We start from the raw sequence: 110,949 nt of genomic DNA on the forward strand, positions 1-110,949 counted from the left end.
GCCAAAGACAACACACCGCTGTCGGCCAGCATGAACGCCGCACGTCGTGGCGAGGGGTAGTGATAGTCGGACGCCAGGGCCGCGCCTACGCCCATCGTGATCAAATCCACCGCCGAGACATTGCCGTTATGTGATCCGCCGCGCACCACGTTGGGCGACCCCAGCACGACGTGATCCCCGCCCGCCGCTGCGGCTTCCGCAGCCTCCAGTGTTTCGGGGAACTCGGCGACGCGAACCCCGCGTTTGCGCCAGACTGCGCGGCCGTCGGCGGTAGTGTCATCGTGGCTGCCCATCTGGATGCCACGCCCCGCCAAAACTTTGCACAGCCAGTCCAGCGCACCTGGCACGTCCGCGCTTTGGGCATGTAGGTCCTGCATCATCCGCAGGTGGTCATCGGGGTTACGCCCCGCCTTGAGCGCTTGGCCGACCATACGTTTGGGGACCTGCCCTTTCGCCAACCTGTCGTGAGGCAGATGGTCGTTGAACACGATATAGGACAGTCCCCAATCGGCCATACGCTCGGGCAGATCGGCGAAAAGGTCCAGTAGATGCGTTTCTAGCCGAAGTTGTCCGCGTAGATCGGTCACCAGCGTATCAGATACACTTTGGATCGCGCCGAACACTTGATCGGCAAACTCATATCCGCGCAAGCCGCCTTCCCAGCTGATAAATTGCGCAAGAACGGCGGTGGTGATCCCATTGGCCGCCAGTTCTGCCTCGGCTGCGACCAGCCCTTCATACATGGTTTTCATCGCACCGCGACGGGGGGCCAGATGCCGTTCGAACCCGTCACCGTGTACGTCTACGATTCCCGGCATGATGATATAGCCGCGCAGATCGACGCTGGCGGGTTGCGGGGTTTCGGTGATGCGCCCTTCGGAAACAGCCAGCGGACGGGCCTCTAGCGTTTGCGCACCCAAGACCTGTGCGCCGGTAAATTCAACGTTCAGCATCGTCAGCCTCGTGTCCCGGCAGGCAAGCCCCGTCGGGGCATCCAATTGAATCGAGCACGGCGTCCACGAACCCCAGCGACCGGTCGAATTTGCCCTTGTCCAGATAGGTCATCGTCTGGGCGATCACCGTGGGGTTCATCATCATGAAAGTATGCGTGACCGGCAGCATCAGAAAATCCCGCATGCCGTCGACCCGCGCGGATTGCACCGACACCTTGCCATCATCCCGCCCCGGCAGCAGCGACGAGAAATAGGGGTTCAGCGATTGCGTCCCCGCGATCACGCCCAGATCAAAGGTGACGGGCGGCAGGCGCAGCGGGAGCGAATTGTCGCCCGTGCCCATCTGCGCCCCTGCCGGACCGTTCATCCAGTCGAATGCCGCGAGATCGCCGAGCGTGTCTACGACCTCGCTGCCGTGGTTGGGCGGGGCCAGCATGACCACACGGCCAACGCGGGCATCGCCCGTTTCGGCCACCCACTGACGCAAGAGGATGCCGCCCATGGAATGGGTCACGAAATCAACCGATGCCGTACCGCAGGCAGCAACCGCATCGGGCAAGGTGCGGCGGGTCAGCTCTTCGACGGGGGCAGTGGTTGACGGGTAGCCGGGGCGCACGACGGTGTAGCCTTCGGTTTCCAGCGCGGCTTCCATCAAAGCGAATGACGTTTCTGTTCGGGCGAGCCCGTGCAAGAGCACCACGCAACGTCCCTCACCCGCCGCAGAAAGCGTTGACTGCGCCTGCGCCATGCCCGACAGCACAGCGAGCGAGAAAGTGATTGTGACCAGTGTTTTCATAGCTAGGGTCAAATAGACTGAAAACGCCGCATGTGAAATACTTTGACGCATGCGGCGCAAGATTGAGGGTAAGATGGCGGAAACTAGCCCGCGTTTGGCGGTACGGGCCGTGTTGGTCCATGACGGGCGGTTGCTGTTGGTCAACGCCTATCCTGACGGGAAAAGCGACCTCATGTGTGCGCCGGGCGGCGGGGTAGAAAAAGGCAGTTCTCTCCCCGATAATCTGATCCGCGAAGTCTATGAAGAAACCGGCCTGCGCATCCATGTGGGGACGCCCTGTCTGGTCAATGAATTTCACGATCCTGCTGGCGACTTTCACCAAGTGGATATCTACTTTCGCTGCACGGTGATCGGCTCTGCTGGTGTGGACCCCGCGTGGCAGGATGCCGAAAGGATCGTGACCGACCGTCGATGGGTCACGCGTGATCAGATGCGCGCCCTTCGGGTCAAGCCGGACAGTCTCGCAAAGGTCGCATTTGACAGCGATCCGATCACTTACGACCCGTTGGAGCCGATCGTGCGCTGACCGCCAGCGCGATCCCACCAAGCACCAATGCGGTGGCGACAACAACCTTTGCCCCGAGCGGTTCGCCCAAGATCAAAGCGCCGGCAATGATCGCGATCACGGGCACCGACAGTTGCACCACCGCCGCCGTTGCCTGCGCCAGCTTTGGCAACACAGCATACCACAGCGCGTATCCCAGCCCAGAGGTCACCGCCCCGCACACCACGCCAAGCGCAATCCCTGTGGGTGTGTAGAAGGTTGGCTGCACAAGCAGCAGCACCGCAACCAGCGGGGTGCACATCACAAAGTTACCCGCGCTACCTGCCAGCGGGTCGGATGCGCCCCTGCCGATGATCGTGTAGGCCGCCCACCCTAGCCCCGCCGCGATCATCAGGGCTGCCCCCAGCGGATCGACTGAAACTCCTTGAGATGGCCAGAGCACCAGTACCAATCCGGCAAAGGCCACCGCCGCCCCCAGCAACTTGCGCGGTGTCGGGGTCACGCCGAACAGCGCGCCATGGGTGAACATGGCGATTTGCACCACGCCGAAAAGGATCAGCGCACCCAGCCCTGCGTCCAGCGTGAGATAGGCGAGGGAAAAGCCGATGATATAGATCGCAAGCGTGATCGCCCCAAGCCCCTGCTGACGTCGTATCAGCGGCACCCGCCCGCCGCGTATCAGCACCAGCATGGCAAGCAGCACCGCGCCGGACAGCACCCGCACGACGGCAAAACCAGTGGGGTCTATATGCCCCCCTGCAATGGCAAAACGGGTCAGAATGGAATTGGCCGCAAAGGCGACCATCACAAGGGCGGTGAGGGAAAGAATACGCATGGCGTTTGCTTAGGCTACCGTTGCACGACGCACCACGAAAAAGGGGCGCATCTGGTGATGCGCCCCTTAATTCTGCTAGCACAAGGGCGTGAACGCCCCCGCAGCGTGATTTACATCATGCCGCCCATGCCGCCCATGCCACCCATATCGGGCATGCCGCCTGCGCCGCCGTCTTTCGACGGTTTGTCGGCAACCATGGCTTCGGTTGTGATCAGCAGACCGGCAACGGATGCCGCGTCTTGCAGAGCTGTACGCACAACTTTGGCAGGGTCGATAACACCAAACTTGAACATGTCGCCATATTCTTCGGTCTGAGCGTTAAAGCCGAACTTCAGGTCGTCGCTTTCGCGGATTTTGCCGGCCACTACGGAACCGTCAACACCAGCGTTTTCAGCAATCTGACGCAGAGGCGCTTCGAGCGCTTTGCGAACGATGCTGATACCAACGTTTTGGTCTGCGTTGTCGCCTGTCAGTCCTTCGAGCTTTTTGCCCGCTTGAACCAGTGCAACACCACCACCAACAACGATACCTTCTTGAACAGCGGCACGTGTCGCGTTCAGGGCATCGTCAACGCGGTCTTTGCGCTCTTTTACTTCAACTTCGGACATGCCGCCGACGCGGATAACAGCAACACCGCCTGCCAGTTTGGCAACGCGCTCTTGCAGTTTTTCTTTGTCGTAGTCGGATGTGGTTTCTTCGATCTGGTTACGGATCTGAGCAACGCGTGCTTCGATCTCGGCCTTCTCGCCAGCGCCATCAATGATCGTTGTAAGATCTTTGGTGATGGTGACTTTCTTGGCAGAACCCAGCATGTCCATGGTCACGGACTCGAGCTTCATGCCCAGATCTTCGGAGATCACTTGACCGCCTGTCAGGATAGCAAGGTCTTGCAGCATGGCTTTGCGGCGATCGCCGAAACCAGGTGCTTTGACCGCTGCGATTTTCAGGCCGCCGCGCAGTTTGTTAACAACCAAAGTTGCCAGCGCTTCGCCTTCAACATCTTCCGAGATGATCAGCAGTGGTTTTTGCGACTGGATCACTTGCTCCAGCAGGGGAACCATTGGCTGCAGCGAGGAGAGTTTTTTCTCGTGCAGCAGGATGATCGCGTCTTCCAGTTCGACAGTCATTTTGTCGGAGTTGGTGACGAAGTAAGGGGACAGGTAACCGCGGTCGAACTGCATGCCTTCAACAACATCGGTTTCTGTTTCCAGACCTTTGTTTTCTTCGACGGTGATCACACCTTCGTTGCCGACTTTCTGCATCGCGTCTGCGATCTGACGGCCGATTTCTTTCTCGCCGTTTGCAGAGATGGTGCCGACTTGGGCAACTTCGTCGCTGTCGTTGACAGGGCGCGCCGCTGCTTTAATCGCTTCGACGACTTTCAACGTGGCCAAATCGATGCCGCGCTTCAGGTCCATCGGGTTCATGCCAGCGGCAACCGATTTCATGCCTTCTTTAACGATGGCTTGGGCCAGAACGGTTGCGGTTGTTGTACCGTCACCCGCTTCGTCGTTGGTCCGGGAAGCAACTTCCTTAACCATCTGTGCGCCCATGTTTTCGAACTTGTCTTCCAGTTCGATCTCTTTGGCTACGGATACACCGTCTTTGGTGATGCGTGGTGCGCCAAAGGATTTGTCGAGCACAACGTTGCGGCCTTTGGGGCCCAGTGTGACTTTGACGGCATCAGCAAGGATGTTCACACCCTTAAGCATCTTGTTTCGGGCGTCGGTCCCGAATTTTACGTCCTTAGCAGACATAGTGTCTTCTCCTAAATTCTTGTTTTGATGTCAGCGTGTCGTGGGTGGGGCGCATGGCCCTGTCTGTCCTGAAATCAGGACAAGATCCCCATGATGTCGCTTTCTTTCATCATCAGAAGCTCTTCGTCGTCGAGCGTGACTTCTGTACCGGACCACTTGCCGAACAATACTTTGTCACCGACTTTTACAGCCATTTCGATCAACTCACCGCTGTCCTTGCGTGCGCCTTCGCCACAAGCAACGATTTCGCCCTCGGCGGGCTTTTCTTTTGCGGAATCAGGGATGATCAAGCCACCCTTGGTTTTTTCTTCGCTTTCGGTGCGACGCACCAACACGCGGTCGTGTAGCGGTTTTAATGCCATCTTTCAGCTCCTTAAGGCTCAAAGTTATTCTCCCAAGCCGTCCCTCCGGTCGAGGGATCTGGCTATTAGCACTCAGGCCCGCCGAGTGCTAACGAGGGATAGCTAAGCGCGTCATCGGCACTAGTCAACCACGGTAATTTGAAAAATTTTAAGCAACCCGCGCCTTGCAAAGCAACGCTAGTCAGCGCCCAACACACGGCCTGCAGCTGAAACGGCGTCGGCACCTGTTGGGGTCAGGCCGTACACGCCTGTCTCGATCTTTTCAAACCACCCATAATGATTGTCGCGCATCATGGCGGTTGCCCGCTGAACCCCGGCTTCGCGGGCGACATGCGCGCCCTTGCTGGCCCCTGCCTCGAACAGATACATCGCGAGCTTCAGCGCATCTTGGCGGTAGGCGGTGACCAGCCCTGCCCGCGTTTGCCCCCCGTCATTCGGGTCGCCCTGCCGGCGCGCGAATTCGCGTAGCAGTCGTGCCTGCCGTTTCGCGTTCTTGCGCGGCGCATAAGGCCCCGGATCGCAGTGCACTTCGACCAACCCGTCGTTCAGCCGCACGGTGATCAGCCCTAACCCCAAACGCCGCGCCAGCGCCGTGTTGTCCTTTGTCGCCTTGGCAAACCGTTTACCGGGCTGGCGCGCGACAGCCAGATAGACGTCATCACTGACGGACAGGCGCGCGATACATTGATGAAACAGCGTCAGGCTAAAGCCGATCTTCAGTTCTACCACCACCGGCGGCTCTGCCCCCCGTACGGCCACGACATCCGCCGCGCCCACCTCGGATTTAACGACATAACCCTGATCCTCCAGAAAGGATTTGATCGGCGGGTAAAGGTCGGTTTCGCGGGGTTTTGTCATAAACGCAGTGCTACCAGCTTTGCCCCGCCGCTGAGAACCCCAAAGCTGCGCGTATCAGGCAGGTGGTGACAAGTGCTACAACCAGCCATATAAGGCGCGCAAATCAACACTCTCCCACTGCAGGATATCCCCTATGACAACGCTTGTTTTTGGCCATAAATCACCCGACACCGATAGCACCGGCAGCCCGATCATCTGGGCATGGTACCTGAACGAAATCAAAGGCGTCGCCGCCTCCCCCGCCCTGCTGGGCGAACCCAACACCGAAGCGCTGTTCATGTTGGACCACTGGAAACTGGACAAGCCACAGATCATTGATGACGTGCAAGCCGACCAGCCCGTCGTGATCGTTGACACCAACAACCCTGCGGAACTGCCTGCCAGCATCAATGACGCGAACATCACCACGATCATCGATCACCACCGTCTGGTAGGCGGGCTTGAAACCAAAGGCCCCGTCAACATCGTGATGGAAACGCTCGCCTGTACGGCGACGATCATGTACAAAATGATCGGTGATGACATGGCGCAGATGCCCGAGAACATCAAAGGCGCGATGCTGACCTGCATCCTGTCCGACACGCTGGAATTCCGCAGCCCGACCACCACGCAAGAAGACACCGCCATCGCCCACGCGCTGGCCAAAGATCTGGGCGTCGACATTCCCGCATATGCGGCACAGATGTTTGCTGCCAAATCCGACGTGTCCTCTTTCTCCGAAGCGGAACTGCTGCGGATGGACAGCAAGGAATACGAAGTCGACGGCAAGAAATTCCGTGTCTCTGTTCTGGAAACCACGTCGCCTGCCACGGTGCTGAACCGCAAGGATGCGCTGATGGCTGCGATGCCCGGCGTTGCGACAGAAGACGGTGCCGATCAGGTGCTGCTGTTCGTTGTCGACATCCTGAACGAAGAAGCCACCATGCTGATCCCCAACGAATTTACCAAGTCCGTGGCCGAGAAAAGCTTTGGCGCAACGGTTACCGGTGATAGCGTTGTTCTACCCGGCGTGATGAGCCGCAAAAAGCAGATTATTCCGAACATCAAAGTTTAATCTGACCTAAATCGCCATCCCCCGCCAAGGGGTCACAGACGCAAAAAAGGCCCCCTGAAACTCAGGGGGCCTTTTGTCATTTCAGCCCTACGCCGGAGCGTAGAGACTTATACCTTCAAAGGCGTGTCGCCACGCTCCCATGCCAGCGGCTTGAACACGTCGTCGACGGGCGTTTGTGCGACGTGGTTCACGTAGTTGGACATGGTTTTCTGCGCCATCCCAAGGATCACATCCAGCACGGCACGGTGGCCATAGCCCGCGCCAAAGAACGCTTTCATCTGATCGTCAGAGGCGTTGCCACGCTGGCGGAACATCTGAACGGTGAATGTACGCAGTGCCTCCAGCTTGGGTGTCGGCAGCGCGGTTTCGTTGCGCAGAGCATCGGAAATTTCGTCCGATACCTTCATCATTTTGGCAATACCGGTGTGTGCGGGCACACAGTAGTGGCATTCGTTTTCAACGTTGATCGCCTGCCAGACAACCGTCAGCTCTTCTGCGTCGAAATCGGTTTCGGTGAACAATTTGTGCAGCACCTGATAGCCTTCATAGGCCTGCGGGCTCTCGGCCAGAACCTTGTGCAGACCGGGCAAACGGCCAAAGGCTTTCTGCGACTGCTCAAGCAACGGCTTGGAGGCTTCGGGGGCGGTATCAAGATCGTGGGACGGGAAGGACATGGAAAAGCTCCTGTAAATGTTTCGCTGAGGTACATTTAGGGTTTATTGAGCGATCACTCAAGTATATAATTGAGCAATCATTCAAGAAAAGGTGATCCCATGCCCCGCAAGCCCAACTATGACCGTGACGATCTTATCGAACGCGCCCGCGATCTGTTCTGGCAGCGCGGTTGGGCTGGCACCTCGCTTAAGGATCTGGAAGCGAGCCTGCAGATGAAGCCGGGCAGTTTTTACGCCGCCTTCGGGTCTAAGGACGCGTTGTTCGAGCTTGCACTGGATAGATACGCCGCCGACGGGACAGAGCGGATGAAGACGCTTGCCCGCAACGAAGGGCCCCTCCCCGCGCTGCAAAAATTCCCATGTATGGTCATTTCAAACGACACCGCCCCCGCCAAGGCCTGCATGTTGTCGAAGACTCTGCTGGAACTTCAGGCCCACCGTCATCCGCTGGCGCAAAAGGCAAACACGCACTTGCTAAAGATGGAGCAGATGTTCGCGGAGCTGTTTGCCCAAGCCCAAGCCGCGGGCGATATCAGCGCCGGTCACAACCCGCGCAGTCTGGCGCGGCGCTATCAGTCTGACGTGTTGGGGTTGCGCGTTTCTGCGGAACGTGAGGGCGTGGATGCGGCAGCCATCGCGGGCGAAATCGCGGACGGACTGGCGCGGCTCTGACATTTGGCGCGGGTGTGTTTGCGTATTTCGCTGCCCAGTTGCCCCGCGGGGGGATGTGTGCTTTCTGCGGTGCAAAGCTCTTGCAGATTGGAAAGCGGCTCATGACCCAAATTATCAGTAACCTTTTCGAAATCTCTGACCGCTATGACGCGTTATTCGTCGACCTTTGGGGCTGTGTCCATGACGGCGTCAAGGCGCTGCCAGACGCGGTGACCGCACTGCAAGCCTACCGCAACGGCGGGGGCAAGGTGGTACTCGTCACAAACTCCCCCCGCCCCCGCGACGGCGTGATCAAACAACTGGCGCATTTTGGCGTACCGGACGACGCATGGGACGACATTGCCACCTCGGGCGACTCTGCGCGCACGGCGATGTATAGCGGCATGGTGGGTACACAGGTCTGGCACCTTGGCCCGCCCAGCGACAAACATTTCTTTGATCCTAGCGATGTGCTCGACGCCCCCGCCGACATCCAGCGTGTCGCGCTGGAGGACGCCGAAGGCATCGTGTGCACCGGTCCCTTCGACCCGTCCGAAGACCCCTCTGTGCTGCGCCCGCAACTGCTTTATGCCAAGCAAAAGGGGCTCAAGCTGCTGTGCGCGAACCCTGACATCGTGGTGGACCGTGGCGATGTGCGCGAATGGTGCGCGGGGGCTGTGGCGGCGCTTTATACCGAAATGGGCGGTGAAAGCCTGTATTTCGGCAAGCCGCACCCACCGATCTATGATCTGGCCCGCCGCAAGCTTTATGCGTTGGACAAAGACATCTCTGACAGTGGCATTCTGGCAATCGGTGACGGTATTCATACCGACATCAAAGGAGCCATGGGCGAAGATATCGATTCGCTTTTCATCTCCGGCGGGCTTGCCGCGCGGGAAACGGAAACCGAAACCCAACCCGATCCCGATGCGCTGACCCGCTATCTGGAAAAGGAAACATCGGCCCCGACTTACACGATTGGGCACCTACGCTGACCCACTTTTTCCTTGCGTTTCTGCACCTGCAAAGTAATTAAGTTTCACACCACCTATAAATATCGTCACTTTATTACTGAAAGGGCTGGCATGTTGGATAATCTGCCCCGCGGAACGATCTGTATCGAAGATATCGAAATCGGCATGACGCGCTATCTGCGCAAGGTCGTCACCGACGAAGACATCGAGATGTTCGCCCAGGTGTCCACCGACCGTAATCCGGTGCACCTGGACGACGCCTATGCGCAGGACACCATCTTTGAAGGGCGGATTGCCCATGGGATGCTGACCGCCGGCCTGATTTCTGCTGTAATCGGAGAGCAACTGCCCGGGCATGGTACCGTTTATATGGCACAGTCTCTCAAGTTTCTGGCCCCCGTGCGCCCCGGCGATCTAGTCTATGCAGAGGTTAAGGTCACCAATATCGAATTCGACAAACGCCGTGTGAAACTGGATTGTCACTGTGCGATTGACGGCAAAAAGGTCCTGATTGGCGAGGCAACTGTTCTGGCCCCGTCACGCAAGTTCGACTGACCCCGCATCTGTGATACCTGCGCTACCGGCGACGCTGTGGTTTTTCAGCATCCTGTGCCGCCCCGCTGCTTGTAAGCGGGGGCAGACGGGGCTACCACCTAGCGCATGGAAATCATTCGCGACTATCAATTTGTAACGGCTTCCGATCAGGGGGCAACTGCCGCTATTGGCAACTTTGACGGCGTACATCTGGGGCATCTGTCGGTCATCGACATGGCCCGTGCTGCCCTGCCCGAAGCACCTTTGGGTGTGGTCACATTCGAGCCGCACCCGCGCGAATATTTCGCCCCAGACGCCCCCCCTTTCCGCCTGATGGGTGCAGAGGCCCGCGCACACCAGCTGCAAAAGATCGGCGTCGACAGGCTGTATGAGCTGGGGTTCGATGCCACCTTGTCCAGCCTGAGCCCCCGCGCCTTTGCACAAGAGGTGATCGTCGACGGGTTGGGCCTGCGCCATGTGGTCGTGGGCGCTGACTTTCGCTTTGGCAAGGCGCGCGCTGGCACGGCTGAACACCTGCAGGCCTTCGGTGTCGAGATGGGGTTCGGCGTGACGATTGCCCCGCTGATGGCGAAGGGCCCCGATACGGTATCCTCGACCGCGATCCGCAACGCGTTGACCCAAGCCCGTCCCCGCGACGCTGCTGCGATGCTGGGCCACTGGCACCGGGTCGAAGGCCCTATTCTGCACGGCGAAAAGCGCGGCCGTGAACTCGGGTATCCCACTGCGAATATGTCAATCGACGGGCTGCACCCGCCGGCTTTTGGCGTCTACGCTGTGCTGGTTGATGTGCTTGAGGGGCCGCAAGCTGGTCGGTACCACGGGGTCGCCAGCCTTGGCGTGCGCCCGATGTTCGGCGAGAACAAAGCCAACCTCGAGACGTTCATTTTTGACTTCAAGGGCGATCTATACGGCAAGCATGTCTCAGTCGCGCTTGTCGATCACCTGCGCGGCGAAGAGAGTTTTGACAGCCTCGAAGCGCTGATCACCCAGATGGATGCTGACAGCGCGCAAGCCCGCAGCATATTGGCAATGCTATGACTGATCCGATTGCAACCAAAGGCCTCGCCAAACGGTTTTGGGAAGAGAAGCCGCTGACCAAGATGTCAAAAGACGAATGGGAAGCCTTGTGTGACGGCTGCGGTAAATGCTGCTTGAACAAGCTCGAAGACGAGGACACAGAGGAGGTCGCCCTGACCCGTGTGGCGTGCCGTTTGCTGGATGACGCGACCTGCCGCTGCAGCCACTACGAAAACCGGCACCAGTTCGTGCCCGACTGCATCGTGCTCAAGCCCGAAAACCTTGATACCCACGCCTATTGGATGCCCTTGACCTGCGCCTACCGGCTGCTGTGGCAGGGTAAACCACTGTATGATTGGCACCCGTTGATCAGCGGTGATCCCGACAGTGTGCATCGCGCCGGTATTTCTGTGCAAAACAAGACTGTCTCGGAATTCGACACCCCGTTCGAAGAATGGGAAGACCACATCATCGAGGAGCCAACCTGATGTTTTTTGCCTCTGACAACGCGGGCCCTGTCCATCCCCACATCATGAACCGTCTGGCGCAAGCGAACAGCGGCCACGCGATGCCCTATGGCAATGATGCGATCATGGACGAGGTCCGCGACGCGATCCGCACGGCATTCGAGGCCCCCGAAGCTGCCGTCTATCTGGTCGCCACCGGTACCGCTGCCAACGCCTTGGCTCTAGCCTGCTATACCCAGCCGTGGCAGACAATCTTTTGCTCTGTGACCTCGCATATCCACGAAGACGAATGTAACGCGCCCGAATTCTATGCCGGCGCTGCAAAACTGACCGTGGTTGAAACAGACGATAAGATGACCCCCGAGGCGCTGACACGGGCCATCGAAAAGCACCCAAACGGCAATGTGCATGGCGCGCAGCGCGGCCCGGTGTCGATCACCCAAGTGACAGAACGCGGTTCCGTTCATTCGCTAGAGGAGTTGAACGCGTTGACCGCCGTTGCCAAACGCTATGACCTGCCGGTGCATCTGGACGGGGCGCGGTTTGCCAATGCGCTGGTTGCCTTGGGCTGCACCCCGGCAGAGATGACGTGGAAAGCGGGCGTCGATGTCGTCAGCTTTGGCGGCACCAAGAACGGCTGCATGGGTGTCGAGGCAGTGATCTTCTTTGACCCCGCCAAAGCGTGGGAATTCGAGCTGCGGCGCAAACGCGGTGCGCATCTGTTTTCCAAGCACCGTTTCCTGTCAGCCCAGATGGCGGGCTATCTGCAGGACGATCTGTGGAGGGCGACCGCCACGCAAGCCAATGACAATGCGCGCTATCTGGCGGACGGACTGCGCGCTGCGGGCGCGACAATGTTGCATGAACCCGACGCCAACATGATCTTTGCCAAATGGCCTCGCCGCATCCACCAAAAGTTGCAAGCTGCGGGAGCCAAATACTATGTCATGGACGGCCCGCTGGACAGTGGTGATCCAGACGCGCCTTTGTCTGCGCGGCTGGTCTGTGACTGGTCGATCGGCACAAAGGCCATCGACCAGTTTCTATCGCATTTCTAAGCCCTAAACAGTCGCCAAAAAGCGACGGATTTCAGATGAAACAGCCTGCGGGTGGGTGATCGGGGCCATGTGCCCTGCCCCGTCAATCGCCTTGCGTGTCACATTCGGCAGACGTCGTGCAATGGATGTGCTGATCGCGTCAACCATATCGCCCGACGCACCGCCGTCGATCAACAGCACCGGCATCGTGGCGCGTGCGAACCTGCCAGGCTGAAGCAGCCCGGCATTGTCATCACGCAAGAACGGCTGGCTGGCGGGCACATAGTGGATACGGTCCGCCATATACTGACGCAGCTTTTCGGGCGTCTTTTCCCATCCGCTGCCGTCACCCCAGCCGGTGTTAAAGATGCGCGCCGCCTCCATCCGGTCGCCTGCGTCAAACGCTGCGTCGAACCCGCCGGAGTTACGATCCCCCGCGGCCACCCGCGCCGGATCATCGGCAAGTGCTGCGGCGAAATAAACCGGTTCGATCATCGTCAGGCTGCGCACCAGTTCAGGGTTTTCGATCGCAATCCGCAGACCGATCGTCGCACCGAAGGAATGGCCAATGATGTCAGTAGGTTCGGTCAGCAAATCCCGCACCATATCGGTCGAGCGTTGATGTATGTCGCCCTGCCCGTCCCAGTCATCGGATTTACCGTGTGACGGTAGATCGCAGCACAAAAGTGTCAGATCGTCTGCCAGCGCTTCGCCCACGCCGCGCCAAGCGCCGGAATGGGCCAATGTGCAATGGATCGCCAGCGCCTGACGTGGGCCATGACCGAAACGGCGGGTAAACAAGGCTGAACTCACAGTTTGCCCGCCATCACGAGGTCAAGGTCGTCCAACCGGTCCTGCCCCCAGAACTTGTGGGTGTCATCGAGGATATAGAAAGGCGCACCAAAGACGCCCTTTTCGACGGCTTCCTCCAGATTTCGGGCATAGGTATCGGCACCCTGTAGCAGCCCTTTGTCGGCCAGCGCGGGATCAAAGCCCGCCTTTTCAAGGCAATCGCGGACGACTTCGTCTTCGGCAATATCACGTTCCTCGGCCCAAACGGCGGTCATGAAGAGCTGGCACAGCTTACCCACATCGCCGCCTTCGTTCTGTGCAGCGATGATCGCATAGGATGAAGGCGCGCCGTTGGTTGGCCAATGCGCGGGCTTGAGGTTGAACGGCAATCCCAGTTTCTTGGCCTGACGCGGCAGTTCAATCGCGCGGTATTCCTGCCGCGACGGGTGCCGGTCCTTGGGCGGTTGCCCACCAGTCCGCCCAAAAGCGGTAATCAAATCGAAAGGTTTATAGGTAATCGTCGCCCCGTGTTTGGCGGCAATTTCTTCCAGCCGGTTTCCTGCCAAATAGGCATATGGTGAAAGTGTCGCAAAAAAATAGTCGATATGGGCCATTTGAGGTCTCCGATCAAGGCTGTGCAGCTTTGCCAGACCGTAAGGCCATGCTAAGCGGTGTCAACGTCACGATTCTGTCACATGTTCTGCATCCAGGGACCCTTTGCACATGGCTCAAACCACCGAACCCAAACTGATCTCAGGTAACGCGAACATGCCGTTGGCCAAAGCCATCGCTCGGCGGATGTCGCTGCATCGGGGGGTCAACGTAGGGCTGGTCGACGCACGTGTCGAACGGTTCAATGACGGCGAAATCTTTGTCGAAGTTTACGAAAACGTCCGCGGCGAGGATATGTTCATCATCCAGCCGACGTCGAACCCCGCCAACGACAACCTGATGGAACTGCTGATCATGGCCGACGCGCTGCGCCGGTCATCCGCCGCGCGTGTCACAGCGGTTCTACCCTATTTCGGCTACGCTCGTCAGGACCGTCGCACCAAAGCGCGCACACCGATCACGGCCAAGATGGTCGCGAATATGATGGTAGGCAGTGGCATTGAACGCATCCTGACAATGGATCTGCACGCCGCACAGATTCAGGGATTTTTCGATATTCCCGTCGACAACCTTTATGCGTCGCCCGTGTTTGCGCTGGACATCCAGAACGAATTCAAGGGCCGCATGGATGACCTGATGGTCATTTCCCCCGATGTGGGCGGCGTTGCCCGCGCGCGTGAATTGGCCAAACGCATCAACTCCCCTCTCGCTATCGTGGACAAGCGCCGCGAGAAGGCAGGCGAGATTGCGGAAATGACCGTGATCGGCGATGTGACCGACAAGGTTTGCCTGATTGTGGACGATATTTGCGACACCGCCGGCACCCTGTGCAAAGCGGCCGAAGTATTGCTCGAGAATGGCGCGAAGGAAGTGCACTCTTACATCAGCCACGGCGTGATGTCCGGCCCTGCGGTTGAACGCATCAGCAATTCCGTGATGAAGTCGCTGGTCATCACTGACAGCATCGCCCCCACACCGGCGGTAAAGCAGGCCGCTAACATTCGGATCGTGCCCACGGCACCGATCTTTGCGCAAGCGATCCTGAATATCTGGAACGGCACGTCTGTCTCGTCGCTGTTCGACGCCGACACGCTCGAACCGATCTATGACGGCATGTACAAGCCCGGCTAAGCGCCCCTGAAACAGCGGCTGGGGGCTTGTATTACAGCTCCCAGTCGTCTTGCGGTGACAATGGCCCAATGGCCATCCAAGACGCCCTAACGCGCGCGATACGCGTATCGCCCCAGGTGCGGAACACCAGTTCAAATCCCTCGTTTGTCAAATTCTCTGCTCGTAGATCTGCGCGCATAACTGTCGCGTTATCCACGTCCCACAACGCGAGGGACGTGTGTACAGTTGGGATATCGCGGTACGGTGTAGAAAAGCTGATCGAGTTGCGCCGCTCTCGCTGGCCCTTCCCTGTCCACATTTCGCCGCCATCTTGAAAGTCGGAAAACAAAACAGCCTCTCCGCTGTCGACACCTACACTACTTGCATTCATTCGTTTCATCGAGATGATCTGCCCTACCCTGTCCTACCCAAACAATCCGACAACCTTATGTTAAGGTTCACAAATAGAAAAGGCCCCGCGAATGCAGGGCCTTCTCATCAAAACGGGCAAGGAAACGTCAGAGGCTGGGTTGCTTGCTCGACAAGCCGATTTCGTCCCCCATGGCAACCATATCAGACAGCAGCTTGGCTGCGTCATCTACGGGGCCAGGTTCATTCACGAAACCTTCTTTTGCCGTTGTGTACATGGCTTTGGCTTCGGCGATCATTTCGTCCAGATGCTCTTGGGTCATGTCACCCTTAGGCACGGCGCGTTCGGCCAGAACCGACACCCCATCAAACGAAATTTCAGCGAAGCCGCCGGTTACCACATACTCAGCAGTGCCTTCCGGGCCTTCAACACGCAGCACACCGGGGCGCAGCGTGGTGATGGTGGGGGCATGATCAGGCATTGCTGTCATATCCCCGTCCGCACCCGGAATCTGAACGGCCGTCACCTGCATCGAGGCCAGCCGCCGCTCGGGCGAAACGAGGTCGAATTGCATTGTGTCTGCCATTTTCAGCGCTCCTTAAGCGGCGTCAGCCGCCATTTTTTCAGCTTTCGCTTTAACGTCTTCGATGCCACCAACCATATAGAAGGCACCTTCAGGCAAGTGATCATACTCACCAGCGACAACCGCCTTGAACGATTGAATGGTTTCTTCCAATGGAACCTGCTTACCGTCAGCACCGGTGAACACCTTGGCCACGTCGAAAGGCTGGCTAAGGAAACGTTCGATTTTACGCGCACGGGTCACGGTCATTTTGTCGTCTTCTGACAATTCGTCCATACCCAAGATCGCGATGATATCCTGAAGTGACTTATACCGCTGAAGGATACCCTGAACGTCACGTGCAACGTTATAGTGCTCTTCGCCAACGATCGACGGGTCCATCAGACGCGATGTGGAGCCGAGCGGATCAACGGCAGGGTAAATACCTTTTTCCGAGATCGCACGATCCAGCACGGTTGTCGCATCGAGGTGCGCAAACGATGTTGCAGGCGCAGGGTCGGTAAGGTCATCCGCAGGAACGTAAACGGCCTGAACCGACGTAATAGAACCCGCTTTTGTCGAAGCAATACGCTCTTGCATCGCACCCATGTCGGTTGCGAGTGTTGGCTGGTAGCCAACAGCAGAAGGGATACGGCCAAGCAAAGCCGAAACCTCGGAGCCCGCCTGCGTAAAGCGGAAGATGTTATCGACAAAGAACAAAACGTCGCTGCCGGATTCATCGCGGAATTGTTCGGCCAGTGTCAGGCCGGACAAAGCAACACGCATACGCGCACCGGGAGGTTCGTTCATCTGGCCGTAGACCAGCGCAATTTTGGATTTTTCCAGATCGTCCGGAACGATAACGCCGGATTCGATCATCTCGTGATAAAGATCGTTACCCTCACGCGTACGTTCGCCCACGCCCGCGAAAACGGACAGACCAGAGTGCACTTTGGCGATGTTGTTGATCAGTTCCATGATCAGAACCGTTTTGCCAACACCAGCACCGCCGAACAGGCCGATCTTGCCGCCCTTAGTGTATGGTGCCATCAGGTCGATAACCTTGATGCCTGTCACAAGAATTTCCGTCGCGGTTGATTGCTCGGAAAAGCTAGGCGCTTGGCCGTGGATCGCACGGGTTTCTGACGTGGCAACGGGGCCCTTTTCGTCAACGGCATCGCCGGTAACATTCATAATACGGCCAAGTGTGGCCGTGCCAACGGGAACGCGGATTTGGTCGCCCGTGTCTGTTACTTTTTGACCGCGAACAAGACCTTCGGTCGCATCCATCGCGATGGTACGCACGGTGTTCTCGCCAAGGTGCTGAGCCACTTCGAGGATCAGTTTCTTGCCGTGGTTTTCAGTTACAACAGCGTTGAGGATCTCTGGCAGGTGATCCTCGAACTGCACATCGACGACGGCGCCGATGACTTGTGTGATTTTGCCGACTGCATTTGCCATGTCGTTTCTCCGATTTGTTCTACAGCGCTTCCGCGCCGGAAATGATTTCGATCAGCTCGTTGGTGATGACGGCCTGACGCGAACGGTTATACTCGATGGTCAGATCATCGATCATCTCACCCGCGTTCCGTGTCGCGTTGTCCATTGCCGACATCCGGGCCCCCTGTTCAGAGGCCGCGTTTTCCAGCAGAGCCGAGAAGATCGCCGTTGCAACGCCGCGCGGCAGCAGGTCGGCCAAAATGGCTTCTTCGCTGGGCTCGTAGTCGAACAGTGTCGCCGCCTCGTCCGCGCCTTCGGTCTCTTCGAAGGTCGCCGGGATGATCTGCTGTGCCGTCGGGATCTGGCTGACAACGTTCACGAACTTCGAATAGAAGATCGTGGCGATGTCATATTCACCCGCGTCAAAACGGCCAAGTACGTCCTTGGCGATCCCCTGCGCATCGGCATAGCCAAGGCGCTTGACGTCGCTGAGGTCAACGTGACCGACCAATAGGCCTGCAAAGTCACGACGGATGCTGTCGCGGCCCTTCTTGCCAACGGTCAAGATTTTGACCTCCTTACCCTTGGCGATCAGGCCACGGGCATGGGCTTTGGCAAGCTTGGCGATGTTGGCGTTAAAGCCACCGCACAGGCCACGTTCAGCGGTCATGACAACCAACAGATGAACCTGATCCGACCCCGTGCCGCTCAGCAGCTTGGGGGCGGTGTCAGACCCACCTACCGAAGCAGCCAACCGCGACATCACAGCGTTAAAACGCTCTGTGTAGGGGCGGGACTGCTCGGCAGCGTCCTGCGCGCGGCGAAGTTTCGCCGCGGCAACCATTTGCATGGCTTTCGTGATCTTGCGGGTCGATTTGACCGACGCGATCCGGTTTTTTAGATCCTTGAGGTTTGGCATCTGCCCTCCCTCCCTTAAGCGAAGTCAGCGGCGAAAGAATCGATGGCAGCTTTGATCTTGTCTTCCAGCTCACCCTTCACCTTGCGGTCGTTGTTGGTGATGTCATCCATCAGGTCAGCGTGCTTGCTGCGCAGATGCGCCAGCAGGCCTGCTTCGAAACGACCAACTTCCTTGACGGCAACTTTGTCAAGGTAGCCGTTTGTACCCGCATAGATCACGCAGACGATTTCCGCGTTGGTCAGTGGGGAATACTGAGGCTGCTTCATCAGCTCTGTCAGGCGCGCACCACGGTTCAGCAACTGCTGTGTGGAGGCGTCAAGGTCGGAACCGAACTGAGCAAAGGCCGCCATTTCGCGGTACTGAGCCAAGGACAGTTTAACCGGACCAGCAACAGACGACATCGCTTTGGTCTGAGCAGACGAACCAACCCGCGAAACCGACAGACCGGTGTTCACAGCAGGACGGATACCTTGGTAGAACAATTCGGTTTCCAAGAAGATCTGACCATCGGTGATCGAGATCACGTTGGTTGGAATAAACGCGGAAACGTCGCCACCTTGGGTTTCGATGATCGGCAGAGCTGTCAAAGAGCCGTTGCCTGCAGCATCGCCCAATTTCGCCGAACGCTCGAGCAGACGGGAGTGGAGATAGAAAACGTCACCTGGGTACGCTTCACGCCCGGGCGGACGACGCAGCAGCAGGGACATCTGGCGGTAGGACACGGCTTGCTTGGAAAGGTCATCATAGATGATCAGCGCGTGACGGCCGTTGTCGCGGAAGAATTCGGCCATAGCTGTTGCGGAATATGGTGCGAGGTACTGCATAGGCGCAGGCTCGGACGCAGTCGCAGCAACAACGATGGAATAGTCGATCGCGCCTGTTTCTTCGAGCTTTTTAACCAGCTGGGCAACAGTCGAACGCTTTTGGCCGATCGCAACGTACACGCAGTACATTTTCTTGCTCTCGTCGTCGCCTGCGGCGTCGTTGATCTGCTGTTGGTTCAGGATCGCGTCCAGAGCAACGGCAGTTTTACCGGTCTGACGGTCACCAATAATCAATTCGCGCTGGCCACGGCCGACGGGGATCATCGCATCAACGGATTTCAGACCAGTCGCCATTGGCTCGTGAACCGATTTCCGTGGGATAATGCCGGGGGCTTTGACGTCCGCAAGGCCACGCTCTGTGGACTCGATGGGGCCTTTGCCGTCGATGGGGTTACCCAGACCGTCAACAACACGACCCAGCAGGCCGTTGCCGATTGGCACGTCCACGATGGAGTTCGTGCGCTTGACCGTGTCGCCTTCTTTGATGTCACGGTCGGAACCGAAGATAACAACACCGACGTTGTCTGTCTCGAGGTTCAAGGCCATGCCCATGATGCCGCCGGGGAATTCGACCATCTCGCCGGCTTGGACGTTGTCCAGGCCATATACGCGAGCGATACCATCACCAACGGACAGAACGCGGCCAACTTCGGCAACTTCTGCTTCTTGACCAAAGTTCTTGATCTGGTCTTTCAGGATCGCAGAAATCTCTGCAGCTTGGATACCCATTTATCCGACCTCTTTCATTACATTCTGGAGGGAATTGAGCTTTGCGCGGATCGACGTGTCGATCATCTTAGAGCCCACTTTTACGATAAGACCGCCAATGAGGGAGTCATCAACGGTCGCATTCAACGTTACTTTTTTGCCTGTGGTCGCGGCGAGCGACTTGGACAATTTTTCGGACTGCGCCTTGGTCAGCGCCTTGGCCGAAATCACATCAGCAGTTACTTCGCCCTTTTCGACGGCGATGATGTCGCGCAGGTTCTGGACCAGCTGCGGCAGGACGAACAGACGGCGCTTGTTGGCCATCAGTTCCAGCGTGCTTGCCAGCGTCTGGGACAGGTCCATCTTTTTGGCGATGGCACTGATCGACGCAGCTTGCTGTTCGCGCGTGTAGATAGGCGAATGGATCAGATCGCGGAAATCTTCGCTTTCGGCCAATGCGGCTTGCAGCGCATCAAGATCTTTCTCGATCTGGGGAAGGGCTTTGGCCTCTTGGGCCAGCTCGTACACGGCGGTCGCATAGCGTTTTGCGATACCTGTAGAGATTGATGCTGTTTCGGACACGTCCATCCTCTCATACGTCAGGGCCGGATAAGCGAATACATCGCGTCACCGGGGTGTTGGCGCGACTTGAAATTACCCAAGACGTCTAAATCAGGGCGGATGTAGCAGACGGACCCGCATCCCGCAACACAGTATAGTGTGCTTGCCTCACGAAAGCGCCCCTTATTCTTAACGTAAAGCACCGCTGCGACGCTTTGACCTGATCGACGTGCCTAAAAATCAATGGACATCCGGCTTTCTCGGGCAAGATAGCGATTCTTGTCACCGTGGCACGGCGATCACATCGGCTGCGACAGCAGCGCTCAAACCATTGCGGGCGTTATCGCGCCGACCCCCTCAAGAACGCGGATAGACCGGCGCGCAGGCGTCCGCGCGACCTTGCCCTTGGGCGGATACACAAGTTTGGTCACCTCGACCATAAAGACGCCCCCCGCCATGATCGTCGGCATGTGCCGTCCAACCTTTTCAAACAGCGGGCCAGAGCGGCGAAAGGCCCGCCGCGTCGAGGGCATCAGATAAAGCGCACCCAACTGGCGTTCTGGCAAAAACTGGTGTTTGCGCAGCTGCGTTTCCAACTGCCACAGCGAATAGGGCCGCCCATAGCCGAACGGCGTGATATCACTGCGCGCCCAAAAGCCAGCGCGATTGGGCACGATAAACAGCGCCCTGCCCCCCGGCCCCAACACGCGCCAGCATTCCTCAAGCAGATCACCCTGCCGGTCCGAGGTCTCTAACCCGTGCATCAGCACCAGCCGGTCAACGTGTCCCGTTTCAATCGGCCACAGCGTTTCCTCGGTCAGGACAGAAGTATTGGGCATCCCGGCGGGCCACGGCATCACCCCTTGCGGCCCCGGCATCAACGTCATCACCCGCCGCGCATCCGCAAGATAGGGACGCAGCAAGGGGGCGGCGAAACCGAAACCCACGACCGTCTGCCCCTTCGCCTCGGGCCAAAGCTCTAGCATGCGGGTCCGCAGGGAATGCTGCGCCGCGCGACCAAGGGCGCTGCGGTAGTAAAAATTGCGCAGGTCTTGGACATCAAGGTGCATGAGGTATCGGCCCTGTTGGCTGGATTGCCCACGATCCTAGCCCAAAGCACCGCGCCGCAAAAGAGCGGACTGCGCGAAACCCATTTGCAGCACCGCCCTGCCCGCGCTAGCGTGGTGATCCGCATCCCGAAACCCCGACCGGAGCCGCTGCCATGCCCTTTGATCTTGTGACCATCCCCTGCCTGTCCGACAACTATGCCTACTTGCTGCGCGACCAGACCAGCGGCAAGGTCGCCCTGATCGACGTGCCTGAAGCCGCGCCGATTGCGGCCAAGCTGGATGAATTGGGCTGGACGCTGACAGAAATCTGGCTGACCCACCACCACCCGGACCACATTCAAGGCGTGCCCGAGTTGATCGCTGACCACCCCGCCCGCGTGATTGGGGCCAAAGCTGATGAACAGCGTTTGCCGCCGCTGGACGAGGCGTATGACGACGGGCAGTCCTTTACCTTCGGCGACCATACTGTCGATGTGATCGACGTGTCGGGCCATACCGTCGGCCATATCGCTTTTCACGTGCCCGCTGCCAAATGCGTCTTTACCGCGGACAGCCTGATGGCTCTTGGCTGTGGCCGCCTGTTTGAAGGGTCACCGGCGCAGATGTGGGATAGCCTGCAAAAGCTGATGCAACTTCCAGCCGACACCACCGTATGTTCGGGCCACGAATACACCCAGTCGAACGCAAAATTTGCCCTGACGGTTGATCCCGAAAACGCCGCGCTTATATCTCGTACAAGAGAGATCGATCAGGCCCGTGCAGATGGCGTGCCGACAGTTCCCTCGACGCTTTCAACGGAACTTGAAACCAACCCGTTTTTGCGCCCGTCCGATCCGGGCATTCGCGCGCAACTGGGGATGGTCAACGCCACCGACACCGATGTGTTTGCCGAAATTCGCGCGCGCAAAGACCGTTTCTGACCGCCGCAATCATGGTTAAAAATCGACGTTCACGATAAATGTGACAATGATATTGCAGAAAAACCTTGAAGCTGCGCCGTGATCAACCAAACTCTAATACTATGAGGCCATGCTTGGTTGTGGCGCGTCTTGTTTCTGACGCCCCTTCCGACACAGATCGAAAAGGAGCACGCCTGTGCCTTCATTCTCGTCTACCCTAGAACAAGCTATCCACTCGGCGTTGGCGCTTGCGAATGCTCGCAAGCACGAATTCGCCACGCTTGAGCATCTTTTACTGGCCCTGATCGACGAACCCGACGCCGTGCAGGTGATGAAAGCCTGCTCTGTCGATATGACCGAACTGCGCGAGACGCTGGTCGAATTCGTTGATGAAGACCTGAATAATCTGGTCACCGACGTTGACGGTTCCGAAGCGGTGCCCACGGCAGCCTTCCAGCGGGTGATCCAGCGCGCGGCGATCCACGTGCAATCGTCGGGCCGGACCGAGGTGACGGGTGCCAATGTGCTGGTCGCCATCTTTGCCGAACGCGAAAGCAACGCGGCATATTTCCTGCAAGAGCAGGATATGACGCGTTATGATGCGGTGAACTATATCGCGCATGGCGTCGCCAAGGACCCTGCTTTTGGCGAACCACGCTCTGTCTCAGGTGCCCCCGACCACGAGGAAGAAGCCCAAGGCGTCACGGACGGCGACAAAAAAGAATCCGCGCTGGCAAAGTACACTGTCGATCTGAATGCCAAATCCCGCGAGGGTGATGTCGATCCGCTGATCGGCCGCTCGGACGAGGTGGAACGTTGCATTCAGGTGCTGTGCCGCCGGCGTAAGAACAACCCCCTGCTGGTGGGTGATCCCGGTGTTGGTAAAACCGCCATCGCCGAAGGGCTGGCACGCAAAATCGTCGCCGGTGAAACACCCGAAGTACTGGCCAATACCACCATCTATTCGCTCGACATGGGCGCGTTGCTGGCCGGCACCCGCTACCGCGGCGACTTCGAAGAGCGCCTCAAGGCCGTCGTGACCGAGCTGGAAGCCCATAAAGACGCCGTGTTGTTCATCGACGAGATTCACACCGTCATCGGTGCGGGTGCAACTTCCGGTGGGGCCATGGATGCGTCCAACCTGCTGAAACCTGCGTTGGCAGGGGGCAAGCTGCGGACAATGGGGTCTACGACTTACAAAGAATTCCGCCAGCACTTTGAAAAAGACCGTGCCCTTGCCCGTCGTTTCCAAAAGATCGACGTTAACGAACCTTCGGTCGAAGATGCGGTGAAAATTCTGCGCGGGATCAAACCGTATTTCGAGGATCACCACTCGGTCAAATACACGGCCGACGCGATCCGCACCTCGGTTGAACTGGCGCACCGCTATATCAACGACCGCAAGCTGCCGGATTCGGCGATCGACGTGATCGATGAAGCCGGTGCTGCACAACATCTGCTGTCTGCATCCAAGCGGCGCAAGACCATCGGCACCAAAGAAGTCGAAGCCGTGGTCGCCAAAATCGCGCGCATCCCGCCCAAGAACGTGTCGAAGGACGATGTGATTGTGCTCAAGGATCTTGAGGCGTCGTTGAAACGTGTGGTCTTTGGTCAGGACAAAGCAATCGAGGCGCTGTCCTCGGCGATCAAACTGGCCCGTGCCGGCCTGCGTGAACCTGAAAAACCCATCGGCAACTACCTGTTCGCAGGGCCGACAGGTGTGGGTAAGACCGAGGTGGCGAAACAGCTGGCGGATACGCTTGGCGTGGAACTGCTGCGCTTTGATATGTCGGAGTATATGGAGAAGCACGCCGTTTCCCGCCTGATTGGCGCCCCTCCCGGCTATGTCGGGTTTGACCAAGGCGGCATGCTGACCGACGGCGTGGACCAGCATCCGCACTGTGTTCTGCTGCTCGACGAGATGGAGAAAGCGCACCCAGACGTCTACAACATTCTGTTGCAGGTGATGGACCACGGCAAGCTGACCGATCACAATGGCCGCACGGTGGATTTCCGCAATGTCGTGCTGATCATGACCTCGAACGCAGGCGCGTCCGAGCAAGCGAAAGAGGCAATCGGCTTTGGTCGTGACCGTCGCACCGGCGAAGACACCGCAGCGATTGAACGGACATTCACGCCCGAATTCCGCAACCGTCTTGATGCGGTGATCAGCTTTGCACCGCTGCCGAAAGAAGTGATCCTGCGCGTGGTCGAAAAGTTTGTACTGCAACTCGAAGCGCAACTTATGGACCGCAACGTGACCATCGAATTGTCGACAAAAGCCGCCGAATGGCTGGGTGAAAAGGGCTATGATGCGCGGATGGGTGCGCGACCTCTTGGCCGTGTTATTCAAGAGCACATCAAAAAGCCCCTCGCCGAGGAACTGTTGTTCGGCAAGCTTGCCAAGGGTGGCGTGGTCAAGATCGACGTTAAGAAGGGCGAACTGGATCTGACGATCCTCAGCTCGGAAAACCCTAAACTGACGGGCAACAAGCCACCGTTGCTGACAGCTGAATGATACCACGCGGCGCCGCATTTGCGCTTGCCCTGCCCTTTGCCAGCCCCGTGCTGGCAGAGGGTTTTCTTATTTCCCCACCCCTTAAATGTGACCTCGAAACAGACTGCTATATCCAACAGTATGTCGACAGCGACCCGTCACCCGATGCGTTGGATTTCACCTGCGGCGCGCTTAGCTATGACGGTCACAAGGGCACCGACTTCGCGCTCCCCGACCGTGCGCGCATCAACGACAATATCCCCGTGCTTGCCAGTGCCGCGGGCCGCGTCAGCGGTATGCGCGACGGCATGCCCGATAGCGGCTATAGCAGCGCAACTGCCGACGATATCGACGGCAAAGAATGCGGTAATGGCGTTGTGCTGGACCACGGGAACGGCTGGGAAACGCAGTATTGCCACCTGAAACAGGGCTCCATCAGCGTTAAGACGGGACAAGAAGTGGCATTGGGAGAAACGCTTGGCTTTGTCGGGCAGTCGGGCAAGGCCGCTTTCCCCCATGTTCATCTGTCCGTGCGCAAAGACGGGGCGGTCATCGACCCCTTTGATCCAGACGGTGCCCCCACCTGCGACACCCCGGGTGACAGTAGCCTATGGTCGCAGCGCCCTGAATATCGCGGTGGCGGGTTGATCAGCATCGGTTTCTCGGATGCCGTGCCCGCCTATGACGCGATCAAGCACGGCGAAGCCGCAGCGCCCTCTTTGTCGGTGGAGGCCGATGCGCTGGTGATCTGGGGCCATATGTTCGGCACGCGGGCCGATGATATTATCAACCTGTCGATCACCGGCCCTGACGGCATGGTGATCTCTGATGATGTGACACTGACGAAAACCCAGGCGCAGGCCTTTCGCGCAATCGGCAAACGGGGCCGCGTGGACTGGCCAGCAGGCACCTATACCGGCACTGTGACGATGATCCGCGGTTTGCAGATCATCAGCCAGCGCAGCACAGACATTGAAATAAAATAGCGTTACTTTTCGGTCAGCTTCAGCTCGATCCGGCGGTTCTGGGCACGGGCCGTTTCTGTGTTCCCGTTGGCGACAGGCTGGTACTGGCCAAACCCATTCGCCGCCAGACGCTCTGGCGCGATGCCGAGGAAGTTGATCATATACTTGACCACTGACAATGCCCGCGCTTGGCTCAGCTCCCAATTGTCGGCGAACGCGCCCAAACCCGACAAAGGCTGGTTATCCGTATGCCCGTCAACGCGAATGACCCAGTCGATTTCAGGCGGGATGTCGGCGGCAATATTGCGTAGAATACCGGCGACTTTCGCGATCTCTTTACGACCATCCGTTGAAAGCGTCGCGGCACCGGGTGGGAAGAGCACTTCGGAAGAGAAGACAAACCGGTCGCCCTCGATGCGGACCCCTTCTTGATTCCCCAAAAGCTCTCTCAACCGGCCAAAGAACTCGGACCGGTATTGTTCAAGGTTCTTGGTCTCCGCCTCAAGCCGCGCACGCTCTGCCGCCTCCAACTCGGCGCGACGGCGTTCTTCGGCGGCGACCCGCGCAAGCGCGGTGTTCAGATCGGACCCAAGCGATTGCAGCTGCACCTCTTTCACGGCATCCTGTGCGACGGCATCATCCAGCAAGGACTGGAGTTCCCCCAGCTGGCCGCGCAGCGCTGCAATCTGCTGGTTCAATAGCTCTGTCTGACGCTGTGCCGCAGCGGTGGCGGCCTCCTCCTGCGCCAGCTCGGCCCGCGCCGCATCCAGCAAGGCTGCTCGTTTTTCCGCATCCGAACGCGTGTCGTTAGCGCGGCTTTCTGCCGCCAGCTTCGCCGCAAGCGCGTTGGCTAGCTTGGCACGCAGCGCGGCACCGTCTGCCTGCGCGGCCTCAAGGGTTTCTGTCTCTGTAAGGGCGGCAGCGAGTTCAGCATCCAAGGTTTCCTTGGCGGCACGTGCGGCAGCCAGCAAGGTCAGCGTATCCTCTGCGTCTTGGCGCTGCGTCTCAAGCGCAAGGGTCATCGCTGTCAGTTCTGCATCCGCGTTTTGCAGCTTTTCACGCAACTGCTCTGCCGCGGCGGCTTCGGCCAGTCGGGCAGCTTCGGCGTCCGAAAGCGCCGCAGCATTTGCGTCGGCAGCGCTTTGCAATGCGGCCTGGGTTTCCTGGTTCTTGGCGCGTAGATCATCGACAAGTGCCGTCAACGCATCGCGACGGGCTGCCGCGAGCCGCGCAGCTTCGACCTGTGCATCCGTTTCGGATCGGGCCTGCGTCAACGCGAGGTTCAACGCGTCTTGTGCGCTCAACAGTTCATTTTGCCGTGCCTCAAGCGTTTCACCACGCGCGACGGCTGCATCGCGTTGGGACAACAGATTGGCGACCTGCGTCTCGAAACCGGTTATCTTGGCCTCGGCTGCGTTCAACTGCACGGCTTGCGCATCGCGTGTGGCCGACAATGACGCAATCATCGCCGCCTGTTCTGCCGCCTTATCACGTGCCGTCGTCAACGACGTGGTGATTGACCCCAGTTGGGTTTCAAGATCTGCAGTGTTTTGTCGTTCCATCCCAAGCGCTTGCGCCAATGCAGCAACTTCGCCAGACAGGGAATTCAGCTCGCTTTCCTGCCCATTGATCCGTTGCGTCTGCACCGCTTGCAGCACCATGAAGATGGTCAGTACGAACATCAGAACCAGCAACAGGCCCGTCATCGCATCCACGAACCCTGGCCAGATAGAGCCCTGAAAGCGTGACCCTGTACGTCGGGAAAGCGCCATCGTCAGCTTTCCTCGGTGTCGGAACGGTCAGGGGTGCGCAAACGGCGGGGTTCGGCACCGCGTGGCGCGGAAAGCGCCTTTGCCAGCAACGAAATATCCTTGCGAATTTCGGCCATGGTTTCCTGCCGCCCTGCAGAGATTTCCTCGAGGATACGCAGCATCTGTACATCGATCGACCTCAGACGCATCCGGCTTTCCGCATCCGCCCGTTCATGGTCGCCCTGCCCTTCGAGTACGGCGACCATGCGTTCTTGCCCCTTGGCGATCCGGTCCAGACTTTCCGCAGCTGTATCGGTTTGGGCGGCCCGTGCAGACAGCTCCTCCATCGTGGTGGCAAGCGCACCGATCTCGCGGTTTAGCACAGTCTGGCTCTCGGTGGATTGTCCGATCAACTGGCGCAGGCTGTCCATTTGTTCGGCCATATGATCCAGCACACCCGCCACAGCAGCCTGCTCCGACGCGCCGTCCTCGCCCGAGGAAAAGCCAACGCGGGTGATCGAGCTGAGCCAGTCTTCCAATTCTTGATAAAAGCGGTTCTGGCCATGACCTGCGAAGAGTTCAAGCAGACCCACAACCAGCGACCCCGCCAGCCCCAAAAGGGAGGACCCAAAGGCCACACCCATGCCGCCAAGCTGCGATTCCAGTCCGGTCATCAGCCGCGCGAACATATCGGTGCTGCCGTCGCCTTCTTGTGGCGCGAGGCTGCGGATCGTTTCGACAACCGCTGGAACAGTCGTGGCAAGCCCATAGAAAGTGCCCAAAAGTCCAAGGAAAATCAGCATGTTGACGATATAACGCGTAATCTCGCGTGCTTCGTCGATGCGGGTTGCGACGGAATCCAGAATAGAGCGGGTCGAGGTCGCGTTCACCTGCATGCGCGCCCCGCGTGTGCGCAACAACGATGCAAGCGGTGCCAAAAGCTGCGGTGCTACGGCATCGGCATTCGGCTCGTCGGAGGCAAAGTTTTCGATCCACCGGACAGAGCCGATCAGCTGCAACACCTGATAAAAACAGGCGATAACGCCGATAAAGAAGACGAAAATAATCACGCCATTCAGATAGGGATTTGCCGCAAAAATAGGCAATACGCTCGGCAGCGCCAGAAAAGCCCCGATGCCGGTAAGCGCAAGGGCGATCAGCATCAGCGTGATCTGCCGCACCGGCTGGGAAAACTGTGGTTTGGATTCGCGGTCTGACTGCGCCATGCCTCGTGGCTCCCGACACTTTTGTGCTTCTATCGCCGCAGCCTACACTTAATCCCGACTGTTATGCCACGGGTTTATGCGCCAAGAGACTTAACACGGTCATGAAGCCATGCAAGCGACGGATCATGCAGCCCAATCTGGGTCAAATGGGATGCCGTGTTAAACAGATATTCGGTGTTCGGCCCCATCCCGCCTACCGCGCCCGAGATGATCTGCGCCTGCTCTTCCAGCGGCAAGCCGCCGCAATATTGCTCGTGGGCGGCGTCGATCACATAGACCAATGCCTCGACGGTGCGGCCATCCTCTAGCTGCACCTCAAGCGTCTTTTCAACATAGGCCGATGACACCAGCTCGCGTTCGCGCAAATAGGTTAGCGTGGCGTCTTCGGTTCCCGGCGCAACACGCAGCGCCATACCATCGCAGGCCGTGCCTGTATCGGCATCAAGTGCCAGCACCAGCCCCGGACGATCAACCGATCCGCGATGGTGGATCGACCGCATACAGAACGACCGCGCGTAACCGGGCAACCGCCCGATCACACTTTCCGCGACGTCAAACCCCGGTTTCCACAATAAGCTGCCGTAGCCGAACACCCACATCGCCATGTCTCTGGTCCTTTATCGTTGGCTTGTTTAAAGCTGCGCTATCGCAGGCGTTAATAAGGTTTTAAGAAAAATGGGCAAGCTCGTGTTGATTATCGTCGTCCTAGCGGCGGTTTGGTGCGGATGGTGGTTCGCCGCGTCTTCGGGGTTGCAGCGGGGCATCGCCAAACTGATCGAAACGCGCCGTGCCGCCGGATGGCAGGCCGACGTGGGCGAGATGAAAAAACAAGGCTTCCCTGTGCGGCTGCAAACCCGCCTGACAGATGTGTCCCTGACACCGCCTGCCGCAAGTGCGCAGCAGGGCGTCGCCAGCGCCGTGGCTGCCAAGCGTATCGATATCTCCACCCCCGCCTATTGGCCGGGCTATATGACCGTATCCACCCCCTATGTTGAACTCGGCCTGTCCGGCCCCAACCTGCGTGCCGTGCTGACCGCAGAGGACGTCACCACCGATTTGCGCCTGCGGCCAAGCGTTTCAGGCCAACTGGACCGGCTGACGTTAGACGGTGGCGCTTGGGTGCTTGACCTTCCGGCAACAGGCCCCGTCGAAGGGCGCAGCCTGAACGTCAGCGCCGTGCAGCAGACCGTAGGGCAACCGATTTATGATCTGGCGCTCGATGCGCAGAACGTCACCCCTAGTACGGCGCTGCGTAGCATGTTCGGCCTGCCTGACGACTGGACGGATGCTTTTGAAACGGTGACTGCCAAGGCGACCATCACCTTCGACCGCCTGTGGGACCGCAGCGCGCTTGGCCGGACCCGCCCACAGCCGCGCGTCATCGACCTGCGCCATGCGGAACTGGCGTGGGGGGATGTGGCGCTGACGCTACAAGGGACGATGGCCGTTGCCGAGGACGGGCTGGCGACAGGGACGCTGTCGGTAAAAGCGCAAGATTGGCCAATGATGCTGACCATGGCGGAAAACGCCGGTTTTATCCCGCCCAGCTTTCGCCCCCAAGCGGAACAAATGCTCAAGGGGCTGGCTCAAATGTCTGGCAACACGAATGGGCTGGATCTGGACATCAGCGTGAAGGACGGGAAAATGTCGATGGGGTTCATCCCCTTAGGCCGTGCGCCCAAGATTATCTTGCGCTGAGGCGAGACAGCGCCACAAGCCGCGCGGCCCGGATTATTTGTTGCCCGGTTGACGCCCAAAGTTCGGCGCATCCGTGTCCTGACCCGCCTCGATAATACCACGGCGGATGGCACGGGTGCGGGTAAAGTAATCATGAAGATGATCGCCGTCCCCCATGCGGATCGCCCGCTGCAACGCAAAAAGTTCCTCGGTGAAGCGACCCAGTATCTCGAGTGTGGCGTCCTTGTTGGTCAGGAAAACATCCCGCCACATGGTCGGATCGCTGGCAGCGATACGGGTGAAGTCACGAAAGCCGGCGGCCGAGTATTTGATGACTTCGCTGTCGGTCACGCGGCGCAAATCATCGGCCACCCCGACCATCGTATAGGCGATCAGGTGGGGGGCATGGCTGGTCACCGCAAGCACCAGATCGTGATGCTCCGCGTCCATTTCCTCGACGTTGGCCCCCATGCCGTCCCACAGGTTGCGCAACCGTGAAATCGCATTGGCGTTGGTGTCGGGCACGGGCACCAGCAGGCACCAGCGGTTGTCGAACAGCTCTGCGAAACCGCTGCGTGGGCCGGAATGTTCGGTCCCCGCCAACGGATGCGCAGGAATAAAATGGACGCCCTCGGGCAGGAGCGGTCCAACCTGTACAATCACATCCGCCTTGACCGACCCCACATCCGTGACCGTGCAGCCCGGCTTAAGATATCCGGCCATTTCAGCAGCAACCGAGCCCATGACGCCCACGGGAACGCAAAGAACCACCAGATCCGCATCTTTCACGGTTTTGGCAATGGAATCGCAGACCTCGTCGCACAGGCCGATTTCGCGTGCGGTGTCGCGGGTGTCCGCACTGCGCGCAAAGCCCGACACATGACCCGCAAGCCCGCCGCGCTTCATCGCCCAGAACATCGAAGAGGCGATCAAGCCCAACCCGATTAACGCTACTTTTTCATAAATTACGGGCATATTAGTCGCCTTTAAACTGTCGGACCGCATGAACCACGCGACGGCATGCGCTTTCATCGCCCACGGTAATGCGCAGGCAATTGGGCAGCTGGTATCCGGCAACGCGCCGCACGATCAAGCCTTGGGTCTTGAGGTGTTCATCACAAGCCTCGGCCTCGGCCTGCGACTTGAACCGCGCGAGAATAAAATTCGCGCAGGACACATCCGATGGAACGCCAATCTCGGCCAAGGCATCAGCCATCCAGGTGCGCCATTTCGCATTTTCGCTGCGGCAATGAGCAGCATACCCTGTGTCCTTTATCGCCGCTGTCGCCGCGTTCAATGCGGCTTGCGAGAGGTTAAACGGCCCCCGCACGCGGTTCAGGACGTCGATGATATGGGCCGGCGCATAGCCCCAGCCGATGCGCAAGCCACCCAGGCCATAGAGCTTTGAGAAGGTCCGCGTCATCACGATATTATCGTGACTGTCGACCAAAGCAGCGCCGCCGTCATATCCTTCGACATATTCAGCATAGGCCCCGTCCAGAACCAGAATGGCCTTTTCGGGGATACCTGCGGCCAGCCGTTCAATTTCACTTAGCCCGATCATTGTGCCTGTGGGGTTATTCGGGTTCGCGATAAACACCAGCCGTGTCTTGTCGGTGCAGCCCGCAAGCAACGCGTCCACATCCGTCACCCGTTCATTTTCGGGCACCTCGACCGGGGTAGCCCCATTGGCCAGTGCGGAAATCCGGTACATGCCAAAGCCGTGCACCGTGTGCAGCACCTCGGTACCCTCGCCCGAAAACGCTTGGCACAGAAATGCAATAACCTCGTCTGAACCGGCCCCACAAATGATGCGATCGGCGTCGAGCCCGTGCACCTGCGCAATGGCTTGACGCAATGCTGTGTGATCGGATGACGGGTAACGATGCAGGTCATATGACGCATCCCGGAACGCTTTGATGGCGACGTCGGACGGGCCAAGCGGGTTCTCGTTCGAGCTAAGCTTGATCACATTTTCAAGTCCCGCCACATGGGATGCCCCGCCTTGATACAGCGCGATGTCCATAATGCCGGGTTGCGGGCGAATAGCGGTTGTCATCTGTCATATCTCCTGTCGGGCGGACCATAAACGCGCACCGGGTCCAACGCCACTACGATCTTGTCCCGGCGTCACTTTGCCCAACGCTAAAGTCGCGACACCAAACGCAAAAAGGGCCACGCCGGTCTTTCCAGCGTGGCCCCTTCGGCATTGATATGCGAGGAACCTTAGTTCTTCGCGTAGAATTCGACCACGAGGTTCGGTTCCATCATGACAGGGTATGGCACGTCGCCCAAAGCGGGGGTGCGCACGAAAGTCGCTGTCATCTTGGAGTGATCTGCTTCGATGTAGTCAGGCACGTCACGCTCTGCCAGCTGAGTGGCTTCGAGCAGGGCAACCATTTGCTTGGAACGATCACGCACTTCGATCACGTCGCCTTCTTTGACGCGGTAGGAAGGAATGTTAACCTTCTTGCCGTTCACTTTGACGTGGCCGTGGTTTACGAACTGGCGCGCAGCAAAAACGGTCGCGACGAACTTCGCGCGGTATACAACGGCGTCCAGACGACGCTCCAGCAGACCAATCAGGTTTTCACCAGTGTCGCCTTTTACACGCTCAGCTTCACCGTAGATGCGGCGGAATTGCTTCTCGGTCAGATCGCCGTAGTAGCCTTTCAGCTTCTGCTTTGCGCGCAGCTGAATACCAAAGTCGGATAGTTTGCCCTTGCGGCGCTGACCGTGCTGGCCGGGGCCGTATTCACGACGGTTCACTGGGGACTTTGGACGGCCCCAGATGTTTTCGCCCATACGGCGGTCAATTTTGTGCTTGGCAGCTGTACGCTTAGTCACGGCTGTTCTCCTTTTTGAAGCCCTGCAGAATTGCGGCGGGCGGTAAAGGGCGTTGTCCTTTGGCCGAAGCCTGACAGGGTTCCCCTTGCGGGGTCCACCAACACCAATCAAGCGGCGCTTATACGGCGCTGCGGCGCGGAGTCAATGATGGAACTCGGATGAATTTGCTACAAATCAAGACGCACACTTCCGCAGCCCCCCATTGCGGTGCAATTGGCCCGCTGATCAAATCTATTCACCCGCTTGGCATCCACACTTTTGAGCGTCGCAGCGCCTTAAAATCTCTCAATTCATTAACAAATGGTTAACGCGGCTAATTTTAAGTTGAAATCAGCAAATTTGTCGCTCACCATCAGCATGTTGATGAGTAAACAAGGGGGGCTAGTGTGATGGAAAACCTGCACGATCGCCGCAAGATCAATCTGCATTCAGTCCGCATCGCTCCGATAACGGAGACTAAAACTGCCGAGTATTTGGTATGAGGATACTTGCCGTTGAGGACAATCAAGATCTGCGCAGCTTGTTGGAAGAATATCTTCGGACGCAGGATCACGAGTATGTCCGGACGGCCGCCTCCGGTAAAGAAGCCCTTGAAGTCATTCACAGTGCACCGATTATATTCGACTGCTTGCTTCTAGACATCCAGATGCCGGAAATGACCGGCATAGAGCTGATCTCTCATATCCGCCAAATTAAGGGCTACGAATTTGTACCGATCATTATGCTCACCGGCGTTAAGAACAACGAAAGCATAGCGAAAGCTTTTGTTGCTGGCGCGTGGGACTATATCGTCAAACCGTTCGAGTTTTTCGATCTCGAAGCGCGCATCCACGGCGCAGAGATGCGCAATGCAGAATATGTTCGTCACCTCAGACGTCCCCATGAATCACCGAACCAAGAAAATTTTGACGTTCTGAAAGAACTCGCGCTCGACCGAGCAATGGCACCATCCGAGCTTTTGGCAAGCGGGCTTGTGCCCCAAGATGCGTTCGAGAATTACATTATGCGGATGCAATCCGAATTTGGCGGTGGCATGCAAGTTGCCGTTATCGTGCTGCAGGATTTTGCGAAGGTCCTGTCTAGCATACCCGAGGGCCAACGGGTCAATTTCTCTGTCAGCCTCGCCCGCAAACTGACCGATGCGCTCAGCAGCCTTAACCTGATCGTGACCTATCGGTCCAACGGGGCATTTGCCGCGCTGTCTCCCGCGCTCAAGACGCAAGCGAACTTGAACATCGCGGACGTAGCCACCGCAGCGGTTCAAACTGCGACAGAGGACCTTTCGTTATCCGGCATCACGGTCAAGGTTGACTATTGCCGCACCAAAGCGTTTTCGACCAGCAGCGACACGATCGTGATGCTGGACCAACTGGCAAGCTCCCTTGGCGCTGTAACCGCGTAAGGCGACCCAGGTCAACTAGGCACCGACCGGTTATCGCAGCGCCCAATCGTGCTTGGGCATCTGCGCGACGATGGTATGGCGGTGGCAGCAGGTTAAATGATCATTCACCATCCCGACCGCCTCCATAAACGCGTACACAATTGTCGGGCCGCAAAACTTAAATCCCTGTTTTTTCAAATTGGTGGATATTTGCTTTGAAAGCGGCGTCCAGGCCGGAACGTCCGCCTGACGCTCGAACCGGTTCTGCTGCGGTTCGAAATCCACATACTTCCATAGATATCTGTCGAACCCCTCCCTCTGCTCAATCTGCTGCCACACGCGGGCATTGGTGATCGCCGCCGCGATCTTTCCGCGGTGGCGGATTATACCGGGGTTGGCCAGCAGCCGTTCAACGTCTGGCTCACCCCACGTAGCGATGACGTTAGGGTCAAAACCGGCAAATGCCTCGCGAAAATTCTCTCGCTTTTTAAGTATCGTGATCCAGCTGAGCCCCGCCTGAAAGCCGTCAAGGATAAGCTTTTCCCAAAGAGCACGGCTGTCATACTCGGGCACACCCCAGTCAGTGTCATGATAATCCAGATAAATCTGCTCTGGTCCCGCCCAGTCACATCGGTGCATCGGCTCCCCTTCTCCGCGCTCATTGGCAGAATAGTTAAAATTTGTGCTGCATTGCCGCGTTAACCCCGCGTTATAAGTATTGGGGCCAAGGTGACACAAGAAACGCGATAGATGGAAGCACCCCTTGGAAGAGATGTCACAACACCCGCTCGCTGATCTGCCCGAAGGCACGCGAAATCCGCTGGATTATGCCGTTAACCAACGCGACAGCAGCACAATCGCGATGGTCAAAGACGCAGTCGCGCACAATCAGACCTTGATGGCCTACCAGCCCGTCATGCGCGATGTAGAATATCCGAAAGTTGCCTTTTACGAGGGCTTTATCCGGATTTTGGACCCAACGGGGCGGGCCCTCCCAGCTCGTGAATTTATGCACCTCATCGAAAAGACGCAGCTTGGCCGCGAGATAGACGTGCTGTCGCTTCACGCGGGGCTAACGGCGCTGAGCGATAACAAGAACTTGCGGCTATCTGTCAACATGTCAGCCCGCTCTATCGGCTATGCGGGATGGACGAACGTGCTGAATCGTTGGCTCTCGCGCGACGGCACCATTGGCGAACGGCTGATTCTAGAAATCAGCGAAAAATCCGCGATGCAAATGCCAGAGCTTGTCAGCAGTTTTATGGACCAAATGCAGACACGGGGCGTTTGCTTTGCCCTCGATAACTTCGGGGCCGACTACATCGCTATCCGCTACCTTAAAGATATGTTTTTTGATATCTTGAAGATTGACGGGCAATTTTCGCGTGGTATCACCCTCCACCCCGACAACCGTGCGATTGTATCGATCATGGTCTCAATCGCGCGTAACTTTGATATGGTATGCGTTGCCGAACAGGTCGAAAATCAAGAGGATTCGTCGCTTCTGCATTCTCTTGGCGTCGACTGCCAACAGGGGTTTCTATACGGTGCACCAACCACTCAACCTTTTTGGCATAAGTCGACCGAATTGCGTAAAAACGCGTAGGCCGACAGGGCGTGATTGCCGCATGTGTAGCTATAGGATATGTCCCAAAGCATAGAAGACTGGGGAGCGGGCAACCACCGCGTTAATACCCTACGTCAGCAGTTCAGGGGAAGAACACATATGACCAACGTCGTCATCGCATCCGCAGCCCGCACGGCCGTAGGCAGTTTCAGCGGATCTTTTGCAAACACGCCTGCACATGATCTAGGTGCCGCAGTCCTGAAAGAGATCGTCACACGCGCGGGTATTGACCCTTCCGAGGTGAACGAAACTATTTTGGGCCAAGTTCTGACCGCAGCCCAGGGGCAAAACCCTGCACGCCAAGCACATATCAACGCGGGCCTGCCCATCGAAAGCGCGGCATGGTCGATCAACCAAGTGTGCGGTTCGGGCTTGCGCGCCGTGGCGCTGGCGGCCCAGCATATCCAACTGGGCGATGCTGATATCGTGGCCGCCGGTGGGCAGGAAAACATGTCGATGAGCCCCCACGCGCAAAACCTGCGTCCGGGTCAAAAAATGGGCGACATGCAGCTGATTGATACGATGATCCGCGACGGCCTGTGGGATGCGTTCCATGGCTACCATATGGGCCAAACCGCAGAAAATGTTGCAGCAAAATGGGAAATCAGCCGCGACGCCCAAGACGAGTTTGCAGTCGCCTCGCAAAACAAGGCCGAGGCTGCGCAAAAAGCCGGTAAGTTCCAAGACGAGATCGTGCCTTTCACCGTCAAAACTCGAAAGGGCGAGATTATCGTCGATCAAGACGAATACATCCGCCATGGTGCCACCATGGAAGCCATGCAAAAGCTGCGCCCCGCTTTCGCCAAAGACGGATCTGTCACAGCGGCCAACGCGTCGGGTCTAAACGATGGGGCGGCAGGCGCGTTGCTAATGTCGGCAGATAATGCTGAAAAACGGGGTATCACCCCGTTGGCGCGCATCGCATCCTATGCCACCGTCGGCCTAGACCCAACGATCATGGGGGCCGGTCCGATTTACGCGTCGCGCAAAGCATTGGAAAAAGCCGGCTGGAGAGCAGAAGATCTGGACCTCGTCGAAGCCAACGAAGCTTTTGCCGCTCAGGCCTGCGCAGTTAACAAAGACATGGGCTGGGATCCTTCGATCGTGAACGTCAACGGCGGCGCAATTGCTATCGGTCACCCGATCGGCGCATCCGGCGCGCGCATTCTCAATACGCTTTTGTTTGAAATGCAGCGTCGCGGCGCGAAGAAAGGGCTCGCCACTTTGTGCATTGGCGGCGGCATGGGCGTCGCGATGTGCCTTGAGCGCCTATAACGCTCCATAATCAAGCTCTCGTGGCGCGCGCTAAGCGACTTCACGCGCCACGAGAAAAACAAATGCTCTTTCCTTGCGTAAACTGTTGCAAAGAAATCCAAGCGTGACTACAAATTCCTCACGTAATTTAATTACGAATTTACTACGGCAAACGAAACAACATTGCCACTAGGGAGAGTTTTATGTCACGTGTTGCACTTGTAACCGGAGGGAGCCGCGGGATCGGGGCGGCTATTTCCACAGCATTGAAAGACGCCGGATATACTGTCGCGGCGACTTATGCCGGCAACGACGATGCTGCCGCGCAATTCACAGAATCAACCGGGATCAAAACCTATAAGTGGAACGTCGCAGACTACGAGGATTCCAAAGCCGGAATCGCCAAAGTCGAAGAAGATCTAGGCCCCGTTGAGGTGGTTGTTGCGAACGCGGGCATCACACGCGACGCGCCTTTCCACAAAATGACACCCGACCAATGGAACGAAGTCGTTGGCACAAATTTGACCGGCGTTTTCAATACCATTCACCCAGTTTGGCCCGGTATGCGCGACCGGAAGTTCGGTCGGATCGTGGTCATAAGCTCGATCAACGGGCAAAAAGGCCAATTCGCACAGGTAAACTATGCGGCGACCAAAGCGGGTGACCTCGGCATTGTGAAATCCCTGGCTCAGGAAGGCGCGCGCGCCAATATCACTGCGAACGCAATCTGCCCCGGCTATATCGCAACGGATATGGTGATGGCCGTGCCGGAAAAAGTGCGCGATTCCATCGTGGCGCAAATTCCGACAGGCCGCTTGGGCGAACCGGAGGAGATCGCGCGCGCTGTTGTATTCCTTGTCAGCGATGACGCGGGCTTTATCAACGGGTCGACAATTACCGCGAATGGTGCCCAGCACCTGGTCTAGGTACCCGTCGTAGAAACGCGAAAGACCAGTGCATTCAGCACTGGCCTTTCTGCCGTCGGCCCATCGGGCACGCCGGTCAAACGTATAATTATATCAGCTAGAAAGCCGGGTAATTTCCTCTTTCAAACGCAGCTTTTCTTTTTTCATATTCGCAACCTTCAGGCCGTCGATACTCGGCGATCGTTGAGCCTGTTCTACAGCGTTACTCATTGCCAAATGCTTGCGTTTCAGAGCATCCAGATGTGCGTCAAAAGACATGTAACTCTCCTTAGGTTATGTTGCGTAGGAGGAGTGAAGCACGAAATATTTCACCTGTCACGCGGCACCGCAGCAAAACTATCGACAAGTTGAGATATCGGCGGGAGGTTGCTTAGAACGGCAGCGCCGCGCCCTCGCGCAGGACCGCCCGGATTTGCGGCACATAGCTGTCGCCATCCGCCATATGCCGAGGGCCCTCGTGCATCACGAGCGGCGCATTCAACCGAAATGCACCCCGCCCGCTTTTGCGCGCCCGTAAGATCACCAGCTCGGCCAGCCGTCCGATGCGCGGCGCGATCGGCAGCACTTCGATACTGCCCATATCATGAGGTAAAGCGCGGATAAGATCGGGCAGCCGTTCGGCGCGATGGATGAAATGTGCCTGCCCCTTGGGGGCCAGGCGTTTGGCCGCAATCTTGACCCATGTTTCCAGCGGAGTAGCCTCGCCCAATGCCGTCTCACGACCTAAATTCGTCGCAGCAATAGAAGCGTGACGATCGAAATACGGCGGGTTGGCAAGCACGTGGTCAAATTGTCGCTGCCGCAGCGCCAAGGGCATGGCGTCGATGTCGGCTTCGACCACTTCGAATGTAGGATCGTTCAGCCGTGCGAGCGCGGCATAGGCCGGCTGGATCTCGACTCCTGTCAGCTGCAACCCCGATACACGCGCGCCCAAACAAAGCGACGCAGCCCCCACCCCGCACCCAAGCTCCAGCACGCGCTGGCCTGACCGCGCAGGGATGGTTGCAGCCAATAAAACAGGGTCCACACCCGCGCGATAGCCTTTGCGTGGCTGCCACAAGTGCAGTTTCCCGCCAAGGAAAGCATCCCGCGTCAGCGTGTCTGGGCCGAAGCTGTCCATCGTCGTTAGTCGGGCAGTCCGGTGGGGATGTCATTATCGCGCAGCACCCGTGTCGCGGCACCGTGATCATCGTCATGCACCATCAAACGACGGGGGAAAATACCGATCCCGCCCTCAAGCACGCTCATGTTTACGTCGAGCGGAAAGCAGTCTATATCCTCGCCCTGAAGAAGGGCGCTGGCAAAGGCGATTATTGTCGGATCGGTTGTGCGTAAAAGTTCCTTCATAACAGAGATGTAAGGGCAATCGACGTTGATTGTCGAGCCTTCCAATTAAGGTCGTGTAGATGACGAGCGAAAACACCCAGAAACCGCATGATCAAATGGCGGCCTATCTGAGCGCAGATATGACTGCCGTGAATGACCTGATCCGCGACCGCATGGCGTCTGAACATGCACCGCGCATCCCGGAGGTCACCGCCCACCTGGTCGAAGCAGGCGGCAAACGGTTGCGCCCGATGCTCACGCTCGCGGCGGCGCGGCTGTGTGGCTATGACGGCCCTTACCATGTGCATCTGGCAGCCACGGTAGAGTTTATTCACACGGCAACGTTGCTGCACGATGACGTGGTCGATGAAAGCGCGCAGCGGCGCGGACGACCGACGGCGAACCTGCTTTGGGATAACAAATCTTCGGTGCTGGTGGGCGACTACCTGTTTGCGCGCAGTTTCCAGCTGATGACTGAAACCGACAATATGCGCGTGCTGGCGATCCTTGCGAATGCCTCTGCCACGATTGCCGAAGGCGAAGTGCTTCAACTGACGGCGGCCCAGAATTTGGCGACGGACGAAGGTATCTACCTGCAGGTCGTGCGCGGGAAAACCGCGGCGCTGTTCTCGGCGGCGACGCAGGTGGGCGGGGTCATCGCCTCAGCCCCCGACGCGCAGGTCCAAGCGCTGTTCAACTACGGTGACGCCTTGGGCATCGCGTTCCAGATTGTCGACGATTTGCTGGATTACCAAGGCGATCCGAATGCGACCGGCAAAAACATCGGTGACGATTTCCGCGAGCGCAAGCTGACCCTGCCGGTGATCAAAGCGATTGCCAAAAGCGATGCCGAAGAGCGCGCCTTCTGGGCCCGCACCATCGAAAAGGGGCGGCAGGAGGAAGGCGATCTGGATCACGCCCTGTCGCTGCTGCACAAACATGGCACGCTAGACGAGACCAAATCAGAGGCGCTGGCGTGGGCGGAGAAGGCCAAGACCGCGCTCGACACCCTGCCCGATCACGACCTGACCCGGATGCTGCGCGATCTGGCCGATTACGTCGTGGCGCGTATCAACTAGGCTAGCACCGGCGCGGCGGCCACCCACCAACCGGGATGCTTGTCCGCGACACGGGCGGCGGCGCGTTGTGCAAACGCTTGGGTCTCGTACAGGCCGAAACAGGTGGCTCCGGATCCCGACATACGGGCCAGCAACGCATCCTGAAGGCTGTGTAGGCACGTCGCCACCTCTGGCACCAGTTGGACTGCTGGAGCCTCGAGGTCATTGCGCTGCGTCGCCAGCCATGCGGCGAATGCGGTGGCACTGGCGAATTCGGGCAGCTCTTTCGGCATCGGCGCATTGGCGCGGGCTTCCAGTCGCGAGAATACTTCGGGTGTGGCGGCAGATTTATTCGGGTTGATCAACACCAGCCAACAGGGCGGCAACTTGGGCGCCGGTGTCAAAACCTCGCCGATCCCCTCCATCCGCTGGGGCGTGTCATACAGGCAGACCGGCACATCCGCCCCAAGCCGGGCGATATCATCGGGTACGGGCAGCCCCCAGTGGGCCGATAGCAAATGAAGCGTCGCGGCGGCGTCTGCTGATCCACCGCCGATCCCCGCCGCAGCAGGCAGATTTTTCGTCAGGTGCAGCCGCGCCCCTCTGCCAGCGCCAGCGTCGAGCAGGCGCGCAGCACGCACGACGAGGTTGCGGTCATCATTGGGGGCAGCGGCACCATATGGGCCGTCGATGAACAGCTCAAGCTGGTCGCACAGCGTTACCGTGATCCGATCACCGACGCCGGCCCGTACCACAAGGCTGTCGAGCAAGTGATACCCGTCACCGCGCTGCCCTGTGACGTGCAGCGTCAGGTTCACCTTGGCCCAAGCGCTCCGGTTGCTGGCAACCCCGAGGGATGCGGCCTTGGCGGTCATTTTTCAGCGGAGGCTTTGCTAAGAGGTTCGGCCCCTTCTTCGGCCAATACAGCATCCAGTCCGACCTCGAGCTTGCGCCGCATGCGTTTCGGGTCCGCCTCGCTGTCCTGATCTTCGGGATCGACGAAAGACAGGGCGCGGCGCCATTGGAATTCGGCCTCGCGTTGACGACCCACGGACCAATAGACATCACCCAAGTGGTCGTTCAGCACCGGATCCACCGCAACGAGCTCTACCGCGCGTTCCATCTGGTCTACGGCCTCTTCGTAGCGTCCCAGCCGGTAAAGCACCCAACCAAGAGAATCGACGATATAGCCGGAGTCCGGGCTGGCTGCGACGGCGCGCTCAATCATGTTCAGCGCCTCGTCCAGATTGCGACCTTGTTCAACCAACGAATACCCTAGGTAGTTCAGTACCTGCGGTTGGTCGGGATTGATCTCGAGCGCGGTGCGGAAATCGCGTTCGGATGCTTCGCCGTTGCCCAGGCGTTCTTCGGCGATGCCACGCGCATAATACAATACCCAGCGTTGCGGGTTGCTGTCAGGTGTCAGTTCAATCGCCTTGTCGTAGGATTTTATCGCGGCCTTGAAATCGTCCTGTGCCCGCAGCGCATCGCCCAAAGCGGAATGGACCGACGGGAGCGTCCCATGGCTACGCGTCAGTTGTTGCAGCACCTCGATCGCCTGCTCAGGCTTGTTAGACCGCCGCAACGCCGCCGCGCGGCCCAGTTCAGCCGCATGGTAAGCGGGGTTGTCGGCGGGCACGTCTTGCAGTTCCTGAATTGCCAGCTCGTACTGGCCGATGTTTTCCAGCAGGTCCGCCGTCAGCAACAGATCGTCGATGTGATCGGGGCGCAGGTAGCGCGCGATGCGCGAATACAGCAGCACATAGTAGTCACCGGCGCTTTCGTTGCGCAGCACAGCCGCGAAGGTAAAGAACACTTCGGCGATTCCGGCCTTAGCATCGGGGATCTGGGTAAAGGAAACCTGCCCGTCCCCTTGCAAGGCCGCGACCAGATCATCAAGTTCAGGGTCACTGTTGGCACCAAAACTGTCGGTCAGCAGCGCGAGCGCTTGTTCGTTCCGCCCCAACTGGCCCAAAATTTCGACCCGCGCGATCACCCCGCGCCGGGTCTGCCCGGCGGACCCCGCTTGGCTCACGGCAAAGATTGCCTCTGCCCCCTCATAATCGCCGACAGACGCTAACGCCAAAGCCTTGTGGTACATCACAAACCCCTGCATCCCAGCCTCTGTACTCAGGGCATCGAATTGGGCAAGGGCGGCGGTCATATCGCCGACGCCCATTTGTGCCCAGGCTTTGACCAGCCCGTCGACCCAAGGGCCAATCCCACCTTCGTCTGCCGATTGCGCGATCAGGCCGGCATAGTCTTCTTCTTGTGCCATGCCTGCGGTGGTTACCAGATAGGCAATTTGCCCGGGTTGATCCGACGCCGCCATGACCCGCGCCAAGGGCAAAGCGCGTTCGATATTTCCGAGCGACAAAAGCGCCAGTACCGTGCTTTCAAGGAATTCAGGGTTTTTGGGATCAAGCGCCAATGCCTCGCCATAGTATCTCGCGGATTCCGCAAAATCGCTACGTACCGCAGCATGTCTCCCCGCGAGATAGGCACCGGCTGCCGATTGCGCCTGTGCGGGCATCGAAACAGCACCGGTCAGCGCCAAAACGCTAGCGGTCAACAATAGGTTACGGATCATACTGGCACGCCTCATTTATATTTAGGCGCAAGGCTAACAGGTTCGCGTCCAAGCGCAATGCCGCCTATCCAAGGGAGCATACCGCTTACCCTCTATCGGCGGAACCTCGCATGAAAAAAGGCGCGCCGAAGCACGCCTTTGATCGAATTCGTCCCGTAAGCGACGCTTACATGTTGGGGTAGTTCGGGCCATCCCCACCCTGCGGCGTGGTCCAGACGATATTCTGTGTCGGGTCCTTGATGTCGCAGGTTTTGCAATGCACGCAATTCTGGAAGTTGATGACAAAGCGCGGGTCCTTGCCGTCTTCCTCGACGAATTCATACACCCCCGCAGGGCAATATCGCGCCGAAGGGCCCGCGTATTCTGGCAGGTTGATGTTCACCGGCACCGATGGGTCCTTGAGCGTCAAATGCGCAGGCTGGTTTTCATCGTGGTTGGTGAACGAGAACGCCACGTTGGTCAGACGGTCAAAGCTCAGCTTGCCATCGGGCTTGGGGTAATCGATCTTTTTGTGCTTGGCGGCCTTTTCGGTCGCCTCGGCATCAGATTTCCCATGCCCCAACGTCCCCAACAGCGAGAAGCCGAATGTGTTGGTCCACATGTCGAACCCACCCACGGCGAGCGACGTCATGAGGCCGTATTTGCTCCACAATGGTTTGACGTTACGGACCTTTTTCAGGTCTTGGCCGATCTCGCCGTTGCGTACATCGTCCTCGTAGGCGGTCAGCTCGTCGCCTGCGCGGCCTGCCTGAATGGCTTCATAGGCGCGTTCGGCTGCGGCTTTGCCCGACAGCATCGCATTGTGGTTGCCCTTGATGCGCGGCACGTTGACCATGCCGACAGAGCAGCCCAGCAACGCCACACCCGGTGCAACCATCTTGGGCATGGACTGATAGCCGCCCTCGGTGATCGCACGCGCGCCATAAGCGATGCGTTTGCCGCCTTTCAGCAGCTCGGCTACCATGGGGTGATGCTTGAACCGCTGAAATTCCATGTAAGGGAAGACATGCGGGTTCTTATAGCCAAGGTGAACAACGAACCCGACATACACTTGGTTGTTTTCGATGTGATAGATGAACGACCCGCCGCCCGCGTTCTTGCCCAAGGGCCAGCCCATCGTGTGCGTGACGGTGCCCTCTTTGTGCTTGGCGGGGTCGATCTCCCAGATTTCTTTCATGCCAAGGCCGTATTTCTGCGGCTCTTTTCCGGCATCCAGATCGTATTTCGCGATCACCTGTTTCGACAGGCTCCCGCGGACACCTTCGGAGAGGAACACATACTTACCGTGAAGCTCCATACCGGGTTCATAGCCGTCGCCCTTGGTGCCATCAGCGCTGATGCCGAATTCACCGGCCACGACGCCTTTGATCTCGCCGTTGTCACCATACACCAGTTCAGAGCACGCCATCCCGGGGAAGATCTCTACGCCCAAGGCTTCAGCCTGCTCGGCCATCCAACGACAGACGTTGCCCATGGAAACGATATAGTTGCCGTGGTTATGCATCAGCGGCGGCATGGGGAAGTTCGGCACGCGGATCTTGCCCGCCTCGCCCAGCATATAGAAGTTGTCTTCTTCGACCTTGGTCTTGATCGGCGCGCCTTTTTCTTTCCAATCCGGCATCAAAGCGTCCAGACCGACCGGATCCAGAACCGCGCCGGACAGAATATGCGCGCCCACTTCGGAGCCTTTTTCCAGCACGACCACATTGCAGTCGGCGTCCAGTTGCTTCAGACGGATCGCGGCGGACAGCCCGGCAGGGCCCGCACCGACGATAACGACGTCATATTCCATTGCTTCGCGTTCAACTTCGGCCATTCGGGGCTCCTCTTCGGGCAGAAAACGGTTTGGATTTCGCTAAACCAGCACAGTAGGTATTGCAATCGCAACACAGCGTAAATTAGCGCACCCACGACAGTTTGCATCATATATATTGCAGGTGCAGCAATATTGTTTCGCCACGTAAAATAGCGCATCCCAACGGCTTGCCAATATGGACGTGCGGATTGCCGCGCTCCGGCAGACACCCCCTTGCATTCGCAGGGCAGTTTGGGTCAGGTAAGGATCAATTCAAATCGGTTGCACTCTCGGACATCAATTCGCGGGCTGTGACCCTCATTGCGTGGACGCCCCCCGATGGAAAAAATCCCCATGACCCGCGCCGGTCACACGGCTTTGGAAACCGAACTGAAGCACCTGAAGTCGGTTGAACGCCCTACCATCATCAAGGCCATCGCCGAAGCCCGCGAGCACGGCGATCTGTCCGAAAACGCAGAATACCACTCTGCCAAGGAAAAGCAGTCGTTCATCGAAGGCCGCATCAAAGAGCTTGAGGGTGCGATTTCCCTTGCTGACGTGATCGACCCTAAAAAGATGTCCGGCGCGATTAAGTTCGGCGCGAGGGTGACTTTGGTTGACGAGGACACCGACGAAGAAAAGACCTATCAGATTGTCGGTGAATACGAGGCCAATATCGAAAAAGGCCTGCTGAATATTAGATCCCCCATCGCCCGTGCCCTGATCGGCAAGGAAGAAGGCGACAGCGTCGAAGTGCGGACGCCGGGGGGGGACAAATCCTATGAGGTTCTCAAAATCGTCTACGCATAAGCCGGGGACAAACTGATGACCGAAAAACTGCAGCTGAACCCGAACGCACCGCGCCAATCCGCGCGGTCGACCCCGTTCGGCGTTTATTCGCGCCCCAGCGACGGCGGTGGCTTTAACATAGAGATCATCGCAGCCGCGCTCACCCTGGTCTGGTTACTGGGCTCCTTGATCTTTTTCATGGTGCTGCCGTCGGACGAGTCTTCTGACAGTGGGGCCGGTTTGCGTGTATTGATGACCATGCTTGCGGTTGTCATGCCCGTGGGCATGATCTGGGTTGCCGCCATCGCTGCCCGCTCCAGCCGCGTCATGCGCGAAGAAAGCAAACGGTTGCAGACTGCAATTGATGCGATCCGACAGGCCTACATTTCGCAGCAGCAGGGGCAAAGCCCTGGTGCCGATGCGACCGTCGCGCGCAAGCTCGATGAAATTGCCGCCGCCGCGCGCAAGACCGAAAGCACGCTGGCCACCTTCCAAAGCCGCCGCGACGCAACCACCCGTCTTGCGCCTCTTAAGCCCGTCGTCGTTGACGATCAGCCTGTTTTGGCGCTTGGCACGTCGGCAGCGGATATGACGCAGCCGCTCTCGCACGAGGATTTCATCCGCGCTTTGAACTTCCCCGAAACGGCAGACGATACCGAAGGCTTTTCTGCGTTGCGTAAGGCGTTGAAGGACCGCAATGCGTCCCAGCTGGTTCAGGCGTCCCAAGATGTGCTGACGCTGCTGAGCCAGGACGGCATCTATATGGATGACCTCGCCCCCGACCGCGCCCGCCCCGAAATCTGGCGTCAGTTTGCGCAAGGTGCACGCGGCCGTCCAATTGCGGCATTGGGTGGCATCCGTGACCGGTCTTCGCTGGCGCTGACAAGTGCGCGTATGAAACAAGACCCGATCTTTCGCGATGTTGCGCATCACTTCCTGCGCCGCTTTGACCGCGCCTTTGCCGCCTTTGAAGCAGAGGCATCTGACGCGGATATCTCTGCGCTGACAGACACACGCACAGTGCGGGCCTTTATGTTGCTCGGGCGTGTGGCAGGGACGTTCGACTAGGGCCTAGGTGACCCCGAAAGATCCATAGGGGATATAGCGCACCAGATCGCCCGGCTGAACGTCGGCTGCGGCGTCTGGTAATTCTATCAGACCCTCGGCCCAAGACAGCCCGCTGATCCGGCCCGACCCTTCAGAGGCAAACACCTGTACCCGACCGTCGCGCATCCGCGCGCGCAGATACTCGCGTCGGCCCGGTTTCTTGCGTTTGCTGAAATCTGCGGGCACGTCAAAGCCTTGTGGCACAGGCCAGTCCTGCCCCGCCAACCGCGCCAACGCAGGGCGCGCGAATATCAATGTGCAGACCATTGCGGCCACGGGGTTACCCGGCAAGCCAAAAACAGGCGTGCCCTGCCACATGCCAAGCGCCAATGGCCGCCCCGGTTTGACCGCGATACGCCACAGATCCAGTGCTCCGGCTTCTGAAAGCAAGGCGGACACGTGGTCCTCGTCGCCCGCCGACGCACCACCGCTGGTCAGGATCGCATCGACCTCGCCCTGCGCCGCATCAAGCCGTGCGCGCAGCGCCTCGCGCTCGTCGCCTACATGGCCCAGATCGACGCCCCGATGCCCGAACTGCGCCAGCAACCCCAACAGCATCGGGCGGTTTGCATCGAATATCTGCCCCTCCGCCGCGGTTTGCCCCGCCTCGACGATCTCGTCGCCTGTCGACAGCACGCCAACCCGCAACTGTTTATGAACCAACACAGATGCGGTGCCGGTGGCCGCCAACAAGGCAATATCCGCCGCCGTGATCCGCCGCCCTGCGGCAAGCGTCACCGCGCCTGCCGTGACGTCCTCGCCTGCTTTGCGTGTGTTAGCGCCTTGCTTGACCGGTCCATTGAACCGCAGCGTGTCACCAACGATCGTCACGTCCTCTTGCAGCACCACGGTATCGACACCGGCGGGCAGCGCGGCCCCCGTCAGCACACGTATCGCATGATCGGTGGGCAATCTCCCCGGCGCATCCCCCGCGGCCGCGCGGCCTTCGGCCAGCGGCAGCGCATGCGCACCGGCAGCACGTCCGCCCGCGAACCCGTAGCCGTCTACTGCTGTGTTCGGCAGTGGCGGGTTCGCACGCTGCGCCAGCACGTCGGCTGCTGCAATCCGCCCCAACGCATCGCCAAGGCGCACCTCTTCGGCAGGTAGCACCGGATGCAGACGCGCGCGTAGCTGTTCCAGCGCATCGTCCACGGGCGTCCAATGCACGCCCGGCGGCAGGGCAAAACAATCATTGCGCAGCGGCGGTGGTGTCTTGAGCAGGTGTTCGACCCCCATCCCCAAGATCCACCCTTCTTCCGGTGCCTGCACGTCAAGCACCTGCGCCAGTTCAGCAGGGGCCAAAGCCGAGACCTGCCGCGCAAGTTCCTGCACCTGCCACGCATCCTTGATCATCTCGTCCGGGGCAGGCCCGACGGTCAGTGACGGCCAGACTTCAACAAACGCAACCGGGGCATCAGGCTTCTCGAACGGCCAGACCGCGACGCGCCCGGCAAAACGGGCACGAAGGCGCGAAAGGACTGGCAGACCCATGACCACCTGCGACCCGACAGCCCCTGCCCCCGCCAGTTGCCAGCAGGTAAAGCTGCCCTTGGCCTGCACTTCAGCTGCACGTTTCTCGGCAAAGGGATTTGTATAACCGGCCTTGGTACGGGGCAGTCCCGTGACGTCACGGTTCGGCAAGCCATTGGCCCAAAACGGCCCCAGACCGTCGCCCAGACCCAGATTGATCTCTCCGGCCAGATCGAAACGGTTGTTGGCTTTTGGCGCGTCTTCAACCCGCGCCTCGAACCATTCCCACACAGCGAATGGATCGGTACTGCCCGTCAGCGCTTCGGCAAAGCCTGCAGGGTAGCCAAAAGGAAAATCGAACCCGACCATCACACGATGGCCCTGCGCCAGCTCTGCGTCGATCAGCGTGGCGATCCAAGCCTCTGCCTCTGACCGGTTGCGCAGATAGACGGGGGCGTCTGATACGCCCCCCCGCGACACACCCGCCCAGATCGCGTCCTTGCGCGGGGTCGGGCCGGTGTCGTTACCGCCGGACCAATCGACCATGACGATGGTGTCAAATGCGCTCACAGCCCGAGCTCGGACAGGATGAAATCGGCGATGGTGCCTGTGTCATTCAGATCGAACACGGGGCGATCCAGTGTCATTGGTGTATCGCTGGCAATGGCCTTGATCGTCGGATCCTCCGGCGCGATCAACGCGTTGCCCGTTTCCGCCCGATGCGCTTCGACCTTGGCGTGACCGTCACGCTTGTATCCCTCGACCAAGACCAGATCGACAGGGGCCAGCTTGGCCAGCAGCGCGTCGAGGGACGGTTCGTCCTCGCCGTGCAATTCGTGCATCAGGGCAAAGCGGTTACGCGATGCCAGCAGGACTTCGCGGGCACCCGCGACACGGTGACGGTGGCTGTCCTTGCCCGGATGATCGACGTCGAAACTGTGATGCGCATGTTTCACGGTAGACACTGAAAATCCGCGCCCCGTGATTTCGGTCACAAGGCGTTCCATCAACCCTGTTTTGCCGGCGTTCTTCCAGCCGACAACGCCGTAAACTCTCATAGCATCTCCTGTGCGCGGGCCAGATCCTCGGGGGTGTTGATGTTAAAGAACGCGTCTTCGTGGGGGAACAACGCCTCGCGGCCATCATGGATCTGTGTCCACATCACGACCTTGCGCAAGCCGCCCTGCAAGGCAGCACGCAGATCGTCGCGCAAGGCCACAGGCCAAAGGCCAAAGGTCGGATGCCGCGCGGTGCCGCGCTTGGCATCGGGCGTGGCGGCCAGCACCAGCGGGTGGGTCATTCCCTCGCTTGCCAGCAACAGTTGCGGGACCAGATCACCGGGGAAGAACGGCGTATCGGCGGCAGCAGTCACAATCGTATCAGCGCCATGTGCGGCAGCCCAATCCAGCCCTGCCAACACCCCCGCCAGCGGTCCGGCAAAGCCGTCGATACTGTCGGGCAACACCGGCAGTTTCAGCCCCGCAAACCGCGCGGCATCGCCATTTGCATTCAACGCCACACGCGCCACCTGCGGCGTCAGCCGTTCGATCACATGGCCCAGTACGCTTTGACCGCCAAGCTGCAGCAGCCCTTTGTCGCCGCCGCCCATCCGCGTCGCCTGCCCCCCTGCAAGGATCACCCCAAGTGGCTGTTTCATGCGCTGCCCTTTCGGCCTGATCGTTTAGGTTCATCCCTGATCTGGTCGGGGTCCGCATCGCGGATCAGCCGGTCTTCGCCCGCAAGGCAGATAAAGCGTTTGCCCTTCATCCGCCCGATCAACGTCAGCCCGACCTGCTGCGCGATCTCTACCCCCCACGCGGTAAAGCCGGAACGTGACACCAGCGCGGGGATCCCCATCATCGCGGTCTTGATCACCATCTCAGAGGTCAGCCGCCCAGTGGTATACAGTATCTTATCCTCGGCAGAGACCCCTTCCGAGAGCATCCAGCCGGCGATCTTGTCCACCGCGTTATGACGCCCCACGTCCTCCATATAAACCAGCGGACGGTTGCCCTGACACAGCACCGTGCCGTGGATTGCCCCCGCCTCTAGGTACAGGCTCGGCGTGCGGTTGATCTGCGCACTTAGGTCATAGATCCACGAGGTTCGCAGCGGGGTCGACGGCAGGGAAACGCCCTCCAGACCCTCCATCATATCGCCAAAGACAGTGCCCACAGCGCAGCCACTGGTGCGGGTCTTCTTGCGCATTTTGTCTTCGTAGTCAGTTTTGCGGGCGGTGCGGACGATGACGACTTCAAGCTCTTCGTCATAGTCGACGCTGGTGATATCCTCGCCGTCGCGCAGCATACCCTGATTGCGCAAGAACCCGAGCGCGAGGTATTCGGGGTAATCGCCAATCGTCATCGCGGTGACGATTTCCTGCGCATTCAAAAAGATCGTCAGCGGGCGTTCCTCGACGACGTTGATCGTTGTCTCGGTCCCCAAATGATCCCGTCCGACGACGGCGCGTGTCAGCCGCGCCAATCCCGGCTGCGGTGCGATCAAATAAGCATCGGTGTCTGTCTTGACGGACAATTGCATCCCCCCAAAGCGGCAGTTAAGCATGTCCCGGCAATCTAGGGGGAACGCATGGCCATCACCACCACGAAATCGGCCTTTCGCAAAGGTCTTGCCGACGCAGCACCCTTTATTCTGGTGATGATCCCGTTTGCATCGCTGTTCGGCATTCTTGCCACCGAAGCAGGGCTGAACGTGTTCGAAACGCTCGCCTTTTCGGTCGTGGTCATTGCGGGCGCTGCGCAGTTTACAGCACTGCAACTGATGCAGGAACATGCGCCGACGGCGATCGTGCTGGCCTCTGCGCTGGCGGTAAACCTGCGGATGGCGATGTATTCGGCGTCGCTGACACCCTACATCGGGTCCGCGCCTTTGTGGCAGCGCGCGCTGGCCGCCTATCTGACGGTTGACCAATCCTACGTCTGCGCGATGGCGCAATATGAGAAAGAGCCGGATATGACCATCCCGCAGCGGATGGCCTATTTCTTTGGCTGTGTGACCCCGATTGTGCCGTTGTGGTATCTTTTCACCCTGGTTGGCGCGATGGTCGGGGCACAAATTCCTGACAGCTGGGCGTTGGATTTTGCCCTACCCATCACCTTTCTCGCAATGATCGCGCCGATGTTCCGCACCTCGGCACATATCGTCGCGGCGCTGGTGGCATCCCTCGCGGCGCTGTTGACGGCGGGTGTGCCCTATTCGCTGGGGCTGATCCTGGCGGGGCTGGCGGGCATGATCGCCGGTGCGCAAACCGAACTTTGGCTGGAAAGACGCCAGCCCCACCACCCTGAACAGGACGCGGCATAATGAATGATATCGACACCGGCACGCTTTGGTTCGTGATCATCGCCCTTGGTCTCGGCAGCTTTGGGTTGCGCTTTGTCTTTACCGGACTGGTGGGGGACCGCGAAATGCCCGCGTGGCTGTTGCGACACCTGCGTTATACGGCGGTGGCGATCCTGCCCGCCCTTGTGGCCCCGCAAGTGATCTGGCCCGCGGCCACGGACGGGCAGCTTGATTTACCGCGTATGGCAGCTGCGGCAGCAGCACTGACTGTGGGGGTGCTCACCAAAAACGTGCTGCTCGCGATTATCAGCGGCGCAGCAACGCTTTATGGTTTGCTTTGGTTACTGGGCTAGAAGCGAAGCCTGTACGGCATCAATCACGTCGCCTTCGTCGTTTTCATAGTATTTCGTCGTCTTCACGCCGGGCAGGCTGGCGAATTGTTCGCTGAGCTTGGCAGGGTAGAACGTCTTCGAGATGCTCTCAAAGCCCTGAACCTGCGTCAGGATATCAGAGGTCGCATTGGCGCAGAACGCCCCCGCTACCTGACCGTTTGACATCACAAGCTGCAAGATCTGTTCTGCCTGTGCGTCGCTGACCTGCAATTCCTGGCTGACGACATGGTAGGTGCTGCGCGCATGAGAGGATTTGTACCCCTGTATCCACTGGGGCGTCATGCCGTAAAGCACATCACCGCGTTCGATCACACGAGGGTCGCGGAACGATCCGGCGGGGTCAAAGATCACCTGCTGCGACCCGTTGACCACCAGTGCCGTATGGCCGCCGCTGCCGGTGCGGTTGTTGATCATCGTCACCAACGTGATGGATTTTGGTCCCGGTGCCACATAGGCAGCCGCTGCGACTTCTGCGGGGGTATTGTCGATACCGGTATCATTCGCACAGGCCGCAAGCAGCCCGACGCAGGCCAGAGCCATCCAAACGCGCATAGAAATATCCTGTCGGTTAAGTGTGCGCGCCTTAGCGCGCGAAGATCGCCATAAAGACCAGAATGGCAATAATCACGATGCACGACCATTTGACGAAGTTCATGAAGCTGTCAAAAGTCTTCTCGTGCGTGCTGGTGTCCATCGAGCCGTGTTCATGTTTGGCCATTTGCGCGATCCTTGTCTTAACGTGCGTATGATTTGGTCTGGGGAATACTGTATTCATTTGCCTATGTCACGGCATCAAAATGCGCGTGGTCAGGTGTTTTCGCCTGCGGGAGGCTGCTCTTGTGTCTCGAGGTCTTCGATCAGACGAAAACCGATGCGATTCGCGGGGGCTTCTTGCACCGCTTTGGGCAGCGCCCTCAGGGCCACGTTCAACTGTGTGACATGCTGCACAAGCTGCATCCGCGCGCCGGTGTTGTCCTTGCCATAAAAGGTCACGATATCAGGATCGAAATAGCCCATCCCCTCGATCCGCAGCACGCCGGCGTCACCGCCTGCAAAACCCATAGCGACCTCGTGATCACCGTCGAGCTGTTCTTCGAAGTTCTTGAGGTACAGCACAACACGCTCGTAGGCCCATTGCGCAGCTGATTTCTGCGCGGCAGGTTTCTGAGTGATCCCTTTGGGCACAGGCTGATCCGAGGCGTTGCGGCTAGAGGGGTCCGAATGCACCTCGTAAAGCCGTGGCAACGCGTCTGCTTCGATGGCTTCGGCAGCAGTCTTGATCTCGTTATCCATCGCTCAATCCCTTGACTGATATACCCACGCCCCGTCCTGCGCACGCAAGCTGCGCGTGGCGCGGCCCGTCTGGTACAGATGGCTAAGATGCGCCACCGCTTCGACCAACGCCAGACCGTATTCGCCCTCGCCGATGTTGCGTTTGAACAGGGTCGAAAAACATTCGGAGGCAGATTTGGGCTCTGCAATCGCCTTTTCCAGACGGCGCAGGGCGCTGTGGTGGTTCTCGATCAGCTGGCGCATGCGGGTGGGCAGACCGGTAAACGGCAGCTTGTGCCCCCCCAATACCAGGTGATCTTCGCGTGATAGCAGTGACAGCCGGTCGCATGCCTCGATCCATTCGCCAATCGGATCGGCCATGGGTTCGGTGGCATAGACCCCGACATTGGGGCTGATCGAGGACAGGATCTGATCGCCCGCAATCACGAGATTGTCGTCACGGCTCCAGAAGGTAGCGTGTTCGGGGGCGTGACCGTTGCCCATATGTACATCAAAGACGCGGCCACCGATGGTGATCTCGTCGCCCTGCTTGATCCGCGTGAAGCCCAAAGGCAGCGGCGAGACGATGTCGGCAAAGTTGAAGGGCCGCTCGGAGGCGCGTTTTTCATACAGCGCGGCGTCCATACCCGACAGCTTGTAGAACGCCAGCGCTTCGGCCGACGGTGTCTCTTGCGGGTCCAGCGTCAGCATCCGCGCGGTCAGCCATGCGGTGCGCGTCGTCACCAGCTCTGCCCCGTGTTCGGCCTGGAACCAACCCGCCAACCCGATGTGGTCGGGGTGGTGGTGGGTCACGATCACCCGCGACACCGGCTTGCCGCCCAACGGCCCCGCGATCAGGTCCGTCCACAGCGCCTTGGACTTTTTCGACGCAAAGCCGGTGTCGATGATCGTCCAGCTGTCGCCTTCGTCGAACGCATAGACGTTGACGTGATCCAGCTTCATCGGCAGCGGCAAACGCAACCAAAGAACGCCGGGGGCGACCTCAATCGCTGCATCATGGGCGGGCGGCGTTTCCCAAGGGAAACGCAAACCGGTGGGTGCGGTATCCGGCATCAGGCGGCCAGTTCGTCAGCGGAAAGCGCGAAAAGATCGGCCTCGCCCGCTTGGGCATGGGCCAGCAGACCGATGTGTTCTGGCAGCAACCGCAGGATATAGAAACGCGCCAGCTTTTCACGCGCGCCGCCTTTGTCGGCCAAAGCGGCCTTGAGGTGCAGATGCGCCCCAAGCACCCGCGCAAAGGCCCGCAGGTAAGGCACCGCACCGGCAAAGCGCGTGTCCATGTTCGATTGCTCGTTCAGCCAATCGGTCGCTTCGCGCAGCGTCTCGGACGCCTGCCACAGGGCGTCCGCCATATTCGGGAACGTCTCGCGGGCCGCTTCGGCATCGGCTTCGATTTCATCCAGCAGACGGTTCGCTGCCTCGCCGCCGTCCATCATCTTGCGCGCCACCAGATCCATTGCCTGAATGCCATTGGTGCCTTCGTAGATCGCGGTCACCCGCACGTCACGGCTGTACTGCGCGGCCCCTGTTTCCTCGATAAAGCCCATGCCGCCATGCACCTGAACACCCATTTCGGCGACGGCCATACCTGTGTCGGTGCCAAAGGCCTTGGCGATCGGAGTCAAGAAGGCCGCCCGGGCTTTCCATTCGGACTGACCGGTGGCGCTCGTCATGTCGATCGCCTTGGCACAGCACAGCGCAATGGCGCGGGCGGCAAAGGTTTCGGCCTTCATCGTCATCAACATACGGCGCACATCAGCGTGATCCACAATCGTGCCGGTGCCATCGGGGCGCGATGTTTTGCCCTGTTTGCGGTCCAGCGCATAGGCCAGCGCGTGTTGATAGGCCGCTTCGGCGATGCCGATGCCCTGCCCGCCCACACCAAGCCGTGCGTTGTTCATCATTGTGAACATGGCTGCCATACCGCCCTGTTCGGCCCCAACTAGCCAGCCCGTCGCCCTGTCATACTGCATCACGCACGTCGGAGACCCATGAATCCCCAGTTTGTGTTCCAGACTGACGACGTTCAGCGTGTTGGCATTCCCAAGGCTGCCGTCCTCATTTGGCAGGTATTTCGGCACGAGGAACAGGCTGATGCCTTTCGTGCCCGCAGGCGCACCGGGCAGACGCGCGAGAACCAGATGGCAGACATTGCCGCCAAAATCATTGTCACCCCATGTAATATAGACCTTCTGGCCCGAAATCGCATAGGTGCCGTCGCCGTTGTCTTCGGCCTTGCTTGCCAGCGCACCCACGTCCGAGCCCGCTTGCGGTTCGGTCAGGTTCATCGTGCCGGTCCATTCGCCGCTGATCAGCTTGGGCAGGTACAGTTCCTTGATCGCGTCGCTGGCGTGATGTTCAAGCGCTTCGATCTGGCCTTGGCTCATCAAAGGCGCAAGCTGCAAGGACAGGCAAGCCCCGCTCATCATTTCATTCACGGCAGTCGTCAGGGTCATCGGCAGGCCCATGCCACCGTATTCAGGGTCGGCGGACATGCCGATCCAGCCACCTTCGGCCACGGCCTTGAACCCGTCAGCGAAACCGGGCGACGTGCGCACAACACCGTTCTCAAGCTTGGCGGGCGTCTGGTCGCCTGCGCGTTGCAGCGGGGCCAGAACATCATTTGTCATCTTGCCCGCTTCTTCGAGGATCGCGCGGGTGACGTCTTCGCTGGCATCTTCAAAACGTTCGGTCTGACGCACAGCGTCCAAACCTACGACATGATCAAACAGAAAGGCAAAATCTTCGACAGGGGCGCGATAGGGCATAGTTTTCCTCCGTTAACGCGTTCGTCTGCTTGGCAAACCGAACAGCGACCTGATAAGCCCAAGACGATACTTCGGGCTGTTGCGGCGAGAATGTCGCTCAAGTCTGCGCACCGCAACCCAAAACGCGGCGTCATCCCCATAAGAGAAGCCCATGACCGACATTCTACTTCCCGACCCCTTAGGCATTTCCCGCGCCGCCGCCCTGCTGCAGCAAGGTGCACTGGTCGCTTTGCCAACTGAAACGGTCTATGGCTTGGGCGCGGATGCGCGCAACGGGACGGCAGTGGCAGGGATTTACACGGCCAAGGGACGGCCCAGCTTTAACCCGCTCATTATCCATGTCGCCGATGTCGATCAGGCACGCCAATATGGGCGCTGGTCCGACACAGCAGAGGTTCTGGCCAGCGCATTCTGGCCCGGTCCAATGACCCTCGTGCTGCCATTGGCCGAGGGGCACGGGTTATCGTCCCTGGTGACAGCGGGGCTGGACAGCATCGCCATCCGCATCCCCGCACATTCCACGGCCCGCGCCATATTGCGGGCGTTTGGCGGGCCGGTGGCGGCCCCGTCGGCCAACCCCTCGGGCAAGATCAGCGCTACCACGGCGCAGCATGTCCTGTCGGGGCTGCAAGGGCGTATCGCGGCCGTTGTCGATGACGGGCCCTGCACGGTCGGGCTGGAAAGCACGATCATCGGGATGAACCAGCCACGCCCTACCCTCCTGCGCGCAGGCGGTCTGCCGTCCGAAGCGATAGAGGCGGCGCTTGGGGGGCCGCTGGATGTGGCCGACGGCGCAGAAATTATCGCCCCCGGCCAGTTGGCGTCCCACTACGCGCCCCATGCCAGCGTGCGGTTGAACGCGCAGTACGCAAAAGAAGACGAGGTCTATCTTGGCTTTGGCGCAGCGAAGGGGACTGGCGCGGATGATCTAACCCTGTCGGCCAGCGGCGATCTGGTAGAGGCCGCGGCGCAGCTATTCGACCAGCTGCACGCGCTTGACCGGCTGCGCAAACCCATCGCAGTGGCCCCGATCCCTGAAACGGGGCTTGGCCGCGCCATCAACGACCGTCTGCGTCGCGCAGCCGCTCCGCGTTGATCCATCTTGCGTTTGTCAGGCCCGCCCCGCTGTCGCGCTCAGCCCCAATGGGTCCACCCCGATAGAGGTCAGCGCCGCTTCCCATTTGCGTGCATCGGGCAAGGTGAACAGGATGTCGGTATCGCAGGGGCAGGTCAGCCAGCCGTTCTGCGCGATTTCGCCTTCCAGCTGGCCTGCGTCCCAACCGGCATAGCCTAGCATCATCATCGCCTGTCGCGGGCCCTTGCCGCGGGCGATGTCTTCGAGAATGTCAAGCGTTACAGTCATCGCCACGCCCTGCGCGATATCGGTCGTCTTCATCACCGACCGGTATTCGGCGCTGTGCAGCACAAAGCCACGCTCTGTCTCGACGGGACCACCGACATGCACCCCCAGACCGGTGATGTCGTCCATGTCCACATCACTGAGCCGGTCAAGCACGTCGCCCAGCTTGAGATCAGCGGCAGGTTTGTTGACGATCAACCCCATCGCGCCCTCGTCGTCATGCGCACAGATAAAGATCACCGAATGATCGAACCGAGGATCGCCCATGCCGGGCATGGCCACCAAAAGCTGGCCGGTAAGATCCATTGTCATGCTGTCGTTCTTTTGCGTCATCCCCATAGCATGGCGTGCGCCCCTGCCGCTTACAACCCCTGCGACTGCAACGTTTCATAATGCAAACGTGACTTGGCAAACGGGGGGCAGTTGGCCCATGAAAGCACCATGACCAGAAAACTCCTTGGCCTGATGGCCGCTGCCCTTCTCGCCCCGTTGCCTGCTTTTGCGATGGAGGTGATCCACGGGGAAATCCTGCAAGGTTGGGTGCTGCCCGATGGCAACCGCATGGCCGCGATCCGCATGACAGTTAAACCGGGGTGGAAGACCTATTGGCGCGCGCCCGGTGATATGGGCATCCCGCCCAGCTTTGACTGGTCCGGTTCACGCAACCTGTCGGCGGTGGACGTTGAATGGCCCGCGCCTACGGTGTTTCGCGAAACCAACCTGACGACCATCGGGTACAAGGATCAGGTGGTATTGCCGTTGCGGATTACGGTGCCGGAAAAAGGTGCCCCTGTGACCATGAACACCACGATTGATCTGGGCGTGTGCAGCGACATCTGTGTGCCCGCCTCGCTTGAGCTCAGAGGCGTTATCAACACAACCACGACCCGCGCCGATCCTGCCATCGCGGCCTCGCTTGCGCAGCGCCCGTATTCGGCGAAAGAGGCCCGCGTATCGGATGTGACCTGCACCATTGGCAGAACCGGCGAAGACCTGACACTAGACGCTGCTATCACGGTGCCGCCCTCGGGTGGGCAAGAGCTGGTGGTGATTGAAACCGGCAACCCCGATCTATGGGTCAGCGAGGCCGATACGACGCGCAAAGGCAACACGCTGCACGCGCGCGTGGACGTAGGCCATGTCAGCGGCGGCCCTGTGGCGCTGAACCGGTCGCATATCCGAATGACGGTTTTAGGCAGCAATCAGGCCATCGATATCGTCGGGTGTAACGCGGGCTGATCAGCCCGCTGCTTTCCTGCGCGACAGCGCATAGATCACGGCCCCCATGGCATAGCCCGCCAGCGCGATCGCTGCGGCACCTGCCAGAAACAGCAGCAGTGCTGCGCTTCGTTGTGACAGCGCCCCCATCGTGGGCAACATCTTAGCCAGCGCGGGATGCAAGCCACCAGTCACCGCGACCCACCCCAGCGTAGCCCCGCCCCAGAGCAGCATCAGTAGCCATAGCCCCAAAATACCAGTCCTCAGCCCCCCAGCCCGCGCCCGCATGGCGCGGCGCATCGCACGGATTTGACGGCCGATATCATGCTGTGCCGCGACCAGCGCAGGCACGACCAGCAGCACTAGGAACATGCCAAAGCCCAGACCATAGACCAGCGTGATCACAGTGGGTTTCAAAAATTGCGCCTGCTGGCTTTGTTCATATAGCAGCGGCGCCATCCCAAGGACCGTCGTCAACGTGGTCAGCATCACCGGACGCAACCGATCCGCCGCGCCGTCGATGATCGACGGGATCACCCCGCGCGTGGCACCATATTCGTCGATTGTCCCCACCAGCACGATGGAATCGTTGATGATGATCCCCGTCATCCCTAGCAGGCCAACAACTGTGAACATGCTCAACGGGACCTCCCACAGGGCGTGGCCATAGATCGTGCCCACCAAGCCGAACGGGATCACCGCCATCACCACCATGGGGCGCGTCCAGCTGCCGAACACCCAAGCCAGCACAAGATAAATACCCGTCAGCACAAGGATCAGCCCGGTCAGCGCATCCGACAGGAATGTGTTTTCCTGCTCGCTCAATCCGCCGATGCGGAAATCAACCTGACGTTCAGAGGCGATGCGCGGCAGGATGTCCTCGCGCAGGGCCGTCGTGATCTCGGTCGCGCGGACGGGGTCATCTTCTGAAATGTCGCCGGTTACGGATATCAGCCGGATACCGTTCTCGCGCCGTACCGTGCTGAACCCCGTACGCCGGTCCACGCTGACGATATCGGCCAGCGGCACATATTGCCCGCCCGGCGTACGCATCTGGGTACGCTCAAGGAAATCCGCCGTCAGCTCGCCCTCGGGCAGTTCCACGCGAATGGTGGCCGATCGGGGGCCATCTGGATAGGTCGCGGCCTCGATCCCGCCAAGACGGTGTCGCAAGACCCGCCCCAACATATCAATCGTGAACCCGAGCGCTTGGCCCTGCGGTGTCAGATCGAGGATCAGCTCTTCTTTGTCATAGGCTAGATTGTCCTGCACAGCGCTGACTTCGGGATATTGCCGTAGCGCATCCTGCAAATCCTGCGAGGCGGCTTTCAACACCTGTGTGTCGGCCCCATAGAACTGCACATCCAGCGCATCGCCGCCAGGACCGGAACGCCAGCCGCGAAAGCTTACGGTTTCTGCAAGCGGATGGTGGACCACGGCATCCTGCAACGCCGCCACGAAGGCAAAGCTGGAATAGGGCCGCAGGTCCGCGTCGATCAGCTCGATCGAGATACCGCCCAGCAAATCACCGTCCTTGCTGTCAGCCCCGTCGAGCCCGCGACCCGCGTTGCCCCCGACCTGCGCAATGACATAATCGATCGGATTGGTGCCATGCTCCTCGGCATATTCCGCGCCCAGCGCTTCTGTCGCGCGTTGCATTTCGCGCATCATCGCCAGCGTATCGGCACGGGTGGCCCCATCGACCATGGCGAAGTTACCCGTTACCGACCCACGTTCGGGCGCGTTGAAAAAGCGCCATTGAACGTCGCCTTGAATGAACAGCGCCACCTGAGACGCAAGCACTGCGACAACGCCCGCCAACACCACATAGCGCGCGCGGATGACACCCGCCATGAAAGGGCGGAACAGCCGCTCGCGCACCCAAAGGAACCCGCGATTGACCACACGGCTGGGCAGATCATACCACCGTTTCTTTGCCCCTGCGGCCATCGCATGCGCCATGTGGTTTGGCAGGATCAAAAAGCATTCGACCAGTGACGCCGCCAGCACTGCAATGACGGTCAGGGGAATATCTCCGATCAGGCTGCCAAAGCGTCCGCCAACGGCCAGCAGGCCAAAGAACGCAATGATCGTCGTCAGGGTTGCGGCAAAAACCGGCATCGCCATGCGCCGCGCGGCGTTCTCTGCCGCTTGCATCGGTGGCTCGCCCAGTTCGTTATGCCGGTAGTCGGCATGTTCCCCCACAACGATCGCGTCATCTACAACGATCCCAAGCGTGATAATCAGACCGAACAAAGAGATCATGTTGATCGTGATCCCGCCCGCATACATTAGTGCAATTGCCGCGGCCATCGACGCCGGAATACCCGCGGCCACCCAAAAGGCCGTGCGCGCGTTCAGGAACAGGAACAGCAACCCCACCACAAGCGCGAGGCCCATCAAACCGTTATCAATCAGCAAATCCAGCCTGCCGGTAATTGCCTCGGCGCGCGTGCGGATCAGGTTGATCGCCACCCCCTTGGGCAGCATCACCGCCATATCGGCAGCGACCCCTTCGACGCTTTGCTGAATACCAATGGCATCCCCCCCGTCAGAGCGGTCAATGCGCACCGATATTGCCGGATCGTCGCCGACAAAATACCCCACCTCGCGGTCAGAGCCCTGTTCGATCACCCGCGCCAGATCGCCCACCAACAGTGACGATCCATCGACATTGCTGCGCAAGACGACACGCGACAAGGCGTCGGCACTGCGCTTGGCGGTCCCGGTGCGCACGCGGGCATTGGCACCTGTTACGTCACCGGCGGGGCTGGCATCGACCTCAGCAGCGATCGCCGCCGCGATCTCGGCCATGGTGATATTATAACGGATCAACCGGAGAGAGGGGACCTCGATCAAGGTCTGCGGCGCAGCGACCCCCTGAATGGTGCTGCGGGTGACCCCCGCCGCGAAAAGACGCGTGACAAATTCATCTGCAAAACGGCCCAGCTGTTCCGCACTGATCGGGCCGGTGATCACGACATCGGTGACGCGGTCACGCCAGATGCCACGGCGCACCACAGGGTCTTCGGCATCTTCGGGCAGTGTGGTGACGGTATCCACGGCGGTTTGCACATCGGTCGCAGCGCGGGCCATATCCCAGTTCGGCTCGAACTCCAGCGAAATGGTGCCACTGCCCTCACGCGACGCGGCGGTAGAACTCTCCACCCCTTCCACCGCCAGCAAGACAGGTTCAAGCACCTGAACGATGGCGTTGTCGACATCATCCGCGCCGGCCCCCTCCCAAACGGTCGAAACCGAGACACTGTCGATAACCACATCGGGAAAGAATTGCGCCCGCATGTTGGGCGCAGCAGCCGCCCCGCACACAAGCAGCACCACGAGCAACAGGTTCGCCGCCGTCCGGTGACGCGTGAAATACGACAGGATTCCGCCTGCGGGGCCGGACATGCTACGGGCCATAGATCAGCCCCCCATCCGGCTTTCGATGCGTTCGATCACCCGCGCAGGGACCTGTGGCTCAGCCAGTTGCGCCAGAACCCGTGCTTTAGCATCCTGCGGCATCCGCGTGTTCCCCTCGACAAAGGCGACAAGCTTTGCCCGACGTTCCTTTGTCAGCGCGATCATTGCGGGCGCATCTACCTGCGCCGTGTCCCGAGCCCCCGAGCGCAACGGCTTTACCGCAATACCGGCCCCCAGCAGTGGCGAGCGGGCCTCGACGACATCGCGGCCCTCGATTGGTCCCCGCACCAAGACCTCATCCCCCACGCGACGCAACACAGAGACCTGAACGCTTTCAAGCCGGTTTTCCGGATCCAGCACCAACACCGCCCCCTGCGCATCCAGCGCCGAGCTGGGCAGCCGAATGACGTCGTCCAATGCCGGTTCGCCCACCCGTACCATCGCGAAATCCCCCGGCTTGAACCCCGGTGCTTGCGCCAGCGTGGCAAAGATCAACCGGCCACTGGCCCCCTCACCCGCCGCAGCACCTGCACGGGTAATCTGGCCATGTGCCTCAAGGTCGGCACCCGCAACGTCGAGGCTTGCCGTAACATCCGCCTTGATCAACCGGCCCTGCGCATCCAGCAAGCGCGCGTATTGTGTGGTGGAAATGCGAAAAGAAATCTCGAGATCATCCGGGGCAATCAACTCCGCCAGCCGTTCGTTCGGTGAGACAAGGCGCCCCTCAACAACCGAAGTCTCGCTCAGCGCTCCATCGAAAGGCGCGGTGATTGTGGTTTCCTTTAACGCGCGCTGTGCATCGGCCAACGCGATCTGCGCATTGGACAACAAGCGCACGGCCTGATCCACGCGGGCCTCGGTTTGGGTCACCACCTGACGTCGCGCCAGAACCGCTTGGCGGGCGCTTGATGCCGCAAGCTCTGCTGTCTCTGTCGCCGTCGCGGTCCCGACACCCCGTTCACCCAAATCGCGTTGGCGTTCAAAGGCACCGATGCGCAAGCCGGCCTGTTCTTCGGCGGCAGCCAGTTCGTCCCGCCCCAAGGCCAGCGCACGGTCCGCATCACGCCCCTCTGCCTCTGCATTGCGCACAGCGCTTTGTGCCCGTGCGACTTCGGCCAAAGCGTCCGATCGATCAAGACGGACGAGAACCTGCCCCGCGACAACCCGGCCGCCGACCTCGAATTCAGGCGCAAGCTCGACCACGCGCCCCCCGACGGCGGCGCGCAGCTCAAGTGTCCGGCGGCTTTGCACGGCCCCAAAGCTTTGCAAGATAGGCACTTCGGTGCCTGACACGGCGCGCACAACATTGACCGAAAACACCCGTTCACGCGGGGCGCGGTCAGGCGGCGCGTCGGTCAGCCGTTGCTGGACAGCCCCGCCGATAAGGTCCGCTGCCAGCAGCAAGAACCCTAACGTCGCGGCCGCCAGAAACAGCCCAATCATGCTTTGCCGTAGAAATCGCATCTTGCCCCGATCTTATCCATCTGTGGCAGCAGTTTACCCCGCACGCCCACAAAGAACAAAATCACAGTTGAGACAACCACGCACGGCCTATCATACGCAGGCCCAGGCGGTTTCCATCGTTCTTCGTCCCAAAAATCGCAAAGGCCGCTATTTCCGGCGCTGGTGTTCGTCTAGCCGGGGCATGATTTCGACAAAATTACAGGGCCTATGGCGGTAATCGAGCTGCTTGATTAAAATCTCGTCCCACGCATCCTTGCAGGCACCCGGCGATCCGGGCAGCGCGAACAGATAGGTGCCTTGCGCGACCCCGGCAGTGGCGCGGCTTTGCACCGCAGAGGTGCCGATCTTTTGCATCGAGACGATGGTGAATACTGTACCGAAGGCGTCGATCTCTTTCTCGTAGACATCGCGATGCGCCTCTACGGTGACATCGCGGCCTGTCAGCCCCGTGCCACCGGTACTGATCACCACATCAATCTCGGGGTCGGCACACCAGTCGCGCAGTTGCGCTGCTATCTCGGCCTGTTCGTCCCGTATGATGGTGCGTGCGGCAAGCGCGTGACCTGCATCGGCAATGCGCGCAACCAGCACATCACCTGACCGGTCCTCGGCCAGGCTGCGCGTGTCTGACACCGTCAGCACGGCAATGCGCACAGGAATAAAATCAAGCGTGTCGTCGATCCGGCTCATGTCCGCTCCAATACTGCTAGCCGTGCGGCGAGGGCTATGAAAATACCGCTGCTGATCCAGCGCAGAGCTTGCCCGCCCCCGACCATCCGGCGGCCTAAACCGCTGGCAAACACACCGACCAAAGCGTTGATGGTAAACCCGCCCAGCGACAGCACCGAGCCGAACATCAAGAACTGCAGCAGCACCGGTCCCGCCTCTGGCACCACGAATTGCGGCACAAAGGCCAATACGAACAAGATCACCTTGGGGTTGGTTAGGTTCACGATCAAACCGCTGCGAAACGCCGATTTCGGCGCAAGCGAGACCGCAGGTGCCGCCCCGCTACTGCGCCAGGTCTGCACAGCCAGCCACAGCAGATAGCAGACCCCGATCCAGCGGATCACGTCAAAGGCCCAAGGCAGCGCAGCGACCACCGCACCCAAGCCCAGACCGGCCAGAGTGACATGTACCATCCCGCCAAGCGCGACCCCGGCACTGGCCGCGACCGACGCCCGCGGACCAAAGCGCACGCCCTGCCCCAGACAGAACATCATATCCGCACCGGGCGTGAGGTTCAGCGCCAGCGCAGCGGGTACAAAGGCCAGCACCGTAATCGGATCAACCATTCCTTAATTTCGCTTTCAGTGACAGCAAATCGGCCCAGGCCTCGCGTTTGAACTCGGGGCTGCGCAACAGATAGGCGGGGTGGAACATGGGCAGTGCGGGCAGACCCTCGGCCTGCGTCCACTGCCCGCGCAATCGGGTGATTCCACGTTTGCCCAGCAACGCCTGCGCTGACCAATTACCAACGATCACCAGAACCTCTGGCTTGGCCAAGGCGATATGCCGTGCAAGAAACGGCTTCATCATCGCGATTTCATCGGGCTTAGGGTCGCGGTTCTGCGGCGGCCGCCAAGGCAGCACATTGGTGATGTATACCGGCGCAGTCTCATGATGCCGCCCCATATCGATCGCCGCCAACATCTTGTCCAACAGCCCGCCGGCGCGCCCGACAAAGGGTCGCCCCTCGCGGTCTTCGTCGCGGCCCGGAGCCTCGCCAACAATCATGACGCGGGCCCCCGGCGTGCCGTCCGAAAATACCAGGTTGCGGGCCCCACGCTTGAGCTCGCAATGCTCGAACGCCGTCATCGCGGTGCGCAATTCATCTAGCGTGGTTGCTGCCGCTGCGGCACGTGTGGCTTCCGCCACCCCATCAGAACCAGAGGACGCAAGCGGCACAGGCCCCGTCTTGCCCTTTTGCGCCTTCGGTTTCTCGACCGCTGCGGGCACTTCATAGCGGTTCACCGGCGCGTCACAAATCGCCTCGGTCGCGCCAAGTTCAATCTGCCAGTGCAAAAGTGCAAGCGCCTGATGATAATCCACTGATTCCATGTGCCCAACTTACGCGCTGACGCGGGCAATAAAAATGCCAAGTTCCAAATGGCCTTAAATCCAATTCCACCCCCGCCTCGGGATGACGCCGCCCGACGACTTGCCCCGCCCTGCGCTGCCGCCTATAACGCCAAAAATAACGTGGGGTCCGCCGTCATGAGTTTCGCACACCGCCATCTTCTGGGCATTGAACACCTGTCCCAAGACGACATTACCACCCTTCTTGATCTGGCGGACACATACGTCGATTTGAACCGCCAGCCTCATAAACACAGTGATGCGCTGAACGGGCTGACGCAGATCAACATGTTCTTCGAAAACTCGACCCGCACGCAGGCGAGCTTTGAGATCGCGGGCAAGCGGCTTGGCGCGGATGTCATGAACATGGCAATGCAGGCGTCGTCGATCAAAAAGGGCGAGACGCTGATTGATACGGCGATGACACTAAACGCGATGCACCCCGATCTGCTGGTTGTGCGCCATCCCCAATCCGGTGCTGTCGATCTGCTGGCGCAGAAGGTGAACTGCGCCGTGTTGAACGCGGGCGACGGGCGTCATGAACACCCAACCCAAGCCTTGCTGGACGCGTTGACGATCCGCCGCGCCAAGGGGCGTCTGCACCGCCTGTCCATTGCCATCTGCGGCGACATCGCACACAGCCGCGTGGCACGGTCCAACATCATGCTTCTTGGCAAGATGGAAAACCGCATTCGCCTGATCGCCCCCCCGACCCTGATGCCGGCGCAGATCGGCGAATTTGGCGTCGAGGTGTTCGACGATATGAAAGAAGGGCTGAAAGACGTCGATGTCGTGATGATGCTCCGCTTGCAAAAAGAACGCATGGATGGCGGCTTTATCCCCAGCGAACGTGAATATTATCACAGATATGGGCTGGATGCTGAAAAACTGGCCCACGCCAAGCCCGACGCGATTGTCATGCACCCCGGCCCGATGAACCGCGGCGTAGAAATTGACGGAACGCTGGCAGATGACATCAATCGCAGCGTTATTCAGGACCAGGTAGAGATGGGCGTGGCCGTGCGCATGGCGGCGATGGACCTGCTCGCGCGCAACCTGATCGACAGCCGCAAGGCAAACGCATGACTGCACGCCCGCCCGAAGAACACGACCTGCTACACTGGCGTATTTCGCCGCGGGCGTTCTTTTGGCGGTGTATGGCATTGGCTGTGCTGACCATGCTGTTCTGTCTGCCGCTGCTGATCTGGCTGGACCCGATTACGTGGCTGCTCGCCTCGGTTCTGATCGCGGTTTTCTACATGTGGGTGTTTGACGAATTCCAGATCTGGTACAGCAACCGCAAGACGGTTTGGCGTCTCACCGACCGCGCAATCCACATCAACACCCCCGACACCGCAGAGCCGCTGGTACTGCCGCTGACCGATATCCGGTCGATCGGGAAACTGTCGCTGTGGTCGATCACCCTTGGCTTGCCGGACGGCCAGCGCGTCACCCTGCCGCTGGTGCCGCAGCTGCGCGAGACCAAGGCGCGTCTTGTCCAAGCGATAGAGGCCACGCGATGACCGACAAATTTTGGCAAGACCTGCTGGAGCCGGACGAAGATCTGTTGTGGACAGGTCGCCCCAAGCCAAAGCTTTCACTGCGCAATTTTCAGTTGCTCGGTCCCTTTGTCGGCGCAATCGGTACCGTTATCGCAGGTGCCTTTGTGCTGCAAGGCAACAGCTTGCCTGTGTCGCAATCGGTGGTCGTCGCGGTGATCGTCGCCCTGGTGGCCCTGTCGCTCTTGCGCGGGATGACCCGCCTGACCGATCTGCGCCGCACCCGCTATGCGCTGACCAACCACCGCGCCTTGTTTTTCAAGCTGACCCGCGACGGCACCCGCGCCAAAGCTTTCCCCCGCAGCGCCGAGACAACGCCCGATCTGCGTCTGACCAGCCCGCCCTCCGTTTTCTTTATCCGGCATGAACAAGCCGACAATCCCGCCCGCACCGCGCATCTAGGGTTTGAATATATCGAAGACAGCGACAGATTAAGTGCATTGATGGTAACTGCTTACAAAGGTGCACCCCGATGACACAACTTGAGATCCCCAATGGCGAAATCGGCCAGATCCGTCTGTTTGCCGTAAACCGCCCGATTGACGAACTGGCCCGCGATCTGCGCGATGGCAGCAAGGAAGCGTTGATCGCCGATCTGCTCGGCCGTTCAGTACCCGAAGGCTCGGCCGAGCTTTTTCCCGTCTCCGACCTAACGGGCGTGGGGCTGGCGCGCTATCTGAACGATGGCTACGCCGTGCCCCCTGACCAGATCAGCCGCGACCGCGCCCGTTTGGATGCGCTGGACGGCTATGTGCTGTTGCTGTTTTCCTCGGCCTTTGAGGGGCAAGAGACGACGCTAAAGCTTGGACCCGACCTGACCATGATCGGCACATACGGCGAGACGCAACCCGATATGTCCGTTATCCCGCTCGAGGCTGAATCCGCGCAACCCTACACGGGTGCTGCGGACATGACTCCGAAATCCCCGCCCGAGGGCGGTGCTGGTGGTATGATGGTGCTGCTGGCCGTTATCGTGCTGATCGGTCTTATTCTGTGGTGGCTGCTGTGAAAGAACCCAAACCTGATCCCAAAATGTCTGGCCGTATCGCCATGATCGCCTTGCTTGTCGCCTTTGGTGTGGCAGGCATGATGGTGTGGATCGGGTCCTGATCCGACCTGCCGCCGCTGCTGCGCCTCTGTTTCCTTAACTACGAAAGCCTCTCCATGACCCTGCATTTTATCAACGCGCAGCTGATCGACCCCGAAGCAGGCACCGTCACCCGCGGCACGCTCAAGGTCGAGAATGGCAAGATCGCGGCGATACTGGACGCGAACGCTTCGATACCGAGCGATGCGCAGATTGTGGATTGTCGTGGCAAGTACCTTGCCCCCGGGATTGTCGATCTTGGGGTCAAGGTCTGCGAACCCGGCGAACGGCACAAGGAAAGCTTTCGGTCCGCAGGATTGGCGGCGGCAGCAGGCGGGGTCACGACAATGGTCACGCGCCCTGACACCAACCCCACCATCGACAGCCCCGAAGTGCTGGAGTTTGTCACCCGTCGCGCCAACGAGGCCGCGCCGGTCAACGTCGTGCCCATGGCCGCCCTGACCAAAGGTCGCGAAGGCCGCGAGATGACCGAGATCGGGTTTCTGATGGATGCCGGTGCCGTGGGCTTTACCGATTGCGACCGTGTCGTGACGGACACCAAGGTGTTTTCCCGTGCGCTGACCTATGCCCGCAGCCTTGGTGCGCTGGTCATCGCCCACCCGCAAGAACCGATCCTGAGCAAAGGGGCGGCGGTGACCTCTGGCAAATTCGCGTCGTTGCGCGGGCTGCCCGCCGTGTCGCCCATGGCCGAGCGCATGGGGCTGGACCGTGACATCGCGCTGGTCGAAATGACAGGTGCGCGGTACCACGCGGACCAGATCACCACCGCCCGCGCCCTGCCCGCACTGGAGCGCGCCAAGAACAACGGGCTGGATATCACCGCAGGTGTCGGCATTCACCACCTGACGCTGAACGCGCTGGATGTGGCCGACTACCGCACCTTCTTCAAGCTCAAGCCACCGTTGCGCGACGAAGAGGACCGCATCGCCGTGGTAGAGGCCGTGGCCTCGGGGTTGATTGACATCATCTGCTCCATGCACACGCCGCAGGATGAGGAATCCAAACGCCTGCCGTTCGAAGAAGCCGCGTCGGGGGCCGTAGCACTGGAAACGCTGCTGCCTGCGGCCCTGCGACTGGTCCACTCAGAGATGATCGACATCGCGACGCTGTGGCGGGCGCTGTCGTTCAATCCGGCGAAACGTCTGGGCCTGCCCGGTGGGCGCATGTCGGTGGGGGCCCCCGCCGATCTGGTGCTGTTCGACGACGGTGCGCCCTTTGTCATGAACCGCGAGACATTGCAGTCGAAATCGCGCAACACCCCCTTTGATGGGATGCGCATGCAAGGTAAGGTCTTGGAAACTTACGTTTCTGGCACCTGCATCTATAAGGCCTCCTGATTATGCCCCTGATCGATTCCACACTATTCGTGCTCTTGTTCTGGGCTATTGCGGCCTATCTGGTCGGGTCTATCCCCTTTGGCATGGTGCTGACCCGCGCGATGAACCTAGGGGATCTGCGCAGTATCGGGTCGGGCAATATCGGTGCCACGAACGTGCTGCGCACGGGCTCCAAGAAAGCGGCCGCGCTGACCCTGATACTGGATGGCGGCAAAGGGGCCGTCGCGGTGTTGCTGGCGCGACTCTTTGCAGGCGAAGACGCCGCACAGATCGCAGCACTGGCCGCGATGGTGGGGCATTGCTACCCGGTATGGCTGGCGTTCAAAGGCGGCAAAGGCGTAGCGACCTTCCTTGGCGTGCTGCTGGCACTGGCATGGCCCGTCGGCATCGCGAGCTGTCTGGCATGGCTGATCGCCATGGCCGTGACACGTACGTCCTCCATCGGCGGGCTTGCCTCGGCGGCGGCATCGACCTTCTTTATGATATTCCTGGGGTACGGCAGCGCCCTGCTGTTGGGCATCGTGCTCACCCTGCTGGTGTTCTGGCGGCACCGTGAAAACATCAAACGCATCCGTGCGGGCACAGAGCCCAAGATCGGTGCCAAGAAAGACTGACCCTGTGACGGCTACCGTAGATGCGCGCTTTTTGGCCGCGTTCCACGCGCTGCCCGACGGCACCCACACCGGCAGATATCAAACCCGCCGCTATGTCTGGTCAAAAAGCAGCTTCAATACAGGTAAAAGCTGGAAATTGATTGCCGAGGAATTGGGCGGTTCGGACTATATCAGTCTGAACCTCTATGCCCTCGCCAGCGGTACACGGCTTTACCCGTGCGAGATGCCCGCGGCCAAGGTCACTGCCTTTATCCGCGGGCTGATCATCGAAGATTAGTAGGAATAGTCGGCGTAGATCCGGCTGAGATCGCCATTCCATTTGCCGTTATAGTCATCCAAAAGCTCGTCGGCAGGTACTTTGCCCGTCTCGATGCTTTCCTTCAGGGCGTTCAGGAAATGGGTTTCGTCCGGAACCATGCCACCTGCGCCGCTGCGTGCGCGTGCTTTCAGGCCGTGCTCTGACAAGGCCACGGCCTCGCGCGCGATATCGTGCATGTTCACGCCGCCAACCTTGGCCTGCAACCCGTCAACAGACGCCGCCACGCGTAATGCTTCGCGAGTTTCAGCATCCCAGCCTTTGACCAGATCCCAAGCACCGTCCAGCGCCTGCTGGTCATAGGTCAGACCCACCCAAAAGGCGGGCAGCGCGCAAAGCCGGCGCCACGGGCCACCATCGGCACCGCGCATTTCAATGAACTTCTTGATCCGCGCCTCGGGGAAGGCAGTGGTCAAATGGTCCGCCCAATCGCTCAAGGTCGGGATCTCACCCGGCAGTGCGGGCAGCTTGCCCTTCATGAAGTCACGGAATGATTGCCCCAAAGCATCAATGTATTTGCCGTCGCGGTAGACAAAGTACATCGGCACATCGAGCGCATATTCCACCCAACGCTCGAATCCCATGCCGTCTTCGAATACCCATGGCAACGTGCCAGTACGCGCCGCATCCAGGTCGCGCCACACACGGCTACGCCAGGATTTATGACCAATGGGCTTGCCCTCGAAGAAGGGGGAGTTCGCAAACAAGGCCGTCGCCACTGGCTGCAACGCCAGCGCCACACGTAGTTTCTTGACCATGTCGGCCTCTGACCCGAAGTCGAGGTTCACCTGCACGGTGCAGGTCCGACGCATCATGACCCGGCCCATCGTACCGACTTTGGTCATGTATTCGTTCATTAGTTTATAACGCCCCTTGGGCATCAGATCCATCTGGTCATGTGACCATTCAGGCGCAGCGCCCAGACCAATGAAACCGGCCCCGATGCGGTCTGCTACATCGCGCACTTCGCGCAGGTGCGCATTCACCTCGTCGCAAGTCTCGTGGATGGTTTCGACAGGGGCACCCGACAGTTCCAGCTGGCCGCCCGGCTCAAGCGAGACATTGGCCCCGTCCTTGACCAAACCAATCAGCTTGCCGCCTTCTTCGACAGGGTCCCAGCCGTGACCGTCGCGCAGGCCTTCGAGCATGGCGCGGATGGAACAGTCGCCCTCATAGGGCAACGGCAACAGCGTCTCTTTGTTATAGCCGAATTTCTCGTGCTCGGTACCGATGCGCCAATCTTCTTTCGGCTTGCACCCGTCTGCGAGGTAATTGACCAGTTGGTCGTAACTTTCGATCGGGCCGCCGCCGGATTGAGGGATGGACATGTGGGGTGGCTCCGAATTCAATTTCTGTGGTCTTAGGGATGGTGCGATTTCTGCGGGGTGTCAATGCAGCAGGGTCGAAACCGGGCGCATCGACCGACGTTCCCAAATCACCACCGACAGGGTCTTGTCGTCTGCCAATTCCGCCAACATGCGTTCAGTGCGCAGTCCCGGCAGCGCGGCAAAAGCGTCAAACAGCACGTCTGCGCCCGCCGCATCCACGGGGATCATCACGGGATTTTGTCCGGGTTGTTCCAGTTTCCAATGGGCCGGATAGGCACCGCGCTCAAGGCTCAGCCGATCCATCTCGCGCAGGGCGATGACCCCGCCTGTCAACGGTCCGAAATAGGCGATCTGCCCCTCGTCCACCTGCACTGCGCCCGCGCCAAGCCCAGTTTTGCGAAACCTTACCCGCTGGCCGCCAATCCAGACAAAGACCACCCCGGCCAGGATCAACGCATACCCCGGTATCGCCAGCAGCAGCCCCGGCCCCATCACCAGCCAAAGCCCGACCAGCGCAACCGTGATGCCGCCCAGAACCTCACGCCAGCGCCAAAGTTCTGCCTTTGCCTCAGGTCGCAAAAAACTCATCGTTCTCTCCCGATACCAGCTTCATTTTGCCCGCTAAACTCCACGGGGGCGTGGGGGTGTGAAACCCCCACTTCGACACGCGACACATACACGGCACTCACGTCCAATCCCCCAAGGTTTTCTGCCACAAAGTCATCGCCGCCACCGCAGCGGTATCCGCCCGCAAAATCCGAGGTCCCAACGCCACGGGACGGGACCATTCTACCCCGCGCAAGCGTTTGCGCTCAGTGTCTGAAAATCCGCCCTCCGGCCCGATCAGAATGGCCCAGGGACCAGGCTGCGCGGATGCCAGATCGCCCTCTTCGCCGGCCAGTGCTTCGTCACAGAACATCAAGGACCGCTCAGGCTCCCAGCTGTCGATCAACCGATCCAGACGGACCATTTCAGCAACCTCGGGCACGAAAGTACCGCCGCATTGCTCTGCTGCTTCTACCGCATGGGCCTGCAACCGGTCGCGCTGCACACGGCCTGCATTGGTAAACGCGCTTTGTACCGGCACGATACGACGTGCGCCCATTTCAGCGGCTTTCTCGACGATGAAATCAGTGCGCGCCTTTTTGATGGGCGCAAAGATCAGCCACAGGTCAGGTGGCAATTGCAGCGGTTTGGTCTGCTCGGCACAGACCAGCACGCCACCGCGCTTGCCTGCCTCGGCGACCTCGGCACGCCATTCGCCATCGGTGCCGTTAAACAGCAAGATAGACGCACCGACCGCCTGGCGCATCACGCCAAAGAGGTAATGCGCCTGCGCCTTATCCAAAGGAACGGATTGCCCCTGCCCCAGTGGATGATCTACATAAAGTCTGATTTTAGCGTTCATGGGCCTAGATATATGCACGACACCTCGCCGACACCAGATGGCAATGATGCGGCACGCGTCGTCGATGCCCCTGCGGACAATTGGGTCGACCGCTCTGCCCCGCGTTTCACCCGACCTTTCTTGCGGCTCAGCCGCGCGGATCGCCCCATCGGGACGTGGCTTTTGCTGCTGCCGTGTTGGTGGGGACTAACGCTTGCGATGCTGTTTGACCAACAGCCGCGCTGGTTCGATCTGTGGATTTTTATCGGCTGCGGTGCGGGTGCATGGTTGATGCGCGGCGCGGGTTGCACTTGGAACGACATCACCGACCGCCATATCGATGGCAAGGTTGCACGCACCCGGTCGCGGCCGATCCCATCGGGGCAGGTCAGCGTCAAAGGCGCGCTGGCCTGGATGATCGCGCAAATGCTGATCGCGCTGTGTATCCTGCTGTCCTTCAACGGGGCTGCGATTGCACTTGGGGTGCTGGCCTTGCTGCCGGTCGCAATCTATCCCTTTGCAAAGCGCTTTACGTGGTGGCCCCAGGTCTTTTTGGGAATCGCCTTTAACTGGGGGGCCTTGCTGGCTTGGACCGCCCATACCGGCAGCCTCGGCGCACCTGCGGTTGTGCTTTATGTCGCTGGTATCGCGTGGACGCTTTTCTATGACACGATCTATGCCCATCAAGACAAGGAAGACGACGCACTGATCGGTGTGAAATCCACCGCCCGCCTGTTCGGTGACAACACTGCCCAATGGCTGCGCCGGTTTTTGATGGGCACCGTGGGCCTGATGGGTCTGGCGGTCATCTTTGCGCTGCGTGATTCTGCATCGTTTCTGGCGCTGATCATCGCGCTTTGCGGTCCGTGGGCAATGGGCTGGCACATGGCATGGCAGCTGCGCAGCATCGACATCAACGATAACGACAAACTTCTGCGGTTGTTTCGCGTTAACCGCGATACCGGCATGATCCCGCTGGTATTTTTCGCCGCCGCCCTTTTGGCCTGATTGCACCCGTGCCCTCGCAGGCGTATCAAAGCCTTCAATATCAACGGTCTCAGAAACGAGTTTATGCGCCTATCTGTACTCCTGATCATTGCGATGACCTTTACCGCTGCCGCATCCGTCTCTCTGGTGGCGGCAAGCTTTTCAGTCACATTGATCGAGGAGAACTCCGAGATCGGTGTTCGCGATGCCCTTGATGTAAAGGAGATGACATGGGCGGAGGTTGAGGCAGACGGGCTTCAGGTCACGCTGTCGGGCACTGCACCGAACGAAGTCGCCCGCTTTAATGCGCTAAGCACGGCTGGCACGATTGTTGACGCCGCGCGTGTCATTGACCAGATGGACGTGACGGCTCAGGCCGCCATCGCCGCGCCGAAATTCTCGGTCGAGATTCTGCGCAACGATTCCGGCGTGTCCATCATCGGGTTGATTCCCACCACCACGGACCGCGACGCTGCCATTGACCGTTTCAAATCTATCGCTGGTCAGGACCATGTGGCTGACCTGCTGGAATCAGCGAACTACCCCGCCCCCGACGGCTGGGAGGACGCCTTTGATTTTGCCATCTCCGCGATGGAGAAGCTGCCCCGTGCCAAAGTTTCTGCCGCGGCAGGTCGCGTGGCGATCACCGCCATCTCCGACAGCGCCGAGGCCAAGGCGCGTCTTGAAAACCAGCTAAACCGCGCGGCCCCTTCGGGGGTCGTGGTCACGTTGGACATCGCCGCCCCCCGCCCGGTGATCACACCCTTTACTCTGCGCTTCCAGATCGACGAAGACAGCGCCGGGTTTGACGCCTGCAGCGCGGACACCGAACAGGCCAGCGCCCGCATCCTCAAAGCAGCCGTCGCAGCCGGGGCCCCCGGTTCTGCCCGTTGCACCGTGGGGCTTGGTGTTCCAAGCCCGCGTTGGGCCGAAGCGGTAGAGAAAGCGATTGGCAGCCTTGCCAAGATCGGCGGCGGATCGGTCAGCTTTGCCGATGCCGACATTAGCCTGATTGCCGCCGAAGGCACCGAACGCGCCGTATTCGACCGCATCGTCGGAGAGCTGGAGAACGCCCTGCCAGACGTCTTCGCGCTGAATGCACGCCTGCCCCAGGCCGTAGACCCCGATGCGGGTCCGCCTGAATTCGTCGCCACCTTGTCGCCCGAAGGTCAGGTACAGCTGCGCGGCCGCCTCAGTGACGACGCGCTGCGCGAACTGGCCGACAGCTACGCCAAGGCAAGCTTTGGCTCCGACAAGGTCTATACCGCCGCCCGCATCGTGGATGATCTGCCCGCCGATTGGCCGACCCGCGTCCTGTCCTCGCTGGATGCGCTGTCCAAGCTGGCGAACGGCACCGTGATCGCCACCCCCGACAGTGTCAGCGTCACCGGCAACACCGGCAACCCTGATGCCAGCACACAAATTGCAACGCTGCTGGCGGGCAAACTGGGCGAAGGCAAGGACTACGACGTCAAAGTCGTCTATCAGGAAAAGCTGGACCCCGTTCTGGGCCTGCCCACGCCGCAGGAATGCGAGGCCGAGATCGCCAAGGTCGTCGCCCAAGGCAAGATTAACTTTGAACCCGGCAGTGCCACGATTGATTCGTCGGCCCTTGGGACGATGGATAAGATTGCTGAAATCCTGAAAGATTGCCGCGACATCGCACTTGAGGTGCAGGGCTATACCGACAGCCAGGGCCGCGAGGAAATGAACCTTGCGCTCAGCCAGTCGCGCGCGCAATCGGTGTTGAACGAACTGCGTGCCCGTCGCGTGATTACCGGCTCATTCGTGGCCAAAGGCTATGGCGAAGACGCCCCTGTCGCCTCTAATGACAGCGAAGAGGGCCGCGAAGCGAACCGCCGCATCGAATTTAAATTGATCAGTGAACAAACGACTAAGGATTCTGATGAAACAGCGCTGGAAAACGGCGCGGATACAGGCGATACAGGCACACCATCCGACCAGACCCAAGAAGGCAACTAACATGAGCAGAACCGAATTTGTCATCGCAACAGCGATTATCCTATTCGTCGCCTTCTGCCTTGGATGGTTCGCCAATTGGCTGTTGCACCGATTCACCCGAGTTGCCGCAGACGATGTCGCGCAGCTTGACCGGATGAGCCAGGAATTGCACGAGGCAGAAGAGACACGGGATCAGGCGATCACCTATCTGCAACAGCGCGAGGCCGAGCTGACCAACCAGCTTAACCAGACCGAAGCAGAATTGCGTGCCGCCATGGACGGGTTACGCGATGCACGCCACGAGGCGGAAGAAATGCGCGCCTATATTGATCGCCAACAGGCCAGCTAAGCACTCGGCGGGCCAGCTACCAGCGGGCCAGCGCATCTTCGTCCTCTGATTTGGACGCCACCCAATCCGCACCCTTTTCGGTAATCTCGCGCTTCCAGAACGGCGCGCGCGATTTCAGGTAGTCCATCAGAAACTCTGCTGCCTCAAACGCATCCTTGCGGTGCCGCGCAGCAGTGGCGACCATCATGATCATCTCGCCGGGCAGCAACCGACCGAACCGATGAATGACCAGTGCATCCCCTAGCGAAAAACGGGCCATCGCGGTCTCTGCCATCTCGGTCAGGGCCGCTTCGGTCATGCCGGGGTAATGTTCGATCTCCATCGCCTTTAACGGATCATCGGGCAGATCCCGCACGATTCCCGTAAACGTCACAATCGCGCCCATATCACGGTGACCGGCGACGAACGCCTGCGATTCTTGTCCCAGATCGAACGGGGCGTCCTGAACCGATATTTTCATCCTAGCCCCCTGTCATCGGCGGGAAAAATGCCACTTCGCGAACACCTTCCAACGACGCGTCAAAATCAGTCAGCTGCTGATCCACTGCCACCCGAAGGCCAGCGAGATCGGAAAACGCGACAGCATAGCGTTCCTCGCGGGCGCGCAATTCGTCGACCAACTCTGCGACAGTGCGGGCAGTTGTCTCTACCTTCTCGCGGGGAAGACCGATGCGTTCGCGCACCCACGCAAAGTACAAGATATTCATCAGCGGGGCTCCACCAGATGGGGCAGGGATTTGCGAAGGTAATCATAGCCGGTGATCGCCGTCAGAGCCGCCGCAATCCACAACAGGACAAGCCCAACACGCCCGGCCCAGATCATTCCGTGGAACTTCCACGTCAGCCCCAGAACGTCTTCTTCCTCGCCCGAAAGAATAGCGCTGACCATCGCGTTATCCATGCCGAAGATCGACATGCCAAAGTAGTGTTCAAACAGTCCCTGCCCAAACAAAACCGCAATCGCAACCATCTGTGCGGTGGTCTTCCATTTGGCCAAGGCCGTCACTTTCAATGTGCCCGACACATCACCTAGAAACTCGCGCAGGCCGGAAACGAACACTTCGCGGAACAGGATCACGGTGGCGGGCAAAACCAACCACGGCGACCAGCTTGAGAAGGCGACGATCACCATCAGCGCGATCACCACCATCGCTTTGTCTGCAATCGGGTCCAGCATCGTGCCAAGCTTGGTCTCTTGCCCCCAAGCGCGCGCCAGATAGCCGTCAAACCAATCGGTCACCGCTGCGGCGATGAACAGGAACATCGCCAGAGCGTCCGCATAGGGTCGCGTAAAATACAAGAACATCACAGCCACGCTCGGGGCTGCGACAAGACGCATCAGCGTCAGGATATTTGGGATATTCCACTTCATTCTGTCACCCTACAGCGCCAAGACGACAGGGGAAAGTGCCAAGACATCGCCTTCATTTTGCAAAATAAACTCCCCGCGGAGCGTCCCGCCCTTACCGCCACCCGCAGGCCGAAACCCCAAACTACCCGCGTTCATGGAAAAACGCATAAATTCGTTCAGCCAAAGCCACTGACACGCCATCGACAGCCTTCAAGTCGCTCAGGTTGGCGCGCCCCACCGCCTTGGCAGACCCGAAATGTGCCAGCAAGGCCCGCTTGCGCGCGGCACCGACACCAGGCACATCGTCCAGTGGCGTTGCGCCAACGGCTTTCGCGCGTTTCGCGCGGTGTGTGCCGATGGCGAACCGGTGGGCCTCATCGCGCAACCGTTGAATGAAATACAGCACCGGATCGTTGTGCCGCAGCGCCATGGGCCGTTGTCCCACACGGTAGAATTCCTCTTTGCCCGCGTCGCGGTCCACGCCCTTGGCGACACCCACCATCGGAATATCCTCGACCCCGTATTCGCGCATGATCGATGCGACTGCGCTCACCTGCCCTGCCCCGCCGTCGATCAGCAGCAGGTCTGGCCACATGCCAAGGCTGCGGTCTGGATCCTCCTTCAACAGCCGTTTGAACCGGCGGGTCAGCACCTCTTTCATCATGCCAAAGTCGTCCCCCGGCGTCAGATCATCGCCGCGGATATTGAACTTGCGATACTGGTTTTTCATCATTCCTTCGGCGCCGGCGACGATCATGCCCCCGACGGCGTTTGTGCCCTGAATGTGCGAGTTATCGTAGACTTCGATCCGCTGGGGCGGTCCCGGCAGAGCAAAGGCGTCGGCAATGCCTTTCAGAAGGTTCGTCTGGGTCGCCGTCTCTGCCAATTTGCGCGCAAGGGATTCGCGGGCATTGCGCAGTGCCCCGTCCACCAGTTCCGCCTTCTCACCGCGTTGGGGCACCACGATATCAACCTTGCGCCCCAGCTTGCCCGACAGCGCCTCGACCATCAGGTCAGGGTTTTCGATCTCATTCGACAAGATCAGCTGCCGCGGCGGCTCTCGGGTGTCGTAGAACTGGCCGATAAAGGCCTCCAGCACTTCGGCGGCATCGACGTCGGGCCCGACGCGGGGGTAGTAGTCGCGATTCCCCCAGTTCTGGTTGGCACGGATAAAGAAGACCTGAACGCACGCCTGCCCCTGATCCAGATGCAGCGCGATTATGTCGGCTTCGGCCACCCCTTGCGGGTTGATACCTTGGGCTGTCTGTACTTGCGTCAAGGCTTTGATGCGGTCCCGCAATGCGGCGGCGCGTTCAAACTCCATCGCCTCAGAGGCCTGCGACATTTCAGAAGCAAGCCGCCCCTGAATATCAGTCGATTTGCCGTTCAGGAATTTCTCGGCGTCCTGCACGGTTTTGCGATATTCGTCGGGCGAAATCTTACCCACGCAAGGGGCAGAACAGCGTTTGATCTGGTGCTGCAGACAAGGGCGCGAACGGCTTTCGAACATCGCGTCGGAACAATCGCGCAGCAGAAACACCCGTTGCAGCTGATTAAGCGTCCGGTTGACTGCACCGGCGCTGGCAAAGGGGCCATAGTAATTGCCTTTTTCCTTCTTGGCCCCGCGGTGCTTTTTGATCTGCGGATAATCGTGGGTCGCCGTCACCAGAATATTGGGAAAGCTTTTGTCGTCGCGCAGCAGCACGTTGAACTTCGGCTTGAGCTGCTTGATCAGATTCTGTTCAAGCAGCAGCGCTTCGGTTTCCGTTTTCGTGGTTAGAAACATCATCGAAGCGGTGTTCGAGATCATCCGCGCGATCCGCCCCGAATGCCCCGAAGGACGCGCGTAATTGCTCACCCGTGCGCGCAGGTTCCGCGCCTTGCCCACATAGAGCACACGGCTTTCCGAATCGAGCATGCGGTACACGCCGGGCGATCCATCAATCGTTTTGAGGTACGATTGAATCACCTGATGGCCGGTCTTCGGGTTTTCGTTAGCGTCTGACATTGATTCGAGTGTCCGGAACTTTTGGCTGCAACAGTGTTAACGGCGAAACAAGGTTAAACATACCCACCACTCTTGTGGATAACCTTGCATATAACTTTCATAGAAATCCGAAATCCCCATGTATCATTGGGCCTTCCGGTGTTTGCCTAAAATTTAGGCACACCTGCAAGGCATTGAAATATATGGATATTATAATTAACACTTTGCAACCCACTGATAACGCGTTCCTTTTTGTAACAGTTTCGCTTCGGCTGTCGCGACAGTGCAAAACTTTACCGGAAAGCCTATTCGAGCCCTTGCACGTCGGGTGTTTTCCAGCCTAGGTGCTGCCCCCCGTCGGTGCAAATTAACTGCCCCGTTACCGAAGGTGCATCAAGGAAATAGCCTAAGGCAGCGGTGATATCCGCGGGATTCGCCCCGCGTTCAAGTATCACCTTCGCGCGCTGACCGGCGAAATGAGCGTCAGTCTGCTTGGCCCCTTTCAGGGTTGGCCCCGGACCAATGGCGTTCACCCGTATCACTGGTGCCAGGGCTTGCGCAGATGTCTGCGTCAACGCCCACAGCCCCATTTTGCCGATGGTATAGGTCATGAACTCTGGCGTGAGCTTGCGCACCCGTTGGTCCAACATGTTAACGATCATACCCGCCGCGAAAGGTTCACCTTGCGCATCGGTATTGGCCTCTAGGTGTTGCGCGGCCATGGCTTGGGTCAGGACAAAGGGCGCACGCAGATTGCTCCCGATATGCCGGTGCCAACTTTCCTCGGTCGCGGTCGAGATATTGTCATATTCAAAGATCGACGCGTTGTTCACAAGGCAGGTAATCGGTCCGCCAAGCACCTCTGCCGCACTGGGAAGCAGCGCCTGCGTGGCTGCTTCATCCAGCAGATCAGCCTGCAAGGCCACGGCGCGTTGGCCTTTGGCTTTCAGCTCAGCTACGACCTCATCCGCAGCTCCGGATGAACTGTTGTAGTGCACCGCGACATCATATCCGCGATCGCCCAGATACAGCGCCATCGCACGTCCAAGGCGCGCACCTGCTCCGGTTACCAACGCATGTTTCATATCGCACCTCTTTAGAGCAGAATCGCCGCCATATACCCTGCATAAATCGCACAAAGCAGGATGCCCCAGAGGCGGGTGATATCACGCCCCAGATAAACAAAGGGGATCAACATAAGGGACGCACCCAACATCACCCACAGATCAATCCGCAGGAATTCCGGATCAACAGTGATCGGCCCCACCAGGCTGGCGACCCCGATGATGCCGAGAAGATTGAAAAGGTTCGACCCGATCACGTTCCCCAAAGCGATATCAGCCTGACGCCGGAGCGCGGCCATCACGGTCGTCGCAAGCTCTGGCATAGAGGTACCGATGGCCACGAGAGTCAGACCGATGACCGTATCGCTCACACCATACGCCCGTGCGATGATCGACGCATTGTCGACCAGCAGCCCTGCACCAAGCGGCAGCCCCACAAGCCCGAGCACCAGAAACACAGCGATACGCCAGCCCGGCATGTCAGGGTCTGCCCCCTCGGGCTCTTCCAGATCACCGGCGTCAGCGCCCTTGCAAGCGTGGCGGTGCTTTCTGCTGTCACGGTACATATCGAACAGGACAAAGACCAACGCCCCCAGCAGGATGAAACCGGCCCACAGATCAAACACACCGCGCATGGCAAGTGCGATAAACATCAGCGAGGCGAGGATCATCATGTTGAAGGTTTTGCGGGTGTTGCATTCAGATGTGTGCATCGTCGCCAACAAGGCCGGCACGCCCAGCACCAACAGAATGTTCGCCGTGTTCGACCCCACAACGTTGCCCAAAGCGATCCCCGGAGCGTTATCCAAAACCGCTTTTATCGACACCAGCAGTTCAGGCGCAGACGTCCCGAAAGCGACAATCGTCAGGCTGACGATTAAAGCGGGCACGCCAAGGCGCAAGGACAGGTTCACTGCCCCTTTTACCAGCGCATCCCCGGCCAGCAACAAAATCACCAGCCCCAAAACACTTAGAACCCAAGGCATAATCATCCGCGTTTACCCCCGCATCCGCAGGGGGATTTCCCAATGCGATAGCGACCACAATTGTTACATTTCGTCTGGCTCAGACGCTTGCCGCCTAGCCAGTGCATTTTTCCGAACCATGCAAGCGTGCCCATGGCGACCAGAAACAATAAGACAATTTTAAAAATCATGTGTCAGAGCCCAAACCGCGCATAGGTCGCGCGTTCTTCGATACTGTCTACCGCGTCGCCGATGATCTGCGCGCCAAAGCGGGACAACAGCCCCTTCTTCGTGCCGTAGCGGTTGAATTTCACCTTGTCGCCAAAGCGTTGTTTTATCATCGGCCGAAGATGCCCGATGCCATCGATCAACCCCAGTTCGGTTGCACGCTTCGCCAGCCATACCTCGCCAGTGAAAAGGTCGGTATCAGGGGCCAGTTTTGCGCCGCGACGTGATTTTACGTGATCGATGAAATTCTCGTGGATGTCGTCCAGCAGTTGTTTCAGCCGCGCGACGTCCTCGGGCTTTTCGGGGCGGAAAGGGTCCAGCATCGATTTAGACTGACCAGCGGTGTAAACCCGCCGTTCAATACCATGCCGCTGGATCAGCTCGTCTGCGCCAAAGGATGCCGAAATGACACCGATCGACCCCAAAACCGAGCTGGGGTCGGCATAGATTTCATCTGCCGCCGCAGCCAACCAATATCCGCCAGATGCCGCGACATCTTCGACAAAGGCGATGACAGGGATGTTCTTTTCCTCGGCCAAGCGACGGATACGTGCGCCTATCAACGAAGATTGGACAGGGCTGCCACCGGGGCTGCTGATCTCAAGCACGACAGCAGCGGGCTTACCACGATTGAATGCTTTATCGATTGCAGGGCCGATGCCGCTATCGTTGAGGCCACCGCGCGTGCGGCCACCAATCACACCAGACAACCGCACCACGGAAACCGTCGGGCGGGACGTCAAAAAGGGAAGGTATTTTCTCATACCTTCCCATGTAGAGTGCACCCTGCCGGCAAACAAGGAGGCCACGCGAGACTTACTGCCTAATCCGCCAACCGGTCCGGAAAATCCAGCCAATCACCGCCAAACACAGCGCCGTAAAGCCTGCAATGGCAAACAAGCTGGTCACAATCGGCACATCTGCCGATCCGAAGAATGCCCAGCGAAAGCCCGAGATCAGATAGACCACGGGGTTGAAATGCGAGATCACCTGCCACACCGGCGGCAGCATGGAGATCGAATAGAATGACCCCCCAAGGAAAACCAAAGGCGTCACGATCAGCAACGGGACAAGCTGCAACTGTTCAAAGTTGCCTGCCCAAATACCGATGATGAATCCCATCAACGAAAAGCTGATGCAGGTCAGCACCAGAAAGGTCACCATCCAAAATGGATGTTGGATAGTTATATCTACAAAGAAAAACGCTGTGATCAGAATGATCACCCCGATAAACAACGCCTTGGTCGCCGCTGCCCCGACATATCCGCAAACAATTTCGATAAAGTTAACTGGCGCAGATAAAAGCTCGAACACCGTGCCGATAAACTTGGGGAAATAGATCCCAAAGGACGCGTTCGAGATCGACTGCGTGATGACGCTCAGCATGATCAAACCGGGCACGATAAATGCACCATAGCTGATGCCCTCAACCTCTTGGATACGGCTGCCGATGGCGGCACCAAACACCACGAAATACAGCGATGTGGACAGCACGGGCGAGATCAAGCTTTGCGTGATGGTGCGAAAGAAGCGCGCCATTTCAAATGCATAGATGGATTTGACTGCGATCCAGTTCATGCCGCGTCCTCCTTTACCAGATCGACGAAAATATCCTCGAGACTGCTTTGCGAGGTCTCTAGATCTGACAGAACCAAGCCCGCAGCCGCCACGTCAGATAGGAGCTTCGTAATCCCCGTCCGCTCTGCCCGCGTGTCATAGGAATAGATCAATGCGTGCCCGTCGTCGGACAGGGTCAGCGCATCAGACGCAAGGCTTGCGGGAATTGCGTCAATCGGCTGGGTCAGCTGGACGACCAGTTGCTTTTTGCCCATGCGTGACATCAGCTTGTCTTTATCCTCGACCAACAGCAGCTCGCCGTGGGCAATCACGCCGATCCGGTCGGCAATCGCCTCGGCTTCTTCGATGTAGTGGGTTGTCAGAATGATGGTGACGCCACTGGCCTTCAAGTCGGCGACGATGTTCCACATATCGCGGCGCAGCTCGACGTCGACACCGGCGGTGGGTTCATCAAGGAACAAGACGCGGGGTTCATGCGCCAATGCTTTGGCGATCAGGACGCGCCGCTTCATCCCACCGGACAAGGCACGGATCTGACTGTCTTTTTTGTCCCACAGCGACAGCTGCCGCAGGATCTTTTCAATCGCAGCATCATCTTTGGGCTTGCCAAACAACCCGCGCGAGAAACGCACAGTGCTGATGACTTTCTCGAAGGGTTCAAGGTTGATCTCTTGCGGAACCAGCCCGATCATCGAGCGTGCGCCACGGTATTCGGTGACCGTGTCAAAACCGCCCACCGTAACGCTGCCGCCTGTGCCGGTTGTAATTCCACAAACCGTTGAAATCAGGGTCGTTTTGCCTGCGCCATTGGGGCCAAGCAAGGCAAGAATCTCGCCCTCACGGATGTTCAGCGACACGCCTTTCAGCGCCTCGAACCCATCTGCATAAGCCTTGCGCAGGTCGGTAATCTTTACGATGTCAGGCATTGGCGTCTCCGGTGTTGTTGGCCGGAAACTAGACTGATTACGGCAGAGTGAACAGGCCCAACCCGTCAGCTTTTGCTGCGACCGAACCAGCCCTTTTTCTCTGCAGGTGCCTCCGCCCCTTCAACGGCCTCGGCAGATACCGCCTCCGCGGGGCCTTCAAGTGTCTCTTGCAGGTTATTAAAAAACTGATCCGCCATTTTTTTGGCAAACCCGTCAATGATCCGGCTGCCAAGCTGCGCCAGTTTGCCACCCACCTTGGCTTCGACGTCATAGGTCAGCGCGGTGCCGCCATCGACAGGGGCAAGCGACACGTCCGCCGCGCCCTTGGCAAAGCCCGCGGCCCCGCCCTTACCTTCGCCGCTGATCTTGATCGACTGGTCGGGCACCATATCGGTCATGGTGACCTGCCCCTTGAACGTCGCTTTGACGGGGCCGACCTTTTGCACAACCGTCGCCTCGAACCCTTCCTCGGGGGAGCCCGTGACTTCGGTCGCCCCCGGCACGCATTTGATCAACATGTCAGGGTCCAGCAGCGCGGCGTATACCTCGGCCGGGCTGGCTGCGATCTGGCGGGTCTCTGACATTTTCATGGGGCGCTCTCCGTTGAAGGTTTTGCCACAGCCTAGCGCAGTTCAATTGACGACGCCAAGGCGAAACGCGCTGGACAGGATTTCGCGACATGGTAGAGCGGTGAAATGGAAGTACACGTACAAAACCGCGCCGGTGCCGCGATCGCTTTTGTCCTTGCGGGGGTATTTGCGATTTCGATCAACGACATGCTGATCAAGCAACTGTCAGGGGGCTATCCCCTGCATGAAATCGTCTTTGCGCGGGCCCTGATCGGCATCATCGTTGGGTTGGCTTTGGTGCAGGTCGAGGGCGGCTGGCGCATTTTAAAAACCCGTCAGGCCCATTGGCACGTGCTGCGCGGATTGCTGGTGGTGATCGCCAATATGACCTTCTTTCTTGCCCTCGCCGCCCTGCCCTTGGCGGATGCCACGGCGCTGTTCTTTGTTGCCCCGCTGTTTATCACGCTGTTGTCGATCCCGATCCTTGGCGAAAAGGTCGGCGTCATGCGGCTAAGCGCGGTGGCCGTCGGATTCGTCGGCGTGATCATCATGCAGCGCCCTTGGGCCGATGCGCAGTCACTACAGGCCTCGCGGTTGGTGCTGTTGTTGCCCGTGGTGTCGGCGTTGACCTATGCGCTGAACCAACTGATGACGCGCAAACTGGGGGTGCATAGCAAGGCCTCGGCCCTGTCGGTCTATATTCAGGGGGTCTTCTTGTGCGTGTCGCTCGGCTTTTTCTTGCTCGCGGGGGATGGCAGCTTTGTCACGACCGACAGTACGCCGTCGATGGTGTTTCTGCTGCGCGCCTGGGTTTGGCCTGCCGCAGGTGACGCATGGATTTTCCTCGCCCTCGGGTGCAATGCGGCGGTCATCGGATACTGCCTAAGCCAAGCGTACCGCATCGCCGACGCCGCCACAGTCGCGCCGTTTGAATATATCGGTCTGCCGCTGGCCGTGTTCTGGGGGCTGGTGATTTTCGGCGACTTGCCCGTGTGGGAGGTCTGGGTTGGCATCGGCCTGATCCTCGGATCTGGTCTGTTCGTGTTCCTGCGCGAACGGCAGAAAGCTAAGGTCGCGGTCAAGTCACCGACGGGGCGGCGCCACTAGCTGACCTGCACGATGACCTTGCCCGTCGCCTTGCGCGTGCGCAGCAAATCCAGCGCTTCGTTCGCCTGATCCAACGGCAATACATGGCTGACATGGGGCTTTATCTCGCCCGCGCTATACCAGTCGATCAGTACCTTGAAGCTGTCGGTCAGCACCTGCGGTTTAAAGTTCTTGTACCCGCCCCAGAAAAACCCCAGCACATCGATGTTTTTAACCAACAGGATATTGGCGGGGATCTGCGGCACCTCGCCCGAGGCAAACCCAAGCGGCAGAATACGGGCTTCGGGGTTGCAGGCACGCAGGGCGGCTTTGAACTGGTCGCCCCCGATAGGATCATAGACCACATCCGCCCCGCCCAAGGATTTGACAACCTCGCGGATGTCATCCATTTCTGAATCAATCAGATGATCCGCACCGGCGGCGCGGCAAATCTCTAGCTTGGCGGCCCCACGGGCGCAGGCGATGACCTCTGCCCCCATCAGCTTGCCCAGCTCAACCGCGGTCAGACCCACCCCGCCCGAGGCCCCCAGCACCAGCAGTCGTTCACCAGGTCTCAGCCGCGCCTTATAGTCCAGCGCCACATGGCTGGTGCCATAGGCCACAAGAAAGGCAGCGGCATCCTCTGCGGGCATGTCATTGGGAATCGGCACGCAAACATTGGCGGGAATGGCCGCATATTCCGCCAGCCCCAGCAGACCACTATACGCCGCGATACGCTGACCGACGGCAAGATCGGTAACCCCTTCGCCCACGGCGGCAACGCTGCCCGCCAGTTCCATCCCCAGTGTAAAGGGCAGATCGGGCTTTTGCTGGTATGTGCCTTTGATCATCAACAGATCGCCAAAGTTAAGGCCGCAGGTTTCGACCTTGATCAGCACCTCGCCAGCGGCGGGCACGGGCATTTCCAGCTCTTGCTCTGACAAAGGCTGATCATAAGCGGTGACTTGCATGGCACGCATGGGGGGCTCCTTGGGTTATTCTACGCAAAAGGGCCAGAGCGTCGGCGGCTTTGCAACCCCCTGCTCCGGCCCTCGCGAAATTACCCAACGGCAAATGCGCCTCGTCTGCTGCCCCTCAGGGGATGACCATCAACCTGATACCGTAGGCCACAACCCCAAGCGCTGCGACGCTCAGCACCCAGATCAGTACAAACCAGCCTGTGCGTGCCATCCAGCTGCGTCGCATCAGTGGTATCCCTCTTCGGGGTCAATTTTCCCGCGAAAGACCCAGTAGGTATAGATCGTATAAGACAGGATCATCGGCAGCAGCACCAACGTGCCCACCAACGCGAATTTGAGGCTGCTGTCGGGGGCAGCGGCTTCGACGATGGTCAGCGAAGAGGGCACGATATAGGGGTAAAAGCTGATCCCGATCCCGATAAAGCCCAGCACGAACAGTGCTAGCGCACACAGAAACGGCGTCACATCCCAATGGCGTTGCAACCCGTGAAACAGGCCATAGATCGCCGCGGCTACAAGACCGGGCACCAGAATGCTGAAGATCGCCGTCGGAAAGGCGAACCAGCGGCCAAAGAACGCGTCATTCAAGAAGGGCGTCCAAAGGCTTACCAGCCCCATGAACACCAGCGTTGCGATGGCAAACGGCCAGGCCAACCGCCGCATATGCGCCTGAATACGCCCTTCAAGCTTCATGTTCAGCCATGTGGCACCCAGCATCGCGTAGCCCACGGTCACGGCGAAACCGGTCAGCACGGAAAACGGCGTCAGCCAGTCCCACCAACCGCCCGCATAGGCGCGGTTTTCGATCTCTATCCCCTGGACCAAAGCCCCAAGCGCGATCCCCTGACACATGGAGGCCACCAGCGATCCGCCGAAAAACGAGATATCCCATAACGGTTTACCCCTGATGGTACGCCAGCGATATTCAAAGGCGACGCCGCGAAAGACCAGCCCCAATAGCATCAGGATAATCGGCATATAAAGCGCGGGCATCACGGTGGCATAGGCCAGCGGGAACACGGCGAACAAGCCGCCACCCCCCAGAACCAGCCACGTCTCGTTCCCGTCCCAGATCGGCGCGACAGAGTTCATCATCACGTCACGCTCGCCCTCGTCCTTGGACAGCGGGAACAGCAGCCCGACCCCAAGGTCGAACCCGTCGAGGATGACATAAATCAGCACCGCAAGCGCGATGATGCCGGCCCAGATAAACGAAAGTTCTAATCCAAACATCTGCTGTCTCCTACTCTGACGTTGCCATATCTTGGGTCTTGTCTTGCGCCACAGTGGTGGTACCCGCAGCCCGAACGGGGCCGTCGGTGATCTCTCCCTTGGCACCCACATGAGGACGTTTGCGCATCAAACCGAGAATATAGAACACCCCCGCCCCGAAGACGAAGAAATAGACCACGATGAAAGCGATCAGCGACGCGCCAACCGCAGGTGCGCTGACTGGCGCAAGGCTGTCGCTGGTGCGCAGCAGACCATAGACGGTAAACGGCTGGCGACCGACTTCGGTTGTGATCCATCCAGCCAGCACCGCAACAAAGCCCATCGGCCCCATGACGATCGCCGCACGATGCAACATCCGCGCGCTATGCAGTTTGCCGCGCCAGCGCGCGAATCCGCCCCAAAGGCCCAACCCCAGCATGGCAAAGCCCAAGCCCACCATTACACGGAACGAAAAGAAAACGATCGCGACGGGAGGTTCGTCCTCGTCGGGGATCGTGTCCAATCCGTCCAGCGGTGCGTTCAAGTCGTGTTTGAGGATTAACGACGACAGTTTTGGCACTTCGATCGCATAATCGACCCGTTTTTCTGCCTGATTGGGGATGCCGAACAGGATCAGTGGGGCACCGTCGGGGTGGCTGTCAAAGTGCCCTTCCATCGCCATGACCTTGGCAGGCTGATGCTCTAGCGTGTTGATGCCGTGAAAATCCCCCGCCACAATCTGCAAGGGCGTGACCAACAGCAGCATCCACATCGCCATAGAGAACATACGCCGCGACGCCGGCCCCTGATTGTCCTTGAGCAAATGCCACGCGCCCACGGCCCCCACGACCAGCGCCGTGGTCAGATAGGCCGCCAGCACCATGTGCAGCAAACGGTAGGGGAAGGACGGGTTGAACACGATCTTCCACCAATCCAGCGGAATGAACTGCCCCACATCATTGATCCCATAGCCCGCGGGGGTTTGCATCCAGCTGTTCACCGACAGGATCCACGTGGCCGACAGCAAGGTGCCAAAGGCGACCATCGCTGTGGCAAACATGTGCAACCCCGGTCCGACGCGTTTCAGGCCAAACAGCATGATCCCCAGAAAACCGGCCTCGAGGAAGAAGGCGGACAACACTTCATACGCCATCAACGGTCCGACCACCGGCCCCGCCTTGTCCGAGAAGACCGACCAGTTGGTCCCGAACTGATACGACATGACAATGCCCGACACGACGCCCATCCCAAAGGCGACCGCAAAGATCTTTTTCCAGTAGTCGAACAGCACCCGATAGGTCTCGTCCTTGGTCCAAAGCCAAAGCGCGTTCACGACAGCCAGAAAGCTGGCCAACCCGATCGAGAATGCCGGAAAAATAATGTGAAACGAAACGGTAAAGGCGAATTGGACCCGTGCCAGAACCTCGGCGGAAAACCCATCAAGCATGTCGTACCTCGTAATGTATGGCCAAAAACAAGGGGTTTGGCCCTTACACCCTAGATAGCGCTGCACCGGGCATAAGTCACATGCTCAAATCGCCGCACAAGGACGAGGGGTTAAAGCGTGATGCGCACACGCAGCCCCGGCGCATTATCGAGCAGCGCAATCTGTCCGCCGTGCAGCTTGACCACGCCTTCAACAAGGCTCAGCCCCAAGCCGTTGCCCGGCGTGTGGCGGCTGGCGTCCAGACGGTACAACCGCTGCAACACCTTGGTGCGGGCGTGTTCGGGGATACCGGGGCCATTGTCAGCGACTTCGATCACCGGCCGGTCGTTGGCGCGGTAAAGCGATAAGGTAATCTCGCTGCCCGCAGGGGTGTGGCGCATAGCGTTTTCCAGCAAGTTCGACATCATCTGCCCCAGCAGGTTCTTGTCCCCCTCCACTGTCAGCTGCGCGTCGGGTACAACACTGTCTAATGTCTGCTCTTTTGCAGCGGCGGCAGGTTCATAAACCTCAGTCAGGGTCAGGCAGAGCCGGTTCAGATCAACGGGGGCAAAATGCGTCTTGGGCGACCCTGCCTCGACCGAGGCAATCTGAAGCAGCGACTGGAATACCGAAGCGATCCCCGCGACCTCGTCCTGCGCTTTGGCCAGCAAGGCCCCTTCGTCCGTGTCTTCGGGCAGGGTACGGGCCAGATCATGCAGATGCACAGCCACCCGCTGGATCGGGGTCTTTAGGTCATGGGCGATGTCCGAGGACACCTGTCGCAGCATCTGGGTCTGCGCCTCTTGCGCGCCCGCCATCTGGTTCACCTTGCTGCCGATGCGCTGCAAATCATCCGCCCACCCCGGCGACACGGCCACGCGTGCCGCAAGGTCGCCGGTCGTCAGATCATCAAGCGTACGCCCGATGACATCCACATGCCGCTTGCTGCGCCGCGCCAGATAGAGCCCCCCCGACAAGGCGACCAGCACCGTGGGCAGCAGGCTGATCAGCAGGATGTTCAGAAACACCACGCGCAACCCTTCGATTTGGGCGCGGCTACGCGCAACCGTCAGCTGGCCCCCATACAGCGGCGTGGTCAGCGACAGATAGACCCCGTCATATTCCGCCCGCCCTTCGGCCAACGACACGATGTGATAGCCTTCGTCATCACGGGCGATGGCCCCGTTGCCATAGATGCGACCGGAGGGGGTGATATAGCTCAGCACCACGCGGCTAGGATCCGCATCACGCGATTCAGCGTCGACCAGCAGGGCCACCGCGCGGGCATTGGGGGCGGCGCGAAACCCCGCGATGTCTTGTTCGAGATCTGCACGGATTGCGGCTTCAAACGAATTTTGCGTCACCGCATAGCTGGCCGCCAATCCCATCAGACTGACGGTCGAGAACAGCAATACCAGCAGCAGCGCCAGCCGCACCGGCATAGACCGCCAGAGCTGCGCCAGCCGCGACCTCATCCGTCGATCCGGTAGCCAGCACCGCGCACGGTCTGGATCAACTCGCGGTCAAACGGTTTGTCGACCTTGGCACGCAACCGGCTGATGTGGGTTTCGACAACGTTGGTCATCGGGTCAAAGCTGATGTCCCATACCGCCTCCAGCAGCATGGTGCGGGTCTGCACCCTGCCCTTGCGGCGCAGTAAATGTTCCAGCAAGGCGAATTCCCGCGGCAGCAGGTCGATTTCCTGTCCGGCACGGGTCACCTTGCGGGTGATCAAATGCATTTCAAGGTCGCCTGCACGCAGCACGGTTTCCTGCTCCATTGCCTGCGGACGGCGGGCAAGAGCGGTGACACGGGCAGAAAGCTCGCCAAAGGCAAAGGGCTTGACCAGATAGTCGTCCCCTCCCGCATTCAGCCCACTGATGCGATCGTCAACGCTGCCCATCGCAGTCAGAAACAGCACCGGTGTCAGGTTCCCCGCACCGCGCAAGGTCTTGACCAACGTCAGCCCGTCGATCTCGGGGAGCATCCGGTCAACAATCAGCACGTCATAGCTGCCGGAGGTCGCCTGTATCAGCCCTTCGCGCCCTTCGGCGACAAGGTCGACGGTATGCCCCTCTTCGCGCAGACCCCGTGCGATATAGGATCCGGTGGTGGCATCATCTTCGACGACAAGCAGTTTCATAAGCAGGGGTCCATTGCAGCGTTGATCCTTGGATACCTGATATAGGGCGCGCTGCCACCCGCGAGAGGCAAGTTAACACATTTGTATAGCTGACAGAAACGCGCTGTTAGAATGGGCTGCCATTTGGGTGTCATCCCTGAAGACGAAGGAACCCCAAATGACATCTCTCTTTTCCTCCCCCCGCCGTGCCGCACCGTTTGTACTGGCTGCGGCCCTTGCCTCAACCTCGGCGGTGACGCTTGCACCCACAGCCGCGTTGGCCGTACCGGCTGGCGGCTATGCCGATCTGGTCGAAGAAATCTCGCCCGCCGTCGTATTCATCGAGGTGACAGGCACCGCGGAACAAGCCAACGCGCAAGTGCAACTGCCGGAAGGCATGCCCGAAGAACTGCGCAAACGGTTTGAACAACTGATGCCACAAGGGCCGACCAGTGCGCAGCCGATGCACGGGCTTGGGTCCGGTTTCATCGTGTCCAAGGACGGGGCCATCGTGACGAACAACCACGTTGTTGCAGGGGCCGATACCGTTAAGGTCAAACTCGCCGACGGGCGCAGCTTTGATGCCAAAGTTGTCGGCAGCGACGTGCTGACCGATATCGCCGTGCTCAAGGTCGAAGCAGACGTGGACCTGCCCGCTGTCAAATTCGGGTCGTCCGATGACATGCGCGTCGGCGACGAGGTCGTCGCTATGGGCAACCCCTTTGGTCTGGGCGGCACTGTCACCACTGGCATCATCTCGGCTAAATCGCGCAATATCAACGCGGGCCCCTATGACGACTTTATCCAGACGGATGCCGCAATCAACCGAGGCAACTCGGGTGGGCCGCTGTTCAACAACGCCGGCGAAGTGATTGGCGTGAACACAGCGATCCTGTCACCTGATGGCGGGTCCGTGGGCATCGGCTTTTCTGTGCCTTCCGATCTGGTGCAAGCCATCGTGGCCGACCTGTCCGACGACGGCGAGATCACCCGTGGCTGGCTTGGCGTGCAGATCCGCCCGATGACGGCAGAGGTGGCACAGGTGTTGGGCTATGACGCCCCGAAAGGTGCCGTGATCGAAGCCATCGGCGATGACAGCCCCGCCAAGAAAGCCGGCCTTGAGAAAGGCGATATCATCCTGTCCTTCAACGGAACAGAGATCAAAGAGCTGCGCGACCTGACCCGTGCGGTCGCCGAGACCGATCCCGATGCAAAAGCCGATGTGGTTGTCTTGCATAAGGGCAAAGAAGTGACGCGCGCTGTCACCATCGGCACGCTCGCGGATCAAAAGGCGTAAACCTTTTCCAGCAAGCTTACCTCGTTCCTTGCTGGATCTACCCGCCCGCGTGCCCCAACGCGGCGGGTGCGCACCACACGTCCCCATGGTGCGGCAGACCACCCCCGACGGCGAACCGTCGGGGGTGGTTTTCGTTTAGTGGATGCCCGAACCGGCTTAGATCGTCGCCTCGAACAGCGCCCGCAGATTGTCGGACGTCAGGGTAACGGGATTGCCGCCGCAAGACGGGTCTTCCAACGCCATTGCGACCATATCGTCGATGCGGTCTGCAGACACGCCCATGTCGGACAGTTTGCGCGGGATACCGAAGCTGTCGTTGAATTCCTGCACAAAGGCACGGAACCCGTCATAGCCGCCGTCGATCCCCAGATACCCCGCCGCGCGGTCGAACCGTTCGCGAATCTCAGGCTCGTTCAGGTCCAGCACAGCGGGCATGCAGACCGCATTGGTGGTGCCGTGGTGCGTGTTGAACACCGCGCCAATCGGGTGGCTCATGGCGTGGATCGCACCCAGACCTTTCTGGAAAGCAGTCGCCCCCATCGCCGCCGCCGCCATCAACTGCGCACGCGCTTCGATGTCGGTGCCGTCCGCATAGGCGCGTGGCAGATAATCGATGACCAGCCGCATGCCTTCTAGCGCGATGCCCTGCGACATGGGGTGGAAATGCGGGCTGCTAAACGCCTCGACGCAGTGGGCAAAGGCATCAAGTCCCGTGCCTGCGGTGATATGTTTGGGCATGCCCACCGTCAGCTCGGGGTCGCAAATCACGACACTGGGCAGCACTTTGGGGTGGAAGATAATCTTTTTGACGTGGGTTTTCGAATTGGTCAGCACCGACGCGCGGCCCACTTCGGACCCTGTACCGGCGGTTGTGGGTACGGCGATGATCGGCGCGATGGCATCCGCGTCGGCACGCGTCCACCAATCGCCCACATCCTCGTAATCCCATACGCCGCGCGACTGCCCTGCCATAAAGGCGACCATCTTGCCCAAATCCAGACCCGATCCGCCGCCAAAGGCGATCACGCCGTCATGCCCGCCCTCGCGGTAGACCTTCAGGCCCGCCTCTAGATTGATCTCGGTCGGGTTAGCGTCCACTTCGGAAAACATTGCGCGACCAAAGCCAGCGCGGTCCATGAGGTCCAGCGTGCGGGTCGTGATCTCCATCGATGCCAGCCCCTTGTCCGTCACCAGCAGCGGGTTTTTCACCCCTGCGGCCACGCAGGCCTCTCCGATCTCGGAAATGCGGCCTGCGCCAAAGCGGATGGCGGTGGGGTAGGACCAGTTGTTTTGCAGTGCCATAAAGATCAAGCCTTTTTCAGGTGGTAAGATTTGGGACGCGTAAGCGCCTGATAGCCAAGCTCAGAGAGGCCCGCGCCCTGCCCGGTGTCTTTGCAGCCCGTCCAGCACAGGGCCGGATCCAGGTAATCGCAGCGGTTCATGAACACGGTACCGGTTTCCAGCTGCGCACCGATGGCGTCAGCAGCGTCCGCGTCCTTGGTAAAGATCGCGGCGGTCAGGCCGAACTGGCAATCATTCATCAGCGCGATTGCTTCGGCGTCGCCCTTGACGGGCATGATGCCAACGACAGGGCCAAAGCTTTCGTCGCGCATCACGCGCATATCATGGGTGACGTTTGTCAGAATCTGCGGCGTGAGGTACGCCCCGCCGTCATCGGCATCAAACGTGTCGATTAGCGTGGTGGCACCGGCGGCGACGGCCTCGGAAATCTGGGCACGGACTTCGGCGGCGAAACGCACGTTGGCCATGGGGCCGATGTCTGTGGTCGTATCGAGCGGATTCCCGAGCTTCAGCGCGTTGACCCAAGCCACGGCTTTTTCGACAAACGCATCATACAGGCTTTCGTGCACATAAATCCGTTCGATCCCGCAGCAGCATTGCCCCGCGTTAAACATCGCCCCGTCCATCAACCCGTCAACGGCAGCATCGACATCTGCGTCAGCACGCACATAGCCGGGGTCTTTGCCCCCCAGTTCAGTCGCGACGGGGGTGAAGGTGCCTGCGGCTGCGATCTCCATCGCTTTGCCGCCCCCGACAGAGCCGGTGAAGTTCACAAAGCCGAACTGCCGTTCAGCGATCAGGGCCGAGGTCGTGTCGTGATCCAGAAAAACGTTCTGGAAAACATCATCGGGGATGCCGGCCGCGTGGAAAGCCTCTGCCAGCCGCTCGCCGACTTGCAGGGTTTGCGTGGCATGTTTCAGCACCACGGCGTTACCCGCAATCAAGGCTGGCGCGACAGTGTTGATCGCCGTCATATAGGGATAGTTCCACGGGGCAACGACTAGCACGACACCGCGCGCCTCGCGGGTGATCTTGCGGGTGGCTTTGTCGCTGTCTTCAACGATCGTGGGGGCCAGCGCCTTTTCCGCGATGTCGGCCATGTAGTTCCCGCGTTCGGCAAAGCCGTTAAATTCGCCGCCATAGCGGACGGGACGGCCCATTTGATGTGCCAGTTCCTGCGCCATGCGGTCAGTGGTTTTGCCCACTTCCGCAATGGCCGCGCGGACCAGTTGGATACGGTCAGCCAAAGGTCGAGCGGCCCATGCGGACTGTGCCGCCTTGGCGCGGGCGCAGACAGCGCGTGCCGCATCCAGCGACAGGACCGGACGTTCAAGGTAAACCGATCCGTCGATCGGTGAGATACATTTCAGAGTGTTTGTCATGGTTTATGCTCGCTCAAATCCGCGGTTGATTTCCCAGTCGGTCACGACCTTGTCGTATTCCTCCTGCTCCCATTCGGCTGCGCGGGTGTAGTGGTCAACCACGTCGTCGCCAAGGGCCTCGCGCAGCATGGCAGAGTTGCGCAGTGTTTGGGTCGCGGCGCGCAGGGTGCGGGGGATTTCAGTGACGTTAGAATCCTCATAGGCGTCGCCTTTTGTCGGCTCTTGCAAGGGCAGCTTTTCCTCAATGCCCTTGAGGCCCGCCGCCAACAGCACAGCCTGCGCCAGATAGGGGTTCAGATCAGAGCCACCGATGCGACATTCGACGCGAATACCCTTGGTGCCATCGCCACACAGACGGAACCCCGCGGTGCGATTATCAACGGACCAGACGGTCTTGGTCGGGGCAAAGGTGCCTTTGGCAAAACGCTTGTAGCTGTTGATGTACGGGGCGAAGAAATATGTGATATCAGGGGCGTAGGCGATCAGACCGGCCATGAAATGCTGCATCATCTGCGACATTCCCAGCTTGGCCTCCTTGTCATAGAAAGCCGGTGCGCCGTCTTTCCAAAGCGACATATGCACATGGCTGGACGAGCCGACCTTATCCGCCGACCACTTGGGCAGGAACGACGCAGAGAACCCCTGCTGATAGGCGATCTCTTTCACGGCCTGCTTGGAGATTGTGTGGTGATCGGCACAGGCCAGCGCGTCGGCGTAGCGGATGTTCAGCTCTTGCTGGCCGACTTCGGCCTCGCCCTTGGTACATTCAATCGGGATGCCAGCGCCCACCAGATGGTTGCGCAGCGGCTGCAGGAAGCTTTCCTCCTTGGTGGTCTGGAACAGGCAGTAGTCTTCGTTGTGACCGTTCAGCGGCACGAGGTTGGCGTATTTCTCTTTTTGCAGGGTGCGGTAGTCGCCTTCGAACAAAAAGAACTCAAGCTCGGTCGCCATCATCGCGTCAAAGCCCATCGCATCCAGACGGGCGATCTGCTTTTGCAGCATGGCGCGCGGCGAATGGGGCACGGGTTCATGGGTGTGGTGATCCAGCACATCGCCAAGCACCAGCACGGTTTTGTCCAGCCACGGCACATGGCGCATGGTCGACAGATCGGGGCGCAGCACATAATCGCCATAGCCGGTTTCCCAGCTGGTCGAGGCAAAGCCCTCGGGCGTGGACATCACCAGATCGGTCGCCAGCAGATAGTTGCAGCAGTGTGTTTCCGCGTGGGAATGGTCGATAAAATTCGTGACGTGAAAACGCTTGCCCATGAGGCGGCCCTGCATGTCCACCAGTGCCACCAGCACGGTGTCCACCTCGCCCTTAGCGGCCAGGTCCTTGAGCGTGTCGAAAGTAAGGTTGCCCATCTGCAAACGTCCCTTTTGATGTGAGGGGGCGGCACAGATGCGCCGCCCCGATGTTCATGATGTCAAACTAGGCTCAGCCGAAAGTATAGGGCGGGCCCGCTTTCGAGATGACGTTGTTATAGTCGCGGAAAATCTGCACGATTTTGGCAGCTGTTTCGCCTTCTTCCGCCATTTCGTCCCAGAATTTCACGGCGGCTTCCTCGACCACTTTCCATTCTTCTTGCGGCACGGATGTCAGTTCCAGCTTTTCACCGGACGCGCGCAAGCGGGCCTCGCCGCCCCAGTACCACTGGTTGCGATAGGTGTGGCTGGCCTCGATTGCGGAGTTCACGATCTGCTTGAGGTGATCTGGCAACTCTGCCCATTTTTCGGCGTTGACAAAGAACGACCCGATCCACGCACCAGAGATGTTATTGGTACAGAAGTAGTTGGTCACATCAGCCCAGCCCACGGTGTAGTCTTCGGTGATGCCTGACCACGCCATGCCGTCCAGCTCGCCTGTCTGAACCGCGACTTCGGCGTCTTCGTACGGGATGTTGACCGGCACGACACCAAATTGCGATAAAAAGCGGCCCGCTGTCGGGAAGGTATAAAGCTTGAGCCCGTCCATATCGGCCAGCGATTTGATCGGCTTGACGGTGTTGAAGTTACAAGGGTCCTGCCCCGCCGCGGATAGCCAATGCACGCCGACCTTGGCGTATTCCTCGCGCCAGATGTCTGCCAGACCGTATTGATTGAACAGCACCGGCACGTCGAGCGCGTGTTTCGTTGCCAACGGGAAATAACCGCCGAAAGACCGCACAGGTGTCGGCGACGCCATGGAATCGTCATCCGAATGCACGCCGTCGATGGTACCGCGTTGCAATGCTTGGAAAAGCTCGCCCGTGGGGACGATCTGGTCCGCATAGAACAATTCGATCTCAAGCTCGCCTTGTGCCGCGGCGTTGATCGCGTCGATGGCGGGTTTGGTCACCTCTTCCCCGAGCGCAGACCCCGCATAGGTCTGGAAACGCCAGCGGATCGGCTCTTGGGCGTGCAGGATCGACGGGGCGGCAAGGGTCGCAGGGCCGGCAATGGCGGCACCTTTCAGGAACTTACGTCTCGTTGTCATGTCTCATACTCCTTGTTGGGTTTGGGTTGAAACGGGCCAGTTGCTCTGACCACTTGGTTGGTAATGCTTATTTCGCGTAGACATAGTTCGGCAGCCAAAGCGCGATCTGCGGAAAGATCATGACGACCGCGAGCGCCAGTACCATCACGCCAACAAAGGGGATGATCGACCGGTAAATGTCGCGAATCGTGATCTCTGGCGGGGCCATGGCGCGCATCAGAAACAGGTTATAGCCGAAGGGCGGCGTCATATAGGCGATCTGGCAAGTGATCGTATAAAGCACACCATACCACACCAGATCAAAACCGAGTGCGCCAACCAACGGCACATAGAGCGGGGCCACAATCACCAGCATGGCCGTGTCATCCAGAAACGTCCCCATAACCAGAAACGACAGCTGCATGAGGATCAAAATCACCCAAGGGTTCAGGCCCCATTGTTCGGTAAACAGGCTTTCAATCGCCTTGACCGCGCCCAGCCCGTCAAACACCGCGCCAAAAGCTAAGGCCGCGAGGATGATCCACATGAACATACAGGTGATCGCAAGGGTCTGGCGCACCGAGTTTTCAAAGACGGTGCGCGTCATCCGCCCTTTCAGCACAGCTGCAACAAAGGCGGCGATAGCCCCAATGGCAGAGCTTTCGACAAGCGAGGTCCATCCGTTCACAAACGGCACCATCATCACGGCAAAGATCACCACAGGCAGCAGGCCCGCACGCAGCAGACGCAGCTTTTCAGGCCAGCCCACATCGCGTTCCTCGGCAGATAGCGCCGGCCCCAGCTCAGGGTTCATCCGGCAGCGGATGGCAATATAGATGATGAACATCGTGGCCATCATCAGCCCCGGAATCGCGCCCGCCAGCCACAGCTGACCCACGGGTTGCCGCGCGATCATCGCATACAGCACCAGCACGACCGAGGGCGGCACGAGGATGCCAAGGCTCGACCCTGCCTGAATCACCCCGGTCACCATCAACTTGTCATAGTTTCGCTTCAACAGCTCGGGCAGCGCAATTGTTGCACCGATCGCCATGCCCGCCACCGACAGGCCGTTCATGGCGGAAATCAACACCATCAGCCCGATCGTCCCGATGGCTAGTCCGCCGCGCAATCCGCCCATCCACACGTGAAACATTTTATATAGATCGTCGGCAATTTTACTTTCCGACAGCACATATCCCATGAAGATAAACATCGGCAGGGTCAGCAACGGGTACCAGCGCATCAGCTTGATCGCGGCAGAAAACCCGATGTCATAGCCGCCCCGGTCGCCCCACAAAAATAGGGCGGCCATCACCGCGACAAAGCCTATCGCCCCGAACACACGCTGCCCCGTCAGCAACATCAGCATCATGGTCGAAAACATTAGAATGGCGATCAGCTCATAGGGCATCGCGTGTGTCCTCTGCGGATTTGAGGAAAAGGATGTCCTTGAACAGTTCAGAGACAGCTTGAAGCAGCATTAAGGTGATGCCGATGCACATGGTCACTTTGACCGGCCACATATAGGGCCGCCACGCGGTCGGGCTGCGCTCGCCCCCGTATTTAAAGGAATACATCGTGGATTCGATACCGCCCCACAGCAGGATCACCAGATAGACCAGCAGGAACAATACAGTGATGCAATCGGTCCACGCCTTTTTGCGCGGGGTCAGCTCGGCATAAAATAGATCCATCCGCACATTCGCGCCCATCTGCAGCGCATAGGGCCCGCCAAGGATGTAATACCCCACCATCACAAACTGCGCCATTTCCAGCGTCCAAAGCTGTGGCGATGCAAAGGTTTTGTTATACGACGACCACAGCAGGATCCCCATCAGGACGAAAATCCCGTACATCATGATCCGGCCAAGGCCATAGTTAAAGCCGTCCACTACCCGAATGTATCTGCGCATCGCGTTCATTTGGTGGCCTCGCTGTCGGGGACGGGAAGGGCTCGGGTCAGGCTCTCGGCCAGATGCCCTGCCATGGCCTGCGCCTTTTCTGGCGTATCAATCAGATCATTGCGGATCTCGATCATCACAGCCGGCAGACCCTGCGTTTCGCCATGTTTTTCCAAGGTATAGGTCACGCCGTCTGTCGCTGCATAGGGTTCGTTCAGCGCCGAGGCATAGCGCCCGCGCGCCTGTTCGACCGCCAGCAACGCCTGCGCCGCGGCAGGTTGAGTGTGGTATAGAAACCCCAGTTCGACGGCGCGGGTCGCGCCGTTATAGACCGGCGTAAAACTGTGGATCGTTACCAGGATCGGTGCTGCTTGGGTCGGCTGCCAACTGGTGCGCACCTCGGTGACCGCATCATGGAACGGCGTATGCACCTGAACATAGCGCTGCTGCCGGCCAGCATCATCCAGCCCCGCATTACCGGGGATATCATAGACTTCGCTGCGCGCCGGAATGCAGTCGGGGGCTGTTAGCGGACGGTTGCAATCATAGACCAGCCGCGAAATATCGCCCGCGACCAAAGGCGCGTCCAGCGCATCCGACAGCCCATAGGCCACGTCTAGCGCGCCGATGTCCCAAGCCGCATGCGACCCGCCCGCCGCAGATGACAGCCCCAACCCGCCCAACGCATTAGGGATCCGGCGCGAGGCGTGTTCACACACCAGCAACCAGCCCCCCTGCCCCTGCGGGTTTACGATGTTTACGGCATTCCAATCGGTGTCAGTCACGGTGACCCTGTCAATTTGTTGCCTCACAATCACTACAGAATTTTCTAGCCTGTCAAGATTTTTTCTGTAATCTTTGCTTCACGCCACCACGCGCTGTACCGAAAGGAACATGACTTGCATAAAAAAGTACTGGTCCGCGACCTGCTGAAAGAAAAGCAGGCCGAGCTGACGGCGGCAGAACGAAAACTGTCGGCCGTTTTACTGGACGACCAGCTGCTTACGGGGCTGCAATCTATCAACCGTCTCGCTGAGTTGGCCGAGGTATCATCGCCAACGATCGTTAGGCTTGCACGCAAGCTTGGGTTCGACGGGTACTCTGATATGCAAGACGCCATCCGCGGTGAAATCGGCGCACGGATGAAAAAACCACTGGCCAAGCTCGAGACCCCCAGCGACAGCAGCGATCACATGGTGTCTCGCTTTATTCAGGCTGTGTCGGGCAATGTGAACCGTACACTGGAACGGCTTGATCTGGCCGAGTTTGACGAGGTTGCGGCGCTGCTCTCTGATCCCTCGCACCGGCTTTTCCTCTTGGGTGGACGCATCACGCGGTCCAACGCGCATTATTTTTTCAATCACCTGCAGATCATTCGACCGCAGGTTACGCTGCTTGATTCTTCCCCCAGTGCATGGCCGCAATCCTTGCTCGATATGGACGCAGGCGCGGTGCTGATCGTGTTCGACATCCGCCGCTACGAGAAAGAGCTCGAAAAGCTGGCGGATCTCGCGGTGAAGCAGGGGGCGACCATCGTGCTGTTCACCGACGCATGGGGATCGCCCATCGAAAAACACGCCCGCCACTGTTTCCGCGCCATGGTAGAGGTCCCGTCGAGCTGGGATTCAACGCTGGCGATCAACTTTTTGATCGAAGCGCTGGTCGCCGATGTGCAATCGCGCAGCTCTGACCAAAGCGCAGAGCGGATTGCAGCGCTTGAACAGATGATTGGCGAATCCCGTATCTTCCGCAGCAATTGATCTGGCGCTGAAGTAGGGCCGATCACGGTCCTTTCGTGATAGTCGCGCGACACATCAGAGTTTGCGTTGAACGGCAACATCCCCTAATCGGAACGCGCACCGCGTCTGCGCACTCTAGCAAAGGATTTTGCCATGAAGACCCCGTATTATCTGATCGACAAAGCCCGTCTTCAGGCCAACATGGAAAAAATCGCCTGGCTGCGCGAGGCTTCGGGCGCTAAATCCCTGCTGGCGCTGAAATGTTTTGCCACATGGTCAGTCTTTGATTTCATGGCGCAATATATGGACGGGTCCACGTCTTCGTCGCTTTATGAGGTCAAGCTGGGCTTCGAGAAATTCGGCGGCGAAACACACGCTTATTCGGTCGCCTACGCCGATGATGAAATCGCCGAGGTTCTGGCCAACAGCGACAAGATCATCTTCAACTCCATCGGGCAGCTGGACCGTTTTGATGCCGCATCGTCAGGCCATACCCGCGGGCTGCGGGTGAACCCCGGTGTGTCGACATCCGAGTTCGATCTGGCCGATCCCGCCCGCCCCTTCAGCCGTTTGGGCGAACATGATCCGGCGCAGATCGCCGCTGTGTCCGACCGCATTACGGGTCTGATGTTTCACAACAATTGCGAGAATGACGACTTCGACCGGTTCGCGGATATGCTGACGTTGATCGAAGACCGCTTTGGCGACACGATCCACCGGATGGACTGGATCAGCCTTGGCGGCGGCATCCATTTCACCGGCGAAGGCTACCCGTTGGACCGTCTGGCCGCGCGGCTGAAAACCCTGTCCGACACCTATAGCGTTCAGGTCTACCTTGAACCCGGAGAGGCCGCGATCACCGGCGCTGCGACGTTAGAGACGACCGTGCTTGATACCCTGCATAACGGCAAGAACCTTGCCATCGTCGACAGCTCTATCGAGGCGCATATGCTGGATCTATTGATCTACCGCGAGCCCGCCAAGGTGGCCCCGAACACCGGTGCCCACGACTGGATGATCTGCGGCAAATCCTGCCTTGCGGGCGATATTTTCGGCGAGTTCAAATTCGACGTCCCGCTAAAACCCGGTGACCGCATTTCGTTTCAGGACGCTGCGGGCTATACTATGGTCAAGAAGAACTGGTTCAATGGCGTCAAGATGCCCGGCATCGCCATTCGTGAACTTGATGGAACGATCACATCGGTCCGGTCATTCGACTATGAGGATTTCAAATCCGCCCTCTCCTAACCCTTTCCTTACAAGAGGTGTAATGAATACATGAAACGCAATGTTCTTATCATCGGTGCCGGTGGCGTCGCGCAGGTCGTGGCGCATAAATGCGCGCAAAATAATGACGTGTTGGGTGACCTGCATATCGCCAGCCGCACAGTTTCAAAATGCGAAGCGATTATTGAAAGCGTGCATGCCAAAAGCGCGATGAAACAGGACGGCGTTTTTGATGCCCATGCGGTTGATGGTATGGATAGCGACGCGGTAGAGGCGCTGATTAACAAGCTTGGCGTGCAGATCGTGATCAATGTTGGTTCGCCCTTCGTGAACATGACCGTGCTTGAAGCCTGCATTCGCACCGGCGTCGCCTATATCGACACGGCCATTCACGAAGACCCGACCAAGATTTGCGAAACGCCGCCTTGGTACGGAAACTATGAATGGAAGCGCCGCGAGGATTGCGCCAAGGCCAACACCACCGCAATTCTGGGCGCGGGCTTTGATCCTGGTATGGTTAATGCATTTGCCCGTTTCGCCGTGGACGAGTTCATGGACGACGTAAAATCCATCGACATCGTCGACATTAACGCAGGCAATCATGGCAAGTATTTCTCGACCAACTTCGACCCCGAGATCAACTTTCGCGAGTTCACCGGCACGGTCTACAGCTGGCAGGAAGGCGCGTGGCAAGAGAACAAGATGTTCGAGGTCGGACGCGAATGGGACTTACCCGTCGTCGGAAAACAAAAGGCCTACATGTCTGGCCACGACGAGGTGCATTCGCTCGCTGCGAATTACCCGCAGGCAGACGTGCGCTTCTGGATGGGCTTTGGCGATCACTACATCAATGTCTTCACCGTGCTGCAAAACCTTGGCCTATTGTCCGAACAGCCCGTGGTCACCGCCGAAGGGCTTGAGGTCGTGCCACTGAAGGTCGTCAAAGCCGTGCTGCCCGACCCGTCGACCCTCGCGCCGAACTATACCGGCAAGACCTGTATCGGCGACTTGGTCAAAGGCACCAAGGACGGCAAAGATGTAGAGGTGTTCGTCTACAACGTCGCCGATCACAAAGACGCGTTTAATGAGGTCGGCAGTCAGGGCATTTCTTATACTGCCGGCGTCCCGCCCGTGGCGATGGCGATGCTGATTGCGGATGGCACCTATGACACCGGCACGATGGTTACCGTCGAAGAACTGGACCCCAAACCGCTGTTTGCCCTGCTCGACACCATTGGCCTGCCCACGCGTGTAAAGCTGGCCGATCAAGACACAGGCTGGGACGAAGCCATCGCCTGAGCCGAAGTAAGGCACTTAGAATAATGACCCGCGCGTGCCATAGGCACAGTGCGGGTCATCCCGCCTCGCAAGGCGATAAATCCCCATGAGATCAATTATTTAAACGAAAAAAATCCCAGCACGCAAAATGCGACTGGGGTGTATTAATTGACGGCACAAGTTCAACCTTGTGTCCCCGCCAATCTCAAAATCTAGTGATGTTTGAAAGTGGCGGACCGAGGAGGATTCGAACCCCCGACCCCCTGATTCGTAGTCAGGTACTCTATCCAGCTGAGCTATCGGTCCGTTAAGGCGGGGTTTAGTTCTGGCCGCGGGGGTTTGCAACCCCTTCTTTTGCCGAACGCGAATTTTCTTTAAACAAATTTGAAAGAGCCATCGCCCTTGGGCAATGTCAGGGTAAACACGGTGCCCGAGCCGCCCGTCTCTGACAGCTCCAACGTGCCGCCGTGACCGCGCACCAGCTCTGCCGCGATGGCGAGCCCCAGACCCGATCCGCCTTTGCGTGCACCGCCTTTGAATGCTGTAAACAGATGTTCACGCGCTTTAGGAGGCAACCCCGGGCCGTTGTCACTGATGCGGATGATCCAATCGCTAGCTTCGTCCCTTGCGGTGATCAGAATTTCGCCCTGCTGCCCGGTGCCGATTATTGCCTGACGTGCATTGCGCACGAGGTTCGCAAGAACCCTGAACAAATGCTCTGGGTCGGCACGCACATGCAGATCAGGCGGCACGTCACAGGTGAATGTCAGATCCGCCCCGTTAACAGCCAACCGTTCGCTATCAACGACATCATCTACAATACGCAGAAGCGGCGTCACTGTCAGCGTCGGGCTTGGTTCTTCAGCGCGCCCGAATGCCAATGTGGATTCGCATAGGTGGACGGCGCGGGTGATGGAGCTAACAAGCTTGGGAGCCATACGTTTGACCGTCGGATCCTCGGACATTTCGATGCGATCCGTAAACAGCTGCGCTGATGTGAGAATATTGCGTAGATCATGGCTGATCTTGCTGACCGCCTGACCCAGTTGCGCCAAACGTTCCTTTTGCCGCAGGGCTTGGGTCAATTCGGTTTCCAGCTTCATCAACGCTTCCTCGGCCTCGCGCACCTCTGTGACGCCGGCAGAGGGTGTAATGATCCGCCGCGCGTCTTCGGGGGCGAGCGCGTAATTCTGCATGTGCCCCACCACGCCCTTGATCGGCTTTAGAAGGAAAGCCCGCATCGTCAGGAACAGCAAAAAGGCAGTCATCATAGAGATCGCCGCCGACAGAACGAGAATCCGGATGCCATAGTCGATCATGGCAGTACGCAGAGACGCTGCCTCCATCGTGATTTCGATCAGCAAGCCTGCATCTTGCACAGGGGCACCGATCACCCGGATCACCCCCGGCTCTGGTTCCGCCAACTGGCGAAAGGCGTCGCGAATCAGCACCCAGGCAGAGGCGTCGCGCAGATCGTAAGTCTCTTTAATCGTCTGTGACATCGGGGATGACAGCGCTAATTGGCGAATCCGGTCCCGCCGCAGCACCACGTTAAAAACCTGCGCAGTACGCAGCAATTCTGCCTCGAGCTCGGGGTCGATCATATCGCTAGCCAGCACGGTGAGCGATGCGATTTGCGCCCGCTCCAGCCGGTTCATCATGTATTCTTCGCGAAACCGCGCGATAGAAGGCACAAAGATCAACACTTCAGCCAGCATCACAAAGATGGTGGTCAGAATAAGAAGCCGGCCAGAGAGAGATTTCAGCATTAATGCGCGCTTTATGGGATGAACCGCTGCACCAACCGAACGACAGTCTTGACCAAATCGCTTTCGAACAGCCGCGGGCTGAAATATGCCCCTGCCGCACGTTTGTTGATTTCGCCGATGGTAGGGTAAGGTGCAACCATAGAGGCAATCTGGCTCATTTTCATGTTATTTGCCAGCGCCAAAGCCCATAGGTTGATCAACTCCCCTGCTTGGTAGCCCACAATGCTTGCGCCCACGGGACGCCCCTTGACCACCATGACCTTGATCAGTCCCTTGGTTTTGCGTTCAGCAATAGCGCGGTCGTTGTGGTTATAGTGAAACCGGACGACCTCAAGCTTGTCGCCGTGCTTTTCCTTGGCTTGCGCCTCGCTCAGGCCGACCTGCGACAATTCAGGATCAGTGTAAGTGGCCCAAGGGATATGCGCCGTTTTCGCCTTGGCCGGCAGCGCGAACATTAGCGAGCGGATCACGACCCCCCCGTGGTAGCCAGCAACATGCGTAAACTGCATCCCACCGGCAACGTCGCCAATCGCATAGACCTTGCGATTGGTGGTGCGCAGGGAATCGTCCACCTTGATCCCGTTTTTGATTGGCTCGATGCCTGCTTTATCCAGGTCGAGCCGATCCGTGTTCGCTTTGCGGCCAACAGCGACCAAAAGATGCGACCCTTTGAAAACGCGCCCGTCCTTGGCTTCGACCTCAATCGCGCCGATGTCGCCCCGGATTTCGGCGGCCTGTGCGCCCTCGGCAATCTCTACGCCCTCATCCTTAAGGGTTTGCAACACGATCGCCGCGAGTTCCGGATCATCCTTGGACAGAGCTTTGTCGCCTTCGATCACGGTGACTTTAACACCCATGCGAATATGCGCCTGCGCCATCTCCATGCCGATGGGACCGCCACCGATGATCAGCAGATGATCGGGCTTTTCGCGCAAATTGAACAGCGTCTCGTTCGTTTCATACGGCGTTTTGTCCAAGCCCGGAATTGGTGGTACTAGTGGCGAAGACCCCGTCGCAACGACGATGCGTCGCGCTTTGATGATCGTATCACCGGCCTGCACCTCATCATCCGAAATGAAACGTCCGTATTCACGGATGACCTTGACGCCAAAGCCTTCGAACCGCTCTTGGCTGTCAACTGGCGCGATCTGCGCGATCACATCTGCCACATGGTCCTTGGCCGCGGCATAATCGACCTCGCCGCTCGCGTTGGTCACGCCAAATTGCGCACTATTTTGCTGGCCATAGGCTGCCTTGCCCGTGGCGATCAACGCCTTTGACGGCACGCAGCCAAAGTTCAGACAGTCGCCTCCCATCTTATGCCCTTCGAGCAGGACAACGTCGGCCCCCATTTGCGAGGCCCCCGCCGCGACGGACAGTCCACCAGAGCCTGCGCCGATGATCAATAGGTCGGTCTTAATGCGATTCATTTCAAAAGTTCCTTTTTGCCGGTGACAGCTTTCAACACGACGGGCAGCACCGACAAAGCGCAAAGCCCTAGAATAGGAAGTAGAATATGGGGTTCAAAGATAATACCAAAGTCCGGCGTTGCACCCTGTGCAAACACCGCCCCCAGCCCTGCCCCGATCGAGGTGAACACTAGCGAGCCTGGGATAATACCCAAAAACGTAGAAATTACAAAGCGATGGATCGGCACGCCGAGGAATGCAGGAATAAGATTCGCCACGAAGAACGGCACCACAGGGACCAGCCTCAAAAAGAACAGCATCGACCATTGGTTGTCGTCAATACCCGCCTTGATCTTGCGCACCAGCCCGTCAGATGCGTCCATTCGCGCCTTTAATGTCGCCCCCAGCCCCATGCGCGCGGCAAGGAAGATCACAACAGCCCCCAATGTCGCGCCGGTTACATTAACTAGAACCCCGAACACTGTCCCAAATAGAAAACCGCCGGTGATCGTTGCGATGCTAGCCCCCGGAAGAGAGAACCCGACAATCGCAATATAAATGCCCAGAAAAACGAGAGCCGTAAGCCCGTAGTGCGAGTCGCGAAATGCGATCAGCGCCTCGCGATTGTCGCGCAACGTCTCGAAAGAGAGGTAGTCGCGCAGGGCAAAGAATCCGAACACTGCGACCGCCACGATGCCTACAAAAGGTAGGTAGCGAAACCATGAAGGTTTTTCAGAGGCTTGTGCGGGCATATTGTCGGGTCACTTTCAAAACATTATAAGCTGCTCCCTATTAGATGGGTCAAATATTGTCAGTCAGATAGGGTGCTCACGGGTGGTTGATGTGAAGGCGGCTTTTATGACCATGTCACGGCAATTTCCAAGAAAACTGTAACATTGGGCAAATAAGCTGGCTTAATTTGTTGCAAAGGTCGAAATAACGGCTCCAAGGGTTTGACTTGCCTGTGCTGCAGCTTTAGGAGCAGGGCTTGAAATGACAGTGACGCGCCGAATCTGGTGGCGTGCTAAAGTATAAAGTGGAGTCGGAGCGATGAAACGCACCTATCAACCTTCAAACCTTGTGCGCAAACGGCGCCACGGTTTCCGCGCACGCATGGCAACCAAAGCGGGTCGCAAGATCATCAACTCGCGCCGTGCACAAGGCCGGAAGGAACTGAGCGCGTAATACGCGACTTCGGTTTTTAAAAGATATGACACCGTCGGAGGCACCTATGGATGGCAGAAGCGCCACACCAGAGGAAACGCTTCCGACGGTTTCTTTGCGTTTGGAAACGCTGAAAAACAGACCGGACTTCCAGCGCGCTTCCCGCGCCCCTCGGGCAGCGATGCCCGGCTTTATCCTTCAGATGCGCAGACGCGCAGAGGGCGAAGCAGAGGGCATACGCGTGGGCTTTACGTGCTCCAAGAAAGTCGGAAACGCCGTCGCCCGCAACCGCGCTAAAAGGCGCCTGCGCGAGCTTGCCCGTCTGACGCTCCCGCATCAGGGGCGCGACGGTATGGATTATGTGCTCGTGGGCCGCGGCGGTGCCACTGCATCGCTTCCCTTTGATAAGCTGCAATCGGATTTCGTCAAAGCTTTGGGTATTCTGCATGGCAAGCAGCGCACCGGACCTCAAAAGTGACCCCATTGGCACGTCTATTGGCACTGCCTATAAAGGGGTACCGCCTAGTTTTCAGCCCGTGGGTCGGCCATAACTGCCGATACCACCCGACGTGCAGCGCCTACGCACTAGAAGCCCTTTCCAGACACGGCGCCGCCAAAGGGGGCTGGCTTACCCTAAGGCGCATCGCTCGCTGTCACCCATGGGGGGACAGTGGCATCGATAACGTACCTGACTGAGCTGGCCACTGTACTATCGCTTAGCACTAAAGTTCGCCCTGCTCGGCGTTGTAGTATCGATAACAATGCACCGACGCTTGATCGGCCAACACAGTTGCACTAAGGCACCTATATGCTTGATCATCCCGAAGATATTCACCCGCTTTTCCATGGTGCACCGCAAGGCACCGAGTTCCGAAAACTGCGTAAACGGCTCGTGCGGCTAACCCGCGAGGCAATTGAACAATATGGGATGGTCGAACCCGGCGGTAAATGGCTGGTTTGCATGTCTGGCGGGAAAGATAGCTATACACTTTTGGCCATTCTACACGAGCTACAATGGCGTGGGCTTCTCCCAGTAGAGCTTATCGCGTGCAACCTCGACCAAGGTCAGCCCAATTTTCCAGCTACGGTCCTGCCTGCTTTCCTCGAGAAAATGGGGGTGAAGCACCGTATTGAATATCAAGACACCTACTCCATCGTTATGGACAAGATCCCCGCAGGCCGCACATTCTGTGCGTTGTGCAGCAGGCTCCGCCGAGGGCATCTTTATCGAATCGCACGCGAGGAAGGCTGCACCGCCGTGGTTCTTGGCCATCACCGTGATGACATCCTAGAAACCTTCTTCATGAATTTGTTTCACGGCGGACGCTTGGCGACCATGCCACCAAAACTCCTAAACGAAGACGGCGACTTGTTCCTATATCGTCCGCTGGCTCTTGTCGCCGAAGCCGATTGCGAAAAATTCTCTACTGCCATGAATTATCCAATCATTCCGTGTGATCTATGTGGCTCGCAAGACGGTTTACAACGCCAGCAGGTAAAAGCGATTTTGGACGGCTGGGAAGCAAACAGCCCCGGGCGCCGTCAGGTGATGTTTCGCGCACTTATGAATACGCGCCCCTCGCATCTTTTGGATCCGAAGTTATTTGATTTTGCGGGACTCGAACGGGGCAAGT

The 110,949-nt window shown here is 59.1% G+C and carries 116 protein-coding genes and 1 tRNA gene (2 of these 117 only partly in view); 43 read left to right on the forward strand and 74 right to left on the reverse strand.

Going from position 1 to position 110,949, the window contains the following annotated elements; translation table 11 throughout:
• Together ACVBAU_RS14340 and ACVBAU_RS14345 are read right to left on the reverse strand one after the other, a co-directional pair.
• A protein-coding gene (locus tag ACVBAU_RS14340; protein WP_448326843.1) for an alpha-D-ribose 1-methylphosphonate 5-triphosphate diphosphatase crosses the window boundary here: on the reverse strand, positions 1-953 show its 5' portion. Its footprint begins 190 nt before the window's first position; only the first 953 of its 1,143 coding nucleotides appear in the window; it begins with the start codon at positions 951-953; the stop codon falls past the left edge of the window.
• A complete protein-coding gene (locus tag ACVBAU_RS14345; protein ID WP_448326844.1) occupies positions 940-1,749 on the reverse strand; it encodes an esterase/lipase family protein in 810 nt (269 codons plus the stop codon). Before ACVBAU_RS14345 ends, ACVBAU_RS14340 begins: the two co-directional genes overlap by 14 nt.
• 49 nt (positions 1,750-1,798) lie before the next feature.
• On the opposite strand from ACVBAU_RS14345, the gene ACVBAU_RS14350 reads away from it, so the two are divergent.
• Entirely contained in the window at positions 1,799-2,275 is a 477-nt protein-coding gene (locus ACVBAU_RS14350) for an NUDIX domain-containing protein (protein ID WP_448326846.1), read from the forward strand.
• On the opposite strand, the gene ACVBAU_RS14355 is transcribed toward ACVBAU_RS14350, so the two are convergent.
• The 4 genes from ACVBAU_RS14355 to ACVBAU_RS14370 form a co-directional block, all read right to left on the reverse strand.
• Positions 2,241-3,089: a DMT family transporter gene (locus ACVBAU_RS14355; RefSeq protein ID WP_448326847.1), complete on the reverse strand. Its 849-nt coding sequence runs from the start codon at positions 3,087-3,089 to the stop codon at positions 2,241-2,243. The genes ACVBAU_RS14350 and ACVBAU_RS14355 overlap by 35 nt on opposite strands.
• Positions 3,090-3,199: 110 nt before the next feature.
• Positions 3,200-4,846, reverse strand: coding sequence for a chaperonin GroEL (gene groL / locus ACVBAU_RS14360; protein WP_138922730.1), 1,647 nt, complete (start codon positions 4,844-4,846; stop codon positions 3,200-3,202).
• 74 nt (positions 4,847-4,920) lie between these two features.
• Positions 4,921-5,208 (reverse strand): co-chaperone GroES, encoded by a 288-nt coding sequence (locus tag ACVBAU_RS14365; RefSeq protein WP_138922729.1) that lies wholly within the window; start codon positions 5,206-5,208, stop codon positions 4,921-4,923.
• Between the two features lie 177 nt (positions 5,209-5,385).
• Complete coding sequence (locus tag ACVBAU_RS14370) at positions 5,386-6,066, reverse strand: DUF2161 domain-containing phosphodiesterase (protein WP_448326850.1); 681 nt, start codon at positions 6,064-6,066, stop codon at positions 5,386-5,388.
• A gap of 133 nt (positions 6,067-6,199) precedes the next feature.
• Between ACVBAU_RS14370 and ACVBAU_RS14375 the strand changes: the two genes are divergently transcribed.
• A complete protein-coding gene (locus ACVBAU_RS14375; protein WP_448326852.1) occupies positions 6,200-7,120 on the forward strand; it encodes a manganese-dependent inorganic pyrophosphatase in 921 nt (306 codons plus the stop codon).
• Positions 7,121-7,227: 107 nt separating this feature from the next.
• On the opposite strand, the gene ACVBAU_RS14380 is transcribed toward ACVBAU_RS14375, so the two are convergent.
• Complete coding sequence (locus ACVBAU_RS14380; RefSeq protein WP_448326854.1) at positions 7,228-7,794, reverse strand: carboxymuconolactone decarboxylase family protein; 567 nt, start codon at positions 7,792-7,794, stop codon at positions 7,228-7,230.
• A 99-nt stretch (positions 7,795-7,893) separates the two neighbouring features.
• Between ACVBAU_RS14380 and ACVBAU_RS14385 the strand changes: the two genes are divergently transcribed.
• The 6 genes from ACVBAU_RS14385 (at position 7,894) to ACVBAU_RS14410 (ending at position 12,516) form a co-directional block, all read left to right on the forward strand.
• Entirely contained in the window at positions 7,894-8,466 is a 573-nt protein-coding gene (locus ACVBAU_RS14385; RefSeq protein ID WP_138922726.1) for a TetR/AcrR family transcriptional regulator, read from the forward strand.
• 101 nt (positions 8,467-8,567) lie between these two features.
• The gene (locus ACVBAU_RS14390; protein ID WP_138922725.1) at positions 8,568-9,440 is read left to right on the forward strand and encodes a TIGR01459 family HAD-type hydrolase; all 873 of its coding nucleotides are present in this window, start codon (positions 8,568-8,570) and stop codon (positions 9,438-9,440) included.
• Between the two features lie 90 nt (positions 9,441-9,530).
• Complete coding sequence (locus tag ACVBAU_RS14395) at positions 9,531-9,974, forward strand: MaoC family dehydratase (RefSeq protein WP_093731901.1); 444 nt, start codon at positions 9,531-9,533, stop codon at positions 9,972-9,974.
• A gap of 105 nt (positions 9,975-10,079) precedes the next feature.
• Positions 10,080-11,012 carry a bifunctional riboflavin kinase/FAD synthetase gene (locus ACVBAU_RS14400; RefSeq protein WP_448326857.1) on the forward strand — a complete coding sequence of 311 codons (933 nt, stop codon included), beginning with the start codon at positions 10,080-10,082 and terminating at the stop codon, positions 11,010-11,012.
• A complete protein-coding gene (locus ACVBAU_RS14405; protein WP_448326859.1) occupies positions 11,009-11,479 on the forward strand; it encodes a YcgN family cysteine cluster protein in 471 nt (156 codons plus the stop codon). The genes ACVBAU_RS14400 and ACVBAU_RS14405 overlap by 4 nt, the downstream gene beginning before the upstream one ends.
• Positions 11,479-12,516 carry a threonine aldolase family protein gene (locus ACVBAU_RS14410; protein ID WP_448326860.1) on the forward strand — a complete coding sequence of 346 codons (1,038 nt, stop codon included), beginning with the start codon at positions 11,479-11,481 and terminating at the stop codon, positions 12,514-12,516. Before ACVBAU_RS14405 ends, ACVBAU_RS14410 begins: the two co-directional genes overlap by 1 nt.
• A gap of 3 nt (positions 12,517-12,519) precedes the next feature.
• Here the strand turns inward: ACVBAU_RS14410 and ACVBAU_RS14415 are convergent, their stop codons facing one another.
• Positions 12,520-13,308, reverse strand: a complete 789-nt coding sequence (locus ACVBAU_RS14415) for an alpha/beta fold hydrolase (protein ID WP_448326862.1) — start codon at positions 13,306-13,308, stop codon at positions 12,520-12,522.
• On the reverse strand, positions 13,305-13,901 hold the full coding sequence (locus ACVBAU_RS14420) for a 2-hydroxychromene-2-carboxylate isomerase (protein ID WP_138922720.1): 597 nt from the start codon (positions 13,899-13,901) through the stop codon (positions 13,305-13,307). Before ACVBAU_RS14420 ends, ACVBAU_RS14415 begins: the two co-directional genes overlap by 4 nt.
• 109 nt (positions 13,902-14,010) lie before the next feature.
• On the opposite strand from ACVBAU_RS14420, the gene ACVBAU_RS14425 reads away from it, so the two are divergent.
• Positions 14,011-15,030: a ribose-phosphate pyrophosphokinase gene (locus ACVBAU_RS14425; RefSeq protein ID WP_138922719.1), complete on the forward strand. Its 1,020-nt coding sequence runs from the start codon at positions 14,011-14,013 to the stop codon at positions 15,028-15,030.
• A 31-nt stretch (positions 15,031-15,061) separates the two neighbouring features.
• Here ACVBAU_RS14425 and ACVBAU_RS14430 read toward each other — a convergent pair whose 3' ends face one another.
• The 7 genes from ACVBAU_RS14430 to ACVBAU_RS14460 all read right to left on the reverse strand — a co-directional run bounded on the left by ACVBAU_RS14430 (position 15,062) and on the right by ACVBAU_RS14460 (position 21,463).
• Entirely contained in the window at positions 15,062-15,400 is a 339-nt protein-coding gene (locus ACVBAU_RS14430) for an H-type lectin domain-containing protein (RefSeq protein WP_138922718.1), read from the reverse strand.
• A 127-nt stretch (positions 15,401-15,527) separates the two neighbouring features.
• Positions 15,528-15,965: a F0F1 ATP synthase subunit epsilon gene (locus ACVBAU_RS14435; RefSeq protein WP_093731893.1), complete on the reverse strand. Its 438-nt coding sequence runs from the start codon at positions 15,963-15,965 to the stop codon at positions 15,528-15,530.
• Between the two features lie 12 nt (positions 15,966-15,977).
• The gene (atpD, locus tag ACVBAU_RS14440; RefSeq protein WP_138922716.1) at positions 15,978-17,402 is read right to left on the reverse strand and encodes a F0F1 ATP synthase subunit beta; all 1,425 of its coding nucleotides are present in this window, start codon (positions 17,400-17,402) and stop codon (positions 15,978-15,980) included.
• Positions 17,403-17,421: 19 nt separating this feature from the next.
• Positions 17,422-18,300, reverse strand: coding sequence for a F0F1 ATP synthase subunit gamma (locus tag ACVBAU_RS14445; RefSeq protein ID WP_138922715.1), 879 nt, complete (start codon positions 18,298-18,300; stop codon positions 17,422-17,424).
• A 14-nt stretch (positions 18,301-18,314) separates the two neighbouring features.
• Positions 18,315-19,853 carry a F0F1 ATP synthase subunit alpha gene (gene atpA / locus ACVBAU_RS14450; protein WP_138922714.1) on the reverse strand — a complete coding sequence of 513 codons (1,539 nt, stop codon included), beginning with the start codon at positions 19,851-19,853 and terminating at the stop codon, positions 18,315-18,317.
• Entirely contained in the window at positions 19,854-20,414 is a 561-nt protein-coding gene (locus ACVBAU_RS14455) for a F0F1 ATP synthase subunit delta (RefSeq protein WP_171048962.1), read from the reverse strand.
• Positions 20,415-20,716: 302 nt separating this feature from the next.
• Entirely contained in the window at positions 20,717-21,463 is a 747-nt protein-coding gene (locus ACVBAU_RS14460) for a methyltransferase domain-containing protein (protein ID WP_448326866.1), read from the reverse strand.
• Positions 21,464-21,615: 152 nt separating this feature from the next.
• On the opposite strand from ACVBAU_RS14460, the gene gloB reads away from it, so the two are divergent.
• From gloB to ACVBAU_RS14475, 3 genes are all read left to right on the forward strand, one after another.
• Positions 21,616-22,383, forward strand: a complete 768-nt coding sequence (gene gloB / locus ACVBAU_RS14465) for a hydroxyacylglutathione hydrolase (RefSeq protein WP_138922711.1) — start codon at positions 21,616-21,618, stop codon at positions 22,381-22,383.
• 175 nt (positions 22,384-22,558) lie between these two features.
• Complete coding sequence (clpA, locus tag ACVBAU_RS14470; protein ID WP_138922710.1) at positions 22,559-24,880, forward strand: ATP-dependent Clp protease ATP-binding subunit ClpA; 2,322 nt, start codon at positions 22,559-22,561, stop codon at positions 24,878-24,880.
• A complete protein-coding gene (locus ACVBAU_RS14475) occupies positions 24,877-25,845 on the forward strand; it encodes a M23 family metallopeptidase (protein WP_448326869.1) in 969 nt (322 codons plus the stop codon). Before clpA ends, ACVBAU_RS14475 begins: the two co-directional genes overlap by 4 nt.
• Positions 25,846-25,847: 2 nt before the next feature.
• Here the strand turns inward: ACVBAU_RS14475 and ACVBAU_RS14480 are convergent, their stop codons facing one another.
• The 3 genes from ACVBAU_RS14480 to ACVBAU_RS14490 all read right to left on the reverse strand — a co-directional run bounded on the left by ACVBAU_RS14480 (position 25,848) and on the right by ACVBAU_RS14490 (position 29,406).
• Positions 25,848-27,596, reverse strand: a complete 1,749-nt coding sequence (locus ACVBAU_RS14480; protein ID WP_448326870.1) for a peptidoglycan -binding protein — start codon at positions 27,594-27,596, stop codon at positions 25,848-25,850.
• 2 nt (positions 27,597-27,598) lie between these two features.
• Entirely contained in the window at positions 27,599-28,801 is a 1,203-nt protein-coding gene (locus tag ACVBAU_RS14485) for a biopolymer transporter ExbB (RefSeq protein ID WP_138922707.1), read from the reverse strand.
• Between the two features lie 74 nt (positions 28,802-28,875).
• Complete coding sequence (locus ACVBAU_RS14490) at positions 28,876-29,406, reverse strand: gamma-glutamylcyclotransferase (RefSeq protein WP_093731883.1); 531 nt, start codon at positions 29,404-29,406, stop codon at positions 28,876-28,878.
• A 70-nt stretch (positions 29,407-29,476) separates the two neighbouring features.
• Between ACVBAU_RS14490 and ACVBAU_RS14495 the strand changes: the two genes are divergently transcribed.
• Positions 29,477-30,499, forward strand: coding sequence for a DUF2125 domain-containing protein (locus ACVBAU_RS14495; protein ID WP_448326872.1), 1,023 nt, complete (start codon positions 29,477-29,479; stop codon positions 30,497-30,499).
• A 33-nt stretch (positions 30,500-30,532) separates the two neighbouring features.
• Here the strand turns inward: ACVBAU_RS14495 and ACVBAU_RS14500 are convergent, their stop codons facing one another.
• From ACVBAU_RS14500 to rpsD, 3 genes are all read right to left on the reverse strand, one after another.
• Entirely contained in the window at positions 30,533-31,453 is a 921-nt protein-coding gene (locus ACVBAU_RS14500; protein ID WP_448326874.1) for a prephenate/arogenate dehydrogenase family protein, read from the reverse strand.
• A 1-nt stretch (position 31,454) separates the two neighbouring features.
• Positions 31,455-32,537: a histidinol-phosphate transaminase gene (hisC, locus tag ACVBAU_RS14505; RefSeq protein ID WP_138922705.1), complete on the reverse strand. Its 1,083-nt coding sequence runs from the start codon at positions 32,535-32,537 to the stop codon at positions 31,455-31,457.
• 167 nt (positions 32,538-32,704) lie between these two features.
• Positions 32,705-33,325, reverse strand: a complete 621-nt coding sequence (gene rpsD, locus ACVBAU_RS14510; RefSeq protein ID WP_093731879.1) for a 30S ribosomal protein S4 — start codon at positions 33,323-33,325, stop codon at positions 32,705-32,707.
• A gap of 478 nt (positions 33,326-33,803) precedes the next feature.
• Here rpsD and ACVBAU_RS14515 point away from each other — a divergent pair, with 478 nt between their 5' ends.
• Positions 33,804-34,727, forward strand: a complete 924-nt coding sequence (locus tag ACVBAU_RS14515) for a response regulator (protein WP_138922704.1) — start codon at positions 33,804-33,806, stop codon at positions 34,725-34,727.
• A gap of 30 nt (positions 34,728-34,757) precedes the next feature.
• Here the strand turns inward: ACVBAU_RS14515 and ACVBAU_RS14520 are convergent, their stop codons facing one another.
• A complete protein-coding gene (locus tag ACVBAU_RS14520; RefSeq protein WP_448326878.1) occupies positions 34,758-35,345 on the reverse strand; it encodes a DNA-3-methyladenine glycosylase I in 588 nt (195 codons plus the stop codon).
• Between the two features lie 133 nt (positions 35,346-35,478).
• Here ACVBAU_RS14520 and ACVBAU_RS14525 point away from each other — a divergent pair, with 133 nt between their 5' ends.
• The 3 genes from ACVBAU_RS14525 to phbB all read left to right on the forward strand — a co-directional run bounded on the left by ACVBAU_RS14525 (position 35,479) and on the right by phbB (position 38,513).
• A complete protein-coding gene (locus tag ACVBAU_RS14525; protein WP_448326880.1) occupies positions 35,479-36,312 on the forward strand; it encodes an EAL domain-containing protein in 834 nt (277 codons plus the stop codon).
• A gap of 120 nt (positions 36,313-36,432) precedes the next feature.
• On the forward strand, positions 36,433-37,608 hold the full coding sequence (locus tag ACVBAU_RS14530; protein WP_448326881.1) for an acetyl-CoA C-acetyltransferase: 1,176 nt from the start codon (positions 36,433-36,435) through the stop codon (positions 37,606-37,608).
• A 182-nt stretch (positions 37,609-37,790) separates the two neighbouring features.
• Positions 37,791-38,513 (forward strand): acetoacetyl-CoA reductase, encoded by a 723-nt coding sequence (gene phbB, locus ACVBAU_RS14535; RefSeq protein WP_138922701.1) that lies wholly within the window; start codon positions 37,791-37,793, stop codon positions 38,511-38,513.
• A gap of 93 nt (positions 38,514-38,606) precedes the next feature.
• Here phbB and ACVBAU_RS14540 read toward each other — a convergent pair whose 3' ends face one another.
• The 3 genes from ACVBAU_RS14540 to ACVBAU_RS14550 all read right to left on the reverse strand — a co-directional run bounded on the left by ACVBAU_RS14540 (position 38,607) and on the right by ACVBAU_RS14550 (position 39,860).
• A complete protein-coding gene (locus tag ACVBAU_RS14540) occupies positions 38,607-38,771 on the reverse strand; it encodes a YdcH family protein (RefSeq protein ID WP_138922700.1) in 165 nt (54 codons plus the stop codon).
• Between the two features lie 112 nt (positions 38,772-38,883).
• Entirely contained in the window at positions 38,884-39,633 is a 750-nt protein-coding gene (locus ACVBAU_RS14545; RefSeq protein ID WP_448326882.1) for a tRNA1(Val) (adenine(37)-N6)-methyltransferase, read from the reverse strand.
• A gap of 5 nt (positions 39,634-39,638) precedes the next feature.
• Positions 39,639-39,860, reverse strand: coding sequence for a putative signal transducing protein (locus ACVBAU_RS14550; protein WP_093731946.1), 222 nt, complete (start codon positions 39,858-39,860; stop codon positions 39,639-39,641).
• 59 nt (positions 39,861-39,919) lie between these two features.
• On the opposite strand from ACVBAU_RS14550, the gene ACVBAU_RS14555 reads away from it, so the two are divergent.
• Positions 39,920-40,918: a polyprenyl synthetase family protein gene (locus ACVBAU_RS14555; protein WP_138922698.1), complete on the forward strand. Its 999-nt coding sequence runs from the start codon at positions 39,920-39,922 to the stop codon at positions 40,916-40,918.
• Here the strand turns inward: ACVBAU_RS14555 and ACVBAU_RS14560 are convergent.
• The 3 genes from ACVBAU_RS14560 to ACVBAU_RS14570 all read right to left on the reverse strand — a co-directional run bounded on the left by ACVBAU_RS14560 (position 40,915) and on the right by ACVBAU_RS14570 (position 45,303).
• Complete coding sequence (locus tag ACVBAU_RS14560; RefSeq protein ID WP_448326883.1) at positions 40,915-41,772, reverse strand: 4-(cytidine 5'-diphospho)-2-C-methyl-D-erythritol kinase; 858 nt, start codon at positions 41,770-41,772, stop codon at positions 40,915-40,917. The two genes, ACVBAU_RS14555 and ACVBAU_RS14560, sit on opposite strands and share 4 nt — an antisense overlap.
• Positions 41,769-43,487: a tetratricopeptide repeat protein gene (locus ACVBAU_RS14565; protein WP_448326884.1), complete on the reverse strand. Its 1,719-nt coding sequence runs from the start codon at positions 43,485-43,487 to the stop codon at positions 41,769-41,771. The genes ACVBAU_RS14560 and ACVBAU_RS14565 overlap by 4 nt, the downstream gene beginning before the upstream one ends.
• Positions 43,488-43,653: 166 nt before the next feature.
• Positions 43,654-45,303: an electron transfer flavoprotein-ubiquinone oxidoreductase gene (locus tag ACVBAU_RS14570; protein ID WP_138922695.1), complete on the reverse strand. Its 1,650-nt coding sequence runs from the start codon at positions 45,301-45,303 to the stop codon at positions 43,654-43,656.
• A 318-nt stretch (positions 45,304-45,621) separates the two neighbouring features.
• On the opposite strand from ACVBAU_RS14570, the gene greA reads away from it, so the two are divergent.
• Together greA and ACVBAU_RS14580 are read left to right on the forward strand one after the other, a co-directional pair.
• Entirely contained in the window at positions 45,622-46,092 is a 471-nt protein-coding gene (greA, locus tag ACVBAU_RS14575; protein ID WP_138922694.1) for a transcription elongation factor GreA, read from the forward strand.
• 15 nt (positions 46,093-46,107) lie between these two features.
• Positions 46,108-47,139, forward strand: a complete 1,032-nt coding sequence (locus tag ACVBAU_RS14580; protein ID WP_448326885.1) for a hypothetical protein — start codon at positions 46,108-46,110, stop codon at positions 47,137-47,139.
• A gap of 3 nt (positions 47,140-47,142) precedes the next feature.
• Here ACVBAU_RS14580 and ACVBAU_RS14585 read toward each other — a convergent pair whose 3' ends face one another.
• From ACVBAU_RS14585 to ACVBAU_RS14600, 4 genes are read right to left on the reverse strand one after another with little or no spacing between them, the layout of a single operon-like run.
• Positions 47,143-49,218: a molybdopterin-binding protein gene (locus ACVBAU_RS14585; protein WP_448326887.1), complete on the reverse strand. Its 2,076-nt coding sequence runs from the start codon at positions 49,216-49,218 to the stop codon at positions 47,143-47,145.
• A complete protein-coding gene (gene mobB / locus ACVBAU_RS14590) occupies positions 49,215-49,706 on the reverse strand; it encodes a molybdopterin-guanine dinucleotide biosynthesis protein B (protein ID WP_448326888.1) in 492 nt (163 codons plus the stop codon). The genes ACVBAU_RS14585 and mobB overlap by 4 nt, the downstream gene beginning before the upstream one ends.
• Positions 49,703-50,305: a molybdenum cofactor guanylyltransferase MobA gene (gene mobA, locus ACVBAU_RS14595; RefSeq protein WP_448326890.1), complete on the reverse strand. Its 603-nt coding sequence runs from the start codon at positions 50,303-50,305 to the stop codon at positions 49,703-49,705. Before mobA ends, mobB begins: the two co-directional genes overlap by 4 nt.
• Positions 50,302-51,189, reverse strand: coding sequence for a formate dehydrogenase accessory sulfurtransferase FdhD (locus tag ACVBAU_RS14600; RefSeq protein ID WP_335744405.1), 888 nt, complete (start codon positions 51,187-51,189; stop codon positions 50,302-50,304). Before ACVBAU_RS14600 ends, mobA begins: the two co-directional genes overlap by 4 nt.
• A 48-nt stretch (positions 51,190-51,237) precedes the next feature.
• Between ACVBAU_RS14600 and ACVBAU_RS14605 the strand changes: the two genes are divergently transcribed.
• Together ACVBAU_RS14605 and ACVBAU_RS14610 are read left to right on the forward strand one after the other, a co-directional pair.
• Positions 51,238-51,972: an AzlC family ABC transporter permease gene (locus ACVBAU_RS14605; RefSeq protein WP_138922689.1), complete on the forward strand. Its 735-nt coding sequence runs from the start codon at positions 51,238-51,240 to the stop codon at positions 51,970-51,972.
• Positions 51,972-52,304, forward strand: coding sequence for an AzlD domain-containing protein (locus ACVBAU_RS14610; RefSeq protein WP_138922688.1), 333 nt, complete (start codon positions 51,972-51,974; stop codon positions 52,302-52,304). The genes ACVBAU_RS14605 and ACVBAU_RS14610 overlap by 1 nt, the downstream gene beginning before the upstream one ends.
• Here the strand turns inward: ACVBAU_RS14610 and ACVBAU_RS14615 are convergent.
• The 5 genes from ACVBAU_RS14615 to ACVBAU_RS14635 all read right to left on the reverse strand — a co-directional run bounded on the left by ACVBAU_RS14615 (position 52,293) and on the right by ACVBAU_RS14635 (position 56,404).
• Positions 52,293-52,895: a hypothetical protein gene (locus ACVBAU_RS14615; protein WP_138922687.1), complete on the reverse strand. Its 603-nt coding sequence runs from the start codon at positions 52,893-52,895 to the stop codon at positions 52,293-52,295. The two genes, ACVBAU_RS14610 and ACVBAU_RS14615, sit on opposite strands and share 12 nt — an antisense overlap.
• A gap of 31 nt (positions 52,896-52,926) precedes the next feature.
• Positions 52,927-53,061: an aa3-type cytochrome c oxidase subunit IV gene (locus ACVBAU_RS14620; RefSeq protein WP_005849635.1), complete on the reverse strand. Its 135-nt coding sequence runs from the start codon at positions 53,059-53,061 to the stop codon at positions 52,927-52,929.
• An 89-nt stretch (positions 53,062-53,150) separates the two neighbouring features.
• The gene (locus tag ACVBAU_RS14625) at positions 53,151-53,636 is read right to left on the reverse strand and encodes a DUF6173 family protein (protein ID WP_138922686.1); all 486 of its coding nucleotides are present in this window, start codon (positions 53,634-53,636) and stop codon (positions 53,151-53,153) included.
• Between the two features lie 3 nt (positions 53,637-53,639).
• Positions 53,640-54,689 (reverse strand): MBL fold metallo-hydrolase, encoded by a 1,050-nt coding sequence (locus ACVBAU_RS14630; protein WP_448326892.1) that lies wholly within the window; start codon positions 54,687-54,689, stop codon positions 53,640-53,642.
• Positions 54,689-56,404, reverse strand: a complete 1,716-nt coding sequence (locus ACVBAU_RS14635; protein WP_448326894.1) for an acyl-CoA dehydrogenase — start codon at positions 56,402-56,404, stop codon at positions 54,689-54,691. Before ACVBAU_RS14635 ends, ACVBAU_RS14630 begins: the two co-directional genes overlap by 1 nt.
• A 151-nt stretch (positions 56,405-56,555) precedes the next feature.
• On the opposite strand from ACVBAU_RS14635, the gene ACVBAU_RS14640 reads away from it, so the two are divergent.
• Positions 56,556-57,500, forward strand: coding sequence for an L-threonylcarbamoyladenylate synthase (locus ACVBAU_RS14640; protein WP_448326896.1), 945 nt, complete (start codon positions 56,556-56,558; stop codon positions 57,498-57,500).
• Between the two features lie 15 nt (positions 57,501-57,515).
• Here the strand turns inward: ACVBAU_RS14640 and ACVBAU_RS14645 are convergent, their stop codons facing one another.
• On the reverse strand, positions 57,516-58,076 hold the full coding sequence (locus ACVBAU_RS14645) for a YqgE/AlgH family protein (RefSeq protein ID WP_138922682.1): 561 nt from the start codon (positions 58,074-58,076) through the stop codon (positions 57,516-57,518).
• A 129-nt stretch (positions 58,077-58,205) separates the two neighbouring features.
• Here ACVBAU_RS14645 and ACVBAU_RS14650 point away from each other — a divergent pair, with 129 nt between their 5' ends.
• Positions 58,206-59,003, forward strand: coding sequence for a protein-disulfide reductase DsbD domain-containing protein (locus ACVBAU_RS14650; protein WP_448326898.1), 798 nt, complete (start codon positions 58,206-58,208; stop codon positions 59,001-59,003).
• Here the strand turns inward: ACVBAU_RS14650 and ACVBAU_RS14655 are convergent, their stop codons facing one another.
• The 5 genes from ACVBAU_RS14655 to ACVBAU_RS14675 all read right to left on the reverse strand — a co-directional run bounded on the left by ACVBAU_RS14655 (position 59,004) and on the right by ACVBAU_RS14675 (position 65,930).
• On the reverse strand, positions 59,004-62,405 hold the full coding sequence (locus ACVBAU_RS14655; RefSeq protein ID WP_448326899.1) for an efflux RND transporter permease subunit: 3,402 nt from the start codon (positions 62,403-62,405) through the stop codon (positions 59,004-59,006).
• 3 nt (positions 62,406-62,408) lie between these two features.
• Complete coding sequence (locus ACVBAU_RS14660) at positions 62,409-63,869, reverse strand: efflux RND transporter periplasmic adaptor subunit (RefSeq protein ID WP_448326900.1); 1,461 nt, start codon at positions 63,867-63,869, stop codon at positions 62,409-62,411.
• A 147-nt stretch (positions 63,870-64,016) separates the two neighbouring features.
• Complete coding sequence (gene moaB / locus ACVBAU_RS14665; protein ID WP_448326902.1) at positions 64,017-64,559, reverse strand: molybdenum cofactor biosynthesis protein B; 543 nt, start codon at positions 64,557-64,559, stop codon at positions 64,017-64,019.
• Positions 64,556-65,164, reverse strand: coding sequence for a LysE family translocator (locus tag ACVBAU_RS14670; RefSeq protein ID WP_448326903.1), 609 nt, complete (start codon positions 65,162-65,164; stop codon positions 64,556-64,558). Before ACVBAU_RS14670 ends, moaB begins: the two co-directional genes overlap by 4 nt.
• The gene (locus ACVBAU_RS14675) at positions 65,157-65,930 is read right to left on the reverse strand and encodes a uracil-DNA glycosylase (RefSeq protein WP_448326904.1); all 774 of its coding nucleotides are present in this window, start codon (positions 65,928-65,930) and stop codon (positions 65,157-65,159) included. The genes ACVBAU_RS14670 and ACVBAU_RS14675 overlap by 8 nt, the downstream gene beginning before the upstream one ends.
• Before the next feature lie 156 nt (positions 65,931-66,086).
• Between ACVBAU_RS14675 and ACVBAU_RS14680 the strand changes: the two genes are divergently transcribed.
• From ACVBAU_RS14680 to ACVBAU_RS14710, 7 genes are all read left to right on the forward strand, one after another.
• Positions 66,087-67,034 carry an aspartate carbamoyltransferase catalytic subunit gene (locus ACVBAU_RS14680; RefSeq protein ID WP_138922675.1) on the forward strand — a complete coding sequence of 316 codons (948 nt, stop codon included), beginning with the start codon at positions 66,087-66,089 and terminating at the stop codon, positions 67,032-67,034.
• On the forward strand, positions 67,031-67,471 hold the full coding sequence (locus tag ACVBAU_RS14685) for a hypothetical protein (protein ID WP_448326905.1): 441 nt from the start codon (positions 67,031-67,033) through the stop codon (positions 67,469-67,471). The genes ACVBAU_RS14680 and ACVBAU_RS14685 overlap by 4 nt, the downstream gene beginning before the upstream one ends.
• Entirely contained in the window at positions 67,468-67,983 is a 516-nt protein-coding gene (locus ACVBAU_RS14690) for a hypothetical protein (protein WP_448326907.1), read from the forward strand. The genes ACVBAU_RS14685 and ACVBAU_RS14690 overlap by 4 nt, the downstream gene beginning before the upstream one ends.
• Positions 67,980-68,516 carry a hypothetical protein gene (locus ACVBAU_RS14695; RefSeq protein WP_448326909.1) on the forward strand — a complete coding sequence of 179 codons (537 nt, stop codon included), beginning with the start codon at positions 67,980-67,982 and terminating at the stop codon, positions 68,514-68,516. The genes ACVBAU_RS14690 and ACVBAU_RS14695 overlap by 4 nt, the downstream gene beginning before the upstream one ends.
• Positions 68,517-68,671: 155 nt before the next feature.
• Complete coding sequence (pyrC, locus tag ACVBAU_RS14700; RefSeq protein ID WP_448326911.1) at positions 68,672-69,952, forward strand: dihydroorotase; 1,281 nt, start codon at positions 68,672-68,674, stop codon at positions 69,950-69,952.
• Positions 69,953-69,954: 2 nt separating this feature from the next.
• Positions 69,955-70,566, forward strand: coding sequence for a glycerol-3-phosphate 1-O-acyltransferase PlsY (plsY, locus tag ACVBAU_RS14705; protein WP_448326913.1), 612 nt, complete (start codon positions 69,955-69,957; stop codon positions 70,564-70,566).
• A 4-nt stretch (positions 70,567-70,570) separates the two neighbouring features.
• On the forward strand, positions 70,571-70,843 hold the full coding sequence (locus ACVBAU_RS14710) for a hypothetical protein (RefSeq protein WP_448326915.1): 273 nt from the start codon (positions 70,571-70,573) through the stop codon (positions 70,841-70,843).
• Here the strand turns inward: ACVBAU_RS14710 and ACVBAU_RS14715 are convergent.
• From ACVBAU_RS14715 to ACVBAU_RS14725, 3 genes are all read right to left on the reverse strand, one after another.
• On the reverse strand, positions 70,840-72,210 hold the full coding sequence (locus ACVBAU_RS14715) for a glutamate--cysteine ligase (RefSeq protein ID WP_448326917.1): 1,371 nt from the start codon (positions 72,208-72,210) through the stop codon (positions 70,840-70,842). The two genes, ACVBAU_RS14710 and ACVBAU_RS14715, sit on opposite strands and share 4 nt — an antisense overlap.
• A 60-nt stretch (positions 72,211-72,270) precedes the next feature.
• Positions 72,271-72,798 (reverse strand): hypothetical protein, encoded by a 528-nt coding sequence (locus ACVBAU_RS14720; RefSeq protein ID WP_448326919.1) that lies wholly within the window; start codon positions 72,796-72,798, stop codon positions 72,271-72,273.
• A gap of 97 nt (positions 72,799-72,895) precedes the next feature.
• Positions 72,896-73,618 carry a 16S rRNA (uracil(1498)-N(3))-methyltransferase gene (locus tag ACVBAU_RS14725; RefSeq protein ID WP_138922666.1) on the reverse strand — a complete coding sequence of 241 codons (723 nt, stop codon included), beginning with the start codon at positions 73,616-73,618 and terminating at the stop codon, positions 72,896-72,898.
• Between the two features lie 12 nt (positions 73,619-73,630).
• On the opposite strand from ACVBAU_RS14725, the gene ubiA reads away from it, so the two are divergent.
• From ubiA to ACVBAU_RS14740, 3 genes are all read left to right on the forward strand, one after another.
• Positions 73,631-74,605 (forward strand): 4-hydroxybenzoate octaprenyltransferase, encoded by a 975-nt coding sequence (gene ubiA / locus ACVBAU_RS14730; RefSeq protein ID WP_138922665.1) that lies wholly within the window; start codon positions 73,631-73,633, stop codon positions 74,603-74,605.
• Positions 74,606-74,668: 63 nt separating this feature from the next.
• Positions 74,669-76,567 (forward strand): OmpA family protein, encoded by a 1,899-nt coding sequence (locus tag ACVBAU_RS14735; protein WP_448326921.1) that lies wholly within the window; start codon positions 74,669-74,671, stop codon positions 76,565-76,567.
• Position 76,568: 1 nt separating this feature from the next.
• Positions 76,569-76,895: a hypothetical protein gene (locus ACVBAU_RS14740; RefSeq protein ID WP_005849689.1), complete on the forward strand. Its 327-nt coding sequence runs from the start codon at positions 76,569-76,571 to the stop codon at positions 76,893-76,895.
• A gap of 16 nt (positions 76,896-76,911) precedes the next feature.
• On the opposite strand, the gene ACVBAU_RS14745 is transcribed toward ACVBAU_RS14740, so the two are convergent.
• The 10 genes from ACVBAU_RS14745 to ACVBAU_RS14790 form a co-directional block, all read right to left on the reverse strand.
• Positions 76,912-77,355 carry a molybdenum cofactor biosynthesis protein MoaE gene (locus ACVBAU_RS14745; protein ID WP_448326922.1) on the reverse strand — a complete coding sequence of 148 codons (444 nt, stop codon included), beginning with the start codon at positions 77,353-77,355 and terminating at the stop codon, positions 76,912-76,914.
• Position 77,356: 1 nt separating this feature from the next.
• Entirely contained in the window at positions 77,357-77,602 is a 246-nt protein-coding gene (gene moaD, locus ACVBAU_RS14750) for a molybdopterin converting factor subunit 1 (protein ID WP_138922662.1), read from the reverse strand.
• A complete protein-coding gene (gene pgsA, locus ACVBAU_RS14755; RefSeq protein WP_093731835.1) occupies positions 77,602-78,267 on the reverse strand; it encodes a CDP-diacylglycerol--glycerol-3-phosphate 3-phosphatidyltransferase in 666 nt (221 codons plus the stop codon). The genes moaD and pgsA overlap by 1 nt, the downstream gene beginning before the upstream one ends.
• A 121-nt stretch (positions 78,268-78,388) precedes the next feature.
• Positions 78,389-80,254, reverse strand: coding sequence for an excinuclease ABC subunit UvrC (uvrC, locus tag ACVBAU_RS14760; protein ID WP_448326924.1), 1,866 nt, complete (start codon positions 80,252-80,254; stop codon positions 78,389-78,391).
• 284 nt (positions 80,255-80,538) lie between these two features.
• Positions 80,539-81,318, reverse strand: a complete 780-nt coding sequence (locus ACVBAU_RS14765) for an SDR family oxidoreductase (protein WP_448326926.1) — start codon at positions 81,316-81,318, stop codon at positions 80,539-80,541.
• An 11-nt stretch (positions 81,319-81,329) separates the two neighbouring features.
• Positions 81,330-82,283 (reverse strand): calcium/sodium antiporter, encoded by a 954-nt coding sequence (locus tag ACVBAU_RS14770; RefSeq protein ID WP_335744542.1) that lies wholly within the window; start codon positions 82,281-82,283, stop codon positions 81,330-81,332.
• Positions 82,284-82,456: 173 nt separating this feature from the next.
• Positions 82,457-83,254 (reverse strand): S49 family peptidase, encoded by a 798-nt coding sequence (locus ACVBAU_RS14775; RefSeq protein ID WP_448326928.1) that lies wholly within the window; start codon positions 83,252-83,254, stop codon positions 82,457-82,459.
• A gap of 52 nt (positions 83,255-83,306) precedes the next feature.
• Complete coding sequence (locus ACVBAU_RS14780; protein WP_138922658.1) at positions 83,307-84,068, reverse strand: ABC transporter permease; 762 nt, start codon at positions 84,066-84,068, stop codon at positions 83,307-83,309.
• Complete coding sequence (locus ACVBAU_RS14785; protein WP_138922657.1) at positions 84,065-84,994, reverse strand: ABC transporter ATP-binding protein; 930 nt, start codon at positions 84,992-84,994, stop codon at positions 84,065-84,067. The genes ACVBAU_RS14780 and ACVBAU_RS14785 overlap by 4 nt, the downstream gene beginning before the upstream one ends.
• 65 nt (positions 84,995-85,059) lie before the next feature.
• Positions 85,060-85,584 carry a CoxG family protein gene (locus ACVBAU_RS14790; protein ID WP_138922656.1) on the reverse strand — a complete coding sequence of 175 codons (525 nt, stop codon included), beginning with the start codon at positions 85,582-85,584 and terminating at the stop codon, positions 85,060-85,062.
• Between the two features lie 105 nt (positions 85,585-85,689).
• On the opposite strand from ACVBAU_RS14790, the gene ACVBAU_RS14795 reads away from it, so the two are divergent.
• Positions 85,690-86,670: a DMT family transporter gene (locus ACVBAU_RS14795; protein ID WP_448326931.1), complete on the forward strand. Its 981-nt coding sequence runs from the start codon at positions 85,690-85,692 to the stop codon at positions 86,668-86,670.
• On the opposite strand, the gene ACVBAU_RS14800 is transcribed toward ACVBAU_RS14795, so the two are convergent.
• The 6 genes from ACVBAU_RS14800 to ACVBAU_RS14825 all read right to left on the reverse strand — a co-directional run bounded on the left by ACVBAU_RS14800 (position 86,667) and on the right by ACVBAU_RS14825 (position 92,410).
• Complete coding sequence (locus ACVBAU_RS14800) at positions 86,667-87,629, reverse strand: NADPH:quinone oxidoreductase family protein (protein ID WP_448326933.1); 963 nt, start codon at positions 87,627-87,629, stop codon at positions 86,667-86,669. The genes ACVBAU_RS14795 and ACVBAU_RS14800 overlap by 4 nt on opposite strands.
• A gap of 115 nt (positions 87,630-87,744) precedes the next feature.
• Entirely contained in the window at positions 87,745-87,855 is a 111-nt protein-coding gene (locus ACVBAU_RS14805) for a DUF2474 family protein (protein ID WP_093731825.1), read from the reverse strand.
• Positions 87,855-88,862, reverse strand: a complete 1,008-nt coding sequence (cydB, locus tag ACVBAU_RS14810; RefSeq protein ID WP_138922653.1) for a cytochrome d ubiquinol oxidase subunit II — start codon at positions 88,860-88,862, stop codon at positions 87,855-87,857. The genes ACVBAU_RS14805 and cydB overlap by 1 nt, the downstream gene beginning before the upstream one ends.
• A 10-nt stretch (positions 88,863-88,872) precedes the next feature.
• Positions 88,873-90,288, reverse strand: a complete 1,416-nt coding sequence (locus tag ACVBAU_RS14815; RefSeq protein WP_138922652.1) for a cytochrome ubiquinol oxidase subunit I — start codon at positions 90,286-90,288, stop codon at positions 88,873-88,875.
• A 110-nt stretch (positions 90,289-90,398) separates the two neighbouring features.
• Entirely contained in the window at positions 90,399-91,742 is a 1,344-nt protein-coding gene (locus ACVBAU_RS14820; RefSeq protein WP_448326936.1) for a sensor histidine kinase, read from the reverse strand.
• Complete coding sequence (locus ACVBAU_RS14825; protein ID WP_093731821.1) at positions 91,739-92,410, reverse strand: winged helix-turn-helix domain-containing protein; 672 nt, start codon at positions 92,408-92,410, stop codon at positions 91,739-91,741. The genes ACVBAU_RS14820 and ACVBAU_RS14825 overlap by 4 nt, the downstream gene beginning before the upstream one ends.
• 157 nt (positions 92,411-92,567) lie before the next feature.
• Here ACVBAU_RS14825 and ACVBAU_RS14830 point away from each other — a divergent pair, with 157 nt between their 5' ends.
• Positions 92,568-93,686 (forward strand): Do family serine endopeptidase, encoded by a 1,119-nt coding sequence (locus ACVBAU_RS14830; protein WP_448326938.1) that lies wholly within the window; start codon positions 92,568-92,570, stop codon positions 93,684-93,686.
• Between the two features lie 156 nt (positions 93,687-93,842).
• Here the strand turns inward: ACVBAU_RS14830 and ACVBAU_RS14835 are convergent, their stop codons facing one another.
• From ACVBAU_RS14835 to ACVBAU_RS14865, 7 genes are all read right to left on the reverse strand, one after another.
• Positions 93,843-94,988, reverse strand: a complete 1,146-nt coding sequence (locus ACVBAU_RS14835) for an iron-containing alcohol dehydrogenase (RefSeq protein WP_323803737.1) — start codon at positions 94,986-94,988, stop codon at positions 93,843-93,845.
• A gap of 5 nt (positions 94,989-94,993) precedes the next feature.
• A complete protein-coding gene (locus ACVBAU_RS14840; protein ID WP_448326940.1) occupies positions 94,994-96,370 on the reverse strand; it encodes an aldehyde dehydrogenase family protein in 1,377 nt (458 codons plus the stop codon).
• A gap of 3 nt (positions 96,371-96,373) precedes the next feature.
• The gene (locus tag ACVBAU_RS14845) at positions 96,374-97,735 is read right to left on the reverse strand and encodes a glutamine synthetase family protein (RefSeq protein WP_448326942.1); all 1,362 of its coding nucleotides are present in this window, start codon (positions 97,733-97,735) and stop codon (positions 96,374-96,376) included.
• Positions 97,736-97,808: 73 nt separating this feature from the next.
• Entirely contained in the window at positions 97,809-98,846 is a 1,038-nt protein-coding gene (locus tag ACVBAU_RS14850; RefSeq protein ID WP_323803740.1) for a TRAP transporter substrate-binding protein, read from the reverse strand.
• 67 nt (positions 98,847-98,913) lie between these two features.
• On the reverse strand, positions 98,914-100,239 hold the full coding sequence (locus tag ACVBAU_RS14855; RefSeq protein WP_138922645.1) for a TRAP transporter large permease: 1,326 nt from the start codon (positions 100,237-100,239) through the stop codon (positions 98,914-98,916).
• The gene (locus tag ACVBAU_RS14860) at positions 100,229-100,750 is read right to left on the reverse strand and encodes a TRAP transporter small permease subunit (protein WP_138922644.1); all 522 of its coding nucleotides are present in this window, start codon (positions 100,748-100,750) and stop codon (positions 100,229-100,231) included. The genes ACVBAU_RS14855 and ACVBAU_RS14860 overlap by 11 nt, the downstream gene beginning before the upstream one ends.
• Positions 100,747-101,514: an N-formylglutamate amidohydrolase gene (locus tag ACVBAU_RS14865; protein ID WP_448326945.1), complete on the reverse strand. Its 768-nt coding sequence runs from the start codon at positions 101,512-101,514 to the stop codon at positions 100,747-100,749. Before ACVBAU_RS14865 ends, ACVBAU_RS14860 begins: the two co-directional genes overlap by 4 nt.
• Positions 101,515-101,628: 114 nt before the next feature.
• On the opposite strand from ACVBAU_RS14865, the gene ACVBAU_RS14870 reads away from it, so the two are divergent.
• From ACVBAU_RS14870 to ACVBAU_RS14880, 3 genes are all read left to right on the forward strand, one after another.
• Positions 101,629-102,489 (forward strand): MurR/RpiR family transcriptional regulator, encoded by an 861-nt coding sequence (locus ACVBAU_RS14870; RefSeq protein ID WP_138922642.1) that lies wholly within the window; start codon positions 101,629-101,631, stop codon positions 102,487-102,489.
• A gap of 132 nt (positions 102,490-102,621) precedes the next feature.
• Entirely contained in the window at positions 102,622-103,716 is a 1,095-nt protein-coding gene (locus tag ACVBAU_RS14875; RefSeq protein WP_448326947.1) for a carboxynorspermidine decarboxylase, read from the forward strand.
• A gap of 30 nt (positions 103,717-103,746) precedes the next feature.
• Positions 103,747-104,994: a saccharopine dehydrogenase family protein gene (locus tag ACVBAU_RS14880; RefSeq protein ID WP_448326949.1), complete on the forward strand. Its 1,248-nt coding sequence runs from the start codon at positions 103,747-103,749 to the stop codon at positions 104,992-104,994.
• Positions 104,995-105,202: 208 nt separating this feature from the next.
• Here ACVBAU_RS14880 and ACVBAU_RS14885 read toward each other — a convergent pair.
• The 4 genes from ACVBAU_RS14885 to ACVBAU_RS14900 all read right to left on the reverse strand — a co-directional run bounded on the left by ACVBAU_RS14885 (position 105,203) and on the right by ACVBAU_RS14900 (position 108,903).
• Positions 105,203-105,279: transfer RNA gene (locus ACVBAU_RS14885), tRNA-Arg, on the reverse strand.
• A 68-nt stretch (positions 105,280-105,347) separates the two neighbouring features.
• Complete coding sequence (locus ACVBAU_RS14890) at positions 105,348-106,742, reverse strand: sensor histidine kinase (protein ID WP_335744437.1); 1,395 nt, start codon at positions 106,740-106,742, stop codon at positions 105,348-105,350.
• 11 nt (positions 106,743-106,753) lie between these two features.
• On the reverse strand, positions 106,754-108,172 hold the full coding sequence (locus ACVBAU_RS14895) for a dihydrolipoyl dehydrogenase family protein (RefSeq protein ID WP_138922638.1): 1,419 nt from the start codon (positions 108,170-108,172) through the stop codon (positions 106,754-106,756).
• Positions 108,169-108,903 carry a TVP38/TMEM64 family protein gene (locus ACVBAU_RS14900; RefSeq protein ID WP_448326952.1) on the reverse strand — a complete coding sequence of 245 codons (735 nt, stop codon included), beginning with the start codon at positions 108,901-108,903 and terminating at the stop codon, positions 108,169-108,171. The genes ACVBAU_RS14895 and ACVBAU_RS14900 overlap by 4 nt, the downstream gene beginning before the upstream one ends.
• 298 nt (positions 108,904-109,201) lie before the next feature.
• On the opposite strand from ACVBAU_RS14900, the gene rpmH reads away from it, so the two are divergent.
• The 4 genes from rpmH to ttcA all read left to right on the forward strand — a co-directional run.
• Positions 109,202-109,336, forward strand: a complete 135-nt coding sequence (gene rpmH / locus ACVBAU_RS14905) for a 50S ribosomal protein L34 (RefSeq protein WP_093731806.1) — start codon at positions 109,202-109,204, stop codon at positions 109,334-109,336.
• Positions 109,337-109,382: 46 nt separating this feature from the next.
• The gene (rnpA, locus tag ACVBAU_RS14910; RefSeq protein WP_138922636.1) at positions 109,383-109,793 is read left to right on the forward strand and encodes a ribonuclease P protein component; all 411 of its coding nucleotides are present in this window, start codon (positions 109,383-109,385) and stop codon (positions 109,791-109,793) included.
• Positions 109,790-110,011: a membrane protein insertion efficiency factor YidD gene (gene yidD, locus ACVBAU_RS14915; RefSeq protein WP_138922635.1), complete on the forward strand. Its 222-nt coding sequence runs from the start codon at positions 109,790-109,792 to the stop codon at positions 110,009-110,011. The genes rnpA and yidD overlap by 4 nt, the downstream gene beginning before the upstream one ends.
• Before the next feature lie 112 nt (positions 110,012-110,123).
• On the forward strand, positions 110,124-110,949 hold the 5' portion of the coding sequence (gene ttcA / locus ACVBAU_RS14920) for a tRNA 2-thiocytidine(32) synthetase TtcA (RefSeq protein ID WP_448326955.1). The gene runs 2 nt beyond the window's last position; 826 of the gene's 828 nt are visible here — the first part of the coding sequence; it begins with the start codon at positions 110,124-110,126; its stop codon straddles the right edge of the window (only 1 of its three bases is visible, at position 110,949).

It is taken from the genome of Sulfitobacter sp. M13 (assembly GCF_053474885.1).

Coding starts and splice junctions, on each gene's coding strand:
- ACVBAU_RS14345 (WP_448326844.1), bottom strand. CDS start 1,749: ATGAAAACACTGGTCACAATCACTTTCTCGCTCGCTGTGCTGTCGGGC.
- ACVBAU_RS14350 (WP_448326846.1), top strand. CDS start 1,799: ATGCGGCGCAAGATTGAGGGTAAGATGGCGGAAACTAGCCCGCGTTTG.
- ACVBAU_RS14355 (WP_448326847.1), bottom strand. CDS start 3,089: ATGCGTATTCTTTCCCTCACCGCCCTTGTGATGGTCGCCTTTGCGGCC.
- groL (WP_138922730.1), bottom strand. CDS start 4,846: ATGTCTGCTAAGGACGTAAAATTCGGGACCGACGCCCGAAACAAGATG.
- ACVBAU_RS14365 (WP_138922729.1), bottom strand. CDS start 5,208: ATGGCATTAAAACCGCTACACGACCGCGTGTTGGTGCGTCGCACCGAA.
- ACVBAU_RS14370 (WP_448326850.1), bottom strand. CDS start 6,066: ATGACAAAACCCCGCGAAACCGACCTTTACCCGCCGATCAAATCCTTT.
- ACVBAU_RS14375 (WP_448326852.1), top strand. CDS start 6,200: ATGACAACGCTTGTTTTTGGCCATAAATCACCCGACACCGATAGCACC.
- ACVBAU_RS14380 (WP_448326854.1), bottom strand. CDS start 7,794: ATGTCCTTCCCGTCCCACGATCTTGATACCGCCCCCGAAGCCTCCAAG.
- ACVBAU_RS14385 (WP_138922726.1), top strand. CDS start 7,894: ATGCCCCGCAAGCCCAACTATGACCGTGACGATCTTATCGAACGCGCC.
- ACVBAU_RS14390 (WP_138922725.1), top strand. CDS start 8,568: ATGACCCAAATTATCAGTAACCTTTTCGAAATCTCTGACCGCTATGAC.
- ACVBAU_RS14395 (WP_093731901.1), top strand. CDS start 9,531: ATGTTGGATAATCTGCCCCGCGGAACGATCTGTATCGAAGATATCGAA.
- ACVBAU_RS14400 (WP_448326857.1), top strand. CDS start 10,080: ATGGAAATCATTCGCGACTATCAATTTGTAACGGCTTCCGATCAGGGG.
- ACVBAU_RS14405 (WP_448326859.1), top strand. CDS start 11,009: ATGACTGATCCGATTGCAACCAAAGGCCTCGCCAAACGGTTTTGGGAA.
- ACVBAU_RS14410 (WP_448326860.1), top strand. CDS start 11,479: ATGTTTTTTGCCTCTGACAACGCGGGCCCTGTCCATCCCCACATCATG.
- ACVBAU_RS14420 (WP_138922720.1), bottom strand. CDS start 13,901: ATGGCCCATATCGACTATTTTTTTGCGACACTTTCACCATATGCCTAT.
- ACVBAU_RS14425 (WP_138922719.1), top strand. CDS start 14,011: ATGGCTCAAACCACCGAACCCAAACTGATCTCAGGTAACGCGAACATG.
- ACVBAU_RS14430 (WP_138922718.1), bottom strand. CDS start 15,400: ATGAATGCAAGTAGTGTAGGTGTCGACAGCGGAGAGGCTGTTTTGTTT.
- ACVBAU_RS14435 (WP_093731893.1), bottom strand. CDS start 15,965: ATGGCAGACACAATGCAATTCGACCTCGTTTCGCCCGAGCGGCGGCTG.
- atpD (WP_138922716.1), bottom strand. CDS start 17,402: ATGGCAAATGCAGTCGGCAAAATCACACAAGTCATCGGCGCCGTCGTC.
- ACVBAU_RS14445 (WP_138922715.1), bottom strand. CDS start 18,300: ATGCCAAACCTCAAGGATCTAAAAAACCGGATCGCGTCGGTCAAATCG.
- atpA (WP_138922714.1), bottom strand. CDS start 19,853: ATGGGTATCCAAGCTGCAGAGATTTCTGCGATCCTGAAAGACCAGATC.
- ACVBAU_RS14460 (WP_448326866.1), bottom strand. CDS start 21,463: ATGCACCTTGATGTCCAAGACCTGCGCAATTTTTACTACCGCAGCGCC.
- gloB (WP_138922711.1), top strand. CDS start 21,616: ATGCCCTTTGATCTTGTGACCATCCCCTGCCTGTCCGACAACTATGCC.
- ACVBAU_RS14475 (WP_448326869.1), top strand. CDS start 24,877: ATGATACCACGCGGCGCCGCATTTGCGCTTGCCCTGCCCTTTGCCAGC.
- ACVBAU_RS14480 (WP_448326870.1), bottom strand. CDS start 27,596: ATGGCGCTTTCCCGACGTACAGGGTCACGCTTTCAGGGCTCTATCTGG.
- ACVBAU_RS14485 (WP_138922707.1), bottom strand. CDS start 28,801: ATGGCGCAGTCAGACCGCGAATCCAAACCACAGTTTTCCCAGCCGGTG.
- ACVBAU_RS14490 (WP_093731883.1), bottom strand. CDS start 29,406: ATGGCGATGTGGGTGTTCGGCTACGGCAGCTTATTGTGGAAACCGGGG.
- ACVBAU_RS14495 (WP_448326872.1), top strand. CDS start 29,477: ATGGGCAAGCTCGTGTTGATTATCGTCGTCCTAGCGGCGGTTTGGTGC.
- ACVBAU_RS14500 (WP_448326874.1), bottom strand. CDS start 31,453: ATGCCCGTAATTTATGAAAAAGTAGCGTTAATCGGGTTGGGCTTGATC.
- hisC (WP_138922705.1), bottom strand. CDS start 32,537: ATGACAACCGCTATTCGCCCGCAACCCGGCATTATGGACATCGCGCTG.
- ACVBAU_RS14515 (WP_138922704.1), top strand. CDS start 33,804: ATGAGGATACTTGCCGTTGAGGACAATCAAGATCTGCGCAGCTTGTTG.
- ACVBAU_RS14520 (WP_448326878.1), bottom strand. CDS start 35,345: ATGCACCGATGTGACTGGGCGGGACCAGAGCAGATTTATCTGGATTAT.
- ACVBAU_RS14525 (WP_448326880.1), top strand. CDS start 35,479: ATGTCACAACACCCGCTCGCTGATCTGCCCGAAGGCACGCGAAATCCG.
- ACVBAU_RS14530 (WP_448326881.1), top strand. CDS start 36,433: ATGACCAACGTCGTCATCGCATCCGCAGCCCGCACGGCCGTAGGCAGT.
- phbB (WP_138922701.1), top strand. CDS start 37,791: ATGTCACGTGTTGCACTTGTAACCGGAGGGAGCCGCGGGATCGGGGCG.
- ACVBAU_RS14540 (WP_138922700.1), bottom strand. CDS start 38,771: ATGTCTTTTGACGCACATCTGGATGCTCTGAAACGCAAGCATTTGGCA.
- ACVBAU_RS14545 (WP_448326882.1), bottom strand. CDS start 39,633: ATGGACAGCTTCGGCCCAGACACGCTGACGCGGGATGCTTTCCTTGGC.
- ACVBAU_RS14550 (WP_093731946.1), bottom strand. CDS start 39,860: ATGAAGGAACTTTTACGCACAACCGATCCGACAATAATCGCCTTTGCC.
- ACVBAU_RS14555 (WP_138922698.1), top strand. CDS start 39,920: ATGACGAGCGAAAACACCCAGAAACCGCATGATCAAATGGCGGCCTAT.
- ACVBAU_RS14560 (WP_448326883.1), bottom strand. CDS start 41,772: ATGACCGCCAAGGCCGCATCCCTCGGGGTTGCCAGCAACCGGAGCGCT.
- ACVBAU_RS14565 (WP_448326884.1), bottom strand. CDS start 43,487: ATGATCCGTAACCTATTGTTGACCGCTAGCGTTTTGGCGCTGACCGGT.
- ACVBAU_RS14570 (WP_138922695.1), bottom strand. CDS start 45,303: ATGGCCGAAGTTGAACGCGAAGCAATGGAATATGACGTCGTTATCGTC.
- greA (WP_138922694.1), top strand. CDS start 45,622: ATGGAAAAAATCCCCATGACCCGCGCCGGTCACACGGCTTTGGAAACC.
- ACVBAU_RS14580 (WP_448326885.1), top strand. CDS start 46,108: ATGACCGAAAAACTGCAGCTGAACCCGAACGCACCGCGCCAATCCGCG.
- mobB (WP_448326888.1), bottom strand. CDS start 49,706: ATGAGAGTTTACGGCGTTGTCGGCTGGAAGAACGCCGGCAAAACAGGG.
- mobA (WP_448326890.1), bottom strand. CDS start 50,305: ATGAAACAGCCACTTGGGGTGATCCTTGCAGGGGGGCAGGCGACGCGG.
- ACVBAU_RS14600 (WP_335744405.1), bottom strand. CDS start 51,189: ATGCAATTGTCCGTCAAGACAGACACCGATGCTTATTTGATCGCACCG.
- ACVBAU_RS14605 (WP_138922689.1), top strand. CDS start 51,238: ATGGCCATCACCACCACGAAATCGGCCTTTCGCAAAGGTCTTGCCGAC.
- ACVBAU_RS14610 (WP_138922688.1), top strand. CDS start 51,972: ATGAATGATATCGACACCGGCACGCTTTGGTTCGTGATCATCGCCCTT.
- ACVBAU_RS14615 (WP_138922687.1), bottom strand. CDS start 52,895: ATGCGCGTTTGGATGGCTCTGGCCTGCGTCGGGCTGCTTGCGGCCTGT.
- ACVBAU_RS14620 (WP_005849635.1), bottom strand. CDS start 53,061: ATGGCCAAACATGAACACGGCTCGATGGACACCAGCACGCACGAGAAG.
- ACVBAU_RS14625 (WP_138922686.1), bottom strand. CDS start 53,636: ATGGATAACGAGATCAAGACTGCTGCCGAAGCCATCGAAGCAGACGCG.
- ACVBAU_RS14630 (WP_448326892.1), bottom strand. CDS start 54,689: ATGCCGGATACCGCACCCACCGGTTTGCGTTTCCCTTGGGAAACGCCG.
- ACVBAU_RS14635 (WP_448326894.1), bottom strand. CDS start 56,404: ATGCCCTATCGCGCCCCTGTCGAAGATTTTGCCTTTCTGTTTGATCAT.
- ACVBAU_RS14640 (WP_448326896.1), top strand. CDS start 56,556: ATGACCGACATTCTACTTCCCGACCCCTTAGGCATTTCCCGCGCCGCC.
- ACVBAU_RS14645 (WP_138922682.1), bottom strand. CDS start 58,076: ATGACAATGGATCTTACCGGCCAGCTTTTGGTGGCCATGCCCGGCATG.
- ACVBAU_RS14650 (WP_448326898.1), top strand. CDS start 58,206: ATGACCAGAAAACTCCTTGGCCTGATGGCCGCTGCCCTTCTCGCCCCG.
- ACVBAU_RS14655 (WP_448326899.1), bottom strand. CDS start 62,405: ATGGCCCGTAGCATGTCCGGCCCCGCAGGCGGAATCCTGTCGTATTTC.
- ACVBAU_RS14660 (WP_448326900.1), bottom strand. CDS start 63,869: ATGCGATTTCTACGGCAAAGCATGATTGGGCTGTTTCTGGCGGCCGCG.
- moaB (WP_448326902.1), bottom strand. CDS start 64,559: ATGAGCCGGATCGACGACACGCTTGATTTTATTCCTGTGCGCATTGCC.
- ACVBAU_RS14670 (WP_448326903.1), bottom strand. CDS start 65,164: ATGGTTGATCCGATTACGGTGCTGGCCTTTGTACCCGCTGCGCTGGCG.
- ACVBAU_RS14675 (WP_448326904.1), bottom strand. CDS start 65,930: ATGGAATCAGTGGATTATCATCAGGCGCTTGCACTTTTGCACTGGCAG.
- ACVBAU_RS14680 (WP_138922675.1), top strand. CDS start 66,087: ATGAGTTTCGCACACCGCCATCTTCTGGGCATTGAACACCTGTCCCAA.
- ACVBAU_RS14685 (WP_448326905.1), top strand. CDS start 67,031: ATGACTGCACGCCCGCCCGAAGAACACGACCTGCTACACTGGCGTATT.
- ACVBAU_RS14690 (WP_448326907.1), top strand. CDS start 67,468: ATGACCGACAAATTTTGGCAAGACCTGCTGGAGCCGGACGAAGATCTG.
- ACVBAU_RS14695 (WP_448326909.1), top strand. CDS start 67,980: ATGACACAACTTGAGATCCCCAATGGCGAAATCGGCCAGATCCGTCTG.
- pyrC (WP_448326911.1), top strand. CDS start 68,672: ATGACCCTGCATTTTATCAACGCGCAGCTGATCGACCCCGAAGCAGGC.
- plsY (WP_448326913.1), top strand. CDS start 69,955: ATGCCCCTGATCGATTCCACACTATTCGTGCTCTTGTTCTGGGCTATT.
- ACVBAU_RS14715 (WP_448326917.1), bottom strand. CDS start 72,210: ATGTCCATCCCTCAATCCGGCGGCGGCCCGATCGAAAGTTACGACCAA.
- ACVBAU_RS14720 (WP_448326919.1), bottom strand. CDS start 72,798: ATGAGTTTTTTGCGACCTGAGGCAAAGGCAGAACTTTGGCGCTGGCGT.
- ACVBAU_RS14725 (WP_138922666.1), bottom strand. CDS start 73,618: ATGAACGCTAAAATCAGACTTTATGTAGATCATCCACTGGGGCAGGGG.
- ubiA (WP_138922665.1), top strand. CDS start 73,631: ATGCACGACACCTCGCCGACACCAGATGGCAATGATGCGGCACGCGTC.
- ACVBAU_RS14735 (WP_448326921.1), top strand. CDS start 74,669: ATGCGCCTATCTGTACTCCTGATCATTGCGATGACCTTTACCGCTGCC.
- ACVBAU_RS14740 (WP_005849689.1), top strand. CDS start 76,569: ATGAGCAGAACCGAATTTGTCATCGCAACAGCGATTATCCTATTCGTC.
- ACVBAU_RS14745 (WP_448326922.1), bottom strand. CDS start 77,355: ATGAAAATATCGGTTCAGGACGCCCCGTTCGATCTGGGACAAGAATCG.
- moaD (WP_138922662.1), bottom strand. CDS start 77,602: ATGAATATCTTGTACTTTGCGTGGGTGCGCGAACGCATCGGTCTTCCC.
- pgsA (WP_093731835.1), bottom strand. CDS start 78,267: ATGAAGTGGAATATCCCAAATATCCTGACGCTGATGCGTCTTGTCGCA.
- uvrC (WP_448326924.1), bottom strand. CDS start 80,254: ATGTCAGACGCTAACGAAAACCCGAAGACCGGCCATCAGGTGATTCAA.
- ACVBAU_RS14765 (WP_448326926.1), bottom strand. CDS start 81,318: ATGAAACATGCGTTGGTAACCGGAGCAGGTGCGCGCCTTGGACGTGCG.
- ACVBAU_RS14770 (WP_335744542.1), bottom strand. CDS start 82,283: ATGCCTTGGGTTCTAAGTGTTTTGGGGCTGGTGATTTTGTTGCTGGCC.
- ACVBAU_RS14775 (WP_448326928.1), bottom strand. CDS start 83,254: ATGAGAAAATACCTTCCCTTTTTGACGTCCCGCCCGACGGTTTCCGTG.
- ACVBAU_RS14780 (WP_138922658.1), bottom strand. CDS start 84,068: ATGAACTGGATCGCAGTCAAATCCATCTATGCATTTGAAATGGCGCGC.
- ACVBAU_RS14785 (WP_138922657.1), bottom strand. CDS start 84,994: ATGCCTGACATCGTAAAGATTACCGACCTGCGCAAGGCTTATGCAGAT.
- ACVBAU_RS14790 (WP_138922656.1), bottom strand. CDS start 85,584: ATGAAAATGTCAGAGACCCGCCAGATCGCAGCCAGCCCGGCCGAGGTA.
- ACVBAU_RS14795 (WP_448326931.1), top strand. CDS start 85,690: ATGGAAGTACACGTACAAAACCGCGCCGGTGCCGCGATCGCTTTTGTC.
- ACVBAU_RS14800 (WP_448326933.1), bottom strand. CDS start 87,629: ATGCGTGCCATGCAAGTCACCGCTTATGATCAGCCTTTGTCAGAGCAA.
- ACVBAU_RS14805 (WP_093731825.1), bottom strand. CDS start 87,855: ATGCGACGCAGCTGGATGGCACGCACAGGCTGGTTTGTACTGATCTGG.
- cydB (WP_138922653.1), bottom strand. CDS start 88,862: ATGTTTGGATTAGAACTTTCGTTTATCTGGGCCGGCATCATCGCGCTT.
- ACVBAU_RS14815 (WP_138922652.1), bottom strand. CDS start 90,288: ATGCTTGATGGGTTTTCCGCCGAGGTTCTGGCACGGGTCCAATTCGCC.
- ACVBAU_RS14820 (WP_448326936.1), bottom strand. CDS start 91,742: ATGAGGTCGCGGCTGGCGCAGCTCTGGCGGTCTATGCCGGTGCGGCTG.
- ACVBAU_RS14825 (WP_093731821.1), bottom strand. CDS start 92,410: ATGAAACTGCTTGTCGTCGAAGATGATGCCACCACCGGATCCTATATC.
- ACVBAU_RS14830 (WP_448326938.1), top strand. CDS start 92,568: ATGACATCTCTCTTTTCCTCCCCCCGCCGTGCCGCACCGTTTGTACTG.
- ACVBAU_RS14835 (WP_323803737.1), bottom strand. CDS start 94,988: ATGGCACTGCAAAACAACTGGTCCTACCCCACCGCCATCCGCTTTGGC.
- ACVBAU_RS14840 (WP_448326940.1), bottom strand. CDS start 96,370: ATGACAAACACTCTGAAATGTATCTCACCGATCGACGGATCGGTTTAC.
- ACVBAU_RS14845 (WP_448326942.1), bottom strand. CDS start 97,735: ATGGGCAACCTTACTTTCGACACGCTCAAGGACCTGGCCGCTAAGGGC.
- ACVBAU_RS14850 (WP_323803740.1), bottom strand. CDS start 98,846: ATGACAACGAGACGTAAGTTCCTGAAAGGTGCCGCCATTGCCGGCCCT.
- ACVBAU_RS14855 (WP_138922645.1), bottom strand. CDS start 100,239: ATGCCCTATGAGCTGATCGCCATTCTAATGTTTTCGACCATGATGCTG.
- ACVBAU_RS14860 (WP_138922644.1), bottom strand. CDS start 100,750: ATGAACGCGATGCGCAGATACATTCGGGTAGTGGACGGCTTTAACTAT.
- ACVBAU_RS14875 (WP_448326947.1), top strand. CDS start 102,622: ATGAAGACCCCGTATTATCTGATCGACAAAGCCCGTCTTCAGGCCAAC.
- ACVBAU_RS14880 (WP_448326949.1), top strand. CDS start 103,747: ATGAAACGCAATGTTCTTATCATCGGTGCCGGTGGCGTCGCGCAGGTC.
- ACVBAU_RS14890 (WP_335744437.1), bottom strand. CDS start 106,742: ATGCTGAAATCTCTCTCTGGCCGGCTTCTTATTCTGACCACCATCTTT.
- ACVBAU_RS14895 (WP_138922638.1), bottom strand. CDS start 108,172: ATGAATCGCATTAAGACCGACCTATTGATCATCGGCGCAGGCTCTGGT.
- ACVBAU_RS14900 (WP_448326952.1), bottom strand. CDS start 108,903: ATGCCCGCACAAGCCTCTGAAAAACCTTCATGGTTTCGCTACCTACCT.
- rpmH (WP_093731806.1), top strand. CDS start 109,202: ATGAAACGCACCTATCAACCTTCAAACCTTGTGCGCAAACGGCGCCAC.
- rnpA (WP_138922636.1), top strand. CDS start 109,383: ATGGATGGCAGAAGCGCCACACCAGAGGAAACGCTTCCGACGGTTTCT.